The organism is Enterobacter sp. fkY84-1 (genome assembly GCF_052974705.1).
On record NZ_CP169393.1, the window covers coordinates 3080463 to 3195805 of the forward strand.

97 protein-coding genes, 3 pseudogenes and 1 riboswitch (2 of these 101 cut by a window edge) are annotated in these 115343 nt (G+C 55.4%); of the genes and pseudogenes, 47 read left to right on the plus strand and 53 right to left on the minus strand.

Features of this window, described 5'->3' with window-relative positions:
- The 3 genes from asmA to udk form a co-directional block, all read right to left on the minus strand.
- Positions 1 to 1480 carry the 5' portion of an outer membrane assembly protein AsmA gene (gene asmA / locus ACEPLT_RS14805; protein ID WP_032675168.1) on the minus strand. The gene continues 371 nt to the left of window position 1, outside the view, so 1480 of the gene's 1851 nt are visible here — the first part of the coding sequence; its start codon is at positions 1478 to 1480; the stop codon falls past the left edge of the window.
- A gap of 22 nt (positions 1481 to 1502) precedes the next feature.
- Positions 1503 to 2084, minus strand: coding sequence for a dCTP deaminase (dcd, locus tag ACEPLT_RS14810; RefSeq protein ID WP_008500854.1), 582 nt, complete (start codon positions 2082 to 2084; stop codon positions 1503 to 1505).
- A 91-nt stretch (positions 2085 to 2175) separates the two neighbouring features.
- Positions 2176 to 2817: a uridine kinase gene (gene udk / locus ACEPLT_RS14815; protein WP_008500855.1), complete on the minus strand. Its 642-nt coding sequence runs from the start codon at positions 2815 to 2817 to the stop codon at positions 2176 to 2178.
- A gap of 346 nt (positions 2818 to 3163) precedes the next feature.
- Between udk and ACEPLT_RS14820 the strand changes: the two genes are divergently transcribed.
- Entirely contained in the window at positions 3164 to 6493 is a 3330-nt protein-coding gene (locus tag ACEPLT_RS14820; RefSeq protein ID WP_070533883.1) for a diguanylate cyclase, read from the plus strand.
- Here the strand turns inward: ACEPLT_RS14820 and alkA are convergent.
- Positions 6461 to 7330, minus strand: coding sequence for a DNA-3-methyladenine glycosylase 2 (gene alkA, locus ACEPLT_RS14825; protein WP_232928720.1), 870 nt, complete (start codon positions 7328 to 7330; stop codon positions 6461 to 6463). The two genes, ACEPLT_RS14820 and alkA, sit on opposite strands and share 33 nt — an antisense overlap.
- A 130-nt stretch (positions 7331 to 7460) precedes the next feature.
- Between alkA and yegD the strand changes: the two genes are divergently transcribed.
- The 8 genes from yegD (at position 7461) to trhP (ending at position 21549) form a co-directional block, all read left to right on the plus strand.
- The gene (yegD, locus tag ACEPLT_RS14830; protein ID WP_063436348.1) at positions 7461 to 8813 is read left to right on the plus strand and encodes a molecular chaperone; all 1353 of its coding nucleotides are present in this window, start codon (positions 7461 to 7463) and stop codon (positions 8811 to 8813) included.
- Between the two features lie 268 nt (positions 8814 to 9081).
- Positions 9082 to 10284 carry an MdtA/MuxA family multidrug efflux RND transporter periplasmic adaptor subunit gene (locus tag ACEPLT_RS14835; RefSeq protein ID WP_046092874.1) on the plus strand — a complete coding sequence of 401 codons (1203 nt, stop codon included), beginning with the start codon at positions 9082 to 9084 and terminating at the stop codon, positions 10282 to 10284.
- The gene (locus tag ACEPLT_RS14840; protein WP_447088273.1) at positions 10284 to 13406 is read left to right on the plus strand and encodes an MdtB/MuxB family multidrug efflux RND transporter permease subunit; all 3123 of its coding nucleotides are present in this window, start codon (positions 10284 to 10286) and stop codon (positions 13404 to 13406) included. Before ACEPLT_RS14835 ends, ACEPLT_RS14840 begins: the two co-directional genes overlap by 1 nt.
- Positions 13407 to 16484, plus strand: coding sequence for a multidrug efflux RND transporter permease subunit MdtC (gene mdtC, locus ACEPLT_RS14845; RefSeq protein WP_232928722.1), 3078 nt, complete (start codon positions 13407 to 13409; stop codon positions 16482 to 16484).
- Positions 16485 to 17900: an MFS transporter gene (gene mdtD, locus ACEPLT_RS14850; RefSeq protein WP_032675177.1), complete on the plus strand. Its 1416-nt coding sequence runs from the start codon at positions 16485 to 16487 to the stop codon at positions 17898 to 17900.
- The gene (gene baeS / locus ACEPLT_RS14855) at positions 17897 to 19300 is read left to right on the plus strand and encodes an envelope stress sensor histidine kinase BaeS (protein ID WP_204624847.1); all 1404 of its coding nucleotides are present in this window, start codon (positions 17897 to 17899) and stop codon (positions 19298 to 19300) included. The genes mdtD and baeS overlap by 4 nt, the downstream gene beginning before the upstream one ends.
- Positions 19297 to 20019, plus strand: a complete 723-nt coding sequence (baeR, locus tag ACEPLT_RS14860; protein WP_044597928.1) for an envelope stress response regulator BaeR — start codon at positions 19297 to 19299, stop codon at positions 20017 to 20019. Before baeS ends, baeR begins: the two co-directional genes overlap by 4 nt.
- A gap of 168 nt (positions 20020 to 20187) precedes the next feature.
- Positions 20188 to 21549, plus strand: a complete 1362-nt coding sequence (trhP, locus tag ACEPLT_RS14865; RefSeq protein ID WP_008500866.1) for a prephenate-dependent tRNA uridine(34) hydroxylase TrhP — start codon at positions 20188 to 20190, stop codon at positions 21547 to 21549.
- Positions 21550 to 21711: 162 nt separating this feature from the next.
- Here the strand turns inward: trhP and ACEPLT_RS14870 are convergent, their stop codons facing one another.
- Positions 21712 to 22212 carry a DUF523 domain-containing protein gene (locus ACEPLT_RS14870; protein WP_232928724.1) on the minus strand — a complete coding sequence of 167 codons (501 nt, stop codon included), beginning with the start codon at positions 22210 to 22212 and terminating at the stop codon, positions 21712 to 21714.
- 141 nt (positions 22213 to 22353) lie between these two features.
- Between ACEPLT_RS14870 and yegS the strand changes: the two genes are divergently transcribed.
- Complete coding sequence (gene yegS, locus ACEPLT_RS14875) at positions 22354 to 23253, plus strand: lipid kinase YegS (protein WP_021241471.1); 900 nt, start codon at positions 22354 to 22356, stop codon at positions 23251 to 23253.
- A gap of 53 nt (positions 23254 to 23306) precedes the next feature.
- Here the strand turns inward: yegS and fbaB are convergent, their stop codons facing one another.
- Positions 23307 to 24359, minus strand: coding sequence for a class I fructose-bisphosphate aldolase (gene fbaB / locus ACEPLT_RS14880; RefSeq protein WP_008500869.1), 1053 nt, complete (start codon positions 24357 to 24359; stop codon positions 23307 to 23309).
- Between the two features lie 250 nt (positions 24360 to 24609).
- Between fbaB and ACEPLT_RS14885 the strand changes: the two genes are divergently transcribed.
- The 3 genes from ACEPLT_RS14885 to ACEPLT_RS14895 are packed head-to-tail and all read left to right on the plus strand — an operon-like array spanning position 24610 to position 27838.
- Positions 24610 to 25887: a nucleoside permease gene (locus ACEPLT_RS14885; protein WP_232928726.1), complete on the plus strand. Its 1278-nt coding sequence runs from the start codon at positions 24610 to 24612 to the stop codon at positions 25885 to 25887.
- Positions 25884 to 26888 carry an ADP-ribosylglycohydrolase family protein gene (locus tag ACEPLT_RS14890; RefSeq protein ID WP_032675183.1) on the plus strand — a complete coding sequence of 335 codons (1005 nt, stop codon included), beginning with the start codon at positions 25884 to 25886 and terminating at the stop codon, positions 26886 to 26888. Before ACEPLT_RS14885 ends, ACEPLT_RS14890 begins: the two co-directional genes overlap by 4 nt.
- Positions 26885 to 27838, plus strand: a complete 954-nt coding sequence (locus ACEPLT_RS14895; RefSeq protein WP_032675184.1) for a PfkB family carbohydrate kinase — start codon at positions 26885 to 26887, stop codon at positions 27836 to 27838. The genes ACEPLT_RS14890 and ACEPLT_RS14895 overlap by 4 nt, the downstream gene beginning before the upstream one ends.
- On the opposite strand, the gene ACEPLT_RS14900 is transcribed toward ACEPLT_RS14895, so the two are convergent.
- Genes ACEPLT_RS14900 through thiM form a run of 3 tightly spaced genes read right to left on the minus strand, consistent with a single transcriptional unit; the run spans position 27812 to position 30168 of the window.
- Positions 27812 to 28558, minus strand: a complete 747-nt coding sequence (locus tag ACEPLT_RS14900) for a GntR family transcriptional regulator (RefSeq protein ID WP_023344521.1) — start codon at positions 28556 to 28558, stop codon at positions 27812 to 27814. The genes ACEPLT_RS14895 and ACEPLT_RS14900 overlap by 27 nt on opposite strands.
- 42 nt (positions 28559 to 28600) lie before the next feature.
- Entirely contained in the window at positions 28601 to 29401 is an 801-nt protein-coding gene (thiD, locus tag ACEPLT_RS14905; protein WP_032675185.1) for a bifunctional hydroxymethylpyrimidine kinase/phosphomethylpyrimidine kinase, read from the minus strand.
- Positions 29398 to 30168, minus strand: coding sequence for a hydroxyethylthiazole kinase (gene thiM / locus ACEPLT_RS14910; RefSeq protein WP_232928728.1), 771 nt, complete (start codon positions 30166 to 30168; stop codon positions 29398 to 29400). Before thiM ends, thiD begins: the two co-directional genes overlap by 4 nt.
- 35 nt (positions 30169 to 30203) lie before the next feature.
- Positions 30204 to 30300: riboswitch (TPP riboswitch) on the minus strand.
- 418 nt (positions 30301 to 30718) lie between these two features.
- Between thiM and ACEPLT_RS14915 the strand changes: the two genes are divergently transcribed.
- The 5 genes from ACEPLT_RS14915 (at position 30719) to ACEPLT_RS14935 (ending at position 34273) form a co-directional block, all read left to right on the plus strand.
- Positions 30719 to 31168 (plus strand): STM2901 family protein, encoded by a 450-nt coding sequence (locus ACEPLT_RS14915; RefSeq protein ID WP_071998375.1) that lies wholly within the window; start codon positions 30719 to 30721, stop codon positions 31166 to 31168.
- Positions 31162 to 31488, plus strand: coding sequence for a DUF1493 family protein (locus ACEPLT_RS14920; protein WP_025913229.1), 327 nt, complete (start codon positions 31162 to 31164; stop codon positions 31486 to 31488). Before ACEPLT_RS14915 ends, ACEPLT_RS14920 begins: the two co-directional genes overlap by 7 nt.
- An 18-nt stretch (positions 31489 to 31506) precedes the next feature.
- Positions 31507 to 31992, plus strand: a complete 486-nt coding sequence (locus ACEPLT_RS14925; protein WP_065102677.1) for an Hcp family type VI secretion system effector — start codon at positions 31507 to 31509, stop codon at positions 31990 to 31992.
- Positions 31993 to 32580: 588 nt separating this feature from the next.
- Positions 32581 to 33588 (plus strand): YadA C-terminal domain-containing protein, encoded by a 1008-nt coding sequence (locus ACEPLT_RS14930; protein WP_159125495.1) that lies wholly within the window; start codon positions 32581 to 32583, stop codon positions 33586 to 33588.
- 223 nt (positions 33589 to 33811) lie between these two features.
- A complete protein-coding gene (locus tag ACEPLT_RS14935) occupies positions 33812 to 34273 on the plus strand; it encodes a hypothetical protein (protein WP_232928730.1) in 462 nt (153 codons plus the stop codon).
- A 78-nt stretch (positions 34274 to 34351) separates the two neighbouring features.
- On the opposite strand, the gene ACEPLT_RS14940 is transcribed toward ACEPLT_RS14935, so the two are convergent.
- Together ACEPLT_RS14940 and ACEPLT_RS14945 are read right to left on the minus strand one after the other, a co-directional pair.
- Positions 34352 to 35785, minus strand: a complete 1434-nt coding sequence (locus tag ACEPLT_RS14940) for a glycoside hydrolase family 32 protein (RefSeq protein WP_232928732.1) — start codon at positions 35783 to 35785, stop codon at positions 34352 to 34354.
- Positions 35786 to 35801: 16 nt separating this feature from the next.
- Positions 35802 to 37043 (minus strand): MFS transporter, encoded by a 1242-nt coding sequence (locus ACEPLT_RS14945; protein WP_021241479.1) that lies wholly within the window; start codon positions 37041 to 37043, stop codon positions 35802 to 35804.
- Positions 37044 to 37281: 238 nt separating this feature from the next.
- Here ACEPLT_RS14945 and ACEPLT_RS14950 point away from each other — a divergent pair, with 238 nt between their 5' ends.
- The 3 genes from ACEPLT_RS14950 (at position 37282) to ACEPLT_RS14960 (ending at position 41483) form a co-directional block, all read left to right on the plus strand.
- Complete coding sequence (locus ACEPLT_RS14950; RefSeq protein ID WP_021241480.1) at positions 37282 to 38289, plus strand: LacI family DNA-binding transcriptional regulator; 1008 nt, start codon at positions 37282 to 37284, stop codon at positions 38287 to 38289.
- Positions 38290 to 38621: 332 nt separating this feature from the next.
- Positions 38622 to 39998, plus strand: a complete 1377-nt coding sequence (locus ACEPLT_RS14955) for a diaminobutyrate--2-oxoglutarate transaminase (protein WP_014884533.1) — start codon at positions 38622 to 38624, stop codon at positions 39996 to 39998.
- Between the two features lie 18 nt (positions 39999 to 40016).
- Complete coding sequence (locus ACEPLT_RS14960; protein WP_032675192.1) at positions 40017 to 41483, plus strand: pyridoxal phosphate-dependent decarboxylase family protein; 1467 nt, start codon at positions 40017 to 40019, stop codon at positions 41481 to 41483.
- Between the two features lie 36 nt (positions 41484 to 41519).
- On the opposite strand, the gene ACEPLT_RS14965 is transcribed toward ACEPLT_RS14960, so the two are convergent.
- The 4 genes and pseudogenes from ACEPLT_RS14965 to ACEPLT_RS14980 all read right to left on the minus strand — a co-directional run bounded on the left by ACEPLT_RS14965 (position 41520) and on the right by ACEPLT_RS14980 (position 45879).
- Positions 41520 to 42035, minus strand: coding sequence for a protein disulfide oxidoreductase (locus ACEPLT_RS14965; RefSeq protein ID WP_023325651.1), 516 nt, complete (start codon positions 42033 to 42035; stop codon positions 41520 to 41522).
- Between the two features lie 76 nt (positions 42036 to 42111).
- Positions 42112 to 44291, minus strand: a pseudogene (locus ACEPLT_RS14970) (polysaccharide biosynthesis tyrosine autokinase).
- A 17-nt stretch (positions 44292 to 44308) separates the two neighbouring features.
- The gene (locus ACEPLT_RS14975; protein ID WP_021241484.1) at positions 44309 to 44740 is read right to left on the minus strand and encodes an arsenate reductase/protein-tyrosine-phosphatase family protein; all 432 of its coding nucleotides are present in this window, start codon (positions 44738 to 44740) and stop codon (positions 44309 to 44311) included.
- A gap of 2 nt (positions 44741 to 44742) precedes the next feature.
- Complete coding sequence (locus ACEPLT_RS14980; RefSeq protein WP_008500886.1) at positions 44743 to 45879, minus strand: polysaccharide export protein; 1137 nt, start codon at positions 45877 to 45879, stop codon at positions 44743 to 44745.
- Positions 45880 to 46367: 488 nt separating this feature from the next.
- On the opposite strand from ACEPLT_RS14980, the gene ACEPLT_RS14985 reads away from it, so the two are divergent.
- On the plus strand, positions 46368 to 46700 hold the full coding sequence (locus ACEPLT_RS14985; protein WP_008500887.1) for an RcnB family protein: 333 nt from the start codon (positions 46368 to 46370) through the stop codon (positions 46698 to 46700).
- Positions 46645 to 47130, plus strand: coding sequence for a GNAT family N-acetyltransferase (locus tag ACEPLT_RS14990; protein ID WP_008500888.1), 486 nt, complete (start codon positions 46645 to 46647; stop codon positions 47128 to 47130). Before ACEPLT_RS14985 ends, ACEPLT_RS14990 begins: the two co-directional genes overlap by 56 nt.
- Positions 47131 to 47222: 92 nt before the next feature.
- Here the strand turns inward: ACEPLT_RS14990 and apbC are convergent, their stop codons facing one another.
- Positions 47223 to 48332 (minus strand): iron-sulfur cluster carrier protein ApbC, encoded by a 1110-nt coding sequence (gene apbC / locus ACEPLT_RS14995; protein WP_008500889.1) that lies wholly within the window; start codon positions 48330 to 48332, stop codon positions 47223 to 47225.
- Between the two features lie 137 nt (positions 48333 to 48469).
- Here apbC and metG point away from each other — a divergent pair, with 137 nt between their 5' ends.
- Positions 48470 to 50503 (plus strand): methionine--tRNA ligase, encoded by a 2034-nt coding sequence (gene metG, locus ACEPLT_RS15000; protein WP_049121278.1) that lies wholly within the window; start codon positions 48470 to 48472, stop codon positions 50501 to 50503.
- A 110-nt stretch (positions 50504 to 50613) separates the two neighbouring features.
- On the opposite strand, the gene ACEPLT_RS15005 is transcribed toward metG, so the two are convergent.
- The 3 genes from ACEPLT_RS15005 to ACEPLT_RS15015 are packed head-to-tail and all read right to left on the minus strand — an operon-like array spanning position 50614 to position 53529.
- Positions 50614 to 51084 (minus strand): YehS family protein, encoded by a 471-nt coding sequence (locus ACEPLT_RS15005; RefSeq protein WP_008500891.1) that lies wholly within the window; start codon positions 51082 to 51084, stop codon positions 50614 to 50616.
- Positions 51085 to 51130: 46 nt separating this feature from the next.
- Positions 51131 to 51850, minus strand: coding sequence for a two-component system response regulator BtsR (gene btsR / locus ACEPLT_RS15010; RefSeq protein WP_023617626.1), 720 nt, complete (start codon positions 51848 to 51850; stop codon positions 51131 to 51133).
- Complete coding sequence (locus tag ACEPLT_RS15015; protein WP_025913217.1) at positions 51844 to 53529, minus strand: sensor histidine kinase; 1686 nt, start codon at positions 53527 to 53529, stop codon at positions 51844 to 51846. The genes btsR and ACEPLT_RS15015 overlap by 7 nt, the downstream gene beginning before the upstream one ends.
- 218 nt (positions 53530 to 53747) lie before the next feature.
- Here ACEPLT_RS15015 and mlrA point away from each other — a divergent pair, with 218 nt between their 5' ends.
- Complete coding sequence (mlrA, locus tag ACEPLT_RS15020; RefSeq protein ID WP_008500894.1) at positions 53748 to 54488, plus strand: HTH-type transcriptional regulator MlrA; 741 nt, start codon at positions 53748 to 53750, stop codon at positions 54486 to 54488.
- A gap of 69 nt (positions 54489 to 54557) precedes the next feature.
- The gene (locus tag ACEPLT_RS15025; RefSeq protein ID WP_008500895.1) at positions 54558 to 54671 is read left to right on the plus strand and encodes a protein YohO; all 114 of its coding nucleotides are present in this window, start codon (positions 54558 to 54560) and stop codon (positions 54669 to 54671) included.
- Here the strand turns inward: ACEPLT_RS15025 and ACEPLT_RS15030 are convergent.
- The 5 genes from ACEPLT_RS15030 to bglX all read right to left on the minus strand — a co-directional run bounded on the left by ACEPLT_RS15030 (position 54646) and on the right by bglX (position 60842).
- Positions 54646 to 55383 (minus strand): ABC transporter permease, encoded by a 738-nt coding sequence (locus ACEPLT_RS15030; protein WP_008500896.1) that lies wholly within the window; start codon positions 55381 to 55383, stop codon positions 54646 to 54648. The two genes, ACEPLT_RS15025 and ACEPLT_RS15030, sit on opposite strands and share 26 nt — an antisense overlap.
- On the minus strand, positions 55367 to 56317 hold the full coding sequence (locus ACEPLT_RS15035; RefSeq protein ID WP_232928734.1) for an ABC transporter ATP-binding protein: 951 nt from the start codon (positions 56315 to 56317) through the stop codon (positions 55367 to 55369). The genes ACEPLT_RS15030 and ACEPLT_RS15035 overlap by 17 nt, the downstream gene beginning before the upstream one ends.
- Complete coding sequence (locus ACEPLT_RS15040; RefSeq protein ID WP_021241489.1) at positions 56310 to 57467, minus strand: ABC transporter permease; 1158 nt, start codon at positions 57465 to 57467, stop codon at positions 56310 to 56312. The genes ACEPLT_RS15035 and ACEPLT_RS15040 overlap by 8 nt, the downstream gene beginning before the upstream one ends.
- A gap of 12 nt (positions 57468 to 57479) precedes the next feature.
- Complete coding sequence (osmF, locus tag ACEPLT_RS15045; RefSeq protein ID WP_021241490.1) at positions 57480 to 58397, minus strand: glycine betaine ABC transporter substrate-binding protein OsmF; 918 nt, start codon at positions 58395 to 58397, stop codon at positions 57480 to 57482.
- 147 nt (positions 58398 to 58544) lie between these two features.
- A complete protein-coding gene (gene bglX / locus ACEPLT_RS15050) occupies positions 58545 to 60842 on the minus strand; it encodes a beta-glucosidase BglX (RefSeq protein WP_248214071.1) in 2298 nt (765 codons plus the stop codon).
- A 189-nt stretch (positions 60843 to 61031) separates the two neighbouring features.
- Between bglX and dld the strand changes: the two genes are divergently transcribed.
- Positions 61032 to 62780, plus strand: a complete 1749-nt coding sequence (gene dld, locus ACEPLT_RS15055) for a D-lactate dehydrogenase (RefSeq protein ID WP_069598547.1) — start codon at positions 61032 to 61034, stop codon at positions 62778 to 62780.
- A gap of 111 nt (positions 62781 to 62891) precedes the next feature.
- On the plus strand, positions 62892 to 63446 hold the full coding sequence (locus tag ACEPLT_RS15060) for a GNAT family N-acetyltransferase (RefSeq protein WP_008500902.1): 555 nt from the start codon (positions 62892 to 62894) through the stop codon (positions 63444 to 63446).
- 83 nt (positions 63447 to 63529) lie between these two features.
- On the opposite strand, the gene pbpG is transcribed toward ACEPLT_RS15060, so the two are convergent.
- Together pbpG and ACEPLT_RS15070 are read right to left on the minus strand one after the other, a co-directional pair.
- Positions 63530 to 64453, minus strand: a complete 924-nt coding sequence (gene pbpG, locus ACEPLT_RS15065; protein ID WP_023293820.1) for a D-alanyl-D-alanine endopeptidase — start codon at positions 64451 to 64453, stop codon at positions 63530 to 63532.
- A 167-nt stretch (positions 64454 to 64620) separates the two neighbouring features.
- Positions 64621 to 65208, minus strand: a complete 588-nt coding sequence (locus tag ACEPLT_RS15070; protein ID WP_008500904.1) for a Yip1 family protein — start codon at positions 65206 to 65208, stop codon at positions 64621 to 64623.
- A gap of 157 nt (positions 65209 to 65365) precedes the next feature.
- On the opposite strand from ACEPLT_RS15070, the gene ACEPLT_RS15075 reads away from it, so the two are divergent.
- Positions 65366 to 65938, plus strand: a complete 573-nt coding sequence (locus tag ACEPLT_RS15075; protein ID WP_008500905.1) for a DedA family protein — start codon at positions 65366 to 65368, stop codon at positions 65936 to 65938.
- An 82-nt stretch (positions 65939 to 66020) separates the two neighbouring features.
- Here ACEPLT_RS15075 and ACEPLT_RS15080 read toward each other — a convergent pair whose 3' ends face one another.
- From ACEPLT_RS15080 to ACEPLT_RS15115, 8 genes and pseudogenes are all read right to left on the minus strand, one after another.
- Positions 66021 to 66785, minus strand: coding sequence for an SDR family oxidoreductase (locus ACEPLT_RS15080; RefSeq protein ID WP_008500906.1), 765 nt, complete (start codon positions 66783 to 66785; stop codon positions 66021 to 66023).
- A 50-nt stretch (positions 66786 to 66835) separates the two neighbouring features.
- Positions 66836 to 68254 (minus strand): multidrug resistance outer membrane protein MdtQ, encoded by a 1419-nt coding sequence (gene mdtQ / locus ACEPLT_RS15085; protein ID WP_021241494.1) that lies wholly within the window; start codon positions 68252 to 68254, stop codon positions 66836 to 66838.
- A 201-nt stretch (positions 68255 to 68455) separates the two neighbouring features.
- Positions 68456 to 69850, minus strand: coding sequence for a glycoside hydrolase family 1 protein (locus ACEPLT_RS15090; protein WP_059363949.1), 1395 nt, complete (start codon positions 69848 to 69850; stop codon positions 68456 to 68458).
- A gap of 12 nt (positions 69851 to 69862) precedes the next feature.
- Positions 69863 to 71828 (minus strand): annotated as a pseudogene (gene bglF, locus ACEPLT_RS15095) (PTS beta-glucoside transporter subunit IIABC).
- A gap of 24 nt (positions 71829 to 71852) precedes the next feature.
- A complete protein-coding gene (bglG, locus tag ACEPLT_RS15100; RefSeq protein WP_232928738.1) occupies positions 71853 to 72686 on the minus strand; it encodes a transcriptional antiterminator BglG in 834 nt (277 codons plus the stop codon).
- 166 nt (positions 72687 to 72852) lie between these two features.
- Positions 72853 to 74142, minus strand: a complete 1290-nt coding sequence (locus ACEPLT_RS15105; protein WP_373877995.1) for a carbohydrate porin — start codon at positions 74140 to 74142, stop codon at positions 72853 to 72855.
- Positions 74143 to 74501: 359 nt separating this feature from the next.
- Positions 74502 to 75434, minus strand: coding sequence for a tRNA dihydrouridine(16) synthase DusC (gene dusC / locus ACEPLT_RS15110; RefSeq protein ID WP_059359334.1), 933 nt, complete (start codon positions 75432 to 75434; stop codon positions 74502 to 74504).
- A 41-nt stretch (positions 75435 to 75475) separates the two neighbouring features.
- Positions 75476 to 76273: an AraC family transcriptional regulator gene (locus tag ACEPLT_RS15115; protein ID WP_045418504.1), complete on the minus strand. Its 798-nt coding sequence runs from the start codon at positions 76271 to 76273 to the stop codon at positions 75476 to 75478.
- Positions 76274 to 76332: 59 nt separating this feature from the next.
- Here ACEPLT_RS15115 and ACEPLT_RS15120 point away from each other — a divergent pair, with 59 nt between their 5' ends.
- From ACEPLT_RS15120 to ACEPLT_RS15145, 6 genes are all read left to right on the plus strand, one after another.
- The gene (locus ACEPLT_RS15120) at positions 76333 to 77037 is read left to right on the plus strand and encodes a type 1 glutamine amidotransferase (RefSeq protein ID WP_248214076.1); all 705 of its coding nucleotides are present in this window, start codon (positions 76333 to 76335) and stop codon (positions 77035 to 77037) included.
- 190 nt (positions 77038 to 77227) lie between these two features.
- Complete coding sequence (locus tag ACEPLT_RS15125) at positions 77228 to 77623, plus strand: CidA/LrgA family protein (protein ID WP_014884558.1); 396 nt, start codon at positions 77228 to 77230, stop codon at positions 77621 to 77623.
- On the plus strand, positions 77620 to 78315 hold the full coding sequence (locus ACEPLT_RS15130; RefSeq protein WP_032675200.1) for a CidB/LrgB family autolysis modulator: 696 nt from the start codon (positions 77620 to 77622) through the stop codon (positions 78313 to 78315). The genes ACEPLT_RS15125 and ACEPLT_RS15130 overlap by 4 nt, the downstream gene beginning before the upstream one ends.
- 129 nt (positions 78316 to 78444) lie before the next feature.
- On the plus strand, positions 78445 to 79329 hold the full coding sequence (gene cdd / locus ACEPLT_RS15135; RefSeq protein WP_023616716.1) for a cytidine deaminase: 885 nt from the start codon (positions 78445 to 78447) through the stop codon (positions 79327 to 79329).
- A 127-nt stretch (positions 79330 to 79456) separates the two neighbouring features.
- Positions 79457 to 80173 carry an outer membrane permeability protein SanA gene (gene sanA, locus ACEPLT_RS15140; protein ID WP_008500918.1) on the plus strand — a complete coding sequence of 239 codons (717 nt, stop codon included), beginning with the start codon at positions 79457 to 79459 and terminating at the stop codon, positions 80171 to 80173.
- A gap of 124 nt (positions 80174 to 80297) precedes the next feature.
- Entirely contained in the window at positions 80298 to 81686 is a 1389-nt protein-coding gene (locus ACEPLT_RS15145) for a glutamine synthetase family protein (RefSeq protein WP_232928769.1), read from the plus strand.
- Positions 81687 to 81736: 50 nt separating this feature from the next.
- Here ACEPLT_RS15145 and mglC read toward each other — a convergent pair whose 3' ends face one another.
- The 7 genes from mglC to ACEPLT_RS15180 form a co-directional block, all read right to left on the minus strand.
- Positions 81737 to 82747: a galactose/methyl galactoside ABC transporter permease MglC gene (mglC, locus tag ACEPLT_RS15150; RefSeq protein ID WP_008500921.1), complete on the minus strand. Its 1011-nt coding sequence runs from the start codon at positions 82745 to 82747 to the stop codon at positions 81737 to 81739.
- Positions 82748 to 82762: 15 nt separating this feature from the next.
- Positions 82763 to 84283: a galactose/methyl galactoside ABC transporter ATP-binding protein MglA gene (gene mglA / locus ACEPLT_RS15155; protein WP_008500922.1), complete on the minus strand. Its 1521-nt coding sequence runs from the start codon at positions 84281 to 84283 to the stop codon at positions 82763 to 82765.
- A gap of 79 nt (positions 84284 to 84362) precedes the next feature.
- Entirely contained in the window at positions 84363 to 85361 is a 999-nt protein-coding gene (mglB, locus tag ACEPLT_RS15160) for a galactose/glucose ABC transporter substrate-binding protein MglB (RefSeq protein WP_008500923.1), read from the minus strand.
- A gap of 295 nt (positions 85362 to 85656) precedes the next feature.
- Positions 85657 to 86679, minus strand: coding sequence for an HTH-type transcriptional regulator GalS (gene galS / locus ACEPLT_RS15165; RefSeq protein WP_032675202.1), 1023 nt, complete (start codon positions 86677 to 86679; stop codon positions 85657 to 85659).
- A 155-nt stretch (positions 86680 to 86834) separates the two neighbouring features.
- Positions 86835 to 87992, minus strand: coding sequence for a DUF418 domain-containing protein YeiB (yeiB, locus tag ACEPLT_RS15170; protein ID WP_032675203.1), 1158 nt, complete (start codon positions 87990 to 87992; stop codon positions 86835 to 86837).
- A 19-nt stretch (positions 87993 to 88011) separates the two neighbouring features.
- Positions 88012 to 88680: a GTP cyclohydrolase I FolE gene (gene folE / locus ACEPLT_RS15175; protein WP_008500927.1), complete on the minus strand. Its 669-nt coding sequence runs from the start codon at positions 88678 to 88680 to the stop codon at positions 88012 to 88014.
- Between the two features lie 102 nt (positions 88681 to 88782).
- A complete protein-coding gene (locus tag ACEPLT_RS15180; RefSeq protein WP_032675204.1) occupies positions 88783 to 89931 on the minus strand; it encodes a YbfB/YjiJ family MFS transporter in 1149 nt (382 codons plus the stop codon).
- A 138-nt stretch (positions 89932 to 90069) separates the two neighbouring features.
- Between ACEPLT_RS15180 and fghA the strand changes: the two genes are divergently transcribed.
- Complete coding sequence (gene fghA / locus ACEPLT_RS15185) at positions 90070 to 90897, plus strand: S-formylglutathione hydrolase (protein WP_021241508.1); 828 nt, start codon at positions 90070 to 90072, stop codon at positions 90895 to 90897.
- Between the two features lie 103 nt (positions 90898 to 91000).
- Here fghA and cirA read toward each other — a convergent pair whose 3' ends face one another.
- The 3 genes from cirA to yieE all read right to left on the minus strand — a co-directional run bounded on the left by cirA (position 91001) and on the right by yieE (position 95691).
- The gene (cirA, locus tag ACEPLT_RS15190; protein ID WP_032652755.1) at positions 91001 to 92971 is read right to left on the minus strand and encodes a catecholate siderophore receptor CirA; all 1971 of its coding nucleotides are present in this window, start codon (positions 92969 to 92971) and stop codon (positions 91001 to 91003) included.
- Positions 92972 to 93196: 225 nt separating this feature from the next.
- Positions 93197 to 94666 carry an amino acid permease gene (locus tag ACEPLT_RS15195; RefSeq protein WP_008500931.1) on the minus strand — a complete coding sequence of 490 codons (1470 nt, stop codon included), beginning with the start codon at positions 94664 to 94666 and terminating at the stop codon, positions 93197 to 93199.
- 158 nt (positions 94667 to 94824) lie between these two features.
- Positions 94825 to 95691, minus strand: coding sequence for a DNA-binding transcriptional regulator YeiE (gene yieE, locus ACEPLT_RS15200; protein ID WP_008500932.1), 867 nt, complete (start codon positions 95689 to 95691; stop codon positions 94825 to 94827).
- Positions 95692 to 95788: 97 nt separating this feature from the next.
- On the opposite strand from yieE, the gene ACEPLT_RS15205 reads away from it, so the two are divergent.
- Together ACEPLT_RS15205 and nfo are read left to right on the plus strand one after the other, a co-directional pair.
- Positions 95789 to 96835 (plus strand): YeiH family protein, encoded by a 1047-nt coding sequence (locus ACEPLT_RS15205; protein ID WP_023294037.1) that lies wholly within the window; start codon positions 95789 to 95791, stop codon positions 96833 to 96835.
- Between the two features lie 64 nt (positions 96836 to 96899).
- Complete coding sequence (nfo, locus tag ACEPLT_RS15210) at positions 96900 to 97757, plus strand: deoxyribonuclease IV (RefSeq protein WP_032675205.1); 858 nt, start codon at positions 96900 to 96902, stop codon at positions 97755 to 97757.
- 46 nt (positions 97758 to 97803) lie between these two features.
- On the opposite strand, the gene fruA is transcribed toward nfo, so the two are convergent.
- Genes fruA through fruB form a run of 3 tightly spaced genes read right to left on the minus strand, consistent with a single transcriptional unit; the run spans position 97804 to position 101574 of the window.
- Positions 97804 to 99489: a PTS fructose transporter subunit IIBC gene (gene fruA / locus ACEPLT_RS15215; protein ID WP_032675206.1), complete on the minus strand. Its 1686-nt coding sequence runs from the start codon at positions 99487 to 99489 to the stop codon at positions 97804 to 97806.
- Between the two features lie 16 nt (positions 99490 to 99505).
- Positions 99506 to 100444: a 1-phosphofructokinase gene (fruK, locus tag ACEPLT_RS15220; RefSeq protein ID WP_008500936.1), complete on the minus strand. Its 939-nt coding sequence runs from the start codon at positions 100442 to 100444 to the stop codon at positions 99506 to 99508.
- A complete protein-coding gene (gene fruB, locus ACEPLT_RS15225; RefSeq protein WP_032675207.1) occupies positions 100444 to 101574 on the minus strand; it encodes a fused PTS fructose transporter subunit IIA/HPr protein in 1131 nt (376 codons plus the stop codon). The genes fruK and fruB overlap by 1 nt, the downstream gene beginning before the upstream one ends.
- Before the next feature lie 361 nt (positions 101575 to 101935).
- Between fruB and setB the strand changes: the two genes are divergently transcribed.
- The gene (gene setB / locus ACEPLT_RS15230; RefSeq protein WP_063615912.1) at positions 101936 to 103117 is read left to right on the plus strand and encodes a sugar efflux transporter SetB; all 1182 of its coding nucleotides are present in this window, start codon (positions 101936 to 101938) and stop codon (positions 103115 to 103117) included.
- Here the strand turns inward: setB and ACEPLT_RS15235 are convergent.
- A complete protein-coding gene (locus ACEPLT_RS15235) occupies positions 103114 to 103299 on the minus strand; it encodes a hypothetical protein (protein WP_039025027.1) in 186 nt (61 codons plus the stop codon). The genes setB and ACEPLT_RS15235 overlap by 4 nt on opposite strands.
- 80 nt (positions 103300 to 103379) lie before the next feature.
- Between ACEPLT_RS15235 and ACEPLT_RS15240 the strand changes: the two genes are divergently transcribed.
- From ACEPLT_RS15240 to ACEPLT_RS15255, 4 genes are all read left to right on the plus strand, one after another.
- On the plus strand, positions 103380 to 105296 hold the full coding sequence (locus ACEPLT_RS15240) for a recombinase family protein (protein WP_447088274.1): 1917 nt from the start codon (positions 103380 to 103382) through the stop codon (positions 105294 to 105296).
- Positions 105297 to 105802: 506 nt separating this feature from the next.
- Positions 105803 to 106564 carry a lysozyme inhibitor LprI family protein gene (locus tag ACEPLT_RS15245; protein ID WP_447088275.1) on the plus strand — a complete coding sequence of 254 codons (762 nt, stop codon included), beginning with the start codon at positions 105803 to 105805 and terminating at the stop codon, positions 106562 to 106564.
- Positions 106554 to 106922, plus strand: coding sequence for a hypothetical protein (locus ACEPLT_RS15250; RefSeq protein WP_086813120.1), 369 nt, complete (start codon positions 106554 to 106556; stop codon positions 106920 to 106922). Before ACEPLT_RS15245 ends, ACEPLT_RS15250 begins: the two co-directional genes overlap by 11 nt.
- Positions 106906 to 107487 (plus strand): hypothetical protein, encoded by a 582-nt coding sequence (locus ACEPLT_RS15255; protein WP_447088276.1) that lies wholly within the window; start codon positions 106906 to 106908, stop codon positions 107485 to 107487. The genes ACEPLT_RS15250 and ACEPLT_RS15255 overlap by 17 nt, the downstream gene beginning before the upstream one ends.
- 197 nt (positions 107488 to 107684) lie before the next feature.
- On the opposite strand, the gene ACEPLT_RS15260 is transcribed toward ACEPLT_RS15255, so the two are convergent.
- The gene (locus ACEPLT_RS15260) at positions 107685 to 109052 is read right to left on the minus strand and encodes an ApeA N-terminal domain 1-containing protein (RefSeq protein WP_447088277.1); all 1368 of its coding nucleotides are present in this window, start codon (positions 109050 to 109052) and stop codon (positions 107685 to 107687) included.
- A gap of 356 nt (positions 109053 to 109408) precedes the next feature.
- Here ACEPLT_RS15260 and ACEPLT_RS15265 point away from each other — a divergent pair, with 356 nt between their 5' ends.
- From ACEPLT_RS15265 to ACEPLT_RS15280, 4 genes and pseudogenes are all read left to right on the plus strand, one after another.
- Entirely contained in the window at positions 109409 to 110068 is a 660-nt protein-coding gene (locus tag ACEPLT_RS15265) for a recombinase family protein (RefSeq protein WP_447088380.1), read from the plus strand.
- Between the two features lie 382 nt (positions 110069 to 110450).
- Positions 110451 to 110723: a hypothetical protein gene (locus tag ACEPLT_RS15270; protein ID WP_095451861.1), complete on the plus strand. Its 273-nt coding sequence runs from the start codon at positions 110451 to 110453 to the stop codon at positions 110721 to 110723.
- Positions 110720 to 111385, plus strand: coding sequence for a hypothetical protein (locus ACEPLT_RS15275; protein WP_086812946.1), 666 nt, complete (start codon positions 110720 to 110722; stop codon positions 111383 to 111385). Before ACEPLT_RS15270 ends, ACEPLT_RS15275 begins: the two co-directional genes overlap by 4 nt.
- A 133-nt stretch (positions 111386 to 111518) precedes the next feature.
- Positions 111519 to 111831: pseudogene (locus ACEPLT_RS15280) on the plus strand (IS3 family transposase); the annotation flags it as partial.
- A gap of 63 nt (positions 111832 to 111894) precedes the next feature.
- Here ACEPLT_RS15280 and ACEPLT_RS15285 read toward each other — a convergent pair.
- The 4 genes in view from ACEPLT_RS15285 to ACEPLT_RS15300 are tightly spaced (at most 14 nt apart) and all read right to left on the minus strand, a layout consistent with a single transcriptional unit that may run on beyond the window.
- A complete protein-coding gene (locus ACEPLT_RS15285; protein WP_447088278.1) occupies positions 111895 to 112359 on the minus strand; it encodes a Mov34/MPN/PAD-1 family protein in 465 nt (154 codons plus the stop codon).
- On the minus strand, positions 112334 to 114088 hold the full coding sequence (locus tag ACEPLT_RS15290; protein ID WP_447088279.1) for a ThiF family adenylyltransferase: 1755 nt from the start codon (positions 114086 to 114088) through the stop codon (positions 112334 to 112336). The genes ACEPLT_RS15285 and ACEPLT_RS15290 overlap by 26 nt, the downstream gene beginning before the upstream one ends.
- 11 nt (positions 114089 to 114099) lie before the next feature.
- Positions 114100 to 115155, minus strand: coding sequence for a cyclic GMP-AMP synthase DncV-like nucleotidyltransferase (locus tag ACEPLT_RS15295; RefSeq protein ID WP_063944269.1), 1056 nt, complete (start codon positions 115153 to 115155; stop codon positions 114100 to 114102).
- A 14-nt stretch (positions 115156 to 115169) separates the two neighbouring features.
- Positions 115170 to 115343: the end of a patatin-like phospholipase family protein gene (locus ACEPLT_RS15300; protein ID WP_447088280.1), read on the minus strand. It continues 912 nt past the right edge of the window; the window shows 174 of its 1086 coding nt (coding positions 913-1086); the start codon falls outside the window, past its right edge — the gene reads right to left on this strand; the stop codon is at positions 115170 to 115172.

Genomic DNA, 115343 nt, shown 5'->3' on the forward strand with positions numbered 1-115343 from the left:
TGTCGAGGCGCGTGGCACTGTCGTAGTTCTCCTGGGCCTTCACATCGCTGCTGCGCTCTACCGCCTGCTGCACCAGCTGCTGGAAGTTAAGCCCTTCCATACGGGAGTTTTTCAGATCAAGATGCGCCTGCCCTTGCCACTCGCGGCGGAAAGCATCGGCATCAATTTTCGTGCCGGAGAAATCCCCCGCCAGCGTCAACTGCCCCGTCAGAGAGATCGGGTAGTTAAACGCGGTCAGGATGGTGCCTATCTCAACGTTATCGAGACGCGGCTGGAATTCGGCGCTGGCAACGTCTTTACGGACATCCAGCGTGCCGGGCAGTGAGAGGTGTCCTGCGCCCATCTTGCCGCTCAGTTCGGAGATCACCAGCAAACCGTTATGGTTAAACATCTGGCTGCTCACGTCGGTAAAGTCCATGCCGCGCCAGCGCAGGCTGGTGGCTTTCAGCAGAATATCCGCCGTGAATCCGCGCAGAGCGTTATAGTCAGGTTGATCGAGATTCGACGAAATAACCGGACGTGATACCGGTGCCTGGCTTTGCCCCGTCTGCGTCGCCTCGCTGTCCGTGGCGCTGGCTGGCAGAGGTGGCAACAGGTTTTCCAGGTTGAGCTTGTCAAATTGCAGATTCAGCACCCACTTCGGCTTCTCTTCAAAGGTGACGCTCGCCTGCCCCTTCAGGCTACTGTCGTTTGCCTGCAGGTTGAGATTATCCAGCTCCAGCTGTTTTTGTTCCTCACGCCACACGGCCTGCAGCGTTCCCTGACCGGCGATCCCCTGGGTGGGTAGATTGGCCCCCGTCAGCTGCCAGTTAAGCTGCTGGATGTTCGCCGTGAGCTGATGCGGATAGTCTGACGCATTCACATTAGCATTCAACGACAGCGTCAGATCCCGCTGATCGCGGTTCACGCGCCCGCTGAATTCCACCGATGCAAGATGGTGCTCATCCTGTTCCATCTGCAGACTAATGTTGCGAACGGTGACCAGCTCTTCGTGCTCATGCTGGAAAACCAGCACGCTATCGGCCACTTTCAGTTTGCCAATATCAAAGGACCAGCCAGTATCAGACGGTTCATCAGGCAGGGTATTTTCACGCGGTGCCACCGGCGCGTTGGCATCACGGACAGCTTCAGTTTGCGGGGTGAGCTGAATCACCGCGCCTTTCAGCATCACCTGATTCACCTGCAGCTGATGGGAAATGAGCGGGATCAGCGCCACATCAAGGCGCATGTTGTCTGCGGACACCAGCGGCTGGGACGCCCCCGGCGCCGTGAGCGACATGCGGCCAGAGAGAATGCTGAGCTGCGGCCAGACGTGCCAGCGCAGCGGCCCGTCCAGCTTCAGTTGATAACCACTGCGTGCCTCAACCTGCCGCACCATGTACGCGCGGAAGTCGTTAGGGTTAACCAGCAGAACCAACGCCGAAAGGCCAGCCACCAGCACCACCAGCAAAATCATCAGCGTTGTCAGAACTCTTCTCATGGCATCCTCAATGGACTAACGATCAGTCTTTATCAATACGGCTGGCAACCGCACCCTGCTGGTCGCGATATTTTGCGTCCTGACGGCGGTTATACGGCCTGTCTGCCGGGCCTGACAGCGGTTCAAAACTTAACGCGCCGATCATCATCCCCGGACGAAGCGCCAGCGGCAATTTACCGGCATTGAAGAATTCCAGCACAATACGGCCCGACCAACCTGGATCGATACGGTGCGCGGTCACGTGTACCATCAGTCCCAGTCGCGCCAGCGAAGAACGGCCGTCAAGCCAGCCGACGAGGTCCGCAGGCAGGGTGACGGATTCAAACGTTACCGCCAGCGCCAGTTCACCCGGATGCAGATAAAAGGCTTCGCCATCTTCGATTACGATTTCGTCACTCATCACGCGATCGAGCGCGGCGCTGACTTCGTCCTTCGGTCCGCTGAGGTCAATGAACGGTGCGGTATGGCCGCTAAAGGTGCGGAATTTATTCCCCAACCGGACATCGACGGTCACCCCATTGATACGCTCAACAGGTGGACGTGGGGTAATAGACAAACGGCCTTCATCCAGCCAGGCTTCAATATCGCGATCACAAAGACGCATGCCTTTTTCTCCTTTCATGCATCGTACCCTGAGCCGGTAAGCGCTCAGGGTAAAACCAGGTTATCTCTGAACGGTACACAATTCACGCGGCTTATTCAAAAAACTGGCTGATTTTCGCTTTTAAGATATCGATCGCGATGCGGTTTTTACCCCCGCGCGGCACGATGATATCGGCGTATTGTTTGGAGGGCTCAATAAACTGCAGGAACATCGGGCGGACCGTTTTCTGGTATTGCGCCATCACGGAGTCCATTGAGCGGCCGCGTTCATTAACGTCACGCTTGATGCGGCGCATCAGGCAAATATCCAGCGGGGTATCGACGAAAATCGAGAAGTTCATGGATTCACGCAGGCGGGCGTCGGTCAGCAGCAGGATGCCTTCAAGGATAATGACCTTTTTCGGCTCGATGCGGATCGTTTCCTGGGTGCGGGTATGTTCTACGTAACTGTAAACGGGCAGTTCGATCGCCTGGCCGCTCTTAAGCGCTTCTAAATGCTGGAACAGCAGGCTGTGATCCATCGCATTAGGGTGGTCATAGTTCGTTTTAACGCGCTCTTCCATCGACAGATGGGATTGATCTTTGTAATAGCTGTCTTCGGGAATGACGCCGATATGCTCATCACCTACTTGTTCACGCAGTTCGCGATAAAGCGTACTGGCAATTAGACTTTTACCTGAAGCCGATGCGCCGGCGATGCCTATAATGACGCACTGATGAGACTTATCAGTCATAAATTTAGCGACCTGATTAACCTGGATGTAAAGGAAGGACGACGCCGGAGCGTCAAACGCGGCAATTATAGGGATTTCGCGGGCGTGATACCAGTCGAATACTCAGGTTCTGCGAGACTGACCGAAAAGTGACGAGTTATTCCCTGAATGAAATTTAAATGCGCATTTTTTCGCCGCTTACCCGTTTTTTTTCACCGAGTAAGTATTTAATAAGTCTGTGTTGTCAAATTCTGAGCGGTCACCATATGAATTGTAAATTGTTTGTACTAGCATAAACCAAATTATCAAATTCACGCGTTCGGACATCTTCTTCCCTGACGGCATGGCGTCTCTGGATAAAGCGGTAATGAATAAACAATACCAGCGGGTTTTGGTGACCACCCCACATCCTTTATTACGACTTGTCTGTCTGGGCCTGGTCACCTTTATCTTTACCTTATTTTCGCTGGAGCTCACCCGCTTCGGCACCCTGCTGGCCCCGCTCTGGTTTCCCACCGCCATTATGATGGTGGCGTTTTACCGCCATGCCGGAAAAATGTGGCCGGGCATTGCCCTGGCCTGTTCGTTCGGCAATATTCTGGCCTCATGGATGCTGTTCTCCTGGGGTTCGGTCAGCCTCATCTACCCTACGGTCAACGTCATTGAGGCCGTTATCGGCGCGCTGTTCCTGCGTAAATGGCTCCCGTGGTACAACCCGCTGCAGAATCTGAATGACTGGATCCGCGTGGCCATCGGCAGCGCGCTGGTGCCGCCACTGATGGGCGGCATTCTGGTGTCTCTGCTGGCACCCGGCTCTGAGCCCCTGCGTAATTTCTTCGTCTGGGTGTTGTCAGAAGCCATTGGCGCACTGGCGCTGGTGCCACTGGGGCTGTTATTTAAGCCGCATTATCTGCTGCGCCACCGTGACCCGCGATTGCTGCTGGAAACGCTGACCACGCTGGCCGTGACGTTAGCCCTCAGTTGGGCAGCCATCACCTGGCTGCCGTGGCCCTTCACCTGCGTGATCGTTCTGCTGATGTGGAGCGCCGTGCGCCTGCCGCGGATGGAAGCGTTCATGGTGTTTCTGGTCACCGTGATGGTGGTGTCGCTGATGATTGCCCGCAATCCTCTGGCGCTGACCACCCAGCACGCCGGGCCGATGCTGAACGCCCCCTGGCTGCCGTTCCTGATGCTGCTCCTGCCCGCTAACGTAATGACCATGGTGATGTACGCCTTCCGCGCCGAACGCAAACACATCACCGAAAGCGAAGAGCGCTTTCGTAACGCGATGGAATATTCCGCCATCGGCATGGCGCTGGTCAGCATTGAAGGCAAATGGCTTCAGGCTAACAAGGCGCTGTGCAATTTCCTCGGCTACAGCCAGACGGAGCTTCAGTCGCTGACCTTCCAGCAGCTCACCTGGCCAGAAGATCTGAATACCGACCTCGAGCAGCTCGAACAGCTGGTCAACGGCGAGATCAATACCTACTCCCTCGAAAAGCGCTATTACACCCGCGACGGGGAAGTGGTCTGGGCGCTGCTTGCCGTCTCCGTGGTGCGCCATGCCGACGGCTCCCCGCTCTATTTTATTGCCCAGATTGAAGACATTAACGATCTGAAGCAGACCGAGTGGGTCAATAAGCGCCTGATGGAGCGCATTACGCTGGCTAACGAAGCCGGGGGCATCGGCATCTGGGAATGGGATCTGGAACCCGACATTATCAGCTGGGATAAGCGGATGTTTGAGCTCTATGAAATACCGCCGCACATCAAGCCCACCTGGCAGCTCTGGCACGACACGATGCTGCCGGAGGATCGCGTCCACGCCGAGCAGGTGCTGCGGGACTCCCTGATTTCCCGTCTGCCGTTTAAGCTGGAATTCCGCATCCGCGTGAAGGAAGGCGTGCGTCATATTCGCTCCCTAGCGAACCGGGTGCTCAATAAGCAGGGGGAAGTTGAACGGCTGCTCGGCATCAACATGGACATGACCGAGGTTAAGCAGCTTAACGAGGCCCTCTTCCAGGAAAAAGAGCGTCTGCACATTACCCTCGACTCCATCGGTGAAGCGGTGCTGTGCACCGATATCAACATGAACGTCACCTTTATGAACCCGGTCGCGGAGAAAATGAGCGGCTGGCTCCAGACCGAGGCTATCGGCCAGCCGATCCTGAAGGTGTTACACATTACCTTCGGTGAAAAAGGGCCGCTGATGGAGAATATTCACAGCGGCGATATGTCCCGTTCCGATATCGATCAGGATGTGGTGCTGAACTGCCGTACCGGCGGCAATTATGATATCCACTACAGCATTACGCCGCTCAGCACGCTCGATGGACAGAATATTGGCTCGGTGATCGTCATTCAGGACGTCACCGAGTCGCGTAAAATGCTGCGCCAGCTGAGCTACAGCGCCTCCCACGATGCCCTGACCCATCTGGCAAACCGGGTCAGCTTCGAAAACCATCTCAAACGGCTCTTGCAGACCGTTCGCGAAACGCGCCAGCGCCATGCCCTGGTGTTTATCGACCTCGATCGCTTCAAAGCCGTCAACGACACGGCTGGCCACGCCGCGGGTGATGCCCTGCTGCGGGAACTGGCTTCCCTGATGTTGACCATGCTCCGCTCCAGCGACGTGCTGGCGCGTCTGGGCGGGGACGAGTTCGGGTTACTGTTACCGGACTGCAACCTGGAAAGCGCGCGCTATATCGCCGGTCGCCTGATTCATGCCATCAACGACTATCACTTTATGTGGGAAGGCCGCCTGCACCGGATCGGCGCCAGCGCCGGCATCACGCTGATTGATGAAAATAACCATCAGGCGTCGGAAATTATGTCACAGGCGGACATTGCCTGTTACGCCTCAAAAAACAGCGGGCGTGGCATGGTGACGGTGTATGAACCCCAGCAGGAGCGGGATCATCACACGCGCAGCATGATGTCGCTTGATGAACAGTGGCACATGATTAAAGACAATCATCTGATGATGATTGCCCGCAGCGTCGCCTCCCCGCGCATCCCGGAGAGCAGTAATTTCTGGCTGCTGTCGTTACGCCTGTGGACCAGCCAGGGCGAAGTTCAGGAAGAGCATGCCTTCCGCTCGGGTCTGGCCGAGCCTGAGCTTCTGCACGCCCTCGACAGACGGATCTTTAGCGAATTTTTCCGCACCTATGCCACCCAGATCGCCAGTAAAGGCATGGGCGTGGCGCTGCCGCTCTCGGAGGCCGGTTTAGCCAGCGTGACGCTGGTCGATGAACTGCTCGATCTGCTGGATAAAAGCCCGATGCCGGGCCGTCTGCTGCATCTGGTTATCTCTGCCGATGTGGTGTGCAACCCGGATAAGAACCTGCACAGGGGTCTGCAAAAGCTTCGCCAGGCGGGCTGCCGCGTGATCTTCAGCCAGGTGGGACGCGACATGAACGTCTTTACGCACCTGACCGCGAATATGGCCGACTATCTGATGCTGGATGCAGAGGTGGTAACCAACGTGTATGGCAATCTGATGGATGAGATGATGGTGACCATTGTTCAGGGCCACGCCCAGCGTGTGGGAATGAAAACTATCGCGGGCCCCTGTAACCAGCCCATCATGATGGATACGCTCTCCGGCATCGGCATCGATTTTATCTTTGGTGACACTATCGCCGAGCCGCAGCCATTAGATCTTCTACTCAACACCAGCTATTTCGCCATCAACTGACGGTGCCCAGCCGTCGGTATACCAGATGTGCAGCAGCGCGTAGGAGCGCCACGGCTTCCAGCGTTCGGCATAACGACGAATTTGCGCGGGCGTCATTCCGGCGAAGCGCTGTTTAATCAGGTAATCATCCGGCAGAAACACATCTTTCGCCTGCCAGCCGCGCAGGGCCAGATAATTTGCCGTCCAGCGCCCTATCCCCGGCCGCTGCTGTAACGCCTTCATCCCCTCTTCTGTATTCGCGGGCGGGGAAAGCGGAAACGTTCCGTCGATAACCGACTGCGCCAGATGAATCAGCGACTCCGCGCGCTTTAGCGGCATACCCAACGCCTTCAGCGCCAGCGGGTCCGCTGCCGCCAGCGCCTGCGGCGTGGGGAAGCAGAGATAGCCCGGACAGTCCGCCACCGGTTCGCCACAGAGCGCCACCACGCGTGACGCCAGCTTCGCCGCCATCGCCACGCTCACCAGCTGCCCGAGGATCGCCCGGACGCCCTGCTCGTACGCATCCACCGCCCCCGGTAAACGCAAGCCTGGCCTTGCAGCACCGAGTTCGCCCAGCGTTTCTGCTATTTGCTGCGGGTTACAGCGGAGATCGAACAGGCGTTCGATGCGTTCAAGACACGCCTGCGCAACCGGAATTAACCCCGGGCTGAGCGTCACGCTCAGCGTATGTGTTGCGAGATCCGGCGTCACGCGGAAAATCCCCTGATGCCCCTCGCAGGCAAAACTGCGCTCATAGTAATCGTTGGTGACGGTTTCAATGCCCGTTACCGCGCGCGCGCCAAGAAAACCAAACATCCACTGCCAGTCATAAGGGGGAAGCCAGGTGAGGGTATACATCGTTGCTCCTTTTTTAGTGTTATCAGCATAAACGTAAAGACCCTGTTTTGCCTTGCTTTCATATTCCTGTTGTCGCCATGCAGACATTTCGTTAAAGTCTCGCCCCTTCTCACCGGCATGGGGATTCATCGTGTTTATTGGATTTGACTACGGTACGGCAAACTGCTCGGTTGCGATTATGCAAGACGGGCAGCCACGGCTCCTGAAGATGGAAAAAGAGAGCACGCTGCTGCCGTCTATGCTCTGCGCACCGACGCGTGAAGCGGTGAGCGAATGGCTGTTCCGCCACCACCAGGTTCCGGCCACGGCGGCGGAGACCCAGGCGCTGCTGCGCCGGGCGGTCAGCTTTAACCGCGAGGAGGACATCGACGTTACGCCGTCCAGCGTGCAGTTCGGCCTCGCCTCGCTCGGGCACTACATTGAAGACCCCGAAGAGGTCTATTTCGTTAAGTCGCCAAAATCCTTCCTCGGCGCCAGCGGCCTGAAGCCGCAGCAGGTCGCGCTGTTCGAAGACCTGGTGTGCGCGATGATGCTGCATATTCGCCAGCAGGCGCAGACGCAGGTCTCCGATGCGATTACCCAGGCGGTGATTGGCCGCCCGATCAACTTCCAGGGGCTGGGCGGCGACGAGGCCAACCAGCAGGCGCAGGGGATCCTGGAGCGCGCGGCGCACCGCGCCGGCTTCCGCGACGTGGTATTCCAGTATGAGCCGGTTGCCGCAGGGCTGGACTTCGAAGCCACGCTGACGGAAGAGAAGCGCGTGCTGGTCGTGGACATCGGCGGGGGCACGACGGACTGCTCGCTGCTGCTGATGGGGCCGCAGTGGCATCGCCGTCGCGATCGTGAAAACAGCCTGCTCGGGCACAGCGGCTGCCGCGTGGGCGGTAACGATCTGGATATCGCCCTGGCCTTCAAGAGCCTGATGCCGCTGCTCGGCATGGGGGGGCAAACCGAAAAAGGCATCGCGCTGCCGATCCTGCCGTGGTGGAACGCGATAGCCATCAACGACGTGCCGGCGCAGAGCGATTTTTACAGCACCGCCAACGGCCGCTTCCTTAACGATCTGGTGCGCGATGCCCAGGACGGCGAAAAGGTCGCCCTGCTCTATAAAGTGTGGCGTCAGCGTCTGAGCTACCGCGTGGTGCGTACGGCGGAAGAGAGCAAAATCGCCCTGTCCGACCGCGCTGAACATGCGGTCTCCCTGCCGTTTATCAGTGACGAACTGGCCACTGCCATTTCGCAGGACGGGCTGGAGACGGCGCTCGCGCAGCCGCTACAGCGCATTCTGGAACAGGTGCAGCTCGCGCTGGAGAACGGCAAAGAGAAGCCGGACGTGATTTACCTGACCGGCGGTAGCGCTCGTTCACCGCTGATCAAGAAAGCGCTGGCCGAACAGCTGCCGGGAATACCTATCGCGGGTGGCGATGACTTTGGCTCCGTTACCGCAGGGCTGGCGCGCTGGGCGCAGGTGATGTTTAGCTAGTGCGGTTGTGCCGGGTGGCGGCTTCGCCTTACCCGGCCGACAAAACGTGTGTTGTTGTAGTGCGGTCTGGTGCCCTCTCCCACAAAACACCAAAAACGGCAACATCCGTTGCCGTTCGCATTTACCTTGTAGGCCGGGTAAGCGAAGCGTCACCCGGCAACACTCAGACAATTCCCGACAGTCTTCCATATTTCCTCCATTTTTCCGCTGTGTTGCCTGACTAAACTAGTATCATTCCCCGAAGTATTCAGGATGAGAACGTATAACGATGAAAGGCAGTAACAAATCCCGCTGGGCAATAGCCGCTGGCATCATTGTGGTGGCCCTTGCCGCCGCCTGGTACTGGCACAGTCAATCCGCGAACACCGCCGCACCGGCCGGCGCCACCAGCCAGGCCCAGCGCCCAACGGGCGGAGGGCGTCACGGCATGCGCGGTGGCGCGCTGGCGCCGGTTCAGGCGGCGACGGCGGTGAATAGAGCCGTTCCTCGCTATCTCACCGGTCTCGGGACCATTACCGCTGCCAACACCGCCACGGTGCGCAGCCGCGTCGACGGCCAGCTCATCGCGATCCACTTCCAGGAAGGTCAGCAGGTCAAAGCGGGCGATCTGCTGGCGGAAATCGACCCGAGCCAGTTTAAGGTCGCCCTTGCCCAGGCGCAGGGACAGCTCGCGAAAGACAACGCGACCCTCGCCAACGCCCGGCGCGATTTAGCCCGCTACCAGCAGCTGGTGAAAACAAACCTGGTGTCCCGTCAGGAGCTGGATACCCAGCAGTCGCTGGTCAGTGAAACGCAGGGCACGATCAAAGCGGACGAAGCCGCGGTGGCCAGCGCCCAGCTGCAGCTGGACTGGAGCCGCATCACCGCGCCGATTGACGGACGCGTCGGCCTGAAGCAGGTCGATATCGGCAACCAAATCTCCAGCGGCGACACCACGGGCATCGTGGTGATCACCCAGACCCACCCGATTGATTTAGTCTTTACCCTGCCGGAAAGCGATATCGCGACCGTCATGCAGGCGCAAAAAGCCGGTAAAGGCCTGGTGGTGGAAGCCTGGGACCGCACCAACACGCAGAAGCTGAGTGAAGGGTCTCTGCTCAGTCTGGATAACCAGATCGACACCACCACCGGCACCATCAAGCTGAAGGCGCGCTTTAACAACCAGGACGATGCCCTCTTCCCGAACCAGTTCGTCAATGCGCGCATGCTGGTGGCGACCGAAGAGAACGCGGTGGTGATCCCCACCGCTGCGCTGCAGATGGGTAACGAAGGTAACTTTGTCTGGGTACTTAACAGCGACAATAAGGTCAGCAAGCACCTGGTGAAAACCGGTATCCAGGACAGCCAGACGGTGGTCATCAGCGCCGGGCTTTCCGCAGGCGACCGCGTGGTCACCGACGGCATTGACCGTCTGACCGAAGGGGCCAAAGTGGAAGTGGTGGAACCGGCGAAACAGGGAGCGACCTCCTGATGCAGGTGCTGCCGCCGGGCTCCACAGGTGGGCCGTCACGCCTGTTTATCCTCCGTCCTGTCGCCACCACGCTGCTGATGGTGGCGATCCTGCTCGCCGGGATTATCGGCTATCGCTTTCTGCCCGTCTCGGCGCTGCCCGAGGTGGACTATCCCACCATTCAGGTGGTGACGCTCTATCCCGGCGCCAGCCCGGATGTCCTGACGTCCGCCATCACCGCCCCGCTGGAGCGCCAGTTCGGCCAGATGTCGGGGCTAAAACAGATGTCCTCCCAGAGTTCCGGCGGGGCGTCCGTCGTGACGCTGCAGTTCCAGCTGACGCTGTCGCTGGACGTCGCCGAGCAGGAGGTGCAGGCCGCCATCAACGCCGCCACCAACCTGCTGCCGTCAGACCTGCCTAACCCGCCAGTCTACAGCAAGGTGAACCCGGCGGATCCGCCGATCATGACGCTGGCCGTCACCTCCTCCGCCATGCCGATGACCCAGGTCGAAGACATGGTCGAAACGCGCGTGGCGCAGAAAATTTCTCAGGTCTCCGGCGTCGGTCTCGTCACCCTGGCGGGCGGACAGCGCCCGGCGGTGCGCGTCAAGCTTAACGCGCAGGCCATCGCCGCGCTGGGCCTCACCAGCGAAACCATCCGCAGCGCCATCAGCAATGCCAACGTCAACTCGGCGAAGGGCTCGCTGGACGGCCCCACCCGCGCCGTGACGCTCTCTGCCAACGACCAGATGCAGTCCGCCGACGAATATCGTCAGCTGATTATCGCCTACCAGAACGGCGCGCCGGTGCGTCTGGGCGACGTGGCGACCGTAGAACAAGGCGCGGAAAACAGCTGGCTGGGGGCCTGGGCCAACAGGCAGCAGGCGATCGTGATGAACGTGCAGCGCCAGCCGGGCGCAAACATCATCGAAACCGCCGACAGCATCCGCACCATGCTGCCGCAGCTGATCGAAAGCCTGCCGAAGTCGGTCAGCGTGAAGGTGCTTTCCGACCGTACCACCAACATTCGCGCGTCGGTCACCGACACCCAGTTCGAGCTGATGCTGGCGATTGCGCTGGTGGTGATGATCATTTACCTGTTCCTGCGTAACGTCCCGGCGACCATTATTCCCGCCGTCGCCGTACCGCTCTCGCTGGTCGGCACCTTTGCGGTGATGGTGTTCCTCGATTTTTCGATTAACAACCTGACGCTGATGGCGCTCACCATCGCCACCGGGTTCGTGGTGGATGATGCCATCGTCGTCATCGAGAACATCTCGCGCTATATCGAGAAAGGTGAGAAACCGCTGGCCGCCGCGCTGAAAGGCGCAGGAGAAATCGGCTTTACCATTATCTCGCTGACCTTCTCGCTGATTGCGGTGCTGATCCCGCTGCTGTTTATGGGCGATATCGTTGGGCGTCTGTTCCGCGAGTTTGCCGTGACGCTGGCGGTCGCCATTCTGATCTCCGCCGTGGTGTCGCTGACCCTGACGCCGATGATGTGCGCCCGCATGCTGAGCCATGAGTCCCTGCGCAAGCAAAACCGCTTCTCGCGCGCCTCCGAGCGCATGTTCGAGCGCATTATTGCCGCCTACGGTCGCGTGCTGGCGAAAGTCCTTAACCACCCGTGGGCCACGCTCGGCGTGGCGCTGGGAACCCTGGCGCTCAGCGTGATGCTGTGGATTTTCATTCCGAAAGGCTTCTTCCCGATCCAGGACAACGGCATTATTCAGGGCACGCTTCAGGCCCCACAGTCGGTCTCTTTTGCCAATATGGCGCAGCGCCAGCAGCAGGTATCTGACATCATCATGAAGGATCCGGCGGTAGAGAGCCTGACCGCTTACGTCGGCGTGGACGGCACCAACCCGTCGCTCAACAGCGCGCGTCTGCAGATCAACCTTAAGCCGCTGGATGAGCGCGACGATCGCGTCAACGCCGTCATTGAGCGGCTGCAAAGCGCCGTCGCCCGCGTGCCGGGCGTTGAGCTGTACCTGCAGCCGATTCAGGATTTGACCATCGATACCCAGGTCAGCCGCACGCAGTACCAGTTCACGCTGCAGGCCACCTCGCTGGACGCGCTCAGCACCTGGGTGCCGCAGCTGGTGGATAAACTCAAAACCCTGCCGCAGCTCGCCGACGTCAGCAGCGACTGGCAGGACAAAGGGCTGGCGGCGTATGTGAACGTCAACCGCGACGCCGCCAGCCGTCTGGGCATCACCATGGCGGACGTGGATAACGCCCTGTACAACGCCTTCGGTCAGCGTCTGATCTCCACCATCTACACCCAGGCGAACCAGTATCGCGTGGTGCTGGAGCACAACACCGACAACACGCCCGGCCTGGCGGGGCTGGACTCGGTGCGCCTGACCAGCAAAGACGGCGGCATTGTGCCGCTGAGCGCTATCGCCACGGTGGAAGAACGCTATACCCCGCTGTCGATTAACCATCTGGATCAGTTCCCGTCCACCACCATCTCCTTTAACGTGCCGGACAATTACTCTCTGGGTGAAGCGGTGGAGGCCATTCAGGCGGCGGAAAAAGCGGTAAGCTTCCCGGCTGATATTCAGACCCAGTTCCAGGGCAGCACCCTGGCGTTCCAGGCCGCGCTGGGCAACACCATCTGGCTGATCGTGGCGGCGGTCGTGGCGATGTACATCGTGCTCGGCGTGCTGTACGAAAGCTTTATCCACCCGATCACCATCCTCTCTACCCTGCCGACGGCGGGCGTGGGGGCACTGCTGGCATTAATGCTGGCGGGCAGCGAGCTGGACGTGATTGCCATCATAGGTATCATCCTGCTCATCGGGATCGTGAAGAAAAACGCCATCATGATGATCGACTTCGCCCTGGCCGCCGAGCGCGAGCAGGGCATGTCGCCGCGCGATGCGATTTTCCAGGCCTGCCTGCTGCGTTTTCGCCCCATCCTGATGACCACGCTGGCCGCCCTGCTGGGCGCGCTGCCGCTGATGCTCAGCACGGGCGTCGGCGCGGAGCTGCGCCGTCCGCTGGGTATCGGCATGGTCGGCGGTCTGCTGGTGAGCCAGGTGCTGACGCTGTTCACCACGCCGGTGATCTACCTGCTGTTTGACCGCCTGGCGCTGTGGACCAAAAGCCGCTTCCCGAAACGTGAAGAGGAGGCATAAGTGAAGTTTTTCGCCCTCTTCATTTATCGCCCGGTGGCGACGATTTTAATCTCGCTCGCCATTACCCTCTGCGGCGTGCTGGGCTTCCGGCTGCTGCCGGTGGCGCCCCTGCCGCAGGTGGATTTCCCGGTGATCATGGTCAGCGCCTCGCTGCCGGGCGCCTCGCCGGAAACCATGGCCTCGTCCGTTGCCACGCCGCTGGAGCGTTCGCTCGGGCGGATTGCGGGGGTCAACGAGATGACCTCCAGCAGCTCGCTGGGCAGCACGCGCATTATTCTGGAATTCAGCTTCGACCGGGATATCAACGGCGCGGCGCGCGACGTGCAGGCGGCCATTAACGCCGCACAGAGCCTGCTGCCGAGCGGGATGCCGAGCCGTCCGACCTACCGCAAGGCCAATCCGTCCGACGCGCCGATCATGATCCTGACGCTGACCTCGGATACGTACTCGCAGGGGCAGCTGTACGATTTTGCGTCTACCCAGCTGGCGCAGACCATCTCTCAAATTAACGGCGTCGGGGACGTGAGCGTCGGCGGGAGTTCCCTGCCCGCGGTGCGCGTGGGGTTAAACCCGCAGGCGCTGTTCAACCAGGGCGTGTCGCTGGACGACGTGCGCTCCGCCATCAGCAACGCCAACGTGCGCAAACCGCAGGGGGCGATAGAGGACAACAGCCACCGCTGGCAGATCCACACCAACGACGAGCTGAAAACCGCGGCGGAATATCAGCCGCTCATTATTCACTACAACAACGGCGCGGCGGTGCGCTTAAGCGACGTGGCCAGCGTCACCGACTCGGTGCAGGACGTACGCAACGCCGGGATGACCAACGCCAAGCCGGCGATTCTGCTGATGATCCGCAAGCTGCCGGAAGCGAACATTATCGAGACAGTGAACAGCATTCGCGCCCGTCTCCCGGAGCTGCAGGAGACCATCCCGGCAGCAATCGATCTGCAAATTGCTCAGGATCGCTCCCCGACGATTCGCGCCTCGCTGGAAGAGGTGGAGCAAACGCTGGTGATCTCCGTCGCGCTGGTGATCCTGGTGGTCTTCCTGTTCCTGCGATCCGGCCGCGCGACGCTGATCCCGGCGGTGGCCGTGCCGGTCTCGCTGATCGGCACCTTTGCCGCCATGTACCTGTGCGGGTTTAGCCTCAACAACCTGTCGCTGATGGCCCTGACGATTGCCACCGGCTTCGTGGTGGATGACGCCATCGTGGTGCTGGAAAACATTTCCCGCCATCTGGAAGCGGGCGTGAAACCGCTGCAGGCCGCGCTGCAGGGCACGCGCGAGGTGGGCTTTACGGTGCTCTCCATGAGCCTGTCGCTGGTCGCGGTCTTTCTGCCGCTGCTGCTGATGGGCGGGCTGCCGGGCAGGCTGCTGCGCGAATTTGCCGTCACCCTTTCGGTGGCTATCGGCATCTCGCTGATTATCTCGCTGACGCTCACGCCAATGATGTGCGGCTGGATGCTCAAGCGCAGCAAGCCGCACTCGCAGCCGCGCCGCAAAGGCTTTGGCCGCGTGCTGATGGCAATGCAGGAGGGCTACGGCAAATCGCTGAAGTGGGTGCTGAACCACACAAGGCTGGTCGGCCTGGTGCTGATCGGCACCATCGTGCTCAACGTGTGGCTGTATATTTCCATCCCGAAAACCTTTTTCCCGGAGCAGGATACCGGCGTGCTGATGGGCGGCATTCAGGCGGACCAGAGCATTTCCTTCCAGGCGATGCGCGGCAAGCTGCAGGACTTTATGAAGATCATTCGTGAAGACAAAGCCGTGGATAACGTCACTGGCTTTACCGGCGGGTCGCGCGTCAACAGCGGGATGATGTTTATTACCCTGAAACCGCGTGGCGAGCGCAACGAAACCGCCCAGCAGGTGATTGACCGCCTGCGGGTGAAGCTCGCCAAAGAGCCCGGAGCCAACCTGTTTTTGATGGCCGTTCAGGATATCCGCGTCGGCGGGCGACAGGCGAACGCCAGCTATCAGTACACGTTGCTCTCGGATGATTTAGCCGCCCTGCGCGAGTGGGAGCCGAAGATCCGCAAGGCGCTGGCCGCCCTGCCGGAGCTGGCGGACGTGAACTCCGATCAGCAGGACAACGGCGCCGAGATGGCCCTGACCTATGACCGCGAAACCATGTCGCGGCTGGGCATCAACGTTGAAGCCGCCAACAGCCTGCTGAATAACGCCTTCGGCCAGCGCGAGATCTCCACCATCTACCAGCCGATGAACCAGTATAAGGTGGTGATGGAGGTCGATCCGCGCTACACCCAGGACATCAGCGCCCTGGACAAAATGTTTGTGATTAACAACGACGGCAAGGCGATTCCGCTCTCGTACTTTGCCAGCTGGCAGCCCGCCAACGCGCCGCTGTCGGTGAACCACCAGGGGCTGTCGGCGGCGTCGACCATCTCCTTTAACCTGCCCGCCGGTTCGTCACTTTCCGAGGCCAGCGACGCGATCAACCGCGCGATGACCCAGCTTGGCGTGCCGTCCACCGTGCGCGGCAGCTTCGCCGGGACCGCGCAGGTATTCCAGGAGACGATGAACTCGCAGGTGATTTTAATTCTGGCCGCCATCGCCACGGTCTATATTGTGCTGGGCGTGCTGTATGAGAGCTACGTGCACCCGCTGACCATCCTCTCGACGCTGCCGTCGGCGGGCGTGGGGGCGCTGCTGGCGCTGGAGCTGTTCGGCGCGCCGTTCAGCCTTATCGCGCTTATCGGGATCATGCTATTAATCGGCATCGTGAAGAAAAACGCCATCATGATGGTGGACTTCGCGCTGGACGCCCAGCGCAACGGCAACCTCTCGCCGGAAGAGGCCATCTTCCAGGCCTGCCTGCTGCGCTTCCGTCCGATCATGATGACCACCCTGGCGGCGCTGTTTGGCGCGCTGCCGCTGGTGATCTCGGGCGGCGACGGCTCAGAGCTGCGCCAGCCGCTGGGGATCACCATTGTCGGCGGCCTGGTGATGAGCCAGCTGCTGACGCTGTACACCACGCCGGTGGTCTATCTGTTCTTCGACCGCCTGCGGCTGCGCTTTTCGCGTAAAAACAGAACTACGGTGACCGGATAAATGACAGAGCTTCCCAGCAACGTTCGCTGGCAATTATGGATAGTCGCCTTCGGCTTCTTTATGCAGTCGCTGGATACGACCATCGTCAACACCGCCCTCCCCTCCATGGCGAAAAGCCTCGGGGAGAGCCCGCTGCATATGCACATGGTGATAGTCTCCTACGTGCTGACGGTTGCCGTGATGCTGCCCGCCAGCGGCTGGCTGGCCGATAAGGTCGGCGTGCGGAATATCTTCTTTACCGCCATCGTACTGTTTACCACCGGCTCGCTATTTTGCGCGCAGGCCAACACCCTCGACCAGCTGGTCATGGCGCGCGTGCTGCAGGGCATCGGCGGGGCGATGATGGTGCCCGTCGGGCGACTAACGGTGATGAAGATTGTGCCGCGCGAGCAGTACATGGCGGCGATGACCTTTGTCACCCTGCCCGGTCAGGTGGGGCCGCTGCTTGGGCCTGCGCTGGGCGGTATGCTGGTGGAGTACGCCTCCTGGCACTGGATCTTCTTAATCAATCTCCCGGTAGGCATCATCGGCGCGATGGCCACCCTGACGCTGATGCCGAACTACAAAATGCAGACCCGGCGCTTTGATTTCTTCGGCTTTATTCTGCTGGCGGCGGGCATGGCCACGCTTACCCTGGCACTCGACGGGCAAAAGGGGCTGGGGATTTCGACCCTGATGCTCGGGTTGCTGGTGGTTATCGGCATTTCCACCATTGCAGGGTATTTGTGGCATGCTCGCGGCAATGACCAGGCGCTGTTCAGCCTGAACTTGTTTAAAAACCCTACCTACCGTCTCGGGCTGTTCGGCAGCTTTGCCGGACGCGTCGGCAGCGGCATGCTGCCGTTTATGACGCCCGTTTTTCTGCAAATTGGCATGGGCTTTTCGCCATTCCACGCGGGCCTGATGATGATCCCAATGGTGCTGGGCAGCATGGGGATGAAGCGCATGGTGGTGCAGGTGGTGAACCGCTTTGGCTACCGTCACGTGCTGGTGGCCGCCACGCTGGGGCTGGCGCTGGTCAGCCTGCTGTTTATGGCCGTGGCGCTGATGGGCTGGTACTACGTCCTGCCGCTGGTGCTGTTCTGCCAGGGGGTCATCAACTCCATGCGCTTCTCGTCGATGAATACCCTGACGCTGAAGGACCTGCCGGACGATCTGGCGAGCAGCGGCAACAGCCTGCTGTCGATGATTATGCAGCTCTCCATGAGCGTAGGCGTGACGATCGCGGGGTTGCTGCTCGGCATGTACGGTCAGCACCATCTCAGCGTCGACACGCCGGTGGCGCATCAGGTCTTTATGTATACCTACCTCAGCATGGCGGTCATCATCGCCCTGCCCGCGTTCATCTTCGCCCGCGTGCCGGATGATACCAGCAAGAACGTCGTGATTAGGCGCGGCAAAAGGAGTGGCTCATGAAATTCTGGCGTCCGGGTATTACCGGCAAGCTCTTTCTGGCGATTTTTGCCACCTGTATCGTTTTGCTGATCACCATGCACTGGGCGGTGCGCATCAGCTTTGAGCGCGGCTTTATTGATTACATCAAGCATGGCAATGAGCAGCGTTTGCAGGGCTTAAGCGATGCGCTGAGTGAACAGTACGCCCAGCACGGCAACTGGCGTTTTCTGCGCAATAACGACCGCTTTATTTTCCAGATCCTGCGCTCGCTGGAGCACGATACCGGTGACGACCGTCCGGGCCCGGGCATGCCGCCGCACGGCTGGCGCACCCAGTTCTGGGTGATCGACCAGGACATGCGCCCCCTGGTTGGCCCGCGCGCGCCGATACCGCCGGACGGCACCCGTCGGGCGATTAAAGTGAATAACGCGACCGTAGGTTGGGTGATCGCCTCGCCGGTGGAGCGCCTGACGCGCAACACCGACATCAACTTTGACCGCCAGCAGCGCCGGACCAGCTGGCTGATTGTCGCCCTCTCCACGCTGCTCGCCGCGCTCGCCACCTTCCCGCTGGCGCGCGGCCTGCTCGCCCCGGTGAAACGGCTGGTGGAAGGCACGCACAAGCTGGCCGCCGGGGATTTCACCACCCGCGTCGATACCCGCAGCCAGGACGAACTGGGCAAGCTGGCGCAGGACTTTAACCAGCTCGCCAGCACCCTGGAGAAGAACCAGCAGATGCGCCGCGACTTTATGGCCGACATTTCACACGAGCTGCGTACGCCGCTGGCGGTGCTGCGCGGCGAGCTCGAAGCCATTCAGGACGGCGTGCGCCAGTTTACGCCGGAATCGGTGGCCTCTCTGCAGGCGGAGGTGGGCACGCTCACCAAGCTGGTGGACGATCTCCACCAGCTCTCCATGTCCGACGAAGGCGCGCTGGCCTACCAGAAGGCGCCCGTAGACGTCATTAACGTGCTGGAAGTAGCGAGCGGCGCCTTCCGCGAGCGCTTTGCCAGCCGCAACCTGAAAATCGACCTCTCCCTGCCGGACAGCGCGGTGGTGTTTGGCGACAAAGACCGGCTGATGCAACTGTTCAACAACCTGCTGGAAAACAGCCTGCGCTACACCGATAGCGGCGGCGGGCTGCTGATTTCCGGCAGGCAGGAAAACGGGCGCTTTGCCCTTACCTTCGCGGATTCCGCACCGGGCGTGCAGGACGCGCAGCTGGAAAAACTGTTTGAACGTTTTTATCGTACCGAAGGCTCCCGCAACCGCGCCAGCGGCGGATCCGGCCTGGGGCTGGCGATTTGCGTTAACATCGTCGAGGCGCATAATGGCACGATCCGCGCCGCCCATTCGCCTTTTGGCGGGGTTAGCATTACAGTAGAGTTACCTCTGGAACGGGATTTATCGAGAGAAGTATGACCGAGTTACCGATTGACGAAAACACGCCGCGCATTTTGATCGTCGAAGACGAACCCAAGCTGGGACAGCTGCTGATCGACTATTTACGCGCGGCCAGCTATGCCCCGTCACTGATCGGCCACGGCGACCAGGTGCTGCCGTACGTGCGCCAAACCCCGCCGGACCTGATCCTGCTTGATTTAATGCTGCCTGGGGTTGATGGATTGACCCTGTGCCGGGAAATTCGCCGCTTCTCCGACGTCCCGATCGTCATGGTCACCGCCAAAATTGAAGAGATTGACCGCCTGCTGGGGCTCGAAATCGGCGCGGACGACTATATCTGCAAGCCCTACAGTCCGCGCGAGGTGGTTGCCCGCGTGAAAACCATTCTGCGCCGCTGCAGGCCGCAGCGCGAGCTTCAGGTGCTGGACGCCGAAAGCCCGCTGATTGTCGACGAAAGCCGCTTCCAGGCGAGCTGGCGCAGCAAGCTGCTGGACCTGACGCCAGCGGAGTTCCGCCTGCTGAAAACCCTCTCCCACGAGCCGGGAAAAGTCTTCTCCCGCGAACAGCTGCTGAACCACCTGTACGACGATTACCGCGTGGTGACCGACCGCACCATCGACAGCCACATTAAAAACCTGCGCCGCAAGCTGGAGGCGCTGGACGCCGAACAGTCGTTTATCCGCGCGGTGTATGGCGTGGGGTATCGCTGGGAAGCGGATGCATGCAGGATAGCCTAGCCAGCAGAGGGTCAATGCAGGCCGGGTAAGGCGAAGCCGCCACCCGGCACAATAACTTTACCTCCCTGCCCCGCAGCGCTACAATGCCCGCCCTTAATGTGGGGGATCTCCCCTTACCGCTGCACCAGGTGCACGCGGATCTGACCTGTCATCAGAACGAGAACAAACATGTTTAAACCGGAACTCCTTTCCCCGGCGGGAACGCTGCAAAATATGCGTTACGCTTTCGCCTATGGCGCCGACGCCGTGTATGCGGGCCAGCCGCGCTACTCGCTGCGCGTGCGTAACAACGAATTCAACCACGAGAACCTGCAGCTCGGCATCAACGAGGCGCACGCTCTGGGTAAAAAATTCTACGTGGTGGTCAACATCGCGCCGCACAACGCCAAGCTGAAAACGTTCATCCGTGACCTGAAGCCGGTGGTGGATATGGGGCCGGACGCGCTGATCATGTCGGACCCGGGTTTAATCATGCTGGTTCGGGAGAACTTCCCGGAGATGGATATCCACCTCTCCGTACAGGCTAACGCCGTCAACTGGGCGACGGTGAAGTTCTGGAAGCAGATGGGGCTGACCCGCGTCATCCTGTCCCGCGAGCTTTCGCTGGAAGAGATCGAAGAGATCCGCACCCAGGTGCCGGATATGGAAATCGAAATCTTCGTTCACGGCGCGCTGTGCATGGCCTACTCCGGCCGCTGCCTGCTCTCCGGCTATATCAACAAGCGCGACCCGAACCAGGGCACCTGCACCAACGCCTGCCGCTGGGAATATAACGTCCAGGAAGGCAAAGAGGACGACATCGGCAACATCGTCCACAAGCATGAGCCGATCCCGGTGACCAACGTCGAGCCTACGCTGGGCATCGGCGCGCCAACCGACAGCGTGTTTATGATTGAAGAAGCCAAGCGTCCGGGCGAGTACATGACCGCCTTTGAAGACGAGCACGGCACCTACATCATGAACTCGAAAGATCTGCGCGCCATCGCCCACGTTGAGCGCCTGACCCAGATGGGCGTGCACTCCCTGAAGATTGAAGGGCGCACCAAATCCTATTACTACTGCGCGCGTACCGCACAGGTGTACCGTAAAGCCATCGACGATGCGGCCGCCGGTAAACCGTTCGATACCAGCCTGCTGGAAACGCTGGAAGGCCTGGCGCACCGCGGCTATACCGAAGGTTTCCTGCGCCGTCATACCCACGACGACTACCAGAACTACGAGCACGGCTACTCCGTTTCCGAGCGCCAGCAGTTTGTCGGTGACTTCACCGGCGAGCGCAAAGGCGCGCTGGCGGCCGTGGCGGTGAAAAACAAGTTTACCAAAGGCGACAGCCTGGAGCTGATGACCCCGCAGGGCAACATGAACTTCACGCTGGAGCATCTGGAAAACGGCAAAGGCGAAGCGATTGAGGTCGCGCCGGGCGACGGGCACACCGTCTGGCTGCCGGTTCCGGAAGAAGTGGAGCTGAAGTTCGCGCTGCTGATGCGTAACTTCAACGGTGAAAGCACACGTAATCCACACGGCAAATAGTCAATCAGGGAAATTTTTTCGCGCTGGGATAATTCTTAGAATCGGATCACATACCGCTTCGTTCAATACGGGTATTATCCAACGCGCTGAAAAACATAACCCATAAATGCTAGCTGTACCAGGAACCACCTCCTTAGCCTGCGTAATCTCCCTTACGCGGGCTTATTTTTTACCTTCTCTCTCCTCAACCCAGGCAATGAGTTCGTCGATTTGCTTCTCTGAGAACACGGCGATCCCATTCTCAGCGAGCAACGACGCCGCAACCCCCATCCCCGCTTTCTGTATACCGCGAAAAGATCCGTCATAAATAAACTCACTGCCGCACGTTGGGCTGCCATCGGTTAACAATGCAGCGCTACACCCCGACGCCTGAGCAGCGCGTAGCGCGAGCCAGGCTGCAAGCTGATAATGTGCGGTCACGTCCTGCCCGGTATTTTCCATAATTCTGGCTTGCCCGCGCATTACGTCTTTGCCATCAGCGAATTTAATCTCTGCCGGAGGACGCGGTACAGGCAGCCCGGCAGCCAATTCAGGGCAGTGGATAACCAGACGTTGTTCCTGTTGCCAGCGCTTGAGCTGCTCGTTCATTCGCGCTTTTTCACTTCCGTTATAACGGACCCTAAAGCCCATCAGGCAAGCGCTTACCAAAATTTTATTCATCATCACTTTCCTGTGATTACATTAAGCTCATCGCTGAAGTGTAACGCGCTTTTGTGCCTGTTTTGTTCCTTTCATCCTGTTCTTACCCGCTTTTTCCCTCTCTGCTATACACTCTTACTAACGCTAAAAAAGGGAGCAGCGCGGATGGCAACCTATCCAGACAGTTTATTGATTCTCAACGGCAAAAGTGCAGGCAACGATCTGCTGCGTCAGGCCATTCAGGGTTTGCGTGACGACGGGGCGCGCATCCACGTAAGGGTAACCTGGGAAAAAGGCGACGCGGCACGCTATATCAATGAAGCCCTCGGGCTTGGCGTTGAGACCATCATTTCCGGCGGCGGCGATGGCACCATCAATGAGATCGCGTCAGCGCTGATCGACCTGCCCCCGGCAGACCGCCCGGTGATGGGTATTTTACCGCTCGGCACCGCCAATGATTTTGCCACCAGCGCCGGGATCCCCGAGGCGTTAGAGAAAGCGCTTCAGCTGGCGATCCTCGGTAAAGCGACCGCGGTAGATATTGCGCAGGTGAATGACAAAACCTGCTTTATCAATATGGCCACCGGCGGGTTCGGCACGCGCATCACCAGCGAAACGCCGGAAAAACTCAAGGCTGCGCTGGGCGGCGTGTCGTATCTGATCCACGGTCTGATGCGCATGGATACCCTCAAGCCTGACCGCTGCGAAATTCGCGGCGAAGATTTCCAGTGGCAGGGCGACGCGCTGGTGATTGGCATCGGTAATGGTCGTCAGGCCGGCGGCGGGCAGCAGCTGTGCCCGGAGGCGCTGATCAATGACGGTCAGCTACAGCTGCGGATTTTCACGGGTGACGGCCTGCTGCCCGCGCTGTTTACCACGCTGACGCAGCCGGAAGAGAGTCCGAATATCATTGACGGGAAATCGGCGTGGTTTGAGGTAAATGCCCCTCATGGGATGACCTTTAACCTCGACGGGGAACCGCTCAGCGGGACGCAGTTCCGCATTGAGGTGTTGCCCGGCGCGCTGCAGTGTCGGTTGCCGCCAGACTGTGTGCTTTTGCGCTGATGGTATTGCCGGGTGGCGGCTACGCCTTACCCGGCCTACGCTTAGCCCTCAGGTCAGGCAATCGTGACTTTGCTGTCCAGATAAACGTCCTGTACTGCATTGATCAGCTTCACGCCGTCAGCCATCGATTTCTTAAACGCCTTACGGCCCAGGATCAGCCCCATGCCGCCCGCGCGCTTGTTGATAACCGCAGTACGCACCGCGTCTGACAGGTCAGTATCGCCGCCCGCCGCGCCGCCGGAGTTAATCAACCCTGCGCGGCCCATGTAGCAGTTCGCCAGCTGGTAGCGCACCAGGTCGATCGGGTTATCGCTGGTCAGCTTGCTGTAAACGCGGTCATCGGTGTAACCAAAGTTCACTGCTTTATATCCGCCATTATTCTCGGCCATTTTCTGCTTCACGATATCCGCGCCGATGGTCGCCGCCAGGTGGTTCGCCTGCCCGGTCAGGTCAGCCGACACGTGATAATCCACGCCGTCTTTTTTGAACGCCGAGTTGCGCAGGTACGCCCACAGCACGGTCACCATACCCAGCTCGTGCGCGCGCTCAAACGCCGCAGAGATCTCTTCAATCTGACGACGAGACTGTTCTGAGCCGAAATAGATGGTCGCCCCAACGGCAACCGCCCCCATATTGAACGCCTGCTCGACGCTGGCATAGAGCGTCTGGTCATATTCGGTGGGGTAGCTCAGGGTTTCATTGTGGTTCAGCTTCACGAGGAACGGAATGCGGTGGGCATAGCGACGCGAGACGGAGGCCAGCACGCCGTAGGTGGACGCCACGCAGTTACAGCCCGCTTCAATCGCCAGCTCAACAATGTTCTTCGGATCGAAATAGAGCGGATTCGCCGCGAAGGAGGCGCCCGCCGAGTGCTCAACGCCCTGGTCTACCGGCAGAATAGAGAGATATCCGGTGCCGCCGAGCCGCCCGGTGTTATAGAGCGTCTGCATATTTCTTAGCACGGCAGGCGGACGGTTGTTATCGACCATCACGCGGTCAACGTAGTCATGACCAGGCAGGTAAAGCTGGTCGGCTGGAATGGTCATACAACGATGCTGTAAAAGGCTGTCGGCGTCTTTGCCAAGCAACTGCGCAATATCAGTCATGTGATACTCCCGTAAGTTCGACGTCATGTCGGTGTGCGTTTATCCAGTCCCATCTTTTATGGGCAGACTAAGCCTGGTACCGACTTAACAGATTTTCCACCCTTTGCAATTTTTTTCAGCACAATCTGCTGGCTCGATTCGTGTACAACAAAACTGTTACATTGATCAAACAATCGCCACAAAGGTATTTAAAAGGTATTATTGAATGGTATGTTAAAGGCGTACCCTCTCTGACATGCAGGATTAAAAAATGAAAACGAAAGTCCAACTGTCATTCATGATGTTTGTTGAATGGTTTATCTGGGGCGCGTGGTTTGTGCCGCTGTGGCTGTGGCTGAGCAAAAGCGGTTTTACCGCCGGGGAAATCGGCTGGTCTTATGCCTGTACCGCCATTGCCGCTATCCTCTCCCCAATTCTGGTCGGCTCGCTGACGGACCGCTTCTTCGCCGCGCAGAAAGTGCTGGCGGTGCTGATGTTTGCCGGCGCGATTCTGATGTACTTCGCGGCGCAGCAAACCCAGTTCAGCACCTTCTTCCCGCTGCTGCTGGTTTACTCCCTGACCTATATGCCCACCATCGCGCTGACCAACAGCATTGCCTTCGCGAACGTGGACGACGTCGAGGCCGATTTTCCGCGCATCCGCGTGATGGGTACGATCGGCTGGATCGCCTCCGGGCTGGCGTGCGGCTTCCTGCCGCAGATGCTGGGCTATAGCGATATCTCCGATACCAATATTCCCCTGCTGATGACCGCCGCCAGCTCCGCGCTGCTCGGCGTCTTTGCCCTCTTCCTGCCGAACACGCCGCCGAAGAGCACTGGCAAGCTGGACTTCAAAGTGATGCTGGGGCTGGACGCGCTGATCCTGCTGCGCGACAGAAACTTCCTCGTGTTCTTCTTCTGCTCGTTCCTGTTCGCCATGCCGCTGGCCTTCTACTACATTTTCGCCAACGGCTATCTCACTGAAGTGGGAATGAAAAACGCCACCGGCTGGATGACGCTCGGCCAGTTCTCTGAAATCTTCTTTATGCTGGCGCTGCCGTTCTTTACCAAACGCTTTGGTATTAAGAAGGTCTTGCTGCTGGGTCTGATTACCGCCGCCATCCGCTACGGGTTCTTCGTTTACGGCGGTGCGGAACAGAACTTCACCTACGCCCTGCTGTTCCTCGGCATTCTGCTGCACGGCGTGAGCTACGACTTCTACTACGTCACCGCGTATATCTACGTGGATAAAAAAGCGCCGGTGCATATGCGCACCGCCGCGCAGGGCCTGATTACGCTCTGCTGTCAGGGCTTTGGTAGCCTGCTGGGTTACCGCCTGGGCGGCGTGATGATGGAAAAAATGTTCGCCTACAAAGAGCCGGTGAATGGGCTGACCTTCAACTGGGCCGGAATGTGGACATTTGGCGCGATCATGATTGCCGTGATTGCCGTGCTGTTTATGCTGTTTTTCCGCGAATCGGACAAAGAGATCGCTGCAATTGCGGTGGTTGATGGCGATGCCGCGCTGACACAAGGGGAAGTTAAATGAAACAAGAACGTATTCTCGGTGCCCTTTACGGGCAGGCGTTAGGGGATGCGATGGGCATGCCGTCGGAGCTGTGGCCGAGAAAGCGCGTCAAGGCGCACTTCGGCTGGATCGACCGCTTTTTACCCGGCCCGGCAGAAAATAACGCGGCCTGCTATTTCAGGCAGGCAGAGTTTACAGACGATACCTCAATGGCGCTGTGCCTGGCCGATGCGATCATCGAGTGCGACGGGGAGATTAACGCAGACGTTATCGGCAAGCATATCCTTAACTGGGCGCTCGATTTCGACGCGTTCAACAAGAACGTGCTTGGCCCCACTTCCAAAATCGCGCTGAATGCGATTCGTGACGGGAAGCCGGTCAGCGCGCTGGAAAACAACGGCGTGACCAACGGGGCGGCGATGCGCGCCTCCCCGCTGGGCTGTCTCCTTCCGGCGACGCGGCTGGAACACTTTGTTGAACAGGTGGCGCAGGCCTCCAGCCCGACCCATAAATCGGACCTCGCGATTGCCGGCGCGGTGGTGATGGCCTGGGCGGTTTCCCGCGCCATCGACGGCGAAAGCTGGCAGAACATCGTTGATGCCCTGCCGGGGATCGCCCGCTATGCGCAGGAGATGAAAACCACCACCTTCAGCGCGTCGCTGGCGGCGCGTATTGAGCTGGCGCTTAAGACCGTACGGGAAGCCAACGGTATTGAGTCCGCCAGCGAGCAGGTTTATCAGCTGATTGGCGCGGGAACCAGCACCATTGAGTCCGTTCCGGCGGCCATTGCGATGGTGGAACTGGCAGGAACCGACCCGAACCGCTGCGCCATCTTATGCGCCAATTTGGGCGGTGATACGGACACTATTGGCGCCATGGCGACGGCCATCTGCGGCGCGCTCCACGGCGTGCAGGCGATTGATCCGGCGCTCAAAGCCGAACTCGACGCCGTCAACCAGCTCAACTTCGGCCATTATTGCGAGAAACTGCTGCACTTCAGGGAGCAAAGGGAGGGCGTATGAAGGCATTTGCCCAACGTCTCGAAAATCTGCACGCCACGCGCCCGGTGACGGTGCTGGGCGCCGCGGTGATTGACGTCATCGCCGACGCCTACGCCCTGCCCTGGCGCGGGTGCGATATCGAACTTAAGCAGCAGGGCGTGAATATTGGCGGCTGCGCGCTGAACATTGCCATCGCCCTGAAACGCCTCGGGATCGCCGCGCAAAATGCCCTTCCCGTCGGCCATGGCGTGTGGGCGGATATTATCCGCAACGCCATGGCGAAGCAGGATCTGCACAGCGCCGTAGAGGCTGAAACCGGCGACAACGGCTGGTGTCTGGCGCTGGTGGAGCCTGACGGCGAGCGCACCTTTATGTCCTTTAGCGGCGTGGAAAACCAGTGGCAGCAGCGCTGGCTGGATGCGCTTCACGTTCCGCAAAACAGCCTGGTTTATCTCTCCGGCTACCAGCTGGCCTCGCCGTGCGGCGAACTGCTGACAGGCTGGCTGGAGGGATTACAGGACGTGACGGCCTTTATCGATTTCGGCCCACGCATCGCGGATGTTCCTGATGCGCTGATGGAGAGAATCATGGCCTGCAGGCCAATCGTGTCACTCAATCGTCAGGAAGCGGGGCTCGCGGCTGAAAGACTGGGTGTGGAGGCTGAAAACCTGGGTGAAGTGTGGCAGCAGCGCTTCGGCGCCGCGCTGATTGTGCGCCATGATAAAGACGGTGCTACGTGGTATGACGGCGACGCCTCGGGCGTTGTTCCGGCGTTTCCGGCGACGGTTGTGGATACCATTGGTGCAGGCGACAGCCACGCGGGCGGCACGCTGGCCGGGCTGGCTGCGGGATGGTCACTGGCAGATGCCGTTCTGCTGGGGAATGCCGTGGCGTCATGGGTGGTCAGCCACCGCGGTGGGGATTGCGCCCCGACGCGTGAGGCACTACTCCTCGCACACAAAGACGTATAGATCGCTGCGACAGTAGCTGATGCTGTACTCAATCGGCCGGTGCTGCTGGTCAAGCGCGACCTGCTTGATCACCAGCACCGGTATTTTTTCGTCCATCTTAATGTGCGCCTGAAACTCGCTGTCGGGCATGCGGGCGCTCACCCTTGAGCGGGTGCGCTGCGGGTAGATATTCTGACTGCGAAAGTAGTCATAGAGCGAAATGCCAATCGCATCCGGGTCGGGAATTAACCCGACGGGGACCCAGGACTCTTCAATCGACACCGCATCGTCATCGACATAGCGAATGCGCTTGAGCAAAAAGACCTCGCTGTCCGGGGAGATCGACAGGTGGTTGGCCACCTCTTCCGGACACTTCACCACCCGCTTGTTGACCCAGAGCGTATTCGGCTTCTTGCCGCGCAGCACCACCTGCTGGGAAAAACCGCGCGCCTCTTTCAGCGAATATTCGAAGATATTGTTGATTTGCGTGCCATAGCCACGGGCGCGCGTCACCACGCCCTCTTCCTCCAGCGCCTGCATCGCTTTACGCACGGTGATGCGCGACACCCCGGTCAACTGGCTCAGATCGCGCTCGCCGGGCAAAATATTCCCGTGCTCCAGCACCCCGCTGCGCACCGCGTTTTTTACCGTTTCGGCAAACTTCAGGTACAGCGGCGTGTTATCGGGCGCGGCGATCCGTTCATTCAGTTGAGCGATTAACCGGGTATGCGCTTGTTCCATCTCTGTTTTTCTCAGACGTGGTGTATCCTGCCAGTATACGGCTTACCACCATGCATGAAAATGGTGTACCGGCCCAATACCGTGACCGACTTCCAGAGTATCGGCTTTTGCCAGCGCCGCCGAGAGCCAGGCTTTTGCTTCGCTAACCGTATCGGCCCAGCTTTCATGACGTGGGCGCAGCGCCGCCAGTGCGGCCGAGAGCGTACAGCCCGTGCCGTGGGTATTTTTGGTCTGCACGCGCGGCGCGGTAAAGCGTACTTCGCCGTCGCGGGTAAAGAGCCAGTCCGGACTTTCCGGGTCATCAAGATGCCCGCCCTTCATCAGCACCGCCCCGCAGCCCATCGCCAGCAGCGCATTGCCCTGCGCTTTCATTTCCCGTTCAGTTTGCGCGTGCGGCGCGCCCAGCAGCGCGGCGGCTTCCGGAAGATTGGGAGTGATGAGCGCTACCTGCGGCAGCAGCTTATTGCGCAGCGTCTCGACGGCGGAGGCGGAGAGCAGCGGATCGCCGCTTTTTGCCAGCATGACGGTATCCAGCACCACGTTTTGCACCTGATAGCGCTTAAGCCGTTCGGCCACCGCTTCCACAATGTCCGTTTCGGCCAGCATGCCGATCTTGGTGGTATCAATACGCACGTCGCTGAACACCGAATCCAGCTGCGCGGCAACAAAATCTGGCTCGATGCGGTAGACCGACTGCACGCCGCGCGTGTTTTGCGCCACCAGCGCGGTGATGACCGAGCAGCCGTACGCGCCCAGCGCCGAGAAGGTTTTCAGGTCTGCCTGGATACCTGCGCCGCCGCTGGGATCGGTGCCGGCAATGGTCAGGGCGTTAATCCGCTTCATGCCTGCTCCTCCAGCGTGTAGAGCGCGTCGAGGAACGCGCTGGCAAAACTGCCCGGGCCGCGCGAGTGCGCAACGGCCACCGTTCCGGCCCGCTTCATCCATCCGCAGGCGGCGGCGATGTTATCCAGCCGGTCACCCGGCAGCGAGCAACTCGCCGCCACAACGGCAGAGAGCGCGCACCCGGTTCCCACCAGGCGCGTCATCAGCGGGTCACCGCCGGTTACCGTTCGGGTACGTTGCCCGTCCGTGATGTAGTCCACCTCGCCGGTGACCACCACAATCGTATTGATCTGCCGGGCCAGCGCCTGGGCAGCAGGCACCGCGCTGGCGGCGGTATCGGTCGTATCGACGCCGCGCCCGCCCGCGCTCATCCCGGCGAGGGCAAGGATTTCGGAAGCATTGCCGCGAATGGAGGCCGGTTTCAGGGCAAGGATTTGATGGCAAAACCGGGTGCGGAACGCCAGGGCGCCCACGGCAACCGGGTCCAGCGTCCAGGGTTTGCCTGCCGCTACCGCACTTTCAATCGCACGACGCATCGACTGGGCGCGCGGCGCGGTCAGCGTGCCAACGTTAACCAGCAGCGCATCGGCTATCGCGGCAAACTGCTCGGCCTCTTCGGCCTCGATCACCATCGCCGGAGATGCGCCCAGCGCCAGCAAAACGTTGGCCGTAAAGGTCTGTACGACGTCATTGGTCATGCAGTGGGTCAGCGGAGAACGGGTTCGGAAGTGGTGTAAAACGTGTAAATCGAGCAGGTCAGGCTGCATGCGTTCGCTCCTGCCTTGCGTGAAGAAGCGATGACCGGGAAGGCATCTGACTTCCCTACGCTGGCATTATCCAGATCAGGTAATACGGGTATTTCTCAGCCTTCACAAAGAAGGGCACCCCGAGTCATTTGGTAAGCATTAGCTTACTTTTTGCCAGATTAGGGGAAGTTGCTTGCTCAAGCAAGCCCACTCTTTCGGATAATAATTCTTCACGCAAGGCAGGAGCGAAAGACTTCGAATACTCAGAAAGAACAACGACACCCAATTACTCTCTGTCTTTTTAATTAAACGACTAAAAGATCCTTCACAGAAAAGAAAATAATTAACATTTTAATAGATGGTATTGAGCAGTAGCTAATGAATTCCCTTCTCTTTCCCTTATATAATTCGCTGGTATGCGACTGTCTCAATGTATAGCCTGCACACATAACCTTTATCATTTAGCCAACAGCACTTTGATTTTAAGTGCTTTTTCATAAAAACAGCTTCCCCTTTGTACTTGCACGCAGTACGATTAATCAACATGTTACCTGAAACTAAAGGGTTACTGATGGATACAGTTGAAGAATTAAATGGAACATATTTCTATCGTGGCGTATGCAATATCACTGCAGGAGAGTTATTTTTTTGGATTTTACTGGATAGAGTTAATGATCAATTTGGCGGAATTAAAGATGTTATTTCAATGAGCTGTATTATTCTGGGTCTGCCATTATTAAAAACAAGAGGTAAACCTTACGGAACCACAGCGGGTACGTCAATAGCATCAAAATACCTTCGCCAACTTCTTAACACTGAATTACCTGTAAGACTTCCAACTCTTACAGAAGCGAGCATAACAACACTTAGGCCTAAATATGTTACTAACCTGGGCGCTTTTGTAGGGCGTGGATTACCTGTTGTTGGTTGGGCTATAGTAGCGAGCGATATTAGTCAAATCGTTTATAAAACCGTTCGTGACTACAACACCATCGCACACGAGAAAGATCGCATATGGTAACAGATCAGGAAGTTTTAGAGCTATTCCGTAAAGAGTTACCTGTGTCAGGTACATTCACAGGAAAGCTGATACCGTTAGAGCTTGATGATATTCTTCAAGATTATGCAGACGATGATGATTTAATTTATTGCATTAATAAATACGACAGTTTTTTTAATATTGACATGTCAGCAATGAATTATCAGAAATATTATCCGTGGTTTAGAACGTGGTTCTTTAGAAGATGGTTTACTGATAAACCAGTAAAGCAAATCTCAAAACCTCTTACTGTAAGGATGTTTGCAGAATCGGCTAAAGCAGGAAGATGGTTATACGACTAACAGCAAGGAGCGTTAAAAATGGCTGTACCAGTGCATTTGATTTTAAAAGATGATGGTGGATCTCAGATCATGGGATCTTGTGACGTTCATGGACGTGATGGAAGCATAGAACTGCGTAGCTTACAGCATAGCGTGATCATTCCTACAGACAATTTAACAGGTAAAGTGACAGGAAGCCGGCAACATTGCTCATTCAATTTCACTAAAGAGATTGACAGTTCATCACCCTATCTGTTTAAAGCTGTTGCAACGGGGCAGACTCTTAAAAGCGCTGAGTTTAATTTCTATCGTATCAACTACAGTGGGCAAGAAGAAATTTACTACACCATTACACTAGAAAGTGTGAAAGTAGTTAGCTTTAGTCCTGTAATGCACGATACCCGAACGGCTACGGGTACAGGCCATATGGAAGATATTTCTTTAGCCTACGAGAAAATCACTCACCTTTATAAAGATGGCAATATCTTGCATTCCGATGCCTGGAACGAAAAGAAACAAGCATAGCAAAAAAACCTTTACACATGGGGCTACCCTGCCCCTCCTTCAGACTCTCCATTTTGTATAACAATTCTGTTACTAAGTCATATAAATTTATATCTAGATACATTTCGCTTGAGTTTTCAACAACAATATTTTTAGCAAAAAACTGCAGGATTACTGTTAGGCTCAGCATTGCTTTCATTCAAAACTCAAGATGGATTCAATAATAAAACAGAGAGAGAGATCCATTAACTGACATTAACTATTTCGCCTATTTTTCATCTTTCCTCGCCAGAAAACTTAAAAAATATTAATGAGTTTTTATTTCATACATATCATAAAATCAAACCAACTAAAAACTTATACCATTGATATTTAACAGATAATATCTTTTCTATTACAGCGAACTGAATTAGCTATTAATGCGATTTATGATTTAGATCAATAATTATAATTACACATTCATAGATAGTTGCTGCACGTTACGAAATAAGTTATCAAACCAAAATTTTCAACGTTAATCGTGAATTAATACAGATATAACAAGACGTTGTATCTTCCCGCCAGGATAGCGCCCTAATTTTTTCTTGTATTGATGATGAGAGCTTTAATATGAAATGTTTAAATACATCAGCTACCGCTATTTTTGTATTTGGTATTGTGTTTTCTGGTGCAACATTCGCGGCTACGATCAGCGCTGATGATGTTGTAGATTCTTTGGGCTGGACTCAAACCCAAATCAATCAACAAAATGCAGATCGTGAAGAAGCAAATCGTGTTGATATTGGTAAAAATCGCACTGATATTATCAACATGCGAGATGAAAATTTATTGCGTGATGATGCAATTAAAAGCGCAACTGATAAAGCTGACGCAGCTTTACAAGGCGTTATGACTAACGGACAAGCAATCATTGATACAAACACGAGAGTAGATAAAGCTGAATCTGATGCTGTGCTTGCTGGTGCAAAAGCTGATACAGCGCTTACTGATGCTACTGGCGCTAAAGCCGCTGCTGATCATGCCGAAATCACCGCCACTAATGCGAACAGCAAAGCAGATGCTAATACACAAACGCTTGCAAGTAAGGTAGATAAAAGCATTTTCAACGCAGATCAGGGTAGACAAGATCACGCCCTTCAGGATGCCTCTGACAAAGCGACTCAGGCATTTAATACGGGCGCTTATGCACAATCTTTAGCTGTAGATGCACAAACGATAGCCGCAGCGAATAAAGCTGCTGTTGCTAACGTTCAGTCACGCCAGCAAACGCAGGAAACGACGATTCAGAATCACAGCGCACAATTAGCGAATCATGAATCACGTATTACTGCGTTAGAGAGTCAAAATAACGCTAAGTTCTCTTCTCTGGAGAATCAGCAGAATGAGGATCGCAAGGAATATCGTGCTGGTATCGCTGGCGCTGCTTCTCTTGCTGGTTTGCATTACGTTGATACCGATAACGCGGTTGCCGTCGGTGCTGCCAACTTCAAAGATGCGCAAGGTTACGCAGTCGGTTACCGTCATAAGTTCGCTGAGAATATAGCCGCTACCCTCTCTACATCAGGTACATCCAACGGTGATGAAATTGTTGCGGCGTCCGCATCTTACGGATGGTGATTTAACAATATTAAATTAAAATGCCAGCAAATCGCCAATCAGCTAAAAAAACTTACCATTGAGTTTAATTAGCTGGCTATAACTCAATACATTGCTGCTAACACAAAAATGACAAAGTACATTTTTATCTCCGCTGTTTTGTATCTAACTTTTATTTTATTAGGGATATGGATCGGCTTGATGTTAGGCACCTATATTTATAATTGTAATTACTGAGGCAATAATGAAAAAGTTAATGATGGTAGCGTCTATATTATCTCTTGCTGCGTGTTCCTCACCAGCTCAACGGATGGCTGATTGTCAAAGCAAAGGAGTGAGTAAAGATGCTTGTTATATTGCAGAGCAAAACCGCACCACAGCCATTAACGCTGCGGCTGAAAAACAGGCTTTAGAGAATGCTGCTCAACTTGCACAGTCAGCGCACAGGCGCCTTCCTGAAGGCTGCACTCAGGTTATGGATGCTGCCGGTCGTTGTGATAGCAAGCCAGCCAAAGTAAGCGGTGATTTAAAAAAGTTATCAGGTGATGCGGATCACGTTATGAATAAGCCTGTCTCTGATGCTGCTGAATATCTGCTTTCGAAAGGCTGGAAGCCAAATAAGGGTTCATGGCACAAGGGTAGCTATATTATGCAGCTGGTTGTCGGAAAAGAGAGAGTTGTAAACGCACAATTATCAAAAATGTGATCTTTGCAGGACGCTACCACCTGATAAGATTTACGTAGCCCCATGTGTATGGGGCTTTGTTTTAGCTCGTTAATAGATTTACTCCAGCTGCCACGCCCCGCCATGAATAAGCGACGCGCCCCCCGCCCAGGCAAATAACGCCAGCTCGCGGCAGTCGGCATCAGGATATATACGGCTGCTGAGGCACGCCTCACCCTCGTTAACAAACACCTCCACGGAGGAGCTATCAAAGAACAAACGCAGATTAAGCGCGTTGCTCAGGTTAAGCGCGACGCTTCGGGTACCACACAGGCCATACTGTGGATAATGTCGCTCCAGCACCAGGCGCTGCATCTGCGCATCAACGTAGAGACGGAATCCGTTGCCAAGACGAATGCCGTACTGCTCCGCGCTGCTGTTGGCGCAATCCCACTGCAGAATGACCTCCATCGCATCGCAGTGTTCCACCAGCGTCATCTGCTGGTTATTAAGCGTACTTATCGGCCAGGGGAACCACGCCCCGCGCAGGCTTTTCACTTCTCTGGCTGGCCGCATCTGCAGGCGGTTATCCGCGCTTAGCGTCAGTTCGCGCGGTAAAGAGAGCATGCCAGCCCACCCGTCCTCCTGTTCCGGAAGGGGAGATTCCCACATGTCCAGCCAGCCGATAACGATGCGGCGGCCGTCAGGCGTCAGGAAGCTTTGCGGCGCGTAGAAATCATGCCCGTAGTCCATCTCCACAAATTCACCTTCACGCATAAAGGGCTGACCAGGCTGCCATTCGCCTACCAGATAGCCGCTCTGGAAGAGATTGCGATGTTTAAATCCGTCTGCCGCCAGTCCCTGAGGCGAAAACATTAGCACGCGTTTACCATTGAGAGTGAAAAAGTCCGGGCATTCCCACATATAACCCAGCTCTTTTTCAGCCACCGCGAGCACGCCCCTGTCCTGCCACTCGCGCAGATCGGCAGACCGGTACACACGCACCTGGCCCGTATCCCCCTCGCGCGCGCCAACGACCATGTACCACCACGCCCCTTCACGCCATACCTTCGGATCGCGGAAGTGATGCAGCCCGGGCGGTGTATCAATGACGGTCCCGTGCCGCACAAAATGGATGCCGTCACGGCTGGTTGCCAGGCACTGCACCTGGTAGAGATTAGCCTCATCGTCTGGATCGCCGTGGAATTTGTGGCCGGTGTAGATCAGCGCCAGCGTGTCGCCATCCACCACCGCTGAGCCGGAAAAACAGCCGTCCTTGTCGTCTGGCCCTTCCGGAGCCAGCGCAACCGGGAGGTGCTCCCAGCGAACTAAATCTTTGCTGCGCGCATGGCCCCAGTGCATCGGCCCCCACTGGGTCGAATACGGATGGTGTTGATAAAAGGCGTGATACCAGCCGTCAAACCAAACCAGGCCATTCGGGTCGTTCATCCAGCCAGCACGCGCGGCGAGGTGGTAACGGGGATACCAGCGCAGATTAAGCCCTTCGCGTCTGGACTGCAGTTCCTGTTCTGCTTTCGTAATGGAATACATCATTTCTCTACTCTTTCGATCAGATGGTGGAAGGTTGCGGCATGAGCGGGTCAGATGAGGACTTACCCGAGCGCAACAGGAAGATGGAGATAAACGTGGTGCTGAATACCAGTAGCCCCATGATGAGATAGGACTGGGCAAAGCCGTATTTCTCGTAGCTGTAACCTGCCAGCGGTGACAGGACCGAGGCAATCACCGAGCTTGTACAGGCAAAGCCCACCAGATAGAGGGTGGAAGAGAGCCGCTTATCAAAATGCAGGCTGTTGTATTTAAAGATGGAGACCAGCAAAACGGGTAGTTCAACCGCGTGCAACAGCTTGGTAATGGAGATCAATACCGGTCCCTCAACCAGACCCGATGCCACCATACGCATCGCCATCACCATTCCGGCGAAAATCAGGCCGTTTTTCGCACCGAGGCGATTCACCAGCCACGGGGCGCAGAACATGCCCGCCGCTTCCAGGAAAACCTGGAAGGAGTTGAGATAGCCGTACATGGCGTTTCCTTCCTGCAGCGTCGGGAACTGTGAGGAGAAATAGACCGGGAACTGCTGGTCGTAAACGCCGTAAATACAGGTGCCAATAACGAAAAACACCAGCGCCCAGAAGCGCGGCAGCGTCAACAGACGTAAGGCATCCTCCAGCGTGACCTTACCGCCGGATACCGCCTCCTGCATGGCGTGCGGCGCGGAAGAGACTCTTAGGCGCGCCAGCAACACAAAAAACACCAGCCCGGCGCAGCTCGCCACCGCGAAGTTCAGCTTCGGATTGATGTTGAACAGCAGACCGGCAAAAAAGGTTGCCACCGCCCAGCCAAGGGATCCCCACATCCTCGCCTTGCCAAACTCAAACTGACTCTGGCGGGCCACGCGCTCGGTATAGGATTCCAGTACACCAATCCCGCCGTTAAACGTCAGCCCGATATAAATCCCGCCGAAAATACTGCCGAGTAACACGTTAATCTGCAGCAGATAACCAAACAGCAGGAAGGCCGGACCGGAAAGAATGAGCAGGCTGGTCAGAAACCAGAGCAGGTTTTTTCGCAGGCCGAGCTTGTCCTGAATGAAGCCGTAGCAGATTTGCGCGCACAGCGCGGAGACGGACAGCACGGCATAGATGACCCCCGTATCCCCTGCCTTTAACCCCACCTCCTGGTGGAGCCAGATAGAGAGCAACGAGCCGGAAGATGACCACGTGACAAAAAAGAAAAACAGTAATGCGCTTAATAAAGGGTAGCTGTGAGAGTGATGCGTTTTCATCATGACATTCTCATGTTGGAGTAATGACACAATGGTAACGTTAACATTTACGCTTTCTCATGCTGTTTGGCTGAAATTTAAGATGTTAATCACGAAAGTTAACGTTAACATTAAGAGAATGAGATCGCGATCAAATATTCATCACTGAGGTAAACATGACCCGGCCTGGGCATCAGCCTTTCTTTTACATCAGCGACTTAGTTGTATACCCTTTCACGCAGAACATTCACGGAGTAAGACAATGGCTTCCCTGAAGGACGTCGCAAAGCTGGCTAACGTATCGCTGATGACGGTCTCCCGCGCGCTGAACAGCCCGGAGCGCCTTAAGCCGGAAACGCTGGCGCGCGTTCAGCTGGCTATTGAGCAGACCAGCTACGTGCCCGATCTGTCCGCCAAGAAAATACGCGGCGCGCATGCCTCGCCTAAAACCATAGGGGTACTGGCGCTCGATACGGTGACGACGCCGTTCTCGGTGGAGATCACGCTGTCTATTGAAGAGACGGCCAGAATGCACGGCTGGAACAGCTTCGTGATGAATATGTTTACCGATGACAATCCGGACGCCATTGTCGACCTTCTCCTCTCTCATCGGCCCGACGGAATTATCTACACCACCATGGGGTTACGTCAGGTTCCTCTCCCGGCCAAACTCCTCACCCTTCCCTGCGTGCTGGCCAACTGCGAAAGCGACGGCGAAAAGGTTGCCAGCTATATTCCCGATGATGAGCAGGGGCAATATACCGCCGTGCGGGCGTTACTCGCGGAGGGTTATCGACGCCCTCTCTGCCTGCATTTACCTGAGGGGCATCTGGCCACAACCCGCCGTCGTCAGGGGCTGGAGCGTGCATGCCGTGAAGCGGGGCTCGATCCGGACAGCCTGGAGCACTGCTATATGGCACTCGGCGATGAGCACTATCGCGACATTCCGGCCGTGTTGCTGGCGCACATGCAGAATGGCATTCCCAGGTTCGACGCCGTTATCTGCGGTAACGATCGTATCGCGTTTATGGTGTACCAGACGCTACTGGGACAAGGGCTTCGTATACCGGACGACGTCGCGGTGATCGGCTATGACAATATGGTGGGCATTGGGGAGTTGTTCCTTCCTCCTCTCACGACGGTACAACTGCCGCACTATGAAATTGGTCGCCTGAGCGCCCTGCATATTATTAACGGTGAAGAACATCAGGAAACCACGCGCGTAGAAAGTCCATTTTTACTGCGTGATTCCGTTGCACAGGCAACGTGAGCACCGTTTTCTGCACCTGCCGGATAAACAGGGAAAGCTTCCCTCCTTTTATGCCGTTCAATGGCACGATTTGTCACACTCTTTTCTGCGACTTTACACACCGGGCAAATAGCCTGTAACTAGCTGTTTTTATTTGGCATAAAATACAATTTTCATTTTAAAAAAGGGGATATTTCCTCGCTATACACACGTGTCACAAAACAGTAAACAAATTAACCATTGAGCCCCGTGGCAAAAGGCTCTATATTGGCGGCGTTTTTTTCAGGCCCCTTCTGTTTTTTAACTTTTTATTCAATCGTGGCTCATAACGAAGCGGCGGTTGTAGGAGTGATATGATGACGGATAAAGTCCGTATTGACACCGTAGATGCCCACAAAAGCAACGAAACCTATCTGGCCCGTCAGGCCGAGTTTGAATCTAACGTCAGGAGTTATCCGCGCAAACTGCCTTTAGCCATCACTAAAGCAGAAGGCGTGTGGATCACCGATGCAGATAATAAAGAATACCTTGACTGTTTAGCAGGTGCAGGGACCCTTGCGCTTGGCCATAACCATCCTGATGTGCTGAAAAGCATCCAAAATGTCATTACCAGCGGCTTGCCGTTACATACTCTGGATCTGACTACGCCTCTGAAAGACGCGTTTTCCGAATACCTGCTCTCTCTGCTGCCTGGTCAGGGCAAAGAGTACTGCCTGCAGTTCACCGGTCCATCCGGTGCTGACGCCGTTGAAGCAGCGCTGAAGCTGGCGAAAAAAGTGACCGGCCGTAGCGGTATCATCAGCTTCTCTGGTGGTTACCACGGCATGACCCACGGCGCACTGTCCGTGACCGGCAACCTGTCACCGAAAGAAGCGGTAGACGGTATGATGCCAGAAGTGCAGTTCATGCCTTACCCGCACGAATACCGCTGCCCGCTGGGTATCGGTGGTGAAGCGGGCGTGAAAGCGCTGACTTACTACTTCGATAACCTGATCAACGACGTTGAAAGCGGCGTGCGTAAACCTGCTGCGGTGATCCTGGAAGCGGTTCAGGGCGAAGGCGGCGTGAACCCGGCTCCGGCTGAGTGGCTGCAGCGCATCCGTAAAGTGACTCAGGAACACGGCATTCTGCTGATCCTCGACGAAGTTCAGGCTGGCTTTGCCCGTACCGGTAAATTCTTCGCCTTCGAACACGCGGGCATCGAGCCAGACATCATCGTGATGTCTAAAGCAGTCGGTGGCGGTCTGCCGCTGGCCGTACTCGGTATCAAAAAGCAGTTCGACGCATGGGCGCCAGGTCACCACACCGGTACCTTCCGCGGCAACCAGCTGGCGATGGCAACCGGTCTGACGACGCTGAAAATCCTGAAAGACCAGAACATCGCAGGCAAAGTGGCGGCACAGGGCGAATGGCTGAAAGGCCAGCTGAAAGAGATGGCGAAACGTTATCCGGTTATCGGTCACGTTCGCGGTCTGGGCATGATGATCGGTATTGAGATCGTTAAGCCGCACGAAGCCGCTGACCACATGGGTTGCTTCCCGGGCGACGGCGAGCTGTCTGCACTGATTCAGAAGAAGTGCTTCGAAGCCGGTCTGATTCTGGAGCGCGGTGGTCGTAACGGTATCGTTCTGCGTCTGCTGCCTTCTCTGCTGATCAGCGATGAAGAGCTGAAGATCTTCCTGGATAAATTTGAGCAGGCACTGCTTGCTGCGGGCGTTCGCCCGGCGTAACCGGAGTTATTGATTACGATGTCTGATTCAAACCCAATTTTGTTCTCCTCTGCGCAGAGCATTGAAGCTTACCAGCAGGCGATTGAACAAAGCACTCAGGCTGTGATGCAGTGGCTGAAACAGCCTGAGATGTACCAGGGCAAAACGGTCGAGGAACTGCGCGACCGTATTAAGCTAGATTTCAACCCGAAAGGGCTGGGCAACGAAGCGGCGATTGAACGCGCCGTGGAGTTCTTCCTGAAAGACAGCCTGTCCGTTCATCACCCGCAGTGTGTGGCGCACCTGCACTGCCCAAGCCTGGTCGTAAGCCAGGCGGCGGAAGTGCTGATCAACGCCACTAACCAGAGTATGGACTCCTGGGATCAAAGCCCGTCCGCAACCATCATCGAGATCAAACTGATCGAGTGGCTGCGTACCCGCGTGGGTTATCAGGCTGGCGACGCCGGTGTCTTCACCAGCGGCGGAACCCAGAGCAACCTGATGGGCCTGATGCTGGCGCGCGATGCGTTCTTTGCGCGTCAGGGTCACTCCGTTCAGCAGGACGGTCTGGTGGGCGATCTGCGTAAGATCCGCGTACTGTGCTCTGAAAACGCGCACTTCTCCGTGCAGAAAAACATGGCGCTGATGGGTCTGGGCTACCAGTCCGTGGTGCAGGTGAAAACGGACGAATTCTCCCGCATGGATCTGACCGATCTGGCGGCGAAAATCGAACAGTGCAATGCGAACGGCGAGCAGATTCTGGCGATCGTCGCAACGGCAGGTACCACCGATGCCGGCGCTATCGATCCGCTGCGCGCCATTGCCGAGCTGGCGGCGAAGCAGAACATCTGGGTACACGTTGATGCGGCCTGGGGCGGCGCGCTGCTGATGTCTGAGCAGTATCGTCACTACCTGGACGGCATTGAGCTGGTGGATTCCGTCACCCTGGACTTCCACAAGCAGTTCTTCCAGACCATCAGCTGCGGCGCGTTCCTGCTGAAAGAAGCGCGCCACTATGAGCTGATGCGCTATCAGGCGGCTTACCTGAACTCTGAGTTCGACGAAGAAGCCGGCGTGCCGAACCTGGTCTCCAAATCTCTGCAGACCACCCGTCGTTTCGACGCGCTGAAGCTGTGGATGAGCCTGGAAGCGCTGGGTCAGGAGCAATACGCGGCGATCATCGATCACGGCGTGACCCTGGCACAGCAGGTTGCGGCGTACGTGAAATCGCAGCCTGCGCTGGAACTGGTTATGCAGCCGCAGCTGGCAAGCGTGCTGTTCCGCTTCCGTGGCGAGGTGCAGACGGATGACGCGGGCATCGCCCTGCTGAACCAGAAAATTGGTGATGCGCTGCTGGAATCCGGCCGTGCAAACGTCGGCGTGACCGAGCATAACGGCGTGACCTGCCTGAAGCTGACGCTGCTGAACCCAACCGTGACGCTGGAAGATATCAAAATCCTGCTGTCTCTGGTTGAGCGTACCGCGCAGGAAGTTCTGGCTAAGTAATATAAAACCCCTCTCCCGCCGGGAGAGGGGTTATTCTTATAAGCCCGCCCACCACATCCTGATTTTTAATCCCCAGTAGCTCGTCCAGCCCGTTGTGGTACTGACCACGTTCCCCTTCGATACAATGACTAACGTCGGCGTCACGCTCACCTGCCACGCCTGCGACAGCGCACCGTTTTCATCGTTTATCACCGGCATTTTAAGCTGTTTCTTGTCAACCCAGCGTGCAAGCTTTGCGTTATCACCAGAGCGCATGGCGATACTCACCACGTTCCCGCCCTCTTCTGCCAGCTGATTAACCGCAGGCGTGGTGTAACGGCAAATGCTGCACCAGGTCGCCCAGACGTAGATCAGCAGCGGACGCTCCTGGCTGAGCGCCGCAATATCATGCATTTTTCCGTCGATGCTCGTCATCGGCGTTGCACTAAAACTGGCGGGAAGTGTCGGTTTTCGGTATTGATCAACTCCCCACGCCACGGCCAGCGTCAGCAGAACGAGTATTACCCCTTCCCGCGCCCAGCGGCGCAGTCGATTGATTTTGCGGTTATCCATTGTGACCTCGCGTTTTAACGAAGGTCATCTTAACGGGCAATACACCATCACGCTGTAAAGAAATGTCGCGCCAGGGTTACTCCCGGGTATAGCCATAGTCGTAAGCGCTATACCCCGAGTTGTAATAGAGCGCCGCCGATTTCACAATGTCATTAAGGATCACGCCATTCACCTTTACGTTCATCCGTTCCATACGCTTAAGGCTGGTCTCGATCTCTTTCACGCTGGTTTTACCAAAGCGGGCGACCAGCAGCGTAGTGGCTGCTGCTCTGGCGATCAGCAAAGCATCCGTCACGGCAAGCACAGGTGGAGTGTCGATAATCACGATGTCATACCGCTTTTCAATCTGCGCCATCACATCCTGGAAGCGTTCACTCATGAGCAGGTCAACGGGATGCGTAGGTTGGGGTCCGCAGGTCAGTACATCAAAACCGCCTTTCTCAAAGCGTTGAACCGCCTCCTGCCACTCAACGGTTCCGTCGAGCACGCAGGACAACCCCCGATGATTGTTCAGCCTGAACACATTGTGGACATACCCTTTACGCATATCCGCATCAATAAACAGCACCCGCTGTCCGGCCTGTGCCACAATCGACGCCAGTGAAGTACTGACCAGCGTCTTTCCGCAGTCCTGCGTGGGGCCAGACACCACGACAACCCGGTTTGCGGTATCCATCATGGTAAAATGCAAACTGGTGCGCAGCCCACGCATCGCCTCGACAAACGTATCAGCCGGACGGTCAATGGGCAGGAAAGGCACGTTGGATATCCTGTGCTTCCAGTGGGAAGTAAACAGGTTTCTCCTGCGCAGGTGCGTTTTTTTCCATAACCATACCGAGCGCGGAAGCGTTACCAGCAGCGGCATCCCGAATTCTTCAAGTTGTTCTGACGAGGTAATGCCCCGCTTGAAGGCGGAACGCACTAAAACCGTTCCGGCAGAGAGGAGCAGCCCTATCATCATACCAAACAGAGTGATGAGGGCTTTGCGCGGTTTGACAGGGGCCGGCTGCGTCACCGCCGGGTCTATGATCCGCACATTCCCGATAGCGCTGGAGCGCGAGATGCTCAGCTCTTGCTGACGCGTCAGCAACTGCATGTATACGGCGCGCCCGGATTCAACATCACGACTCAGCGTAATATTTCCTGCTGCGTGGATGGCATGGAGGAGACGCGGCTATACAGGCGCGCGCGTTCCCGCTCAAGCGTTTGTTTTTTCTCCAGTAAAGCACGGTAGGTGGGATGGTCCTTTTTGAACAGCTGAGAGACCTCTGCCTCGCGAAACGTCAGCTCGTTAAGCTGATTTTCCACGTTAACCACCTGATCTAGAACCGACTTTGCCTCAAGAGATAAATCGACCGAATCGCTTTGCTCTCGATAAGCATTCAGTCGCGCCTCGGCTTCATCCAGTTCGCGACTGATTTTAGGTAACTGATCCTGTAAGAACGTGAGGCTACGGGAATCTTTAGCTTCCTGGCGCGCAATGTTCTGGCTGAGAAAATTTTCGGCAATCGTATTAAGTACCGTAGCGGTCTTGCCGGGATCGTCACCCGTTAACGTTAAGGCGATCATTCCACTCTGTTTCGACGACTCCACAACCGTCAGTCTGCTCTGAATGGCGTTGATCGCCTCAAGCCTGGTAACGATGCTGAGGGTAAACTGGGTTCCCGGTGCCGCATTGAGGGAGGTCACCAGAAGAGAGACGCCCTCTTTAAGTAGCGCTTTTCCAACAACGCCCTCTGCCTCAAGCGTTTGTCCCTCAAGACGATATCGCCCTTGCTCGAGAACAGTGAGTAAAAGCGTTTGTGGATCCCCCTCCACAGACGGAATATTCAGCGAGCCAATCGTGATTTCAGCGGGGTTGCGCCCCTGCACATGCTCCCAGAAAGCTCCAATGACGGGGAACAAGCGCCTATTAACCTCGTAGGTCAGCCCTAACCGATCAACGGTCTGTCCGAGGACCATCCGTGATTTAAGGAGTAAAAGTTCTGGAGCGACATCGGGTGAGAGATCGGATCTGAGCGAGGTCAGGTTCTTGAGCAGCGCGTTGCCCTGCTTCGCTTCGACCTGCACCAGGGCATCAGCCTGATAAACCGGCGTGACGCTGAAGGCGTAGATCCCCGCACATACCGTGAACAGAAGCGTAACACACGCGATCATTACCCGGTGATCGAACATCTCAGCAAGCAACTGAATGAGATCCATTTCGTTATTCTGCGGTGTCGCAGCACTATATTTGTCTGATTTAGAAGACGACATTACGGCTTCATTCCTTGTTAACTCAAACGACGAGCCCATTCCTGACTGGCTTTCCCCAATTGCCCGAAAACATATTCAAAGGCTTCACGGCTTTTGCGATACGGGTCGGGAATGTCCTGGGTTTCCAGCCATTGTCCAAATAGCAGCGATTTTCCCCGGTTCTCCGGGGCCATTGTGGCAATAAAACGAAGGTGTTCCGGCTCCATCACCAGAATCAAGTCGGACTGTTGCAACAGACTGCACGTCACCCTGCGGGCAACGTGCCCCTCCAGCGAAAGGCCGTGACGCAAGGCCACAGCCTGCGCACTCGCATCCGCCGGGCGTCCTTCTAGTCCGAAAATACCTGCAGAGGTGACCTGCCTGCCGGGTAATTGCTGACGCAATAGCCGCTCACCAATGGGTGAGCGGCAAATATTGCCGGTGCAGACCACTAAGATTGAATGGAACATGACTACGGCCACGATCGGATGTTACGAACGGTTTCGGTCAGGTCATGTACGCCGCTGATGGTGGGCACCAGTTGGGAGATCACGCGATTCCAGCGCGATAGCGGTGCCGTGGTGACGTAGACAATGTCATACGGCTCAAGCTGGAATTCCGTACCCAGCACCATGGCTGAAGCATCTTCCGCATTCAGCTGATAGATATTGGCGATTTTGTCGGTGTCACCTTTTTTCGATACCTGGCGAATAACAAAAATGCCGGTTGCATCGGCCATATTTTGGTTAAGCCCCCCGGCATTGCCCAGGGCCTCGGCCAACGTCATGCCGCTACGATCCATCTTAAGGGTGCTCTGTTTCACCACCTCGCCCATTACGAACACTTTCAGCGCGTCGTTCCGGGGAACAAACAGGATATCGCCAGGATAAAGCAGCTTATTTTGGGTCAAATCGCCATGCTGCATCAGGGCATAGAGTGAGAGGTGGGCGTCCTGTCCATTGTGTGTGAGCACGACGTTACGCCAGTCGGCATCCGCCGAGAGCCCACCCGCGGCGTTAATCGCATCCATCACCGTCAGCGGAATATTGGTTATCGGCTGTTGACCCGATTTTTCCACCTCTCCGGTGACGTAGGCTTTTTGTGAACGGAAGGAGGCTACGCTGACGTCCACCTGCGGACTCTCAATGACGCTATCCAGTCGAGCCGTAATCTCTTCACGTACCTGTGAAACCGTTTTTCCTGCCACCCGCAGTTTACCGACATAGGGATAAAAGAGCGTACCGTCAGCGTTGACCCAGTTGCCTGTATCGCTCGCGCTACGATATTGTCCTGCGGGCGTTGTTAATTCAGGGTGATCCCAGACGGTGACCGTCAGGATGTCGCCTGCACCAATACGGTATTCCCAGTTTTTGATCTGCTTGTCCAGATTAGGATTTGCCTGAGATTTCGACACGGGCGGGCGCAGTTTTTCAATCCACTCCGGGGTCAGCGGAAAAATTTCCACGCGCTTATCAAGCTGATAATTTGCCTCTTCCGCCGAAATAACTTTCTTACCTGACACACTTAAGTTCTGACCAGGTGAAAAAACACACCCTGTTAACTGACTAATACTGAGAAATAACAGCGAAAATGCAGTTGTACTTTTCATTAATATAAATATTTCTTTTTAACGTTGCGTTTATCGTTAAGCCTGTAAAAAGACCCAATCCAACCCCATGAAATGTAATCAATTATGCTTATGAGAGATGAACTTCCTGCCCTTATAAAGCACACCTCACCCGCGTTTTAAAAAACAGATCCTATACTCGACCTGGTTAAAAAAACGGATGTCAGCACGCTTCATCCGGAGGCAATATTAAATGCTCTTCAGAGAGAAAGCATTCGCCTCGCTTTCTAACTTTGATATGGAAAGTTATTTTCAGAATTAATTAATGAAATGATAAATATTAAAAATATAATGCATCGACAATATTCCCGATACTGATAAGCATCACGCAATTGGGCTACACAAAACCGTCCACTTTTGTTACATTTTTTTTCAAACATACCCTGCGTTGATACTTAAAATGGACTGTCTGCTTCGCTTTCGACGTCCCGCAGACGAAAAGTATCTGTAACGATATCACTGGAGAAAAAATGGCTAAGCGTAAACTGCTGCTTCTGGGTGTATTACTGTCTCTGGCGGGATCCGCATTCTCTGCCCCGCAAACGGCCGCTGCACCCTCCGGCATCAAGGCCTATGAAGAACAAGAGTTCATCGCTGACTTCACGAAATTCAAGATTGGCGACACGGCGCCGGCGCAGTATCAAACGCCGGAGTACACCATCAAACAGTACCAGCTGCGTAACCTGCCGGCTCCGGATGCCGGAACCCACTGGACCTACATGGGCGAGAACTACGTGCTGATCGGCGATGCGGACGGCAAAATCTACAAAGCCTATAACGGAGATATTTTCTATCACCGCTAAGACCATTCTGATCCGCCCCTGGCAGGAAAGCGATCGTCCTTTCCTGCGCACGCTCTTTCTCCACGCCCGGCGTGAGGCCTGGCCATGGCTGGACAGTTCAGACTGGCAGCTTGAAGACTTTGACGCGGCCACCCGTGACGAAGTGATTTGGGTTGCCACGCAGAACGGCCATCGCCTGGGCTTTGCCTCCGTCTGGGCGAACGATAATTTTCTGCACAACCTCTTTGTTGACCCGCAGTATCAAAGCCACGGCGTCGGGAAAATGCTTCTGGAACAGGTGCAGAAGACGTTTACCAGTACAGGTTCGCTTAAGTGTCTGGTGAAGAATGCGCGGGCTGTCGCGTTTTACCAGCGGCACGGCTGGCACATTGAGGCGACGGGGGATTCTCCGGAGGGAGAGTATTATTTGATGCATTATCGGCTTGGGTAAAGTCAGGTGGCGCTTCGCTTACCTGACCTACAAAACCGTATTTCGTAGGCCGGATAGGGCGAAGCCGCCACCCGGCACTAAGCGAAGAGGTATTACACCGCGCGGAACGCGATTTCGCCCGGGATGACTTCGCCCTGCCAGTAAAGCTGCGCCGCAACGCGTCCCGCCAGCTGACGATACATCTCTGCAAATTCGCTGTCCGGACGGCTGACCACCGTCGGCTTGCCGCTGTCCAGATCTTCACGCAGGGTAATGTGCAGCGGCATCTGTCCCAGCAGTTGGGTGTGATACTTCGCAGCCAGTTTTTCTGCCCCGCCCGTACCGAAGATAGGTTCGTGGTGACCGCAGTTGCTGCAGATGTGCATGCTCATGTTCTCAACGATACCGAGCACCGGCACTTCCACCTTCTCGAACATCACAATGCCTTTTTTGGCGTCGATCAGCGCGATATCCTGCGGCGTGGTCACCACAACGGCACCCGTCACCGGAATGTTCTGCGCCAGCGTGAGCTGGATGTCACCGGTCCCCGGCGGCATGTCCAGCACCAGATAATCCAGATCCGGCCACATCGTCTCCTGCAGCATCTGCAGCAGCGCTTTGCTGGCCATCGGGCCGCGCCAGACCATGGCGTTATCGTCAGTCACCAGGTAACCGATGGAGTTGGTCGCCAGACCGTGCGCCATGATCGGCGCCATGTGGGTCCCATCGGGCGAGGTTGGACGCTGGTTTTCCGCGCCCAGCATGTTTGGAATAGACGGGCCGTAGATGTCGGCATCAAGAATACCGACCTTTGCGCCTTCCGCTGCCAGCGCCAGCGCCAGGTTTACGGCAGTAGAGGATTTCCCCACCCCGCCCTTGCCCGAGCTGACGGCAATGATGTTTTTCACGCCGTTGACGCCAGGCTGGTTTTTCACGCGCTTCAGCGTGGCGATGCTGTGGCTCAGCTTCCAGTCGATCGCCTTCGCGCCGGTAATGCGCAGCAGCTCGGCGCTGGTCTGCTCTTTCAGCGCGTCAAAGGCGCTGGTCCAGACGAACGGCATCTGCAGCTCAACGTGCAGCGTGTCGTCCAGCCAGGCAACGTGGTGTAACGCTTTCAGCGTAGTGAGATTGTGCTTCAGGGTTGGATGCTGAAAGTTAGCCAGCGTCCCGGCGACCATTGCTCGTAAGGCTTCCGGTGATTTGGCCTGGGATTGAGAACTCATCCCGACTCCTTTGTTCTTGTGAATAAGACCTTAGATGAACAAGTTTACCTGAAAGGCCGTGGTTTGTGCTTACTTAATAATGCCCCTTTTGGTAATATCAAAAACCCTTTTCACAGTTAAAAGAAGTAATGCCTACTATGACTCAAGTCGCGAAGAAAATTCTGGTAACGTGCGCACTGCCGTACGCCAACGGCTCAATCCACCTCGGCCACATGCTGGAGCATATCCAGGCTGATGTCTGGGTCCGTTACCAGCGAATGCGCGGCCACGAGGTTAACTTCATCTGTGCGGACGATGCCCACGGCACGCCGATCATGCTGAAAGCGCAGCAGCTGGGGATCTCCCCAGAGCAGATGATTGCCGAAATGAGTCAGGAGCATCAGACCGATTTTGCTGGCTTTGACATCAGCTATGACAACTATCACTCCACGCACAGCGACGAAAACCGCGAGCTGTCGGAGCTGATCTACACCCGTCTGAAAGAGAACGGTTTTATCAAAAACCGCACCATCTCTCAGCTGTACGATCCGGAAAAAGGCATGTTCCTGCCGGACCGCTTCGTCAAAGGCACCTGTCCGAAATGTAAATCCCCGGACCAGTACGGCGATAACTGCGAAGTGTGCGGCGCGACCTACAGCCCGACCGAGCTTATCGAGCCGAAATCCGTGGTTTCCGGCGCCACGCCTGTGATGCGTGACTCCGAGCACTTCTTCTTTGACCTGCCGTCCTTCAGCGAAATGCTGCAGGCGTGGACCCGCAGCGGCGCGCTGCAGGAGCAGGTAGCGAACAAGATGCAGGAGTGGTTCGAATCCGGCCTGCAGCAGTGGGATATCTCCCGCGATGCGCCGTATTTCGGCTTCGAAATCCCGAATGCACCGGGCAAATACTTCTACGTCTGGCTAGACGCGCCAATCGGCTACATGGGCTCCTTCAAGAACCTGTGCGACAAGCGTGGCGACACCGTCAGCTTCGACGAATACTGGAAGAAAGACTCTACCGCCGAGCTGTACCACTTCATCGGCAAAGACATCGTTTACTTCCACAGCCTGTTCTGGCCGGCCATGCTGGAAGGCAGTAACTTCCGCAAGCCAACCAACCTGTTTGTTCACGGCTACGTGACGGTGAACGGCGCCAAGATGTCCAAGTCCCGCGGGACGTTCATCAAGGCCAGCACCTGGCTGAACCACTTCGACGCGGACAGCCTGCGCTACTACTACACCGCGAAGCTCTCTTCCCGCATCGACGATATCGACCTGAACCTGGAAGATTTCGTGCAGCGCGTGAACGCGGACATCGTGAACAAGGTGGTGAACCTGGCGTCCCGTAACGCGGGCTTTATTGCCAAGCGCTTTGACGGCGTGCTTTCTGCCGAACTGGCCGATCCGGCGCTGTATAAAACCTTCACCGATGCCGCCGCTGCGGTTGGCGAAGCCTGGGAAAGCCGTGAATTCGGTAAAGCGATTCGTGAAATCATGGCGCTGGCCGACGTTGCCAACCGCTATGTGGACGAACAGGCTCCGTGGGTGGTCGCGAAACAGGAAGGCCGTGACGCCGACCTGCAGGCGATTTGCACCATGGGTCTGAACATGTTCCGCGTGCTGATGACCTGGCTTAAGCCGGTTCTGCCGCAGCTGGCAGCCCGCGCTGAAGCGTTCCTGAACACCGAACTGACCTGGGATGCTATCCAGCAGCCGCTGCTCGGCCACAAGGTCAACACCTTCAAGGCGCTGTACAACCGCATCGAGATGAAGCAGGTTGACGCCCTGGTGGAAGCCTCGAAAGAAGAGGTGAAGGCGGCTGCGGCACCGGTCACCGGCCCGCTGGCGGACGATCCGATTCAGGAAACCATTACCTTTGACGATTTCGCCAAAGTCGACCTGCGCGTGGCGCTGATCGAGAACGCGGAGTTTGTGGACGGCTCTGACAAGCTGCTGCGCCTGACGCTGGATCTGGGCGGCGAGAAGCGCAACGTCTTCTCCGGGATCCGTTCTGCCTATCCGGACCCGCAGGTGCTGATCGGCCGTCAGACCGTGATGGTCGCCAACCTGGCGCCGCGCAAAATGCGCTTCGGCATCTCTGAGGGGATGGTGATGGCCGCAGGCCCTGGCGGGAAAGATATCTTCCTGTTAAGCCCTGACGAAGGTGCGAAGCCTGGTCAGCAGGTGAAATAACAAAAAAGCCGGAGATTATCTCCGGCTTTTTTTTGCCCGGCGGCGCTACGCCTGCACGGGCCTACGGGGTTTGTAGGCCGGGTAAGGCGAAGCCGCCACCCGGCTAAACATCACGCCTTCGGGTGATGCACCCGGTGGGTCAGCCCGCGCAGAAAATTACGCAGGAACTGGTCGCCGCACTCGCGGTAGTTTTTATGATCCGGTGCGCGCATCATGGCGGTCACTTCCGGCACGGATACGCGGAATTTTTGCTCGGTCATGATCGCCACGATATCGTCCGTTTTCAGCGAGAACGCGATACGCAGCTTTTTCAGCACCGTGTTGTTGTTCACCCGACGCTCCAGCGCCAGCTCTGGCGCGGCCGGATCTTTGCCGCGCTTATCGTAAATCAGGCCGTTCAGGAAGCCCGACAGAATGATATCAGGACAGCGGACAAACCCCTCTTCGTCTTCTTTGGTCATCCACGTGTCAAAACTCGCAGACGTGGATTCCATGTCGGACAGCGCAAGAATGCGCACCATGTCGTTATTGTTCGCTTTCAGGGTGTAGCGCAGGCTACGAAGAATATCGTTACTTAGCATAGAGCCTTCGAATGTCGATGATGCAATGGCGCGCAGTGTACCAGCTTTACAGCCCAATCGCCTCTTTCAAACTCTTCAGGTAGCGGCGGCTGACCGGGACGGTTTGCCCGGCGCGCAGCACCAGCTCGGCCTGGCCGTTATCTTCCAGGCGGATCTCCTTCAGATGCGCCATATTCACCAGGTACTGGCGGTGACAGCGAATCAGCGGCGTGCGGCTCTCCAGCGTGCGCAGGGTCAGCTCGGTAAACCCTTCGTTCCCTTCCGCGCTGGTAACAAATACCCCGCTCAGGCGGCTGCTGACAAAGGCCACATCATCCATCTGCAGAAGATAGATCCGGCTGTGCCCGGTGCAGGGGATAAACTTCAGCGGCTGCTGGTTCTCCGCCAGCAGCGTGACGTCCTGCACGGTGCGCTCCTGTCGTAAACGGGTGAGCGTTTTATCCAGACGCTTCTCTTCAATCGGCTTGAGTAAATAATCAAACGCATGCTCCTCAAAGGCCTTAACGGCATATTCGTCGAACGCCGTCAGAAACACGATGTAGGGGCGATGTTCCGGGTCAAGCATGCCGACCATCTCCAGCCCGCTGATGCGGGGCATCTGAATATCGAGGAACAGCACGTCCGGGCGCAGCTTGTGCACCGCGCCGATAGCCTCAATGGCGTTGGCGCACTCCCCCACAATCTCAATATCCGGCTGCTCCTGCAGCAGAACGCGCAGGTTTTCCCGTGCCAGCGGCTCGTCATCCACAATCAGCACTCTTAACATGCGTTTTCCTCCAGCGGCAGTCGTACGGTAATACGGGTAAATCGGTCGGGCTCGCAGGCGACGGTAATGCCACAGTCATCGCCAAAATGGGCGCGCAGGCGTTTATCCACCAGGCTCATCCCTAAACCGCCGGAGGCGGAAGGCTGATAAAGCCCGGCATTATCTTCAATATCCAGCACCAGGTGATGGTTGAATCGGCTGGCGGCAATGGTTATCTCCCCCCTTCCCAGCAGCTGTGATGTACCATGCTTAATGGCGTTTTCCACAATCGGCTGCAGGGTAAAGGCCGGAAGATGCTGATACGCCAGCTCGTCCGGCACGGAGAGCGACACCTGCAGACGCGACTGGAAACGCGCCTGCTCAATCTGCAGATAGGCATTCACGTGCTCAATCTCATCGGCGAGGGTCACGATCTCCGACGGCCGCTTCAGGTTCTTGCGGAAAAAGGTCGACAGAAACTGCACCAGCTGCGCGGCCTGATCGCTGTCGCGGCGGATCACCGCTTTGAGCGTATTGAGGGCATTAAACAGGAAATGCGGATTGACCTGCGCATGCAGCAGCTTAATCTCCGACTGCGTCAGCAGGGCTTTCTGCCGCTCATACTGCCCGGCGAGGATTTGCGCGGACAGCAGCTGGGCGATCCCCTCCCCCAGCGTGCGGTTGATGGAGCTGAACAGACGGTTTTTCGCCTCATACAGCTTGATGGTGCCCATCACCCGCTGATTCTCGCCGCGAAGCGGAATCACCAGCGTGGAGCCCAGCTTGCACTGGGGATGCAGCGAACAGCGGTAAGGCACTTCGTTACCGTCGGCATACACCACCTCGCCGGTTTCGATGGCGCGCAGCGTATAGGCTGAGGAGATCGGTTTGCCCGGCAGATGGTGATCGTCGCCGGTGCCGGTAAAGGCCAGCAGCTTTTCCCGATCGGTTATCGCCACCGCGCCGATATCCAGCTCCTTGTAGAGCACCTGGGCCACCTTCATGCTGTTCTCTTCGTTGAACCCCTGGCGCAGGATCCCTTCCGTCGAGGCGGCAACCTTCAGCGCCGTGGCGGAAAAGGCCGAGGTGTACTTCTCAAACATGGCGCGCTTGTCGAGCAGAATGCGCATAAACAGCGCCGCGCCCACGGTATTGGTCACCATCATCGGAGCGGCAATGCTGCTGACCAGGTGCAGCGCATCCTCAAACGGACGGGCAATCAGCAGAATGATCGCCATCTGCGCCATTTCGGCCACAAAGGTAATGGCTCCGGCGGTGAGCGGGCTGAAGACTTTATCCGGGCGACCGCGCTTGATCATATAGCTGTGCACCAGGCCGCCGAGGAGCCCTTCAACGATCGTAGAGATCATACAGCTCAGCGCCGTCATCCCGCCCATGGAATAGCGATGCAGCCCCCCGGTTAAGCCAACAAGCCCCCCGACGACGGGACCGCCGAGCAGCCCGCCCATCACCGCGCCGATAGCGCGCGTATTGGCAATAGAGTCTTCGATATGAAGACCAAACCAGGTCCCCATAATGCAGAATATGGAAAATACGACGTAGCAGAGGAATTTGTGCGGCAGACGGACGGTGACCTGCATCAGCGGGATAAACAGGCGCGTTTTGCTCATCAGCCAGGCAATGACCAGAAACACGCACATCTGCTGAAGCAACAGCAGCACCAGGTTAAACTCGTACATACTCAAAACCGCACACGCTAAAAAACGCGTAACATACACGGATGCGGCTCAACTTTCTTTGAAGCACCCCAAAAAAGCGCAAAATCGTGCCCGTTATCACACCTTTTTCAGAATATCGCATACGCTTCGCATTCTTTGCGCAAAAAACAATCAATTCTTCCTGGTTCGGCAAAGTGGGTCTACAGTTAAGCTGGGGACGCGTAAGCCAGGGGGCGAATATGGCGCTTTACACGATCGGTGAAGTGGCACTCCTTTGTGATATCAATCCCGTTACCCTACGGGCGTGGCAGCGACGGTATGGATTACTCAAACCGCAGAGGACCGACGGTGGGCATCGCCTTTTTAATGATGACGATATCGACCGCATTCGCGAAATCAAAAGCTGGATCGACAACGGCGTGCAGGTTGGGAAAGTGAAGTCCCTGCTGAGCCACGACGACCCGGATACGCAACATCTCTGGCGCGAACAACAGGAAACCCTGCTGCGGCTCCTGCAGGCGGGCAACCTGCAGCGCCTGCGTGGATGGATAAAAGAGCAGGGTCGCGATTACCCGGCGCAGACGCTGATCTCCCATCTTTTCATTCCGCTCCGGCGACGCCTGCAGTGCCAGCAGTCCACCCTGCAGGCGCTGCTCAGCATGCTCGACGGCGTGCTGATCAACTACATTGCCGTCTGCCTTGCCTCAGCGAAGAACAAAGCCGGAAAAGATGCGCTGGTTGTCGGCTGGAACGTACACGATACCACCCGCCTGTGGCTGGAAGCGTGGATTGCCACCCAGAAGGGCTGGCGCGTGGATGTTCTGGCGCACTCGCTGGCGCAGCTCAGACCTGAGTTTTTCGACGGCCAGACCCTGCTGGTCTGGTGTGGCGAAGTGCCGTCCGCCTCGCAGCAACAGCTGCTGACGGAATGGCGTGAGAATGGTTACCCGGTCTATTCCCTTGGTCCGGATGAGCCATAACGGCATTTAATGGTTCATTAACAGCTGCGCTTCACCGTATAATTGTTCCGTTAACAACAGGAGCACATGATGAAGGCAACCAAACTGGCCATTATTACCCTTTTTGTCCTGATGGCCGTAAGCGGTATCGGCGGCGTGATGCTGGCAGGGTACTCGTTTATTGTTCGCGGCGGTGTCGGCTGAGGTACAGCGCCAGCCGCTCAAAAGCGCGATCGACGACGATTGCCGCCAGCGCAACCAGCAGCGCTCCCTGCACAATATACGCCGTATTAAACCCGCTTAAGCCGATAATGATCGGCGTGCCCAGCGTATTAGCGCCGACCGTCGACGCAATGGTCGCCGTCCCGATGTTAATGATGACCGACGTGCGGATCCCGGCAATGATAACCGGTGCCGCTAGCGGCAGTTCAACCTTGCGTAGCCGCTGACCGCGACTCATCCCCATCCCTTCCGCCACGCTCAGCACGGACGCAGGTACCGCCGCGAGGCCCGCCAGCGTGCCCTGCAGCACCGGTAATACGCCGTACAGAATCAGCGCAATGATGGCAGGCTGTTGGCCAAAGCCCATCACCGGCACCGCTATCGCCAGCACCGCCACCGGGGGAAACGTCTGTCCGATGGCCGCAATCGTCTCCACCAGCGGGCGAAACTCCCGGCCCGCGGGCCGCGTGACCGCGATGCCCGCCCCCACGCCCAGCACAACCGCGATGGCGCTTGAGAGCGCCACCAGCCAGAGATGCGCCAGGGCGAGATTAATGAAGCTCTCCTGCTGATATACCGGCCGCGGCAGCCCGGGAAAGAGACTGTTAAACAGCGCCGCGCTGTGGGGCATCAGAAACAGTAAGCCGACAAAGAGCGCTACCAGCCAGAGGAGCGGATCACGCAGTGCCTTCACGCGTCACCTCCCCGGCCAGCAGATCGCGAAAGTGTAAGGTGCCGCACGGCGCGCCCCGGGCATCCGCAACGGGCAATACTTCGCACCGGCGCGCGACAAACGCGGAGAGCGCATCCCGCAGGCTCATCTGCGCCTGCAGCGGTTCGCCGCTCACCGGCGCCGCCTCCCGACGCATATAGTCGCTCACCGTTCGCAGGGAGAGCAGCCTGACGCCCAACTCGCTGCGGCCAAAAAACTCGCGCACAAAGTCGTTCTTCGGCCAGGTTAACAGCTCAAGCGGCGAGCCCTGCTGCACCACTTCGCCATGATCCATCAGCACCAGATGGTCAGCCAGGCGCAGGGCTTCATCAATATCGTGCGTCACGAGTACGATCGTGCGTCCGAGAATGCGGTGAATACGGGTCATCTCCGCCTGCAGCGCCCCGCGCGTCACCGGATCCAGCGCGCCGAAGGGTTCGTCCATCAGCAACACCTGCGGGTTGGCCGCCAGCGCGCGCGCCACGCCCACGCGCTGCTGCTGCCCGCCGGAAAGCTGGTGCGGATAGCGGTCGCGCAGCGCGGGCTCTAGCCCCAGCAGAGACATCAGTTCATCAACACGTTCGGCGATTTTCGTCCGCGACCATTTTTCCAGCTGCAGCACGGTGGCGATGTTCTGCGCCACCGTCCAGTGCGGAAACAGGCCGATGGACTGTATGGCATAACCCATCCGACGGCGCAGCTCCAGCACCGGCAGGCTGCGGATCTCTTCCCCGGCAAAGCGGATCAGCCCGCTGTCATGCTCCACCAGCCGGTTGATCATCTTCAGGGTGGTGGATTTGCCCGACCCGGAGGTGCCAATCAGCACGGAAAACGCCCCCTCGGCAAAGTTCAGGTTCAGGTGGCTCGCCGCCGGGCGACCAGCAAAGGTTTTACTGACATCATGAAATTCAATCATTGGCTCTTCTCCCGAGCAGCGCGAGCCATAAGGCAAACAGTGCGTCGACGACCACCGCCAGCGCAATCGTGGGCACCACGCCCAATAACACCAGATCCAGGGCACTGCTCAGCAGCCCCTGGAAGACCAGCGCGCCAAAGCCGCCCGCGCCAATCAGCGCCGCAATCACCGCCATGCCGACGGTCTGGACTGCCACCACCCGCAGGCTGCGCAACAGCAGGGGCAGCGCCAGCGGCAGCTGAATTTTCCAGAAACACTGCCGCGCGCTCATTCCCATCGCATGGGCGCTTTCCAGCACGTCAGGTGCGACCTGACCTAAGCCCGCGACCACGCCGCGTACCAGCGGCAGCAGGGCATACAGCACCAGCGCGATAAGCGCGGGCGTTAATCCCGTTCCGGCTATTCCCAGCATTCCCAGCGCCGGAAATGACTTCACCAGCCCGGCCAGCGGCGCAATCAGCAGGCCAAACAGCGCGACGGAAGGAATGGTCTGGATAACGTTGAGCACGGCAAAAACCCCGCCCTGGCGTGAAGGATGGCGATAGCACCACATACCAAGGGGGATCCCAACCAGAAGCGCCGGAAAGAGCGTACCGAAGAGGATCGTCAGGTGCTGCGCGAGGGCATCATCAAACACCTCCTGACGGTTGGCGTATTCTTTTAACAGCGAGAGGTTGTTCAGCTCACCGCTGAACAGCAGGAGTAAAGGAATACACCATATCTGCGCATTGAGCACCCATCGCCAGACGGCGCTGGGGATGAGTCGACGAATCGCATCGCTGCAGGCCAGCAGGCAGAGCGCCAGCCACAGCCACAGGCCGCTGCCGATAGTGGTTCTCGCCAGCGGACTTTCCGCCGAGGCCATATGCGTCGCCGCCAGCCCGGCGCTCCAGAACAGGAGAATAAACAGCCCTTCAGAGAGAAGCAGCGTCAGCCACTGGGCCAGGCGTCCCTGCCAGAGCGACAGGATCACCCACGCGCCCAGCGCCGCCGCCAGCCACCCCGGCGTAAACGACCAGACCTGCCAGAGCGCTTTGCCCTCCCCCGACATCAGGCGGTTTGGGGCAACGTTAACAAACGGTAACGCGACCGCCGCGATGGCTACGCAGGCCAGCAGCAGCAGGACGCGGTTATGACATTTTATTGGCACAGCCTTTTCCCGTTACTTCACAAGCCCTTGTTGTTTCAGGAAGTCGGCGGCCACTTTTTTGGCATCCAGCCCCTCGACGGCAATGCTGGCATTCAGCTGCTGCAGCGTTTTTTCATCCAGCTTTTCGAAGACCGGTTTGAGCCATTCTGCAATGTCCGGGTACGCTTTCAGCACCGCCTCACGCACCACCGGGGTCGGCGCGTAAATTGGCTGTACACCTTTTGGATCGGTCAGGGTCTGCAGGCCAAGCGCCGCCACCGGGCCGTCGGTGCCGTAGGCCATGGCCGCGTTAACGCCGGAAGTTTGCTGTGCCGCCGCTTTGATGGTCACCGCGGTATCCCCGCCCGCCAGCGAGAGCAGCTGCGCCTGGTCGAGCTTGAAGTCGTAGGCTTTTTCAAACGCGGGCAGCGCGTCAGGACGCTCGATGAACTCCGCCGACGCCGCAAGCTTAAAGTCGCCCTTCTCTTTCAGGTAGCGGCTGAGATCCGCCAGGGTAGTCAGCTTCCCTTTCTCCGCCACGTCCTTGCGCACGGCGATAGTCCAGGTATTGTTGGCCGGTGCCGGGGTCAGCCAGACCAGTTTGTTCTGTTCCGCGTCGAGTTTTTTGACTTTCTCATACCCGGCTTTGGCGTTTTTCCATGCCGGATCGTTTTCATCTTTGAAGAAGAATGCGCCGTTGCCGGTGTATTCCGGGTAGATATCCAGCTCGCCGGAGGTTATCGCGCCGCGCACGACGGGCGTGGTGCCAAGCTGAACTTTATTGACCGTTTTCACGCCGTGGCTTTCCAGCACCTGCAAGATAATATTGCCGAGCAGCGCGCCTTCGGTATCGATCTTCGAGCCCACTTTTACCGGCTCCGCCGCCTGTAACGGCAGGCTCAGCGCCGCCAGTAACACCGCAGATCCCAACATCCCCTTTGCAATCGTCATTCCGCTATCCTCATTTTTTTGCTGCCTTTTTCAGAGGCTTGAGAGAAAAGCGTAGCTTAAAACGGCGGAATTAACCGTCAAAATGCCTTTTTAGCATAAGGTAAGACGCCTCCCCCGCAGGACGGGGGGAGGCAAAGGAGGGAAAGGTTACAGCAGCTCGAACTCGCCTTTATTCACGCGGGCGGAGTCCACGCCGATAAAGACGTTAAACTTGCCCGGTTCCGCATCGTATTTCATCTGCTGGTTCCAGAACTTCAGCGCATCCACGTCGATCGGGAAGCTGATGGTTTTGGTTTCCCCCGGCTTCAGGTTGACCTTCTCAAAGCCGCGCAGCTGTTTCACCGGACGGCTCATCGACGCGGTGACATCCTGCACGTACATCTGGATCACCGTAGCCCCTTCGCGCTTGCCGGTGTTGGTCACCTCAACGCTGGCTGTGACGTTGCCGTCACGCTTCAGGGTCGGCGCCGACATTTTCACGTCGGAGACCTTGAAGGTGGTGTAGCTCAGGCCGTAACCAAACGGATAGAGCGGGCCGTTAGCTTCGTCGAAGTAGCGAGAGGTGTACTTGTTCGGCTTGTCGGCGTTATACGGGCGACCGGTGTTCAGGTGGCTGTAGTACACCGGGATCTGCCCGACGGAGCGCGGGAAGGACATCGGCAGCTTGCCCGACGGGTTGTAATCGCCAAACAGCACGTCGGCGATGGCGTTACCGCCTTCGGTACCGGCGAACCAGGTTTCCAGAATGGCGTCAGCCTGCTGGTCCTCTTTCACCAGCGCCAGCGGACGACCGTTCATCAGCACCAGCACCAGCGGCTTGCCGGTGGCTTTCAGGGCGGCAATCAGATCGCGCTGGCTCTGTGGAATGGTGATATCGGTACGGCTGGAGGCTTCGTGCGCCATACCCTGCGCTTCACCCACAACCGCAACAACGACGTCAGACTGCTTCGCGGCGTTCACCGCTTCGTCAATCATCTCCTTCGGCGTACGCGGATCGACCTTCACCGCTTCCTCGTACTGGTTGAGGAAGGTCACGATATCTTTATCGTTGGTGACGTTCGCCCCTTTGGCGTAAACCACTTTGACGTTTTCACCGACGGCACTCTTGATACCGGTCAGCACGGTCACGGACTGGTCAGCCACGCCCGCCGCAGACCAGCTCCCCATGACGTCGCGCTTGCTGTCGGCCAGCGGTCCCACCACGGCAATGGTGCCGGATTTTTTCAGCGGCAGCGTATCGAGGCGGTTCTTCAGCAGCACCAGGCTTTCGCGCGCGACGTCACGCGCCTCTTTGCGGTGCAGGCGGCTTTCGGCATTGGTATCTGCCGGGTCGGAGTCTTTCGGACCCAGGTGGCTGTACGGATCGTTAAACAGCCCCATGTCGTATTTCACGTTCAGCACGTGACGGGTGGCATCGTCCAGCTCCGCCATTGTCACCTTGCCGCTCTTCACCAGCCCCGGCAGGTATTTGCTGTAATACTCGTCGCTCATGCTCATGTTGATGCCGGACTTGAGCGCGACGCGCACCGCGTCTTCCGGATCGGAGGCGGTACCGTGTTTGATCAGCTCTTTAATCGCGCCGTGGTCGGAAACGGTGATGCCCTTAAAGCCCCACTGGTCGCGCAGCACGTCTTTCAGCAGCCAGGAATCAGAGGTTGCAGGCGTGCCGTTCAGCGAGTTCAGCGCCACCATCACCGCGCCGCTGCCCGCATCCAGCCCTGCCTTGTACGGCGGCATGTAGTCGTTGAACAGGCGCTGCGGGCTCATGTCGACGGTGTTGTACTCTTTACCGCCCTCCACCGCGCCGTAGGCCGCAAAGTGTTTGACGCTGGTCATCACCGAGTAGCGGTCCGCCGGGCTTTTGCCCTGCATCGCTTCCACCATGGTTTTACCCATCGTGGAGGTTAAATACGTATCTTCACCAAAGCCTTCCGAGCCGCGGCCCCAGCGCGGATCGCGCGAGACGTCCACCATGGGCGCCCAGGTCATGTTCAGCCCGTCGTCCGCCGCTTCATAAGCCGACACGCGCCCGACGGTTTTCACCGCGTCGAGGTTAAAGGAAGACGCTAAGCCGAGGCTGATGGGGAAGACGGTACGCTGGCCGTGCACCACGTCATAGGCAAAGAACAGGGGAATTTTCAGGCGGCTGAGATCCATCACCTGGTCCTGCATCTTGCGGATGTCCTGGCGGGTGACGGTATTAAAGATGGCGCCTACCTGCCCGTCTTTGATCATCTCGCGGATGGCCTCTTTCGGGTTATCCGGGCCGACGCTGATCAGACGCAGCTGGCCGATTTTCTCATCGACCGTCATTTTCTTGAGCAATTCCGTGACAAACGCGTCCCGCGCTTCAGGCGTGAGCGGGTGATTGCCAAACAAATCCTCTGCCAGCGCAGGTTGCAGCGCCAGGCTGACGGCGACACCTACAGAACATAGCCATTTCATGTCGTTTTACTCTCTCATCAATAACCGCCGGACGATCTCGGCCATACCGTGCGAAAAGCGCAGTGTGCCACAAACCCTCCGATCGTTGCAGGGTTATTCTCTGATTTTTCTCGTGAATACTCGACCGCTTAACAGTTAATCGCGCTATGCTTTACAGCGAGAAATTTGCCCCACCACAAGGAGTGGAAGATGTCTTCTGTTCGAACTGACGATAACAAAACCTTTATTAACGAACTGTCGCGCCTGGTTGGCTCCTCTCACCTGCTTACCGACCCGGCTAAAACCGCCCGCTACCGCAAGGGCTTCCGCTCCGGTCAGGGCGACGCGCTGGCGGTGGTTTTCCCCGGCACGCTGCTGGAGCTGTGGCGCGTCCTGAGCGCCTGCGTCGCCGCCGACAAGATTATTTTAATGCAGGCGGCCAACACCGGCCTGACCGAAGGCTCCACGCCGAACGGCAACGATTACGATCGTGACATCGTGATTATCAGCACCCTGCGCCTCGACAAGCTGCACCTGCTGGATAAAGGCGAGCAGGTGCTCGCGTTCCCGGGCACCACGCTTTACTCCCTCGAAAAAGCGCTTAAGCCGCTGGGCCGCGAACCGCACTCGGTGATCGGCTCCTCCTGCATTGGCGCCTCGGTGGTCGGTGGGATCTGCAATAACTCTGGCGGCTCGCTGGTGCAGCGCGGCCCCGCCTATACCGAGATGTCCCTGTTTGCCCGTATTGACGAAAACGGCAAGCTGACGCTGGTGAACCACCTGGGAATCGATCTCGGCGTCACGCCAGAACAGATCCTCAGCAAGCTCGACGACGATCGCGTGAAGGATGAAGACGTTCAGCACGACGGTCGCCATGCGCACGATCATGACTACGTGACCCGCGTGCGGGATATTAATGCCGATACGCCGGCGCGCTACAACGCCGACCCGGATCGCCTGTTTGAATCCTCCGGCTGCGCGGGCAAGCTGGCGGTGTTTGCTGTGCGTCTGGACACCTTCCCGGCAGAGAAAAAGCAGCAGGTATTCTACATCGGCACCAACCAGCCTGAGGTTCTGACGGAGATCCGCCGTCATATTCTGGGCGAATTCACCCATCTGCCGGTGGCGGGCGAGTACATGCACCGGGACATTTACGACATCGCCGAGCGCTACGGCAAAGACACGTTCCTGATGATCGACAAGCTCGGCACCGACAAAATGCCGTTCTTCTTCACCATGAAGGGCCGTACAGACGCGATGCTGGAGAAAGTGTCGCTGTTCAAACCCCACTTCACCGACCGCTTTATGCAGAAGCTGGGCAACGTTTTCCCGGCGCATCTGCCGGAGAGGATGAAAACCTGGCGCGACAGGTACGAACATCACCTGCTGCTGAAAATGGCCGGAGACGGGATCGCCGAAGCGCAGGCCTGGCTGACCGAATTCTTTAAAACCGCCGAAGGGGATTTCTTTGCCTGTACGCCTGAAGAGGGCAGCAAAGCCTTCCTGCACCGCTTTGCCGCCGCAGGGGCCGCCATCCGATATCAGGCGGTACATTCTGAAGAGGTGGAAGATATTCTGGCGCTCGATATCGCCCTGCGGCGTAACGACACCGAGTGGTTTGAACACCTGCCGCCGGAAATCGACAGCAAGCTGGTGCACAAGCTCTATTACGGTCACTTCATGTGCTATGTCTTCCATCAGGATTACATCGTCAAGAAAGGGGTCGATGCACACGAACTGAAGGAGCAGATGCTCGCCCTTCTGCGTGAACGCGGCGCACAATATCCTGCGGAACACAACGTCGGACATCTTTATAAAGCCCCTGACGCACTTAAGCAGTTTTATCGCGCGAATGACCCTACAAACAGCATGAATCCCGGCATCGGTAAAACAACGCGGAAGAAATACTGGAAAGAGAGCGCAGACGCGGAGCGGCACATAACGCAAACGTCTGATTAATTCCTACAGCCAAATTTGAGAGATTGTTAAGCGCTCCTTAATCGTAATAGAGTAACCGCTTATCGCCGGAGAAACGTTTCTCCGGCCTTCGATAAGAGGAGCAGGCACATCATGTCGGCTATTGATGTTTTATCCGAGACCGAGCTGGAAGTGCGCGACGCCCGTCCCGATGATGTGCATGCCATTGCCGCGATCTATGCCTGGCATGTGCTTCACGGGCGCGCGTCATTTGAAGAAGTCCCCCCGACTATTGACGAAATGCGTCATCGCATGAAAAGCGTAGCGGAGAACGGTTTACCGTGGCTTATCGCGCTGTACCGCGGCATTGTGGTGGGCTACTGCTATGCCACCCCTTACCGACCGCGACACGCCTACCGCTATACCCTGGAAGAGTCGATTTACGTGGATGCCAGCATCACCGGGCGCGGTTTTGGCACGGCACTGATGGATGCGCTGATCGCACGCTGCGAGCAAGGGCCGTGGCGGCAGATGATTGCCGTGGTAGGAGATGGCAATAACAATGCCGGCTCGTTACGTCTGCATAAAAAACATGGCTTCGTGATTGTCGGTCAGCTGCGCAGCGTAGGCTACAAGAAAGGCGACTGGCGGGATACGGTGATTATGCAGCGCCCGCTCAACGATGGTGACTGGACGCTGCCGGAATAAACGCAAAACGGTAACCTGGGTTACCGTTTTTAGTGTTTGTAGGCCGGGTAAGACAAAGCCGCCACCCGGCGCTGACAGACGGCTCAGTCGTTCTGCGCCGTCGCCATCTGCTCCGCTTTCTGCTTTTTATACGTCAATGCCGCGGCCGGGACAGGCTGCACTTTTCCTGTTTCAATCCAGGTCCGCAGGCGGCTCGCGTCGGCGAAGTGCGTATATTTGCCGAAGGCATCCATCACTACCAGCGCCACCGGTTTACCGTTAAATACGGTGCGCATCACCAGACAGTGTCCCGCCGCGTTGGTAAAGCCGGTTTTGGTTAGCTGAATATTCCAGTTATCCCGGTATACCAGATGGTTAGTATTGCGGAACGGCAGCGTATAGGCCGGGTTCGCAAAGGTCGCCATCTCTTCACGGGTGGTACTGAGCTGACCAATCAGCGGGTACTGTTTGCTGGCAATCAGCAGTTTCGTCAGATCGCGCGCCGTGGAGACGTTGTTGATCGACAGACCCGTCGGTTCAACATAGTGCGTATTGTTCATCCCCAGCGCTTTGGCTTTCGCGTTCATCGCGCGGATAAACGCGTCGTAGCCGCCCGGATAGTGGTGCGCCAGGCTCGCCGCCGCGCGGTTTTCAGACGACATCAGCGCCAGCAACAGCATATTTTTACGGCTGATCTCACTGTTCAGCCGCACGCGGGAGTAGATCCCTTTCATCTCCGGCGTGTGGCTAATATCCACTTTCAGTTTTTCGTCCAGCGGCAGATGGGCATCAAGCACCACCATCGCGGTCATTAATTTGGTAATTGAGGCGATCGGTCGCACCAGGTCCGGATGGCTGGCGTAAATCACCTTATTGGTGTTGAGATCGACAATCATCGCGCTGCCGGACGCAATTTGCGGCTGAGCAGCAGCGGTGGTCACCGCGGGCGTTTTGGCGACGGCCGGTACGACTGCGGACGCACCCAGCAACAGCGCCAGGCTAAGTAAAGAGACTCGGAATTTCAGCATGGTGAGACTTCTGATAATTATTCACGCACGTTATGACGTACACCGCCTGGGTTGTTGGATAAACACAGGCTGGCCTCGGCATCATAGCCGTCAGCGGGCGTTGTCGCCAGAGGATAATCGTGAACGGATGCTGCATTGCTGGCATTTACGCCAGCAATGCAGTGAACTCAGAAGAGACGGTATCCATAACCCCAAAGAATCACCGTCAGCGCCAGGAGCGCCTCCAGCACCAGCACCCCGATGGCGAGCGTTGAGCTCGAAAAGCTCAGCCCCTCTTCTTTATTGATATTCAGGAAGGTAGGAACTCCCAGATACAGCAGATAACCGGTGTAAAAGAGGGCAATGGTACCGATCAGCGCGCACAGCCAGACCAGTGGATAGAGCGCAACAATACCGCTTAAGAACAGCGGGGTCGCGACATACCCGGCAAAGACCATACAGTGCGCCAGCGATGGACGCTGCGGATAGTTACGCGCCATCCAGTGAATGACGCGCCCCATGACCGCCACCCCCGCCAGCATCAGGCCATAAAAGATGATGGCAAGATAGAGTCCGGTAAACCAGGAAAGCTGAACCACGGTGCCGTCACCGAAGTTCCAGCCGATTTGTGTGGTTCCGATAAAAGCGCATATTACCGGCACCGCAGCCATCAGCAGCACGTGGTGCGTGTAATGATGCGAGACCGTTTCGTTCTCACTTTTAATGACATGCATTTCACGATCGGGATGGGAGAAAAGTCCCCAGACATGGTTCATAGCGCCCCCTTGTTGTCGGCCCGTCAGCGATACCTTAAGTATAATGCAGGCTTTAGATTATTTTATGTACAGTGGGAAATTTCCGTTGATTTCCCCGCCGTTGATTCAAGGGGTATATGATTAAACGAGGCACGCAGAGGGAGAAAACCGTTACGTAATGGATATTAACGCACTCATTGAGCAATATGGCTATGCCGCGCTGGTCATCGGCAGCGTGGCAGAAGGTGAAACCATCACGCTGTTAGGGGGCGTCGCCGCGCATCAGGGGTTACTGAAGTTCCCGCTGGTTGTTGCCGCGGTCGCGCTGGGCGGGATGATAGGCGATCAGCTGCTCTACTTTCTGGGGCTGCGCTTTGGGCCCACGCTGCTCAAGCGTTTCGCAAAGCATCAGAAGAAAATCCGCCGCGCTCAGCGGCTCATTCAACGTCATCCCTACCTGTTCGTTATTGGCACGCGCTTTATGTATGGCTTTCGCATTATCGGGCCGATACTGATTGGCGCCAGCCATCTGCCGCCCAAAATTTTTCTGCCGCTCAATATTGTGGGCGCGATTGCCTGGGCGCTGATCTTTACGACGCTCGGTTATGTAGGGGGCGAAGTGATTGCGCCCTGGCTGCATAATCTCGACCAGCACCTGAAGCACTGGGCGTGGTTGATTCTGGTGGTTGTGGCGGTGATTGCGGTACGACTGTGGCTGAAGCACCGTGAAAAGACGCGGGATGAGGAGTGAGTTCGGCCTGATGCCCTCACCCTAACCCTCTCCCACAGGGAGAGGGAACTAAAAATACCCTCTCTCACAGGGAGAGGGGAATCTATCCCTCCGGCTTAAACTGCGGGTTCGCCAGCATAAAGCCCCCGTCGACGATAAACGATTGCCCTGTTGTATAGCTGGCGTCGCTGTCACACAGCCACGCCACCAGGCTGGCAATCTCTTTCGTGTGGCCCGGCCTTGCCAGCGGGATTTCCGGCATGGAGCCTTCCTTCACTTCGCTGTCGTCCATGTCGTTCATCGGCGTGGCAATCGCACCCGGCGCGACGGCGTTCACCAGAATGTTGTGCTTCACCAGCTCCATCGCCATGGATTTGGTTAAGCCGCCGAGCGCGTGTTTTGCCGCCGTGTAGGCGCTCGCTTGCGGCAGAGGCGTGTGTTCATGCACCGAGGTGATGTTCACAATCCGTCCCCCTTCCCCCTGCTTCACCATCTGCCTTGCGGCTATCTGTGAACAGAGAAACGCACCGTCCACGTCGACGGTGAAAATATTCCGCCAGTCGTCAAACGGCATCTCGAGGAACGGCGCTTTGGTCATCGCCCCTGCATTATTGACCAGCACGTCCAGCCGGCCAAAGCGCGCAATCAGCGTCTCTATGGCCTCAGCGCCTTCCGGCAGCGTGCTTAGATCAAGATGGACAGCCTCCGCGCGCTGCCCCTGCGCTTCGACTTCACGGCAGGTTTCCAGCGCCCCTTTCTCATCCGAGTGCCAGGTGACGCCAATATCAAACCCGCGCTCTGCCAGCATCAGGGCCGTGGTTTTACCGATCCCGGAATCCGATGCGGTCACAATCGCTACTCTGGTCATACTCACCTCCTGAAAAACTGCAAAGAGGTAAGTATAGTTAATGACCTTTTTTAGCCATGATGATAGCCACCGCCCAGCGCGGAGGTCAGCTGCAGCGTGGCGTCCACATACTGCCCCTTCAGCAGCAATCCTTCGAGGTGCTCTTTAAGGGCCGGTATTCTGGCTTCACTGACCCGGGAGCCCGCAACGATCCCCGCGCTGAAACGCGCCTGCGCCAGCGCTACAACCCGTGCCGCATCTTTTTCAACCTGCTGCTGGTGGCTGTTTTTCGCCATGAGCGTTTCGACTTCACTGGCCGTGTGTGCCACCTGATTGACGGCCTCTACCACCGCTTTGTTGTAGTTGGCTACTGAAAGGTTGTTCTGCGCCTGAGCGATATCCAGCCCGGCGTTAAGCCTGCCGCTGTCGAAAATCGGCAGCGTCAGCCCGGCGGTCACGCCCATCTGCTGCGCGGACGAACGGAACAGATCGCTCAGATGGAGGGCATCCTGCTGTAAGAACGCCATCAGGTTCACGTCAGGATAAAACGCCGCTCGGGCGGCCTCCACTTCGCTCATGGAGGCTTCGATATACCAGTGCGCCTCCTGCAGATCCGGACGGCGTGCCAGCAGCTCATAGCCGAGCGTCGACGGTAGCGAGGCTTCCACCGTCGGCAGGGCGTGCCGCGTAAGCTTCACGGAGGAGGCGTTCGTCAGCGCAACCAGGCGCGCCTCAATGGCTTTCATTTTCCCGTTGACTTCGGCCAGCTGCTCTTCGGTTTTGCTGGCGTTGATATCCGTTTCAACGCCCTCCACGGAGGAGGTGATCCCGTGTTGATACAGCTCGCGATCGGCACCGATAATATTGTCCTGCTCATGTTTAATCTGCGCGAGGACCTCCCCCACGGCGGCCTGCGTTTGCCACTCCCAGTAGAGCCGCGCCACGCTGCTGGCCAGCAGCTGACGGGTCTGCTCCAGCTCCGCTTTTTGCGCATTCACTTTGCCAATCCGGGCTTCGACCTGCGCGCGATTTTTTCCCCACAGATCGAGATCCCAGCCTGCCGTCAGGCCAAAGGTGCCGTTGGTGTACCACGGCCCGGTTGTCCCTGCCGCCGGGTCGGTAATGGCAAAGGGCCCCATCAGCCCCTCGGCGGACATTTTCTGACGTTCGGCATCCGCTGAAAAATCAATCTGCGGACCGTCGGATGCCATAGCCGCTTTGGCCTGGGCTTCCGCAAGCGTAATGCGCTGACGGGCAATCTGCATATCCGGCGCATCGCTTAATGCTTTCGCAATAAGCCCGTTAAGTTCCGGATCGTTATATGCTTTCCACCACTCATTTTTCGGCCAGTCCTGATGATTCAGAACCGTATTCACCGACGCCGCCGTGGTTTGCGTTTTAATGGGAGATACCGTGGCATGTTCAGGCGCACAGGCAGCCAGAATAAAAACGAAGGGAGCACTCAGAGATAAAATAAGAGAACGTTTCATGACGCCATAAACTCAAAAAATAAAGGCGCAAATTACGCTTGATTCTCTTTATTTTTTTAGTAATGAGTGGCAATGCGTAAATTGTCATAGATTTAAATATACGGAAAAGTATTCACCAGAATTATTATTTAAATTGAATTATGCAAATAAAAAATAATCAACCCGACAGGGTGAACATCCCCTGTCAGGTTGATCGCTATATTAAACTTTCAGCGAAGCGCCTTTTGTCGCAATAACCTCTTTATACCAGTAGAAACTTTTCTTACGGCTGCGCGCCAGCGTGCCTTTCCCGCTGTCATCGCGATCGACGTAAATAAAGCCGTAGCGCTTAGAGAGTTCAGCTTTTGATGCGCTCACCAGGTCGATGGGCCCCCAACTGGTGTAGCCCATCACCTCAACGCCGTCTTCAATGGCTTCCCGCACCTGCACCAGGTGATCGTTGAGATAGCTGATGCGATAGTCGTCCTGCACCGTGCCGTCTGCGTCCGGTTTATCCTTCGCCCCGAGGCCATTTTCCACGATAAACAGCGGCTTCTGATAGCGATCCCAGAGCACGTTTAGCAGAGTACGCAGGCCGATGGGGTCAATCTGCCAGCCCCATTCGGAACTGGCCAGATGCGGGTTTGGCACCATGCTCAGGATATTGCCGCGCGCCTGCTGGTTGAGGGCGTCATCCGCGGTGACGCAGCCCGTCATGTAGTAGCTGAAGGAGATAAAATCGACGGTCGATTTCAGCGCCTCGCGGTCGGCGTCAGTGACCTCTAGCTGAATGCCGTTGTCGCGGAAGAAGCGCTGCATATACCCTGGGTAGGCGCCACGGCACTGCACGTCGCCAAAGAATTGCCACGCGCGGTTTTCCTGCAGCGTCTCCAGAACATCTTCCGGCTTGCAGGTCAGCGGATACATCAGGCCGCCCAGCAGCATGTTGCCGATTCTGGCATCCGGGATAATCTCATGGCAGGCCTTCACCGCCAGCGCGCTGGCCACCAGCTGGTGGTGGATCGCCTGGTACACCTCCCCTTTGCTGCTGGTTTCCGGCAGACCGACGCCGGTCATCGGCGCGTGCAGAGACATATTGATCTCGTTGAAGGTCAGCCACAGCTTGACCTTCTCTTTGTAGCGCGCAAACACGGTACGGGCATAGCGCTCAAAGAAGCCGATAGTCTGACGGCTGCCCCACCCGCCGTACTGCTTCACCAGCCCCCACGGCATTTCATAGTGCGACAGCGTCACCAGCGGCGTGATGTTGTGCGCGGCCAGCTCGTCAAACAGCCGGTCGTAAAACGCCAGCCCCGCCTCGTTCGGCTGCTGCTCGTCACCGTTCGGAAAAATGCGGGTCCAGGCAATGGAGACGCGCAGGCAGCTAAAGCCCATCTCGGCGAACAGCTTGATGTCTTCCGGGTAGCGATGATAGAAGTCGATGGCGACATCCTTGATGCCGCTGTCCCCAGGGACGCGCTCAACTACCGGGCCGAAGACACCCTGCGGCTGAACGTCAGAGGTGGACAGCCCTTTCCCCTCCTCCAGATACGCACCCTCTACCTGATTCGCGGCAACCGCGCCGCCCCATAAAAAATCGTCCGGGAAAGTTTTCATCACGTTCTCCTGTTATTGATGACTGACGCTGAGTAACGGCGCACCGGCATTGACGGACGTTGCCGCCACGGTCGCCACCTCGCGATACTCGTCGCTGTTACTGATAATAATCGGGGTCGCCAGGTCGTATCCGGCATCGATAATCGCCTGTCGGTCAAACTCCAGCAGCAGATCGCCGGGCTGCACCTTGTCACCGACCTTCACATGGGCGGTAAACGGCCTGCCGTCGAGCTTCACAGTGTCGATACCCACGTGGATCAACACTTCAATCCCGCTGTTACTGAGCAGGCCGATGGCGTGTTTGGTCTGGAACAGCGAAGCCACCACACCGGCAAACGGGGCAACCACTTTGTTATCGGAGGGAATAATCGCGGCGCCGCTGCCCAGCAGGCCGCTGGCAAACGTGGTATCCGGCACCTGGTCGAGAGCAAGAACGGTACCGGTCATCGGCGATAGCACATCGTTTTCGCCCGCGGAGACCACATTCTCTGGCGCGGTGTTTCCTGGCATACCGGCGAGCAGCGTCAGGCCGCAGCTCAGCACCAGCGCCACCACCGTGCCGATAATGCCTCCCCACAGCGTGGCGTCCACGCCGCCCGGCGGAATCATCTGGGCGATGGTAAAGATATTGGCGAAGCCGAAGGAGTAAACGTGGGTGTCGCTGAAGCCGACAATCGCCCCGCCGATAGCGCCAGCCACGCAGCCAAAGATAAACGGACGGCGCAGCGGCAGGTTTACGCCATACACTGCGGGTTCGGTGATACCAAAAATACCTGCCGTCACGGATGAACCGGCCAGCATTTTCTGACGCGCATCACGGGTACGCAGGAAAATGCCCAGCGCCGCCCCCACCTGGCCAAACACCGCAGGCAAAAGCATCGGCAGCATGGAGTCATGCCCCAGCACCGCCAGGTTGTTGATCATCAGCGGCACCAGCCCCCAGTGCAGGCCAAAAATAACGCAGACCTGCCACAGCGCGCCCATCGCCGCGCCCGCCAGCCACGGTGCCAGAACGTAAATAGTCTGATAGCCGTTCGCCAGCATCTGGCTCAGCCAGGTCGCCAGCGGCCCGATAACGAGGAAAGTCAGCGGCACGGTCACGGCCAGACAGATCAGCGGCGCGAAGAAGTTTTTCATCGAGGAAGGCAGCAGCCTGGTGCTCTGTTTTTCCAGCCAGCAGCTGACCCACGCGGCGAGAATAATCGGGATCACCGACGCGCTGTAGTTGAACCACGTGACGGGGATGCCCAAAAAGGCTTCCGATACCGCCCCCGGCTGCTGGCTGGCGTTAAATGCCGCAATCATCACCGGATGGGTGAGCGCCCCGCCGATCACCATGGTAATAAACGGGTTGCCGCCGAACTTTTTCCCGGCGGTATAGCCCAGCACCAGCGGGAAGAAGAAAAACAGCGCATCGCTGGCGGCAAACCAGATTTTATACGTGCCGCTCTCGGTCGTGAGCCAGCCGCAGACCACGGCCAGCGCCAGCAGCCCCTTCAAAATACCGGACGCGGCCAGAATGCCGATAAACGGGGTAAAGATCCCGGAGACGATATCAATCAGGCGGCCCAGCAGGTTCCCCTTTTCGCCCTTCTCTTCCACGACAGGGGCATCGTCGGTCAGGCCTGCTTCATTGCGCACTGCCTGCCAGACGTCGTGAACGTGGTTGCCAATCACCACCTGAAACTGGCCGCCGCTTTCGACCACCATGATCACGCCCGGGTTTTTCTTGAGCCCTTCCGCATCCGCCCGTTGATTCTCTTTCAGTTTGAAGCGAAGCCGGGTCGCACAGTGCACAAGACTGACGATGTTCTCTTTTCCGCCAACGTGGCCGAGAATATCCTTCGCTAACGCCTGGTATTCCATCTCGATTTCCTTACATCCGATGCCCGCAGGCACCTGTTGACTGAGTACAAAAATAAAAAAACCCGAGAACGACCTTCTGACGAAGGCCGCGCTCAGGTTTTGCCTGCGTGATGCAGTAACAATCCTGTTTTGAGGCTTAACGCCCCTCTTTTCTCACCCGCTCGATATGAATGGCGAGGAACATAATTTCTTCGGTTGTCAGCTCACGCTGGTAGCTTTTATTCAGGCGCTGTGCGATTTTCTCGGCGCATTTCCACGCCTTCGCGTAGTTGTCTTTGACTGCCGTATGCAGCGAGACATCGTCATCTTCCACCACGGTGCGGGTGAGCATCCGCTGGGCAAAAAACTTCAGGTGGGTGACGAAACGCTGGTAGCTGAGCGACTCTTCGTCATACTCAAGCTGCAGCTGATACTTCACCAGCTGCAGGATCTCCTGCATCACCCGCGTCACGTGCATCACCTCCGGCATTTCGCTGTTCAGCTGCGCGGTAACCAGATGCAGCGCGATAAAACCGGCCTCATCCTCCCCCAGTTCGACGTTAAGGCGTCTGGCGATAATGGCACGCGCCTCCTGCCCTAACTGAAACTCCTTCGGATACAGCCGTTTAATATCCCACAGCAGCACGTTTTTGATGGCCAACCCGTTCTTCTGCCGCTCAATCGCAAAGTAGCAGTGATCGGTGAGGGTGATATACAAGCTCTCCTGCAGCTTGCCCAGCCGCTGCGCCGCCAGCCCGATGATGCGGTCGCAGGTGGTCATCACCTCCAGCGGAATTTGACTCAGCAGTTCTCCAAGCCGACGCACCAGTTCATCGCTTTGTAACGCAAACACCTTTTCAACCCGCGCGGTATCCAGCGCTTCACCGACGCGCTTCTGAAAGGCCAGCCCACGGCCCATCACCACCTGTTCGCGCCCGCGCTCATCCTGAACAACCACCACGTTATTATTGAGTATCTTGGCGATTTTCATCTGAACCCCAGAAACAAAAAAACCTGACCTCCGGCAGATGCCAGAAAATCAGGTTTTGCCTGCCTAAGCAGTAACAATCCAGTTCTGGCACTCTAACAGTTTCATTCGTAGCCTCAATGCGTCACGCGTCAGAAACGTGACGCGGATCGAACTTGCTACGGTGATATCAGAAGGTCACCACCGTTTTCAGCTCGGTGACCCAGGCATCCTGGGTGCGGCTGACCCCGCCGGGATGGTGCCAGTACTGAATGCCCGGCTGCAGTTCAAGCCATGACACCGGACGAAAGCGGTAGTAAAACTCGCCGTTCAGGGAATGGCCCGGCACCGGGTGATATGCAGGATTGTTGTAATCGCTCACGCCGCTCAGGCTGTTCAGGTAACGCTGGTTGCGGGCGTACTGGCTGCTCATATCAATCCAGGTTAAGCCAAAGCCAATCCAGTCTTCCGGTCGCGCATCAAACAGCCCGCGGTAGCGCAGCGAGGCGGCATAAACCTGATGCATGTAGTTAGTGCGCTGATCCGCAAGGCTCATGCTGAACGAGGTGCTCAACCCGCGATTCGGGTCGTCCTGATGCTGCGTAAGCTGCTGGTTCAGCCCGGCGTACATGAACCAGGTCCGGCTGTGGGTATCGAATCCGTCCGGGTCCGTCGCGCCCGCCCCGCCGGATTTGCCGCGATAGAGATCGGTTTGCGGCGCGTTGGTAAACACCACGCCCAGGTTGTACGCGCCCGGCAGGCCGTTAATCAGCGGACGCGCTTCGATTTCAACCGGCAGTAAGACCCCTTTGCTGCCCTTCGTCGACCAGCTCCAGGCATGGCTGCGGCTGGCGGCCTGCGGATTCTGCTCCATCACGCCGCCTTTTAAGGTCAGCGTCGGCGTGAGTTTATAGGCAAGCGTGGTGCCCCAGGTGTGCACGTTCCAGTTGTTCCAGGTCAGCGAGTTGGCTGACTTTCCGCCGCACTGGGACAGCAGCTGAAAATCACAGGGGATAATTTGATCGAAGGTTTGCACCTTGTTCATCATCCCGATGCGCCAGGTCAGACGCCGGTCGTCAAAGCTGCGGGCAAAGGTCAGCCAGCCCAGACGGGTAATCGACTGCCCGCCCCAGCTCTCCTGGGTCAGATCGTTGAAGTTGACGCGCGGGTCCTGCACGCGTTTGGTGGTGAGATCGTCATTGTGGTTGCGGTTGACGATGTTCCCCTCGATACGCGCGTCCGGGATACCGGTCCAGCGCTCCAGATCCTGGTTGAAGGTCAGCGCGAACTGATCAATATAGGCCACGTGGGAGTCGTGGTTATATCCGCCACCGCCGTTCCAGCCAATTTCATTCAGGTATCCGAGGTTATAGGTAAAACCGTTATCGTTAAGGATTTTACGTATGCCGAGCATTTCGCCCAGCACAGGCTCCGGCGGAGCTTCAAACCCTAATACCGTACCATTCCAGTCTTGCGCCATCGACAGCGGGGATATCGCCAATAAGGCGAACGCATAGAGTTTATTTTTATATGCCATGATAACAACCTGTGATTGAGTATTGAGTGCGTAACCGGCCGCAGGAAATTTTTCTATTTCCTGTCGCTATTTCTTTTTTTAAAAATCATTAAAAAGCGCTAAGCCAAATATCTCTCCTGCGTAAATGACAGGCAAAAAAAAACCTAAGCGCCCCACAGCGAAAATGCTGTGGAACGCTTAGGTTTTGCCTGTTAACCAGTCACAATCCTGCGTTGAAAACAGTGGCACCTTAACACCGTCGCGCCACGTTGAAAACCTGAACTGTTTTCTGTTTTAAAAAAGTGTGAGCAATTTAACGCTTATTATTTGGACTGAATCACCCGCGCAATATCAGTCGACGTCTGTAAAGTACGAATCTCCTGAAATAACTCCAGCGCTTCCTCGTACTCTTTGCGTAAATAACTCAGCCACTGCTTAATACGCGCGACGTGATACAAACCGGTGTCGCCCTGCTTTTCCAGACGGCTGTATTTTTGCAGCAGCGTGACGACATCTGCCCACGGCATACGCGGTTCGTTATATTTCACCACCCGGCTGAGGTTAGGCACATTCAGCGCGCCGCGGCCGATCATTACCGCATCGCAGCCGGTGGCCTGCAGACAGGCCTGCGCGCTCTCGTAGTCCCAGATTTCGCCGTTTGCGATCACCGGAATGGAGAGGCGTTTGCGGATCTCACCGATCGCCTGCCAGTTTATGCGATCGGCTTTGTAGCCATCTTCTTTAGTGCGGCCATGCACCACCAGCTCGGTGGCCCCGGCCAGCTGCACCGCATCGGCGATCTCGAACTGTCGGGCATCGCTGTCCCATCCCAGCCGCACCTTTACCGTCACCGGCAAATGCGCGGGCACGGCCTCGCGCATGGCTTTCGCGCCGCGGTAAATCAGCTCAGGATCTTTCAGCAACGTCGCCCCGCCGCCGCTGCCGTTCACCAGCTTCGACGGACAGCCGCAGTTGAGATCTACCCCGTAAGAGCCCAGCTCAACCGCGCGGGCGGCGTTTTCCGCCAGCCATTCAGGGTACTGCCCGAGGAGCTGAATCCGCACCAGCGTGCCGGAAGAGGTTCGGCTCTGGTTGTGCAGCTCGGGGCAAAGCCGGAAGAAGGATTTTACCGGCAACAGCATATCGACCACGCGCAAAAACTCCGTCACGCAGAGATCGTAGTCGTTCACCTCGGTCAGAAGCTCGCGCACGAGGGAGTCGAGCACGCCTTCCATTGGGGCCAGTAAAACACGCATAGCAGTACCTGTGAAAAAAGACGCGCTATAGTAGCCGCTCTCTATATCGCTGGGAAGCGCTTCTGTTCAGGCAGAAAGTCACCCGGCGTTGCCCCAACAATGGCGCGAAACGCCGCCGCAAATGCCGCCGGGCCGGAAAACCCCAGCATCCAGGCCACCTGCTTAACCGGGTATCCGTTGGCGAGGAGATCCAGCGAGGCACAAATCCTTGCGCGCTGTCGCCAGGCCCGGAAGCTAAAGCCGGTATCGTTGATAAACGCACGTGAAAATGTGCGTTCTGACATCGCGGCCCGTTCCGCCAGCCTTTCCAGAGAGAGATCCCAGAGATTGTTGGCAATGAGGTCACAGGCCACGCGATGTAAGCGCTCATCCACGGGCATCGGCAGTTCGACTGAAATCTGCTGCGTCTCGCTGAGGATGTCGAGCAGCAAAACGGCCATGCTGCGCTGGCTTGCCGGCCGGTATTCCGCGCTGAACAGCCCGGCAATCAGCTCTTTGAACAACGCTGTGGCCATAATCACGTGAACCTCGTCTTTCCGCTTAAAAGGTTCGCATTGCGAAATCAGTGCCGGGCTAAACCAGACCGCGCGAAGCTCCGTTGCGGATAACACGCTGTAGGTATGCTCCTGAAAGGGAGGGATCCACAGCGCGCGCTGCGGCGGTATGACCCAGCGTTTGCTGCCGGTTTCGACCAGCATGACTCCTTTGATGGCAAACAAAAGTTGTCCCTGCGAATGCTGGTGAGGCGGATCGATTTCGCCGCGCGTATAGCGAATTGCCCCTCTTGACCATCCGATAGCATCGTCGTGAATTGGCGTTTTATCGATAACGGTTGGCATTTCACATTCCTCCCTTCCTCTTATGATGCTGCTTGTACACGTAACCAGAGAGAGACGCAATGCACATCCATTTTATCATTCATGAACATTTCGAGGCGCCAGGCGCCTATGAAATCTGGGGGAAAAGTCGCGGCTGCAGTCTGAGCTACACCAGAGTGTATCAGGGCGATCCGTTACCTGAGGAGCTGGGGGGCACAGACATGCTTATCATCATGGGAGGCCCGCAGTCCCCCGCCACCACGCGTGAGGAATGCCCCTGGTTTGATGCACAGGCGGAAAAGGCACTCATCAGCCGCGCGATAGAGGCAGGTAAAACGGTGATAGGCGTTTGTCTGGGCTCACAGCTTATCGGCGAAGCGCTGGGCGCCGCGTTTTGCCACAGCCCGGAAAAAGAGATCGGCAAATTTCCCGTCAGGCTCACAGATGCAGGCAAGGCGAACCCGCTGTTTGAGGGCTTTGGCAGCGTGCTGAACGTCGGTCACTGGCATAACGACATGCCTGGGTTGACGCCGCAGGCTAAGGTTCTGGCTTACAGCGAGGGCTGTCCCCGCCAGATCGTGCAGTACAGCGAACGGGTTTACGGTTTCCAGTGCCATATGGAGCTAACGCCGGAGGTGGTAGAGTTGCTGATTGAGCATTCGCAGAATGACCTCCGCCGTGCGGGTGAATTCCGTTTTGTCGAAACGGCGGAAAAACTCCGCTCGCATGATTATCGCGAAATGAACCAGGTGCTGTTTTCTTTTCTCGATAAACTGACCGCCTGACGCTGATGCCTTCTCTGGCGCGTTACTTCGCCAGCGCAATCCCTTTCCTCTAAACTGTAGCCTGCACCAGTAAGGTGATACCGGACGTTCCATTCCGGAATGTCTGGTATGCTCAAAATTCATGATGTGATCCGTGGCACATTTTTAGGTTTAATTGTATGATGAATGCGTTTCAGCAAGGACTATCACCATGAGCAAATCATTGAACATTATCTGGCAATATCTGCGCGCATTCGTCCTGATTTACGCCTGCCTGTATGCCGGGATTTTCATCGCGTCGCTGCTGCCCATCACCATTCCCGGCAGCATTATCGGCATGCTGATCCTCTTCGTGTTGCTGGCGCTGCAAATCCTGCCTGCAAAGTGGGTCAATCCCGGCTGCTTCGTCCTCATTCGCTATATGGCGCTGCTTTTCGTGCCTATCGGCGTCGGGGTCATGCAGTATTTTGATTTGCTCAAAGCCCAGTTCGGCCCGATTGTTGTTTCCTGCGCGGTGAGTACGCTGGTGGTTTTCCTGGTGGTGAGCTGGAGTTCACATCTGGTGCATGGCGAACGTAACGTGATTGGGGAGAAAACAAAAAAATGATGGACAATATCTGGTGGTCCCTGCCGCTCACCCTTGCAGTCTTTTTCGCCGCACGTAAGCTTGCCGCGCGTTTCAAAATGCCCTTGCTGAACCCCCTGCTGGTGGCGATGGTGGTGATTATTCCGTTCCTGCTGCTCACCGGCATCCCTTACGAACGCTACTTTGCCGGCAGCAAAATCTTAAACGACCTGCTGCAGCCCGCCGTCGTGGCGCTGGCGTTTCCTTTATATGAGCAGCTGCACCAGATCCGCGCCCGCTGGAAATCCATCATTACCATCTGTTTTGTGGGCAGCCTGGTGGCAATGATCACCGGCACGTCGGTGGCGCTGCTGATGGGTGCTTCCCCACAGATTGCGGCGTCAATCCTGCCTAAATCGGTGACCACGCCTATCGCGATGGCGGTTGGGGGCAGCCTCGGCGGCATTCCGGCCATCAGCGCGATGTGCGTCATTTTCGTCGGTATTCTCGGCGCGGTGTTTGGCCACACCCTGCTGAACGCGATGCGTATTCATACTAAGGCGGCACGGGGGCTCTCGATGGGCACCGCCTCGCACGCGCTGGGCACTGCCCGCTGCGCGGAGCTGGATTATCAGGAAGGGGCGTTTAGCTCCCTGGCGCTGGTGATCTGCGGGATTATTACCTCCCTGCTGGCCCCGTTCATTTTCCCGCTGATTCTGGTAGTGATGGGCTAAAATTTGCGATGCGTCGCGCAAATTTCATTTTGATTTCATAAGTTGCATACATAATGAGAAGTGGATCACATATAAAGCCCTGACGGCTCCGTAAACTACCGATCCATTAACCTTTATGAGGCAAACGCCATGCACCCACGTTTTCAAGCTGCTTTCGCCCAGCTTGCAGAGAATTTGCAGTCAGCCCTTGCTCCCGTTCTGGCAGATGCGCACTTCCCCGCCCTGCTGACCGCGGAGCAGGTCACGATGCTGAAACAGGCAACGGGACTGGACGAAGACGCGCTGGCTTTCGCACTGCTTCCTCTGGCTGCCGCCTGCGCGCGGGCCGATCTCTCCCACTTCAACGTCGGGGCCATTGCGCGCGGCGTCAGCGGCACCTGGTACTTCGGCGGCAACATGGAGTTCCTGGGCGCAACCATGCAGCAAACCGTTCACGCCGAGCAGAGCGCAATCAGCCACGCCTGGCTGCGCGGTGAAAAAGCGCTGAGCGCCATTACCGTGAACTACACCCCCTGCGGCCACTGCCGTCAGTTTATGAACGAGCTGAACAGCGGGCTGCAGCTGCGCATCAACCTGCCGGGTCGCGCGCCGCACACGCTGGCGGATTACCTGCCTGATGCGTTTGGCCCGAAAGATCTGGAGATCAAAACCCTGCTGATGGACGAGCAGAACCACGGTTTCGCCCTGTCCGGCGATGACCTGAGCCAGGCGGCGATTACCGCCGCCAACAAGAGCCACACGCCGTACAGCAAATCCCCAAGCGGCGTGGCGCTGCAGTGCCGCGATGGCCGAATCTTCACCGGCAGCTATGCGGAAAACGCCGCGTTTAACCCAACGCTGCCGCCGCTGCAGGGCGCACTTAACCTGCTGAGCCTGAACGGCTATGACTATCCGGACATTCAGCGCGCCATTCTGGCCGAGATTGCCGATGCGCCGCTGATCCAGTGGGATGCCACCGCCGCAACGCTCAAAGCGTTAGGCTGTACGACAATTGACCGCGTACTGCTGGCGTAATCCTTCCGGCGGGCAGAAATGCCCGCCAGTTTGTTGAAAAACCCCTCAGTTGAGTCGCTGTTTCTTGCGCTAACCAGGCGGGTAAAGTAGCCTGAGTTAAATTTCACCTTCGGTACGAGCCATCTGCATGTTAAAGCGCGTTTTTTACAGCCTGTCTGTCCTGGTCGGCATACTGCTGTTGATCGTGCTCGGCCTCGACCGGTGGATGAGCTGGAAAACCGCCCCCTACATCTTTGACGACCTGCAGGACCTGCCCTATCGTCAGGTTGGCGTGGTGCTCGGCACCGCCAAGTATTACCGCACCGGCGTCATCAACCAGTATTACCGTTACCGCATTCAGGGCGCGCTGAACGCCTACAACAGCGGCAAGGTGAACTACCTGCTGCTGAGCGGCGATAACGCCCTGCAAAGCTATAACGAACCGGTGACGATGCGTAAGGACCTGATTGCCGCGGGCGTGGATCCTGCCGATATCGTGCTCGACTATGCGGGCTTCCGCACCCTGGACTCCATCGTCCGCACGCGCAAGGTCTTCGACACCAACGACTTCATCATCATCACCCAGCGCTTCCACTGCGAGCGCGCGCTGTTTATCGCCCTGCACATGGGCATTCAGGCGCAGTGCTACGCGGTGCCGTCACCAAAAGATATGCTGAGCGTGCGCGTCCGCGAGTTCGGCGCCCGCTTTGGTGCCCTGGCCGATCTGTATATCTTTAAGCGCGAACCGCGCTTTTTAGGCCCGCTGGTGCCGATTCCGGCGATGCACGAAGTGCCGGAAGACGCGCAGGGTTATCCTGCCGTCACGCCCGAGCAGCTGCTGGATATGCAGAAAAAAGAGAAATAACGGGACCGCCTTTATACTTTATTTACGCCGGGCCTGACGCTTTTTATCTCCCCTTTACGTCGGCTCTTTTAAGCTGAGTTCACTGCCGCTACGGCTTCATTGAAGAATGACTATGAACTCGATAATGAATGCGTTTTTCCTCAAAAGTCTCCGTCCGTACTTTAACTTTCCCGGCCTATCACTCCCTGGCGCACTTAATTCTGGTCTCTGGCTGGATGAAAAAATTGACGCCCTGCAGCACAACGTTGCCGTGGAAGTGGCCGATTATCTGGAACGTTACCCGCAAACGAAACATGTTGACGTTTACCTGAACGATATCAACGGCACGATGCGCGGCAAGCGCCTCTCGGTGGAGAGCATGCTGAGTCTGGAAAAAGGCTGTTATTTTCCGCTTTCCGTCTACTCAATGGATCAGAAGGGAAAAATCGCCGCCCCGCTTTGTGATGAACCCGATCGGCTGTGCGTCCCGGTCGCCGGCTCTTTGCGTCCCTGTCCGCAGGATCCGGAGCACACCGCGCAGATCCTGCTGACGATGAAAGACAGCGACGGTAACCCCTGCCCGCTTGAGCCGCGCGCGATACTGCAGAACGTCGTGGCCCGCTTCCACCAGCACGGCCTTTTCCCGGTCATTGCCCCGGAAATCGAGTTCTTTCTGACGGGACAGGGCGAACGCGATCCGCAAAATCAGGGCTGTTTTCATATGGATACCTCGTCGGCGCATGCGGCGCTGTTTGACGAGCTGGAACAGCTGGCGCACCTGCAGCGCATCCCGCTGTCAGGGGTCGTAGCGGAAGCCGAGTCCGGACAGTACGAATTAAACCTGAAGCACAGCCAGCGCGTCGTTGAGGTCTGTGATAACGTGCTGGCCCTGCGCCGCCTGACCCGCTATGTCGCTGAAAAGCACGGTCTTCAGGCCAACTTTATGGCTAAGCCTTTCAGCCAGCTGTCCGGCAGCGGTTTGCACATCCATTTCAGCCTGAACAACAGCCGTGGCGAAAATGTTTTTGCCTCGCCGGTGAACGCGCTGAGCAGCATGATGCGTTTGTGCATCGCGGGCCAGCTGGCGCTGATGCCCGCCTCCGTCGCCATTCTTGCGCCGGGGGTCAACGCGTTTCGTCGCCTGCGTAAAAACCTGACGGAACCCGTCTTTAACTCCTGGGGCTATAACACCCGCTCCGCCGCCTTGCGTATTCCCTGCTCGGATGACGGCAATCGTCGCATTGAGTACCGGCTGGCCGGGGCCGATGCGAATCCGTATCTGGCGGCGGCCACTATCCTGACTGGCATGCTGTACGGGCTGGAACATATCGACGAGGGGGATCTCCCTGAGCCGCAGCACGACCAACCCGAACTGCCGCTGTTCCAGCAGGAGGCGATTGAGGCCTTTGCCCGCTGTGAGTATCTCACCGACAGCCTGGGCGACGCCTTTTCCGAACAGTGGGTCGCCTGCAAGCTTTCTGAACTCGACTGGTTTGAGCGCATTGTGACGCAGGAGGAGTCCCATCTGGCATAGGGCATAAAAAAAGCCCGCTCGGTGAGCGGGCCGGGTATGGCGAGAAACGATTACTTCTTACGGGCGTACTTCAGTGAATCCAGCGCAACCGCGAAGATAATGATGGCGCCCTTGATGATGTACTGCCAGTACGGGTTCACGCCGATGTAGGTCAACCCGTAGTTGATGACGGTGAAGATGATCACACCGGTTACCACGCCGAGCACCGTCCCCACGCCGCCGCTGAAGGAGACGCCGCCCACCACGCAGGCTGCGATCGCATCCAGTTCGTACATGAAGCCAAGGTTGTTGGTTGCAGAGCCGATACGGCCCGCTTCCAGCATCCCGCCGAAGGCGTAGAACACCCCGGACAGGGCATAGATGATGAGCAGGTTCAGGGCAACGTTTACGCCGGAGACTTTCGCCGCTTCCGGGTTACCGCCGATAGCGAAGATGTTTTTGCCAAAGCGCGTTTTGTTCCACAGGATCCAGACGAAAGCGACCGCAATCAGCGCATAGAAGGTGATATACGACAAGCGGAAGCTACCGAGCGCGATAAACCCTTGCGTAAAGGTCGAGAAGCCGCTGTCAAAGCCCGAGATGGGCGAAGCACCGACGAAGTCGTAGTACAGGGAGTTGATACCGTAAACGATGATCATCGTACCCAGGGTGGTGATGAATGGCGTCACGTTCAGGTAGGCGATGATAATACCGTTGATCAGACCAATCACCGCACCGATGGCGCAGACAATCAGGATCACCACGAAAATCGGCATGGTGGCCATTTCCGGGAAGACCTTGTTGGCGTTTTCCATCGACTGCAGCAGGGTTGCCGCGATAACCGCCGCCAGACCTACCTGACGCCCCGCGGAGAGGTCCGTCCCCTGGGTCACGATCAGGCCCGCCACGCCCAGCGCAATGATAATACGCACGGAGGACTGGGTCAGAATGTTACTCAGGTTCAGCAGGCTTAAGAACGTAGGGTCCTGGAAAATGATGATTGCCAGCAAGACTAAAAGAACAACGTAAATACCGCCTTCTTTCAGGTAAGTGAGAAAACTTTTTTTATTTAACGCACTCATGAGGAGCCCCTGATCTTAAAGGTGCAAAGACGCAAGACGCAAAATTTCATTTTGCGTTGTCGTTTTGGTGTCAACAATACCGGCGACGAGACCATTGCTCATAACCAGAATACGGTCCGTGATCCCTAACAATTCCGGCATTTCGGAAGAAATAATAATGATCCCTTTATTCTTTTTCGCCAGCTCGGCAATCAGCTGATAAATTTCAAACTTCGCACCGACGTCAATACCGCGGGTCGGCTCATCCAGCATCAGAATTTCTGGCTGCGTTAATAACCAACGGCCAATAATCACTTTCTGCTGGTTACCGCCTGACAGCGAACCAATCTGGGTGCGGTGGCCTGGCGTTTTCACGCGCATGGAGTCAATCACCCATTGGGTATCGCTCTTCATGCGGGAATTATCCAGCAGCCCAACTTTGTTTTTGTAATTGCGAATGTTAGAGATTAACGAGTTAAAGTTAATATCCAGATAAGCATAAATACCGGTCGAACGACGCTCTTCCGTCACCAGCGCAAAACCATTATTAATGGCTTCGTTAGCGTTGTGGTTATTGATTTTCTTACCGTGCAGCGTAATGGTGCCTTCGGCTTTCTCACGAATGCCAAACAGGGTTTCCACGATATCGGTACGCTTTGCCCCCACCAGTCCGGCAATCCCCAGGATTTCACCCTTGTGCAGGTCGAAGGAGACATCGCGGATAGACGGCTGACGCAATGAGGTCAGATTACGCACTTCCAGAATCACTTCACCCGGCTTGTTTTCTTTGTCCGGGAAGCGCTGGTTCAGGGAACGGCCGACCATCATGGCGATGATCTTGTCCATGTCCAGCCCTTCCAGCGGCTGCGTGGCAATCCACTGTCCGTCGCGCAGGATGGTGATCTCATCGCACAGCTGGAAGATCTCTTCCATTTTGTGGGAGATGTACACAATGCCGCAGCCGCGATCTTTCAGCTTACGAATAATGGTAAAAAGGTGGTTAACCTCTTTTTCCGTTAATGACGATGTCGGTTCGTCCATGATGACGATTTTCGCATCATAGGAGAACGCTTTGGCAATTTCGATCATCTGCATCTGGGAGACGGATAATGTTCCCACGCGGGCGCGCGGATCGATATCAATATCCAGCTCGTCGAAAATCGCCTTGGTGTCGCGATACATTTTATCCTGATCGACAAAGACACCTTTGGTGGGATAACGCCCCAACCACATGTTATCCATGACTGAACGCTGCAGCACCAGGTTTAATTCCTGGTGAACCATCGAGATACCGTTTTCCAGTGCTTCTTTCGCTGAATGGAAATCGATCTCTTTCCCCTGAAAAAGAATGCTGCCAGAATCTTTTTGATAGATCCCAAAAAGACATTTTAATAATGTTGATTTACCCGCACCGTTCTCCCCCATTAAGGCATGAATAGAGTGAGGACGCACTTTTAAATTAACATTATCGAGTGCCTTAACGCCGGGAAATGACTTGTTGATACCGCTCATTTCCAACAGGTATTCACCGGATGACTGAGTTGTTGTGCTGACCATAATTATACCTTGTTGGCCTCGCATATCGCGTTATAAAAGGGCGCAACGAATTGCGCCCAGTGGAGACAAGTTAACTCTTTTATTTACCGATAAACTCAGCCAGGTTGGACTGGTCTACGCCCACGTAAGGTACGCGAACGATTTTGTTGTCAATTTTCCAGTTGGTGCCGTCTGCCGCACCTTTGCCATCGGCCAGGTTTTTCGCCAGGTCGAAGGTGGCTTTCGCCTGGTTGTTGGCATCGTTCAGCACGGTACCGGCCATCGCACCGGATTTAACCAGCGCCAGCGCTTCTGGCAGCGCATCCACGCCGAATACCGGGATAGAGGATTTGTTGTGTGCTTTCAGCGCTTCTACCGCCCCCATTGCCATCGCATCGTTGTTGGCGATAACCACTTCGATTTTGTTGGCGTTAGGGCCGGACAGCCACGCGTCCATCTTATCTTTCGCCTGAGCGGTATCCCACATCGCGGTATCTAACGCCAGCTGCTGGGTTTTCAGGCCCTTGTCGTTCAGCTCTTTGATAACGTATGTGGTACGCGCTTCAGCATCCGGGTGGCCAGGTTCGCCTTTCAGCAACACGAACTGAATCTGACCGTCTTTGTTCAGGTCCCAGTTCGGGTTCGCCGCCCAGTGTTTCGCGATCAGATCGCCCTGAATAATACCGGACTCTTTGGAGTCGGTGCCGACGTAATACGCTTTATCGTAGCTATCCAGCGCCTTACGGGAAGGTTCTTTGTTGAAGAAGACGATCGGCACGTTCTGGCCGCGCGCTTTTTCAATAACCGTGCCTGCTGCAGCCGGGTCAACCAGGTTGATGGCCAGGGCTTTCACGCCTTTCGCCAGCAGAACGTCGATCTGGTCGTTCTGTTTGGACTGGTCATTCTGGGAGTCGTTCATCAGCAGCTGAACGTCTGGCGCTGCTTTCGCATCTTTCTCAATCGCTTTACGCACAACAGACATGAAGTTGTCGTCGTATTTATAGATGGTCACACCAATACGGGTATCCGCAGCGTGCGCTGCTGCACCAAAAAGCATGCTTGCCATTACAGCAGACAGGGTCAACACCTTCTTATTCATGGTATCTCCGGTTTTTTTTATGCAGGGTAGTTCTTGTGAATAACGAGCGGCGGGCAGATGTTAATAAAACGTTACTGACAGCCGAGGTTCACTTATAAAATTTCTCTCTTCCGTGTTCGGTAACGCTCCAGAAATGCGTTTTATTCGTTGTTTGCGGCACATTGGCTATAGTGAAAGTGAATAATCACTGTTACATAGCGTTTCAGCCCCTAAAACGCTGACATCATAGTCAGCGCCTTGTTAAGATACTGTGAATTTACTCACAGATTGAAAACGGTTACATCACCACATGTAATCAGTTAGTGATCGGAACCACAGTTTGCCGGGCCGCGACGGAGTGGCGACGCACTAAAGTCGGCATGAAACAGTGTGTTGCCCCCGGATCCAGCATGCCAGCAGCCCCCTGTAACGCCAGCTCAGTCGCCAGTTTCGCCATAGAGGCAATCGGGTAACGCACGGTTGTCAGCTGCGGGTCGGTGTAACGGGCAATCGGGATATCATCAAAACCAATGAGTGATAAATGCTGTGGCACCGCAATGCCGTTATCCTTCAGCGCCGTCAGGGCGCCGGCCGCCATGCTGTCGTTATAGGCAAACACCGCAGACAGCTGCAGATTGCGGCCCAGCAGCTCTACCATCGCCGCTTCACCGCCCTGCATGTCCGGCGTGCCGGTCCCCACCCAGCTTTCGGATGGCGTAATGCCGTGCTCTTTCAGGGCGTTTTGCCACCCTTCGCGCCGCAGTTCGTCATCTTCAATCTGATGGCTGGAGGCCAGATAACCGATCCGCTGATGTCCATTGTTGATGAGCATTTTCGTGGCCATCATGGCGCCGCTAACGTTATCCAGCCCGACGCAGCGGTGGGCATAGCCGGGGACGATGCGGTTGATCAGCACCATACCCGGGATCTGCTCCATCAATCCGGTTAGCTCTTCATCGCTCAAGGCTTTTGAATGGACAATCAAGGCGTTACAGCGCTGGCGGATCAGCACTTCAATGGCATGACGTTCTTTTTCCGCCTCATGATAGCTATTGCCGATCAGGACATATTTCTGATGCTGCTGGGCGACCATATCGACCGCTTTCACCAGGGCGCCGAAAAAGGCATCTGAGACATCCATTACCACCACGCCGATGGTGTCGCTGACCTGCGTCGCAAGCGCCTGGGCATTGGCATTTGGCCGGTACCCGAGCTGAGTCACGGCCTTCATTACGGTTTCACGGGTTTCAGGGCTGACCAGCGCGCTATTGTTGAGCACGCGTGAGACGGTAGCCACAGAAACGCCCGCCTGACGGGCGACGTCACGAATGGTGATCATATTCACCATCCTTCAAAGGATTGCAGCAACTCACAGACACCCCCTGTGTTTAGCAAGGTGGCTATTTTGGCAGCGAGAGAAAGGGGACTACGTGAAGAAGCTCACAGTCATGAAAACGCTTACATCCGTTTTGTTAATGATTGTGATCCAGATCGTTATCTGGATGTATTTTTCAATGATATCCCTGAAGCACGTGCGGTTAACTGACGCCATACCCACTCCAGCGGTCCCTGGCGGAAATAGCGTAGCCAGAGCACAGAAAACGCCAGGTTTACTGCCCAGACCGGAATAACAAACGCCAGCAGCGTAAGGCGGTCGAATTTCATAAACAGGCCAAAGCGATAGAAAAGCGTGGTGCAGATCAGCGTTTGCAGGAGGTAATTGCTTAACGCCATGCGGCCCACGCAGGCGATAGCGCTAACCATCCACAGACGAGAAAGCGAGGGCCAGAAGCCGTAGATCAGCGCCGCGTAGCCGATGGTCTGAAACGGCGCGCTCAGTTCACGCGGCACCTGGAGCAGGAACGCGCACCAGCGGTAATCCCAGTGGATGTGCCACTGCACCATCACCGCCGGGAGATTAATCAGCACGCCGAGCAGCACCAGACCGGCGCCGGTGCGACGATAGTGACGCAGGCTGAATTCCCCTTTCAGCCAGCCGGTGCGCATCAGTGACGCGCCCATCAGCATCATGCCCGCCAGCTGCCAGCCGTATTGCGCGCCCAGCGCAAGGAGGTTGTCCCCCAGCATATCCGCGCGGTTGCTTATCGCTTCCGTACCGCCTTTCAGCTTCCAGAACTGCTCGTACTGCAGGTTAGCGGCATCCGGGATCCAGGCACGATTTGTCGTCTCCCCGGAGATCATCCCCAGCAGCAGCAGTACCCCAAGCCCCATGACATAGAGCATCACGCCGGTGTTGAACAGGCTTTTAACGCTGTGCGCATCGCGAATGAGGCGCCAGCAGATGAGCCCGACTAACCCATACGCGAGAAGAATATCGCCGTCCCAGAAGAACAGGCCATGGATAAAGCCGAGGATAACCAGCAGCGTCAGGCGCGACTGGATCCAGCGCGTGCCGCGTTTGAGGAGAAGCTGCAGGCCTGCGCCAAACAGCAGGGCGAAGAGCGTGAGGAATTTGACCTGCGCAAAGAGATCGAGGATTGCCCAGGTCCAGGCATCACTGCGGGTGATGTCGCCATACCACGCGGGATTGAGATACGCCGCCTTCGGCAAACCGAAGGCGGTAATATTAAGCAGCAGGATACCGAGAATGGCGACGCCGCGAACAAAATCGAGCGTGACGTTTCGCTCCATGGTCCCTGCCCTGTCAGACTTAGTTGTGGTGACGTACGGCGCGCAGGAACTCCTGGCGGGTATTCTGGCTCGATTTAAACAGACCGCCCAGCGAGGTTGTGGTGGTCGCACTGGTGGCATCGCGCACGCCGCGCGCTTTCACGCAGTAGTGAACCGCGTCGATAGAGACGGCCACGTTATTGGTGCCCAGCAGCGTTTGCAGCGCGGTCAGGATCTGCTGGGTCAGGCGCTCCTGCACCTGCGGACGCTGAGCGAAGAACTGCACGATGCGGTTGATCTTCGACAGGCCAATCACCGTATCTTTGGGGATATACGCCACGGTTGCTTTACCGTCGATGGTCACGAAATGGTGTTCGCAGGTGCTGGTCAACGTGATATCGCGGACCGTCACCATCTCATCCACTTTCATCTTGTTTTCAATGACGGTGATTTTCGGGAAGTTGGCGTAATCCAGGCCGGAGAAAATTTCGTCGACGTACATTTTCGCGATGCGGTGCGGCGTCTCCATCAGACTGTCGTCACTCAGATCGAGATTCAGCAGCTCCATGATGTCGGTCATATGGCCGGCAATCAGACGCTTGCGGGTTTCATTGTCCAAATCCTGTACGGGCGGACGCAGTGGCGTTTCAAGACCGCGCGCAACCAGGGCTTCGTGGACCAGGGCAGCTTCTTTACTGAGTGATGACATTTTGTTCTCCTGCAGGTGTGGCGTCTTTTGCCCTCGTTGTGGCAAAAGTATGCGTTCATTGTGCGTGAGGCGGCGCACATAATCCAGTATTCACGACGATAATTATTGCGATTGCTGTTGCCTTTCAGCGTGACGATTCCAGACAAGCGCTCCTCCAACGAACAGCGCAATGCCCGCCAGCCCCAGCGCGGGCTCCAGCCGGTGGGTAAGCCAGGTTGATAACGCCGAGGTGACCGGACCAATCAACTGCCCAATCGCATACCCGGTGGTGAGCAGGCCTGCCATATAACGCGTGTGGTTTGGCGCCAGCTCGCGGCCGTATAAAAGAGAGAGCTGCACGGCACACAAAAAGCCGCCGCCCACCAGCAGCCCGCCCGTCAGCAACCCGCCAATCCCCGGCAGCAGCCAGGCCGCCAGCACGCCTGCGCCCTGTAACCACAGTACGATCGCCAGCCTGCGGTTAGCCGTTGAGGTATGGCGTAACAGAATACTGAGCCCAATGCCCACCACGGCAGCGAGACCAAAAATCGGCCAGACAAACTGGGCAAACAGGCTGCCGGGAAAACGCACGGCCGCCATTTGCGACAGGAAGGTCGCCGGGAGGATATAGCCAAACCCGGCCAGGCTGTAGCTCCAGACCAGACGCGTTAAATCCGCCGTCAGCACCAGCGGCTCCGGCGCGGAGCCGGGTCGATGGAGCTGCCCGGATCGCGGCAGGTAGCGCGCCACCAGCGCAATCAGCACCAGCGCGAGCACGCCGTAGATTTGCCATGCCGCCCCGGCCGACAGGGACTTCGCCTGAATATAGACGGCGAGCAGCCCGCTCAGGGCAATGCCCGCCCCCGGTCCGGCAAACACCGCAGCGCTCAGGCCCGGTTTACCCTGCTGTCCCAGCCGTTCGTTGGTCCAGGCGGCAATGAGTACCATCGACCAGCCGCTCATGCAGCCAATCACGAAGCGCAGCAGGCCGTGCACGACGGCGTTATCCGCTGCCGCGGAGAGCAGCGTCAGCGCCACCGCGCCGGTGATGCCCAGCCAGAGGCGCGTTTCAACGAAGCGGTGCGCACGCATCGCATCCCACGCACCCACCAGATAGCCCAGATAATTCATCGCCGCCACCAGACCCGCGCTGGTCAGCGTAAGCTGTCCGGCAGCAATCATCAGCGGTACCTGAGGCGTAAAGGCAAAGCGCCCTATCCCCATCGCCACCACCAGAACGACAAACCCACTGAGCGCAATACGCAGCGCCATGACCGCTCCAATTGTTAAAGAAAAGTAAATTTATGATGCAGCATCTCGCCGCCTGGCGAAAGTGAAAGTTACTCACAGGTCAATGAAAAGGCTGTATTATGGGTTTTATGAATACGTATTCTCATTAAGGAGCCCTGCATGGAACTGCTCGAAGAGCACCGTTGTTTTGAAGGTCGACAGCAGCGCTGGCGGCACGACTCCACCTCTCTGAACTGTGCAATGACGTTCAGCATTTTCCTGCCGCCGACGGAAAACCCGCCGGTTTTGTTCTGGCTTTCCGGCCTGACCTGTAACGACGAAAACTTCACCACCAAAGCGGGCGCGCAGCGTATTGCCGCCGAGCTGGGCATTGCGCTGGTGATGCCAGACACCAGCCCGCGTGGCGACGATGTGGCCGACGATGCCGGATACGACCTGGGCAAAGGCGCCGGGTTTTATCTCAATGCGACCGAGCAGCCCTGGGCGCGCCACTACCGCATGTATGATTACCTTCGCGATGAACTTCCTGCGCTGGTGCAGTCGCAGTTTGCGGTTGGCGAGCGCTGCGCGATCAGCGGCCACTCAATGGGCGGACACGGGGCGCTCATCATGGCGCTGAAAAATCCGGGGAAATACGTCAGCGTGTCGGCATTTGCGCCAATTGTGAACCCAACACAGGTGCCGTGGGGGCAGAAAGCCTTCACACACTATCTGGGTGAGGATGCGGAAAAATGGCAGGCATGGGACAGCTGCGCGCTGATGCTGGCCAGCAAAGCTGAAGAAGCCATTCCTACCCTTATCGATCAGGGTGATGCGGACCAGTTCCTCGCCGGACAGCTGCAGCCTGCGGTGCTGGCAGAAGCGGCACGCCAGAAAGACTGGCCGCTGACGCTGCGCATTCAGCCGGGATACGATCACAGCTATTACTTCATTGCGTCCTTTATTGAGGATCATCTCCGCTTCCATGCGGAGCATTTATTTGCATAAGCGCTGCCTGTTTTGCCCGGTGGCGCTTCGCTTACCGGGCCTACGGGCCTGTGCCCTTATGTAGGCCGGGTAAGGCGCAGCCGCCACCCGGCACATTACCCCATCAGAACTTATAATCCACACCGACAAAGTAGCGACGGCCATCTTCCGTGTAGCTGTAATCGTCGCGGCTCAGATCTTTGTCCAGCAGGTTCTGCACGCCCGCGCGCAGCTTCACGCTTTTGGTTGCCTGCCATGCGGCGCCGGTATTCCAGATAACATAGCCACCCGGCGTTGGGTCGCTGCTGGTCAGCGCGCGTTTCTCACCGGTGTAGTTGCCCTGAACATAGAACGACCAGTCCTGCGTCGCCTTCCAGTCAACGGTCCCGTTGGCGGTGTGGAACGGCAGATCGGACAGCGGTTTGTTGCCGCCGTTGCTGATATCACGACCGTCGTTGTAGGTGTAGTTCAGCGTCACTTTCCAGTCGTCCGCCAATGGGAATTTCAGCTCGGTCTCCACCCCGCGGATGCGCGCCTTGTTGACGTTGTAGTAGCGGAATATCGGTTCACCGTCCGCATTCAGGCCAACGTAGTTAGGGTAGCTCTGCGCCTGCTTCGCATTGGCCGTACGGCTGAGGCTGATGCGGTCATCGACGTTATTCTGGAAGGTGGTCACGCTGGCCTGCACGCCCTCTAACCAGCCCTCTTCCCCGCTGTAGTACAGACCAAATTCGAAGCTCTCGCTGGTTTCCGGCTTCAGATCCGGGTTACCGACAATCTCACAGGCACCGCGGCACGAGCCGGTGACCCAGTCCGGGCTCAGCTGCAGCAGTGACGGCGCTTTAAACGCGGTCGCCCAGCCCCCTTTCACCGTGACGGTATCGGTCGCGTTGTAGACCAGATAGGCGCGCGGGCTCCAGTGGTCGCCGTAGGTATCATGGTCGTCCATACGGATGCCGGTGGTCAGCGCCAGAGGTTCAAAAATCCGCCACTCATCCTCCAGGAACAGGGCATACTGGCTTGTCGACGTACTGCTGCTGGAGCCGCCCGTCAGGTTGACCGGATCCTTCAGCTTATCGTGACGCCATTCGCCGCCGAAGGTCATCAGCTGGTTGACGTCGCCCAGCGGCAGCACGTATTTCCCGTCTACCGCGTTGCTCTCGGAGGTGATCGGATTGCTGTTGCCCGGGTTTTTGTTATCCACCTTCTCGCCGTAAACCTTCAGCTCGCTGTTGCCGACGCCCCAGCGGCCGTTGTGGCTGAGAGAGTAGTTCTGACGCTCAAGGCGGTTTTTGTCGAGGGAATCCGAGTCACGATCCTGACGGTCGAAACCGTAGCCCGCCGTAAAGTCGTGATTTTCAGACGGCGTCCAGGCGAACTCCACATTCGCATCGCGGCTGGTGAAGCCTTCAATGCGCGGTGTTTCACCGCTCGCCGTGGTAGAAGATTTCTGCTGACCGTCTTTCTCACGCTTTGCGAGGCTACCGTAGGCTTTCAGCCCCAGCAGGCCGTCCACCAGCGGACCGCTGGTATAGAACTGGCCGTCGTACGTATCACCACGATCGCGATGTTCCTGAATTGTGGAATCAGCGCTCAGGGTGCCCGTCCATTTCTGGCCGATTTTTTTGGTGATAATGTTCACCACGCCGCCCAGCGCATCGGAGCCATAAAGCGAGGACATCGGCCCACGCACCACTTCTATTCGTTCGATGGCGTCAACCGGCACCCAGTTGAGGTCGAAATCATTATGGCGGAACACTGCGTTACGGGAATTGACGCGCTTGCCGTCGATCAGGATCAGCGTGTAGCTGCTGTCCAGCCCGCGAATACTTACCCCTTTACGGTTGTCCCCTTCGCTCGTGAGCTGCACGCCCGGCACATCCCGTAACACATCTTTCAGATTTTGAACGGGTTTGCGCTGCAAATCTTCCTGGGTAATCACGCTGATGCTTGCCGGTGCGTCTTTCAGGTTTTGCTCGGTCGCGGAAGCCGTAACAACCATTGTGTCGCCGGATTCCGCTGCGATAACAGGCAGGGCCAGGGACATTGCGGACGCACAAAGTCCTCCCCTGACGAAGGGATTCAACCTAAACATTCCATATCTCCATGAGGTAAATACAACTCAATCAAATCATCATTGCTCACAGCGTCTTCCTTGCCGCCCACATCTCCGGTGGGTCGGTGACACGCTTATTTTTGATAACGATAAAGCAAACGATAATTATTATCAATTAAATTGTTAAGAACTATATCTTTGTTACAGGGGGCGGAAATAAAAAAGCCCGCTCAAACGAGCGGGCTAAAGAGAGAGGAAGTGCGATTATTGTTTAAATCGTTCCGGGAATTCCATTTCACTGTAGCGAACGAAGTGTGTTCCTTTCGTCAGCTTGTAACCAAACCAGATGACGAGGAACAGCGGAATACCAATGTAGGTTGCCGTGACGGCGCCCCAGTCAATGGTGTCCGCCAGGAACGCTTCATAGTTCTGTCCCAGCGTAATAATCAGGCACAGAATGAAGGCGAAAATGGGACCCAGCGGGAAGAACCCTGAGCGATACGGCAGCTGGTTAACGTCATAACCCTGTTTGACGTAGCCACGGCGGAAACGATAGTGGCTAATGGCAATCCCCAGCCAGGCAATAAAGCCCGTCATCCCGGAGGTGTTAAGCAGCCACAGGTACACCGTCTGGTTGCCAAACATAGAGGTCAGGAAGCACAGGCCGGCAATCACCGTTGTGGCGTACAGCGCGTTGCGCGGTACGCCGCCACGGGACAGCTTCGCGAAAATACGCGGCGCTTTACCGTCGCATGCCAGCGTGTAGAGCATACGGGTGGACGCGTACATTCCGGAGTTACCGGCAGAAAGTACGGCGGTCAGGATAACGGCGTTCATCACTGCTGCGGCTGAAAGCAGGCCGGCATGCTGGAAGACCAGCGTGAACGGGCTGACGCTAATGTCTTTGACGTCATTACGCAGCAGGCTTGGATCGGTGTACGGAATGATCAGGCTGATAATCAGGATCGCGAACACATAGAACAGCAGGATACGCCAGAAGACCTGACGAACCGCGCGCGGAATATTCTTCTCCGGGTTTTCTGACTCACCGGCAGCAATGCCAATCAGCTCGGTTCCCTGGAAGGAGAAGCCGACAATCATTGCCACGCCAATCATTGCCGACAGTCCACCGGCAAACGGCGCATCGCCTATTGTCCAGTTACTCCAGCCCGCAGGTTCAGCGCCTTTGAAAATACCAACGATCATCGCCACACCGACGACGATAAAGATGATGACGGTTGCCACTTTGATCAAAGAGAACCAGTATTCCGCTTCGCCGAAACCGCGCACGGAGATGTAGTTCAGCAGGAAGATGACGGCCAGGAACAGGGCGCTCCAGATCCAGCCCGGCGTATCCGGGAACCACCAGTTCATCACCAGCTGTGCGGCGACAAGGTCAACGGCGATGGTGACCGCCCAGTTGTACCAGTAGTTCCAGCCCAGCGCGAAGCCGAAGCCTTCTTCAACGTATTTTTGACCATAGGTCGAGAACGAACCGGATACCGGCATGTACGCGGCCAGTTCGCCGAGACTGGTCATCAGGAAGTACACCATCAGGCCAATCAGGATATAAGAGAAAAGTGCCCCACCCGGGCCGGCTGCCGAAATCGTTGCGCCAGAGGCAACGAAAAGACCTGTACCGATGGAGCCGCCAATGGCGATCATCGTCAGGTGACGCGCCTTGAGTTCACGACGTAGCGTGGGCGCTTCTGTGGTTTTAATTTCTGAAACCATATGAAAATGCTGTCCATTTAATAAATGAGGCGCGATTGTAGCAGACGATCCTCGTTCCTTCCGGCAGAAATACTCAGTTATAAGAGAGCTTCATGACGCGGCCAGGATTATAAGTAAAGCATAATTTTTCCCTCTTCCCTTTGGGGTGAGGGACGATGTCAGATTTCGCAATAGCGCAGAAAACGCTGCAGGGAGCTGGAAAGGTGTTTCTGGCGATGATGAATGCACCACAGCGTGCGCACCAGTTTCGGGAGCGGAACGGGAATTTCCACCAGCGATCCGGTTTCCAGCTGTTCGGCAATAACGCGCCGGGAAAGACAGCTGATACCCAACCCGTGGCGCACCGCGTGCTTAATCGCCTCTGAGTTCCCCAATTCCATCCCCAGCTGGAAATGCGGCAGATGGGACAGCAGCAGGTAATCGACAATTTCACGCGTGCCGGAGCCCTGCTCGCGCAGGATCCACTGCGCCTGCGCCAGCCGCTCCAGCGTCACCTCGCCCTGCAATAACGACGAGGCCGGGGATGCAAACACCACCAGCTCGTCTTCCAGCCAGGGCTCGGCAATGATATCGACGTTGTGGCAGGGCCCCTCGATGAGGCCGATATCCACGCGGAAGTCGATCACCGCGTTGATGACGTCCTGGCTATTGCCCACGCTCATCTCCAGCGGCAGGGTGGGAAAATCCCGGCGATAGCGGGCAATCACTTCCGGCAGAATGTAGTTCCCGATGGTGCTGCTGGCGTAGACGCGGATCGCACCGTTATCTTCGCGGAACAGCTGTTCGATTTCGATAGCCTGCTCCAGCAACGCCAACGCACGTGGATAAAGAAGACGACCGTGTTCGTTGACCACCAGACGCTTCCCTACCCTGTCAAAAAGCTGAACGCCCAGCTGTCCTTCAAGATCGGTTAACGCCGCGCTGACCGCAGACTGTGAGAGCGCCAGCATTTGTGACGCCTGGGTCGTCGAGCCGCTTTTCAGCACCTCGGCAAAGACTTCCAGCTGACGCAGAGTAATGTGCATGGTTGCTTACCACTTATATAGATTAATTATAAGTATATAATCAATTTTATTTTTAAGCCAGACCGCCGTAACCTTTAGCCAGACAAAGGAGAAGGTTATGTCAGAAATCACCTTACAACATCATCGTACAGTGTGGCACTTCGTGCCGGGTCTTGCGCTCAGCGCCGCAGTGACCGCCGTCGCGCTATGGGGCGGCAGCATCCCGGCCATCGCAGGCGCAGGTTTCAGCGCGCTGACGCTCGCCATTTTGCTCGGCATGGTCGTGGGTAACACCGTTTATCCACATATCTGGAAATCCTGCGACGGCGGCGTAATCTTTGCCAAGCAGCATCTGCTGCGTCTTGGGATCATTCTTTATGGCTTTCGTCTCACCTTTTCGCAGATTGCGGATGTGGGTGCGAGCGGGATCGCCATCGACGTTCTGACCCTGACCAGCACTTTTTTACTGGCCTGCTTTATCGGTCAGAAAGTGTTTGGCCTGGACAGGCAAACCAGCTGGCTGATCGGTGCCGGGAGCAGTATCTGTGGCGCAGCGGCGGTGCTGGCAACGGAGCCGGTCGTGAAAGCCGAAGCCAGCAAGGTAACGGTTGCCGTCGCGACGGTGGTGATCTTCGGTACGCTGGCGATTTTCCTCTACCCGGCCATGTATCCGCTGGTCGCCCACTGGTTTAGCCCGGAAACCTACGGCATCTATATCGGCTCGACCATGCACGAAGTGGCCCAGGTGGTCGCAGCAGGACACGCCATTAACCCGGACGCTGAAAACGCGGCGGTGATTGCCAAAATGCTGCGCGTGATGATGCTGGCGCCGTTCCTGATTTTCCTGGCCGCACGGGTTAAACAGCTGGCTCCGGCGGGCGGCAGCGAGAAGAGCAAAATCACCATTCCGTGGTTTGCGATCCTGTTCATCGTGGTCGCTATCTTTAACTCCTTCCACCTGCTGCCGAAAGCGGTGGTGGATATGCTGGTGACGCTGGATACCGTACTGCTGGCGATGGCCATGGCGGCGCTGGGGGTGACCACACACGTCAGCGCGCTGAAAAAAGCCGGTGCGAAACCGCTGCTGATGGCGCTGGTGCTCTTCATCTGGCTGATTGTCGGCGGTGGCGCAATTAACCTCGCGGTCCATAGCCTGATGGCATAAACCACTACATCCTTCTCCTGTTAACCCGCTATCATAGGCATTTCGGGTTAACAGGAGTCCCTTTATGAAATATGTTGGAGCGCACGTTAGCGCTGCAGGTGGCCTTGCGAATGCCGCCATTCGCGCCGCCGAAATTGAGGCGACCGCTTTCGCCCTGTTCACCAAAAATCAGCGCCAGTGGCGCGCCGCACCGCTCACCGCTGAGGTGATTGATGATTTCAAAGCCGCCTGTGAGAAATACCGCTACGGGCCCGGCCAGATCCTCCCCCACGACAGCTACCTGATCAACCTCGGTCACCCGGTTCAGGAAGCGCTGGAAAAATCCCGCGAGGCCTTTCTGGATGAAGTGCAGCGCTGCGAACAGCTGGGGCTGACGCTGCTGAACTTCCATCCGGGTAGCCATCTGATGCAGATCGACGAAGATGCCTGCCTGGCGCGCATTGCCGAATCTATCAACATCACGCTGGACAAGACCAAAGGCGTCACCGCGGTGATTGAGAATACCGCTGGCCAGGGCAGCAACCTCGGCTTTAAGTTCGAACATCTGGCGGCGATTATCGACGGCGTGGAGGATAAATCCCGCGTGGGCGTGTGCATTGATACCTGCCACGCGTTTGCCGCCGGTTATGACCTGCGCACCACCGAGGCAACGAAAAACACGTTTGAAGAGTTCGAGCGCATTGTGGGCTTTAAGTACCTGCGCGGAATGCACTTAAACGATGCGAAAAGCGCCTTTGGTAGCCGCGTTGACCGCCACCACAGCCTGGGCGAAGGCAACATTGGCCACGATGCGTTCCGCTTTATCATGCAGGACGCCCGCTTCGACGGTATTCCGATGGTGCTTGAAACCATCAATCCGGACATCTGGGCAGAAGAGATTGCCTGGCTGAAGGCACAGCAAACCGCTGAACAGGCGGCATAAAAAAAGCCGGGTTGCATCAGCACCCGGCTTTTTTATTGCTTACCGCTTACGCTGCTTTCGCCACAACTTCCGCTTCCGGACGTTTCAGCACCGCGTAAGAGAGGCCCGCCACCAGCGTACCGGCAACAATCGCCAGCAGGTAGCCCAGTACCGGGGTGATGGCGCCAGGGATCAGCAGCACGAACAGACCGCCGTGTGGTGCCATCAGTTTTGCGCCAATCGCCATGGAGATTGCACCCGTTACCGCACCACCCGCGATACAGCACGGCAGCACACGCATTGGGTCACGCGCTGCGAACGGAATCGCGCCTTCGGTGATGAAGCACAGACCCAGCACCAGCGCGGCTTTACCGCCTTCCTGCTGCGCTTTATCGAACTTACGACGGGCAATAATCGTCGCCAGGCCGAGCGCCAGAGGAGGCACCATGCCTGCCGCCATGATCGCCGCCATTGGCGCGTAGGTCTGGGTACTCAGCAGGCCCACACCAAAGGCGTACGCCGCTTTGTTCACCGGACCACCCATGTCGGTACACATCATGCCGCCGAGGATCGCGCCCAGCAGAACCGCGTTCGCGGTGCCCATGGTCTGCAGCAAGTGGGTCAGACCCGCCAGGATGCCCGCTACCGGCTTACCAATCAGGTAAATCATCGCCAGCCCGACCACCAGGCTGGAAATCAGCGGGATGATCAGGATCGGCTTCAGCGCTTCCATACTCTGCGGCAGCTTCAGCTTCGAGCTAATCAGCTTCGCGACGTAACCGGCGAGGAAGCCCGCGATGATACCGCCGATAAAGCCAGAACCGGTGCTCACGGCCAGCATACCGCCGATAAGACCCGGGGTCAGACCCGGGCGGTCAGCAATGGAGAAGGCAATAAAGCCCGCCAGTACCGGCACCATCAGGGCGAAGGCTGAGCCCCCGCCGATCTGCATCAGCGCTGCCGCCAGCGTTCCTTCTTCTTTAAACGCGGTGATACCAAACGCGAACGAGAGCGCGATACACAGACCGCCCGCGACCACCATCGGCAGCATGTAAGACACGCCGGTCAGCAGGTGACGATAGGCGCCTGCTGACTCTTTCTTCCCTTCCGTCGCGGTCTGGCGCGCGCCGGTTGCCTGATACGGCTTCGCTTCCACCAGCGCTTTATCAAACTCCTGCGCGGTCTTTTTCAGCGCCAGGCCGGTGGAGGTGCGGTACATTGGCTTACCGGCAAATTTCGCCAGGTCCACTTCGATATCCGCCGCCACAATAACCAGATCGGCCTCCGCCACTTCTTCTGGGGTGATGGCATTGCCGGCACCGACGGAGCCGCGCGTTTCAACTTTTACCCACCAGCCGCGTTTTTTTGCTTCGGTTTCAATGGCTTCAGCCGCCATAAAGGTGTGAGCCACCCCCGTCGGGCAGGCCGTCACCGCCACAATGCGTTTCGGGCCCGTGGCCGCAGCCGGTGCCGTCGCGACAGGCGCGCTGTAGACAGACGCGTGGCCTTTCGCTTCGCTCAGGAACAGTTCCGGATGTGCCACCGCGCGATTAATATCGCCCAGCCACACTTTTTTGCCGTTCAGCGCACTGTCAGCCGGGATGTTGTCGCCCAGGACAATGGCCAGTTCGGCATCGCCCGGGTTATCAGTCATCTCGAGATGTGCTTTGTTCGCCGCCGCTCCCAGCAAGGTCTTCGCCATATAGGCGCGTGCCTGTCCGAGACCGGAGTCAATGATCAGCAGCGTTTTCATTATTCCTCTCCTGCTGTTAGTTAAAAGGTTTTAAGTCAACGCGCGCCATCATCGCGGCTAACTGGGTACGATCGGTAATACCGACATTGCTCTGGCTGACGGCCAGGGCAGCAACGGCAGTGGCAAGACGTAAAGTATGTTCACTGGATTCCCGCATCAGCAGACCATAAATCAGTCCGCCAACCATGGAATCCCCTGCGCCAACGGTACTCACAACCTCCATTGACGGCGGTTTGGCGATCCATTCGCCAGACGCGTTAACCCACAACGCGCCTTCTGCACCAAGAGAGATCACCACGTGAGCGATACCCTGCTCGCGCAGCGCATGGGCAGCGTCAATCACATCTTTTAATTCTGGCAGCTTACGGCCCGCCCAGATCTCCAGTTCGCGGCGATTTGGCTTCACCAGCCACGGAGAGGCTTTCAGGCCCGCGACCAGCGCGTCACGGCTGCTGTCAAAAATAATGCATGGGCACTGGCTGCGCAGGCGCGTCATCCAGTCGGTAAACGCTTCCGGGCTGACGCCGGACGGCAGGCTGCCGCTGACGCACACCATGTCGAACTGGCCCAGCCAGGTCAGCGAGTCGTTGACAAAGCGTTCCCAGTCTGACGGCGTCACTTCGAAGCCAGAGAAGTTCAGATCGGTCACTTCACCGTCTTTCTCCGTCAGCTTAACGTTGATACGGGTACGGCCCTGAACAACCTGGAAACGATTGGCAATGCCCAGCTCGCTGAACAGCTGCTGGAAACCATCCTGGTTGTCTTTACCGAGGAATCCGCCCACGGTGACATCGATACCGAGATCCTTGAGCACTTTCGCGACGTTAATCCCTTTGCCCGCAGCATGCAGGCCGGTGGTACGCACGAGGTTAACTTCGCCGCGCTCAATTTCCGGGCAAAACCCCACCAGGTCATAAGCCGGGTTCAGCGTAATAGTCGCAACACGTCTGCTCATTATGCGCCCTCCCCCAGACCCGCCGCGATGGCATCGCCAATCGCTTTCAGCGCCTGTTCAGCATCGGCACCCTGCGCGGTGAAACGCAGACGGTGGCCTTTCTTCACGCCCAGCGCGACCACTTTCATCAGACTACGGCCGTTGGCCGGTTTGCCCGTGCCGTCAAGATTCGCCACGGTAATCTCACTCTCGAATTGTTTAATGGTATTCACCAGCATGGTACCCGGACGGGCATGCAGGCCGTGTTCGTTACGCACCACGAACTCCGCGGTTTGCACGTCATCCGTCAGCGCATCATCACTGGTCAGCAGTGCCAGCACGGTGGACGCATCAGCGTTCAGCAGTTTTTCAGCTTTGTTGTTCAGCAGCAGATCGCTAAGACGCTTCAGCACGGAAACCGGCTGTTCATCAGCCATCGCGACGGTCACCAGCATGGCCGCGCGTTCGCCTTCTACCTCAAACGCCGTGGCAGCACGGCTCACGGCAATCGCACTGCGCAGGTTGCCTTCAGCACTGTCGTTCAGCCAGATGCCCTGACCCAGATTCAACGGCTTATCGTTAATCACGCGCGTCACAAAGGTGGCATCCGCCGCGCCGGCTTCTTTCAGACGACCCGCGTTCAGCGCCTGCAGCGTCACCAGATCGGAAGCAACCACATCCAGCGTCAGCGTTTCATTATCCAGTTTCAGCGCTTCACTCTGTTTTTCGCCCATCAGCAAGGCGCGCAGCTCTTCCGCGGTGGTGGCGGATTTAAGCTGTTCAGCCACCGCGTCATCGCTCAGGACATGCGTCAGCTGACGCAACAGACCTAAATGTTCATCGCTGCTGGCCGCGATACCGATGGCCACATAGGCCACCTGACCGTCGCCCCAGAGCACGCCCTGCGGGAACTGATACACCTTAACGCCGGTTTTCAGCACCTGATCGCGGGTATCGGTGGTACCGTGCGGAATGGCAATGCCATTGCCGAGGAAGGTTGAAGTCTGCTGCTCGCGGGCCAGCATGCCGTTGACATAGCCGTCCGCGACGTTACCCGCCTGCACAAGCGCAGCGGCAACCTGGCGAATAGCCTCTTCTTTATCCCCGGCCTGAGCGCCCGGGTGGATATCCTGAACAGATAACTGGAACATGGTTCTCCACTCCTGCTGAACTTGAATCGTTTCAGCTTTAATGAGAAAAAATGCGCTAGCCTGCTCCGTTTGTTAAAACAAGATAGCGCTGAAACGTTTCAAAAAGTCTTGCGCTTTCTGCTGTACCTTGCAAGTAAACTCGTCTTTCTGATGTCAGAATTTAGAGATACAGCACATTTCTTCTTCATTGAGCTGAATTTTGCTGAAGTTCAGCAAGTCAGTTTCAGCTAAGGTCAGCCGATGTGGATGCAAGATGAAATGCCATTTTGATTTTTCGTGGCATCATTGACCGCACCCACTGTTTATTTTTTAGCTGACGGCGTACACTCCGCCCCTCTCTGCTACTCGCTAATTATAAAACATGCATAACATCCCTGCGGCTGCCTCGCCGAAGCCCTTTGATTTGACCTCAGCGGCCTTCCTGATTGTTGCCTTCTTCACGGGCATTGCCGGTGCGTTACAGACGCCGACGCTGAGCTTATTTCTGACCAATGAGGTTCATGTTCGTCCGGCGCTGGTTGGCTTCTTTTTTACCGGAAGCGCCATCATCGGCATCCTGGTCAGTCAGTTCCTGGCGGGGCGATCCGACAGAAAAGGCGATCGTAAAAGCCTGATCGTTTTCTGCTGCCTGCTGGGGGTCATGGCCTGCGTTCTTTTTGCCTGGAACCGCAACTACTTCATTCTGCTTTTCGTCGGGGTATTCCTGAGCAGCTTTGGCTCGACGGCTAACCCACAGCTGTTTGCGCTTGCCCGCGAACACGCCGACCATACCGGACGTGAAGCGGTGATGTTCAGCTCTGTCCTGCGTGCGCAGGTGTCGCTGGCATGGGTGATTGGCCCGCCGCTGGCCTACGCGCTGGCGATGGGTTTTGGCTTTACGGTGATGTACCTGAGCGCGGCAGTCGCGTTTGTGGCGTGCGGCGCGCTGGTGTGGTTCTTCCTGCCGTCCATGCGCAAAGAGCCCAAGGTGGCAACGGGCGTGCTGGAAGCGCCGCGCCGTAACCGCCGCGATGCTCTGCTCCTGTTCGCGATCTGCACGCTGATGTGGGGCACCAATAGCCTCTATATCATCAATATGCCGCTGTTTATCATTAATGAACTGCACCTGCCGGAGAAGCTGGCGGGCATCATGATGGGCACCGCAGCCGGGCTTGAGATCCCGACCATGCTGATCGCAGGCTATTACGCAAAGCGCTTCGGGAAACGTTTTTTAATGCGCATCGCCGCCGTCGCCGGTCTGCTGTTTTATATCGGTATGCTGACGGTACATACGCCGGGGCTGTTGCTGGCGTTACAGCTGCTGAACGCTATCTATATTGGTATTCTCGCCGGGATAGGCATGCTTTATTTCCAGGATCTGATGCCGGGCCAGGCAGGCTCCGCCACCACCCTTTATACTAATACCACCCGCGTGGGCTGGATTATTGCCGGTTCAATGGCCGGTGTCGTGGCCGAAATCTGGAACTATCACACGGTGTTCTGGATTGCGCTGGTGATGTGTACGCTGACGATTGGCTGCCTGGCGAGGATTAAAGACGTTTAAGGCGCGGTTAGCGCTTCCAGCTCAAGAAGGTACGTTATCGCCTGCTCTCGCGTGCTGCCGCACATTTCAGCCGTGGGCTGAAGCCCGGAGCAGACCTTCGGACGCAGCGGTGAGCCAAAGATCATGCACAGGTTGGTTTCCGAGAGCTGAACGCAGCGGGTATTGGCAGGTTTGCCTAACATATAATTATTCACTATTTAAAATTCACATTCCTGCTGTTAGCATCTGATCAATCAAGACCATCCGAAGGGAATCACACTTAATGAAACCAAAGCTGTATTCGTACGTGCGTTTTTCATCTGTGAAACAACGGGAAGGTAACTCCCTGGAGCGTCAGCAAGATACCGCTCTAAAAATTGCGGCCCGTTATAATCTCGAACTTGATACAACGGCTTTCCATGATCTCGGCATGTCCGCGTTCAAAGGAAGAAATGCTCATGAAGGGAAGCTTTCGGAGTTCATCAAGCAGATTGGGGTTAAAGTTCCTGTTGGTTCGTGGCTCGTAGTCGAAAACCTTGACCGCATTAGCCGTGATGATGCTTGGACCGCTTTGGATATATTCAAGAGCATACTTAGCAAGGGGATAGTTGTTGTTACTGGTATGGATGAAAAGGTCTATAAGTACGCGGACGTAAAGAATAATCCAACCGATTTAATCATTTCATTGTTGATGTTCACACGCGCCCACGACGAATCGTTGACAAAAAAGAATCGGGTTGAAGCCCAAGCCCGTTCGCTGATACGGTACAACCTGACAAGAAAAGCGGGAACGCCAGCAAAAGCAATAGAATCAGTGGGTCAGAATGTGTGGTGGGTAGATACAAAATCAGGATACGTTACCCCACACCCAATGTATTTTTCAGCAGCGCAGAAGATTATAGAACTGAAACAAAACGGTGAAACTCTTCTTGGAATCCAACGATATCTTAACGAACACTACACTGCCCCTAAAAAGAGGGTTTATAAAGACAAGACAGGTCAAGCGCTGACACCCAAAACGGAGCAATGGGGCAAACATTTGATCAGAACCTTTTTGAATCCCACTGTTCACGGACAAAAAATCTTCACGCTGGATAAACGCGATGAATCAGGTGCCATCATATACGATTCCGAATCAGATGAACCGTTGAAAGAAACATTCATTATTCCGGATTACTATCCAGCACTTATGTCGGAAGTAGACTACTTGACACTTTCGAAGTTAGATCGACATCGTGCTGTCACTCGTAGTTCATCAACATATCCAGGAGGTAATCCTGAACCTGAAATACCGCTACTCTCAGGTATCGGTATTCTTTTTTGCGGTAAATGTGGATCTTTCATGTTCAAATCTGGTTCAAGTGAAAACAAGTACCGATATATATGTGGTTCAAAAATCGTTCAGGGTAAACCTTGCGGTAAAAAAGGGTTTACGTCATACCAACTTGAGCACACTGTTTTACAACTAATCGCTGATCACGTCTGGAACAACCACCAAGAGGATAAAACAGCATGGTACGAATCTGAGATTGAAAAGGCATCTGAAGCTGTTAAGAAGCTGCTAAAACTAGCAACTTTGACAGACAACATCGAAGAATTGGCAGATCAGATTAATGCCAATAAACAAAAAAAAATTACGCTTGAGAAAGAATTTCAACAGTACAAAATCAGCCGTTCAGAAATTCAAACTACTGGCTGGGATCAATTCCGACATTTCGATGTTCACGACACAAAGAATCCTGAGCGTAAGCGGATTAGACTGAAGGTAAAGCAAGCTATCAAACGTATTGATTGTTATGACATTGATGGTCGGCACAGTCATTTTGAAGTGACCTTCGCCGACGAAACAAAGCAGAGAATAGTGATTAAGTTTAATCGCAACAGATCACCTGGTATTTCGTATGTAGAGGCACAAACAGTAAACGATCATGACTTACTAAAAATGCAGGGACTTGTGTTGCACTCCTTCATTGATGAACTGATTTCACCTGAAAAATTTGCGCAGCATATTAAAGACAAACACGAAGTCAGCATTCTAAACCCGACATTTATAACCGAGCTCGAGGATGGCGTAACCCGAGACGAAGACAGTGGAATAGCTATCAGGGTAGATGGCATTACGAGCAAATCATATGCTACTGTCAACGGCATTAAGTACGAGATTAACTCACTGGAAGACTTAGAGAAACTTTCACAGTAAATAACACGCTAAATCACTCTCCCCCTTGCCTACCTGACAAGGGGAAAGCAACCAAACCGTCCCCCAGATACCATTCCATACCAAAGCCCCGTAAAACTTGATACCGAGCGTTTTAGAGCAAGGGTTCAAATTACATCGTATTCATTATGTATACGAACTGTGCGAGTTGCACCGCTTCTTATCGAAACACCTCTATGGTTGCCGGAAACCCCGCACAAAGTAGATGGTTATGTCTTTCAATCGCAGTATTCAATACTAAGCGCAGCCCCACATTAGCATCAAGCATATGAACCATACAAAAACCCTGTAAATACAATCGACTTAGTAACAATCCTCTCTCTTCCTCTCATGTCAATTGATCGTTTTTATAGATCAATTTTGCAAGATTGATAGATTCCATAGATCAATGTAAGATCATGAGTCTTCAGTTGGTGTTTCTCGTAAACAAGACTCATGGAATGAATACTCTGTCCACGATGGAGTGAGAACGATAGAAGGCATCCAGAATGACTATCCTTATAAAAACCATAAAAATCATGGCGTCAGGTGTTGTTTTCGTTTCAGGTATAACCACCGCCTCCAGTACCGTCTATTTCTTGCCAGAGGCAAAATCAGCAGGTGTCGCAAGCAGCGACAAAAACGCCCTGATGTTTCTCGGGATGGACAGGGATGTAAATCTGAAGGGGATATGCTTCGCGATGACAAAGCAATCCTCATCAATCGTTCCGCTGGTAGATATCACTGCTACAACTGATAACGGCAGATTCACGATGCACGGGTTACGCCCTAATGTCAGTGATACTAAAGAAGTCGCTTGTTCCTTCGGGTCCGAAGCTAGTGATTTCTTGACTGGCATTTCGAAGTCAACAGCCGTTAACGTGAAGTTGGATTTCAATGGCGAGATCCGCAATTACAGTTTCGACACCACAGAGTTCGGAAAAATGTTGACTGCCAATGGGAAAGGCCTGTGGGAAAAAGCAGCGAAAGACTACGCTCAGGGAGTACGTGCACCCGTTTTCTATAGCAGCGGTAGCGAAGCTCCCAAAAACAATGCAGTAACCTCAAACGTCGATACACACAGTTATAAAGCAAGCGATGAGAAACTTAATTCGGTCTGGAAAAGCCTTAGCCCTGAAACCCGAAAACGATTGCTTCCTTCTCAAAGAGAATGGATAAAGCACAAATCCGGCTGCAATAATGAACAGAAATGTCTTACCGACATGACGAACAATCGCATTCGTGAACTGGAGTCTGAAAATGGAAAATAATGCACTGACTTTGGTTTTAAAAAACGATTGGGTAGCTTCATCTTCTGGTAATAACTATACCGGAAAATACACGGTTGGACGGTTTCACCTGACAGATGCTTTCATCGTTGTGTATATGAAGCTGATACATGGAATTGAAATACCCGATTTATGGGTCAGTAGCAGCTTCACTAACATACCAGATACCGATACCCGAAGGGTTATGTATATGGAAGGCTGCGATATGTTATCGAAAGATACAATGAACGAAATCCGTAATGCAGTGAAGTCCCCGCCTGACAAGCTGAAAATATATCGTAATGGAGAGCGTATTGTTAAGATAGAAGTTATGGAGAAACAAAATGATCTCAAAATTTAAAAAGTCAACGAAAATTGTTGCCTTCTTCGGACTTTATATATTGAACGGAATAGCAATAACACCCAGCCAAGCCAGAACATCTGAATCAATACATTTCTCGAACGGAGGTTCAGCATCTTTACAACAAAACGAACAATCAACAAAGCCATCTATAATCGATATACTTCCAAGACTCTATACAACCGAAGAAGTTTATGCACGATTTCAGGAACATGAGTTCAGAGCAACAAATGACTTCAAAAAGTGCCGATTGATGGTTACAGGAAAAATAAAAAAGATTAGCGCAGCCACCTTCAGTAAAAATCCGTTAGTAACGTTACACATCACTGATTCAAGTGAAGGCTTGAAGTTCTTTTTCGAAAATACGGAATACAATAACAATACTGTAGCAGCATTAAACGTGGGCGATACAGTGATTATTTCTGGCTGGAATGCACGACCAGGAACATTTGGGGGCATTTTCTTCGATGATTCGCAAATCATGACAAAAATGGTTTCAAAGAAGAAGAGGCAAATGCTGGCTTTAAATGGCGGAATTTATGATCGGGAAATTTGTCATAAGTAGCATTTTTGTCGTTTAATATTATAAATAGTAGAAATCCACCTTCATAGAAGGTGGCATATACTCCTCTCTAGATAAGTTTTGCAAACAGCTAAAAAGAAGTCTCTGCCAACCCTGTAAATTTTTAGTATAAAATAGAAAATCCCAGAATCAAAACTCTTAATTTTAGTGAGTATGTGTTCATTGGCTATATTCACCACTTATCGATGATAACAAATTATTTCTTCTATCTTTTGCATAGGAACGCCAAGCCTAATCAATAGTGCCAGTTTTGTAAGTATCTCCGTAGCCTGCATATGTTTATAGATTTTGCTTGGTGTTTCTGAAAATAATGGCTGGTGTATAATTTGATTTCGCGACTTACATACTTCATTGATACTTATTTTTTTAAGATCTAACTTAATAACAACCGATTCAGGAAGGCTTTTTATAAAATGATGGATGCAACTTTCAGTATTGTGCTTACTCTTATTTGTTCTCTTTATCGCACGAATGAAATCACCAAGTGGTGCGCCTGGAAATTTCTTGACTAATAAACACCTTGATCTATTCAACAATTTTGATAATAACGCTTCATCGACATAACATGATTTTCTTATCGTCATGGATTCAATCATCCTATAAAAACCAAGAAACTTTTCTTCATTGCTGTGAACCATGGAGTAAGTCACATATTTTTTAACGAGTTCTTTGACCTCGTGGTTTTCAGGATTAAAATATCCCTCCCAAACAGAATCAGGAAAATTTTTCTCTGAGTCATCGTGATATATAGTCGAATAGGTTAAAAACATTCCAGTATTGATAGTTTTATGATCTTCTTTTTTTTCTTTTATGTAAATCTGAATGTTTTCTCGCCCATAGTTAGAAACACTATTAGTTTTAATATTTGATATCATTAGCGAACCACCAATGAAGAACCTTAATATCATATATAAATCAATATAGTTTTCGATTAACCTATCAAGTCCAACAGGCTTTTCAAAGGAAACCGTAACATGAGGTTCAACGTCCATTCCTACTGTATGCAAACCACTTAAGCCACCGTATCGATATGAATAATACAATCCAATCTTTCCGAGTCCGTCTATATTTTTCTCAAACTCAACACAATCATCATCATTAGGTAATTTATTTGAAAACCCAAGACCACATTCTATTATTTTATCTAACTTACGAGTACTGCCAGACCATTTTTTTATGTTTTCTCCATGAATGCTTACACTGGTAAATAAAGAGTTAGTATTCACCCTTGATTTTGAATATAAGAAACCCTGAGCGGAGAATGTATAAGTACTGAATCTTCCATCAACCCCCATTCTCATAAAAGAGCTTTCATGTAATTCCAAACCAAACAAAAGATAATAGCGAGTGCCTTTCTGAAACAAAATTGAATTCAATGCCATAACTTCTGAGTATGCACGATTCATTTTACTATTAAAATCAAGCAATCGAATTTCTATTCCATCATCATCTATTGACAATTCTGAAACATAATTACCTCCATCTATTGTTACATACCCTGTAAGACACTCCTTGACATTATCTGTATAATAATCAATCTCATCCATAATCATTCATCCTGTTCATGCATCAAACTTTAAACTCGTTAGATTATGTTTATAACAATAGCACGTAAAGATCATCACTTTGATGGTTTTAGTGAGAATAAATCCGCTACTACACACAGAAGACAGCATCCCAATATTGATTAGACTTTATGAATCATCTTGCTCATGTTGTATCCCATTGGCTATTTTAGCCAAGATTCAAACAGAAGTTGCTCATGATCACAAGATATCAATAGGGTATACCTGATTAAGACCATGATACAAAGTATCAATAGGGTTAAATTAGACTCTATTGACAATAATAATACACACCGTATCATATGGGTATTGATTTGATATTTAAAAGAGAATTCATGATGAATGTCCGTATCTATTGCCGTGCATCTACCGAAGGCCAACATGCTGATCGTGCATTAGTAAGCCTGCGCGAATTCGCGCAAAGCAAAAACTGGCAAGTTGCCGGAGAGTACATTGAGAATGCCAGCGGTGCGAAGCTGGAGCGTGTGGAACTAATGCATCTTCTTGAACAAGCACAACCCGGCGATCTACTTCTTATTGAAGCGATTGACCGTCTAAGCCGTCTTAAACATGAAGAATGGGCTGAACTCAAAGCTACGTTGAACGGGAAAGGGCTGGTGATCGTATCAATGGACTTACCAACAAGTTGGCAAATGGTTGAAATGTCCGATAACGACCTTACCAGTGGCATTCTTAGGGCAGTCAATGCCATGCTAATCGATATCCTGGCAACAATGGCACGACAAGATTATGAAACTCGTCGTAAACGCCAGGCGCAGGGTATCGCAAGAGCAAAACAGGCAGGTTTGTATACGGGGAAAGAAAAAGATATGGAGGCCCGTGAGACCGTTCGCGAGATGCTTGCACAAAACGTTAAACCAGCCCACATAATGAAGGCGGCAGATATAAGCCGTGCAACCTTTTACCGCATCAAGAAAGAGTTATTAGATCGGACTGGAACTGATAAGTTTCAGCAAACAGAATGCAATAGAATCTGATCATACGCTTTGAGCGCGATGCGAAAGTTCGGAATTCTTCTCACAATTGGTGGAGCATTACGTATATTGTATTGCCTTGATCAGTGGGGATTAGTTTCAAAGACCTTAATGTGAATAAACCCCTTCCATGCAAAAATTGTTTGATGGTAGGATCTTACACACATGCAAATGCTTAACTGGCGAGGGTAGACTTATAAACAAATTATGGCTTCATCAACTTCTAACTAGACTAGTAGCACAAAGGTCTACCGATTTTGTAGGAATTGGGGTTATTGCTTATCGAACTATCGAGAACTTGCCTGTAGTTCCTTTAGGGTCGCGCCTTAATGCAGATAAAGGCTTACCCATTTCGGGTACAGACGACGTCTTTAAGGTTCTTGCAATGTTGGCAACTCGCGGAAGCAGTATGCATGATGGTTTTCACCTCATTGAGGCAAAAAGTGGAGATCTCACTCATATTGCGCAATTTGTATCTCCTCCTCTCGATGTTGCTCTTGCCAACCCATTAGCTGTTTGGCCGCAAGGTGCTCGTCAGATGACAGCTAAACTAATATCAACCTTACCGCAAGTGGAAGCTGCTGCTGTAATATCCGCAGAAGGATATATACACATTTATAAAAATGGTTTTGAAGATACAATTGGTGAGATCCAATGAATAACCTTAGTCTAACTACCGCCGAGTTTGAACGCCTACTAAAAGTATTTGGCTGGCTAATGGGGATACTGGGCTTGCTAATTTTTCTTATACAATGGTATTACTTCCAGCAACCAATACCCTCTGCTGCATGGAAGGCATTCAGCACATCGCTTGGTCTTTGTGTTTTATTCTTCGGGGTATTCTCAAAATTAGCCTGGCGGTGGCGGCATCTAGCCAAATGGATGAATCGACCTCTCGTCCATGGCGTTTGGGTTGGAGAGCTAAGGTCAGACTACGGTGCTGTTGACGGAAACCGATTGGTCATTCCTATTTTTTTCGTGATACGGCAAACCTATCTAACTCTATCTATTCAATCTTTTACCGAAAGACAGGAAGGAGAATCCCGACTTGAAGCTCTTTTAAGAAGCTCGAAAACAGACGTGACTAGGCTTTGCTATATGTTTGAACTAAGGAAAATTTTTTCAGGCGCGCATTCAATAACAAGCGGTGCAGGGGAATTAAAGTTAGCAGGAGATCAATTATCTTTGAACGGAACATATTGGACTAATACACCAACACACGGAGAGATAACTTTAAGACTCGTCACTCGTGACTGTAAAGGGATAGCATCGTATCAGGAAGCAGAAAATGTGCAACGTAAGGTTTCCGTTAAAAAATAACTCTCTCTCTTTTAATTCTGCTCAGATTTGGTTTTTACTACCCCACAAATTTAAAAAAGGAGGCTAACTACCTCCTTCTATCTTCAACCTAAAACATTTGAATACTTCAGGCAATGTACTTTCATTTAGTGCTAATCCTCAAAAACAGGTCCAGGTTTGTTCTGATCAAGGTTGTCAGTGAACGAGACACGAGTGATAGTCATTCCTGAAATCACAAGGACTGAGGGGCTTTATGAGTCGCCGTGGGTAATGTCACGACTACGTAGATGGAGAAAGTTTTTTTCCAGTTGCTTAAGCCAGAACGGATAAAGAAAAAGATTCGTGGGACACGGGAAGTAGCCTGTAGTGGTATTTTTTATTACATCGAAATGTTTTATGACAGAAAGCTTTGCTATCGTTATAATAATATGCCACCACCGAAAAAAATGGAAAAATATAAACAATAGCTAAGAAGAATCAATATTATCCGTTGTAATTAGACAAGTTAACATTTCTTACCCCTACCTAAATCACGTCTCAATCTTAAAAGTTGATGGAATCTTCGAACCATCAGGAAGGTATGTATGGACTGTTGAAATCAACTCTCCGCCAGGTCCAAGCTTGGTAATCAACAAAGCTACAAAATTCGCTCCGACAGTTTCATCCTTTACGATCTGTAACATAGACAGATCGTCTTTTCTGCTTGGATATGGCTCAAATGAAGGGTGTGAGTGCCATTCACCGATATAATTGAAGCGTACATAATCGTAGCCAGTTTCTTTAAAAAAGGCACGGAGCCCACCAATAGCATCCTCAATACGTCTGATAAAGGATGCAAACGTACCATGACGATGTATGGTTATTTCACGAACGATGAAAACATTATTCCCGATATTTTCACCCATAAGAATACCGCCGACTTCACGTTGACCAGCTTTTCGGAGCGCTGCCTTCATTAAATTATGTTGCTTAGTCGGTAGAATCAGAGTTAGCACTTTGTTTTCCTTCATACATATTTATCAATGCCTTTGCAACTTCGACCCTATCTTCATCTCTCACAGCATTTTCGTCACGTTCCCAGCCCTCTCCACTTATTTCAACTGGCCGTGTGTCAAACGGCTCCTCGAAAATCCATTCACGACGCATACCAAGCAAGTACAAAGAATACGGGAATTCGCTTGGCTCTCTGCATAAAGCAGTATCCACAGCCAGCCGTGTCAGTGCAGTGGTAATAAACCCCACGTCGCTGTCGTATGCAATAAGTGGTTGTTCATCACTCCCATCGTAGCTAGCCATATTTTTAAAAGGTGCTTCGGGGAGGGTTGAGAGATAAGAATGGTAAGCGTCACGCACAGCTAATGGATTTGGGTCGTGTTTGGGGCGTGCTCGCGCGATCATGCCTCCGTAACCACCTGCGAATATCTCCCCCCAGCACATAGGTATTCTATTTCGCCGGGCAGTCGCTGCTAACAATAAAAAGACTTCTGGATTAGCTGTGGCGTCGATCAACAAGTCGCAATTAGACAGATCTTTTAGCGCAGCTGCTGCTGTCACCGCCGACTCTTGCCCCGCAAGACGAATAATCTTTACATCCACTTTCACTCCAGCCGCTATAAGCGCTAAAGTATTGCTTACGGCCAATGCCTTATGCGCTCCCACTTGGGCCCACCCCAACTCATGACGCACCAAGTTGCCCGGCGTGAGATAATCGTCATCGACTAATAAGAACTGTCTAACACCTGAACGAGCAAGTGAAATCGCAAGTTTGCTGCCTACGGATCCCAGCCCAACAATTCCTATGCGGACCTTACTCAACTTCTGTGATTCTTCCGAAAGCCTTAAGGCTGAGTTCGGAGAGCTGACAACTCGATGTTCCCGCAGCACTGGTTGCTCCCCAGAATCTATCAGGAATACTCGCAGTGATGTCCACTCTTTGCCTAGTAATATGATCGTCCTAGCCTTGTACTTATCCCCTTCCTTAACCAGAACATCATCGGTGTTAAAACCGGCCATCATCAACATCTGGATTAATGCTTCTACGGAATCTAAGGATTGCCTCTGGCTAAAGTAGTCGCTTCTAAAGACCCAACCCTCATAAGATAATGACAAAATACTAACAAAATCGATGAGCCCTTGAGGGATATCGGAAACATTTCGCAGTTCATCCTGTGCGTCAGCGACTCTTGCTATGAACATTACCGCCGACCCTTCGTTATACACCGTTGAAGATGATATTCGGGTTCTGGACGGAAGTGGGAGCACAGTTAATATATTTTCAACTTCGGAGGTAGGGACATAACGTCGAAATATAAAATTAAGGTTCTGCCCCTCTGTCAAGCGATGCGCAGAGGGAACAGAATGAGGTAACTCAGGATGCTGTTCTGTACTTAGCAACTCGTATGCACTGCGTACCATATCTGCACCAGTCACATTTCTATGCCAGTTATCTGCCCGCCACTGCAAGCACAGTGAGCCACCCACGCCATATTGATGACTAGTCCACCGCTCAGATTTATCTCGCGGACGTATGTAGGGCGGAGAATCCGGGAACGCATCCGGATATGTCATCTCCCCTGCAAACAATCGTCCATGGATATACATGTCGATATCAACGGTGATCGAGCCCTCTTCAGATATACGCCAAGCTGTGCTTAGCCAACCTGTCTCGGTTTCAAGATGCGTGAGCTCATCCTTCTCCCTCAGGAAACGCACGGGATCGTCCATAGCCCACTTCATCAGGCAAATCCCGATGATTTGTTAGGTTGTACGGGATGACTAGGAAAAGATAAAGTAGTCGAGGCAGCAACCGCAGGCCGTAACAGCGATTTAGATGTAGTGGTAAACTGAGCACTGAAATAGGTTGTATTAAACACCTCATCCCAGGCTTCGCCAGCCTTTTTACTTGTACAATCGTGCTCGTCTAAAACCTTCAATACCTCCAGCGCATCTCCCAGACACCCCCGGAAAAAAATAACGCATTCGTCGTCTTCTTCTGCAAGATTTTTATCAGTAAATACCGGGTGGGCTATACGTTGACTTACGTCTAACTGCAATTTGATTGCCTTCCATGTATCACGTAAAGCATCATCATCCCGATTTGGGCATGCAATAAAATTGTCTACAACTAACTTAGAAATACAAATGCCACTGGTTGTCTTTTTTTTCCAGGCATTACGGCTTCTAGCCATTTTCTTAGTAAGTTTGGTGATACGGCGCATCTGACTGGTATCTGATTCCCCTGTTTTCAGTTCATTACCAACGGCATCGTTGTACCAGCTCGTGACCTTACGTGCATCTGATTTAGTCCATTCGTCGCCACTTGCTAATTCATACTCTATGACGTCATTCCCCCAAATATCTTTAGAGCAGGTCGTACGATAAATTGGAATATCGATGTGATAGCCATCGGGATACTCTTGACGCACACAATTGGTTTTGACAACCGCATCGTACGCCAACCGGTCATCCTTCAATGCCTTCTTAACCCGCTTACGAACATCAAGCGCACTAAGATAATCGCCTTCAGCGTTCTTAAGATCTTCCTTATCGAAATACGCACCGTCATCAATATCGTAGTCACATGCATCATCCTGAACCATTGTCCGCATCGCATATGAGCCCTGAGAGCTGAATTTCTTTGGCAAAGGATGCCCAGCCTTTGTCAATCCATTTTGGAGCCTTGTTCGGCCATTGTCACGGCGGCTACGCATTTCTGCCTGCTCTGCGTTAGAAAGGTTCACTTCTTCTGAGTGATACCCTTTCATCTCTTTATTACAATCAATAATGGTCATGATGATCCTCGGATTTAATGACAACTATAATTGGACGAGCTAGCCAATGCAGTCCGAAACGCGCCCATTTTACTTACTGATTCTGCCGTAGCCCAAGCGTAATCAACATCTGAGATAGCTTGCCGGGCAAGCGCATTTAGCACCCTAGGACGTGCATCGTCCATATTTTCTAAATACTTCTGGAGTTC

Excerpts from the sequence above, each read along its gene's own strand:
- ACEPLT_RS15015 (WP_025913217.1), bottom strand. The coding sequence starts at position 53,529 with ATGTACGAGTTTAACCTGGTGCTGCTGTTGCTTCAGCAGATGTGCGTG.
- ACEPLT_RS14985 (WP_008500887.1), top strand. The coding sequence starts at position 46,368 with ATGGCTAAGCGTAAACTGCTGCTTCTGGGTGTATTACTGTCTCTGGCG.
- ACEPLT_RS15245 (WP_447088275.1), top strand. The coding sequence starts at position 105,803 with ATGACTATCCTTATAAAAACCATAAAAATCATGGCGTCAGGTGTTGTT.
- mglC (WP_008500921.1), bottom strand. The coding sequence starts at position 82,747 with ATGAGTGCGTTAAATAAAAAAAGTTTTCTCACTTACCTGAAAGAAGGC.
- ACEPLT_RS14940 (WP_232928732.1), bottom strand. The coding sequence starts at position 35,785 with ATGATGTATTCCATTACGAAAGCAGAACAGGAACTGCAGTCCAGACGC.
- pbpG (WP_023293820.1), bottom strand. The coding sequence starts at position 64,453 with ATGCTGAAATTCCGAGTCTCTTTACTTAGCCTGGCGCTGTTGCTGGGT.
- ACEPLT_RS14935 (WP_232928730.1), top strand. The coding sequence starts at position 33,812 with ATGAAAAAGTTAATGATGGTAGCGTCTATATTATCTCTTGCTGCGTGT.
- galS (WP_032675202.1), bottom strand. The coding sequence starts at position 86,679 with ATGATCACCATTCGTGACGTCGCCCGTCAGGCGGGCGTTTCTGTGGCT.
- ACEPLT_RS15075 (WP_008500905.1), top strand. The coding sequence starts at position 65,366 with ATGGATATTAACGCACTCATTGAGCAATATGGCTATGCCGCGCTGGTC.
- thiD (WP_032675185.1), bottom strand. The coding sequence starts at position 29,401 with ATGAAGCGGATTAACGCCCTGACCATTGCCGGCACCGATCCCAGCGGC.
- ACEPLT_RS14835 (WP_046092874.1), top strand. The coding sequence starts at position 9,082 with ATGAAAGGCAGTAACAAATCCCGCTGGGCAATAGCCGCTGGCATCATT.
- dld (WP_069598547.1), top strand. The coding sequence starts at position 61,032 with ATGTCTTCTGTTCGAACTGACGATAACAAAACCTTTATTAACGAACTG.
- bglG (WP_232928738.1), bottom strand. The coding sequence starts at position 72,686 with ATGAAAATCGCCAAGATACTCAATAATAACGTGGTGGTTGTTCAGGAT.
- fghA (WP_021241508.1), top strand. The coding sequence starts at position 90,070 with ATGGAACTGCTCGAAGAGCACCGTTGTTTTGAAGGTCGACAGCAGCGC.
- ACEPLT_RS15025 (WP_008500895.1), top strand. The coding sequence starts at position 54,558 with ATGAAGGCAACCAAACTGGCCATTATTACCCTTTTTGTCCTGATGGCC.
- cirA (WP_032652755.1), bottom strand. The coding sequence starts at position 92,971 with ATGTTTAGGTTGAATCCCTTCGTCAGGGGAGGACTTTGTGCGTCCGCA.
- ACEPLT_RS15260 (WP_447088277.1), bottom strand. The coding sequence starts at position 109,052 with ATGGATGAGATTGATTATTATACAGATAATGTCAAGGAGTGTCTTACA.
- yegS (WP_021241471.1), top strand. The coding sequence starts at position 22,354 with ATGGCAACCTATCCAGACAGTTTATTGATTCTCAACGGCAAAAGTGCA.
- ACEPLT_RS15120 (WP_248214076.1), top strand. The coding sequence starts at position 76,333 with ATGCACATCCATTTTATCATTCATGAACATTTCGAGGCGCCAGGCGCC.
- ACEPLT_RS15125 (WP_014884558.1), top strand. The coding sequence starts at position 77,228 with ATGAGCAAATCATTGAACATTATCTGGCAATATCTGCGCGCATTCGTC.
- ACEPLT_RS14870 (WP_232928724.1), bottom strand. The coding sequence starts at position 22,212 with ATGATGAATAAAATTTTGGTAAGCGCTTGCCTGATGGGCTTTAGGGTC.
- ACEPLT_RS14925 (WP_065102677.1), top strand. The coding sequence starts at position 31,507 with ATGGCTGTACCAGTGCATTTGATTTTAAAAGATGATGGTGGATCTCAG.
- metG (WP_049121278.1), top strand. The coding sequence starts at position 48,470 with ATGACTCAAGTCGCGAAGAAAATTCTGGTAACGTGCGCACTGCCGTAC.
- ACEPLT_RS14915 (WP_071998375.1), top strand. The coding sequence starts at position 30,719 with ATGGATACAGTTGAAGAATTAAATGGAACATATTTCTATCGTGGCGTA.
- ACEPLT_RS14960 (WP_032675192.1), top strand. The coding sequence starts at position 40,017 with ATGTCTGATTCAAACCCAATTTTGTTCTCCTCTGCGCAGAGCATTGAA.
- ACEPLT_RS15035 (WP_232928734.1), bottom strand. The coding sequence starts at position 56,317 with ATGATTGAATTTCATGATGTCAGTAAAACCTTTGCTGGTCGCCCGGCG.
- baeS (WP_204624847.1), top strand. The coding sequence starts at position 17,897 with ATGAAATTCTGGCGTCCGGGTATTACCGGCAAGCTCTTTCTGGCGATT.
- ACEPLT_RS14990 (WP_008500888.1), top strand. The coding sequence starts at position 46,645 with ATGCGGACGGCAAAATCTACAAAGCCTATAACGGAGATATTTTCTATC.
- ACEPLT_RS14840 (WP_447088273.1), top strand. The coding sequence starts at position 10,284 with ATGCAGGTGCTGCCGCCGGGCTCCACAGGTGGGCCGTCACGCCTGTTT.
- folE (WP_008500927.1), bottom strand. The coding sequence starts at position 88,680 with ATGTCATCACTCAGTAAAGAAGCTGCCCTGGTCCACGAAGCCCTGGTT.
- ACEPLT_RS15275 (WP_086812946.1), top strand. The coding sequence starts at position 110,720 with ATGAATAACCTTAGTCTAACTACCGCCGAGTTTGAACGCCTACTAAAA.
- ACEPLT_RS15090 (WP_059363949.1), bottom strand. The coding sequence starts at position 69,850 with ATGAAAACTTTCCCGGACGATTTTTTATGGGGCGGCGCGGTTGCCGCG.
- mdtQ (WP_021241494.1), bottom strand. The coding sequence starts at position 68,254 with ATGAAACGTTCTCTTATTTTATCTCTGAGTGCTCCCTTCGTTTTTATT.
- mglB (WP_008500923.1), bottom strand. The coding sequence starts at position 85,361 with ATGAATAAGAAGGTGTTGACCCTGTCTGCTGTAATGGCAAGCATGCTT.
- nfo (WP_032675205.1), top strand. The coding sequence starts at position 96,900 with ATGAAATATGTTGGAGCGCACGTTAGCGCTGCAGGTGGCCTTGCGAAT.
- mdtD (WP_032675177.1), top strand. The coding sequence starts at position 16,485 with ATGACAGAGCTTCCCAGCAACGTTCGCTGGCAATTATGGATAGTCGCC.
- ACEPLT_RS15060 (WP_008500902.1), top strand. The coding sequence starts at position 62,892 with ATGTCGGCTATTGATGTTTTATCCGAGACCGAGCTGGAAGTGCGCGAC.
- ACEPLT_RS15180 (WP_032675204.1), bottom strand. The coding sequence starts at position 89,931 with ATGGCGCTGCGTATTGCGCTCAGTGGGTTTGTCGTTCTGGTGGTGGCG.
- ACEPLT_RS14820 (WP_070533883.1), top strand. The coding sequence starts at position 3,164 with ATGAATAAACAATACCAGCGGGTTTTGGTGACCACCCCACATCCTTTA.
- fbaB (WP_008500869.1), bottom strand. The coding sequence starts at position 24,359 with ATGACTGATATTGCGCAGTTGCTTGGCAAAGACGCCGACAGCCTTTTA.
- ACEPLT_RS14980 (WP_008500886.1), bottom strand. The coding sequence starts at position 45,879 with ATGAAAAGTACAACTGCATTTTCGCTGTTATTTCTCAGTATTAGTCAG.
- ACEPLT_RS15265 (WP_447088380.1), top strand. The coding sequence starts at position 109,409 with ATGAATGTCCGTATCTATTGCCGTGCATCTACCGAAGGCCAACATGCT.
- alkA (WP_232928720.1), bottom strand. The coding sequence starts at position 7,330 with ATGTATACCCTCACCTGGCTTCCCCCTTATGACTGGCAGTGGATGTTT.
- fruB (WP_032675207.1), bottom strand. The coding sequence starts at position 101,574 with ATGTTCCAGTTATCTGTTCAGGATATCCACCCGGGCGCTCAGGCCGGG.
- ACEPLT_RS15070 (WP_008500904.1), bottom strand. The coding sequence starts at position 65,208 with ATGAACCATGTCTGGGGACTTTTCTCCCATCCCGATCGTGAAATGCAT.
- dusC (WP_059359334.1), bottom strand. The coding sequence starts at position 75,434 with ATGCGTGTTTTACTGGCCCCAATGGAAGGCGTGCTCGACTCCCTCGTG.
- ACEPLT_RS15270 (WP_095451861.1), top strand. The coding sequence starts at position 110,451 with ATGTTGGCAACTCGCGGAAGCAGTATGCATGATGGTTTTCACCTCATT.
- ACEPLT_RS14900 (WP_023344521.1), bottom strand. The coding sequence starts at position 28,558 with ATGGAACAAGCGCATACCCGGTTAATCGCTCAACTGAATGAACGGATC.
- bglX (WP_248214071.1), bottom strand. The coding sequence starts at position 60,842 with ATGAAATGGCTATGTTCTGTAGGTGTCGCCGTCAGCCTGGCGCTGCAA.
- yieE (WP_008500932.1), bottom strand. The coding sequence starts at position 95,691 with ATGCACATTACTCTGCGTCAGCTGGAAGTCTTTGCCGAGGTGCTGAAA.
- mlrA (WP_008500894.1), top strand. The coding sequence starts at position 53,748 with ATGGCGCTTTACACGATCGGTGAAGTGGCACTCCTTTGTGATATCAAT.
- ACEPLT_RS14890 (WP_032675183.1), top strand. The coding sequence starts at position 25,884 with ATGAAACAAGAACGTATTCTCGGTGCCCTTTACGGGCAGGCGTTAGGG.
- ACEPLT_RS15235 (WP_039025027.1), bottom strand. The coding sequence starts at position 103,299 with ATGTTAGGCAAACCTGCCAATACCCGCTGCGTTCAGCTCTCGGAAACC.
- ACEPLT_RS14955 (WP_014884533.1), top strand. The coding sequence starts at position 38,622 with ATGATGACGGATAAAGTCCGTATTGACACCGTAGATGCCCACAAAAGC.
- trhP (WP_008500866.1), top strand. The coding sequence starts at position 20,188 with ATGTTTAAACCGGAACTCCTTTCCCCGGCGGGAACGCTGCAAAATATG.
- ACEPLT_RS14975 (WP_021241484.1), bottom strand. The coding sequence starts at position 44,740 with ATGTTCCATTCAATCTTAGTGGTCTGCACCGGCAATATTTGCCGCTCA.
- dcd (WP_008500854.1), bottom strand. The coding sequence starts at position 2,084 with ATGCGTCTTTGTGATCGCGATATTGAAGCCTGGCTGGATGAAGGCCGT.
- ACEPLT_RS14930 (WP_159125495.1), top strand. The coding sequence starts at position 32,581 with ATGAAATGTTTAAATACATCAGCTACCGCTATTTTTGTATTTGGTATT.
- ACEPLT_RS15195 (WP_008500931.1), bottom strand. The coding sequence starts at position 94,666 with ATGGTTTCAGAAATTAAAACCACAGAAGCGCCCACGCTACGTCGTGAA.
- ACEPLT_RS15240 (WP_447088274.1), top strand. The coding sequence starts at position 103,380 with ATGAAACCAAAGCTGTATTCGTACGTGCGTTTTTCATCTGTGAAACAA.
- osmF (WP_021241490.1), bottom strand. The coding sequence starts at position 58,397 with ATGACGATTGCAAAGGGGATGTTGGGATCTGCGGTGTTACTGGCGGCG.
- ACEPLT_RS15205 (WP_023294037.1), top strand. The coding sequence starts at position 95,789 with ATGTCAGAAATCACCTTACAACATCATCGTACAGTGTGGCACTTCGTG.
- ACEPLT_RS15250 (WP_086813120.1), top strand. The coding sequence starts at position 106,554 with ATGGAAAATAATGCACTGACTTTGGTTTTAAAAAACGATTGGGTAGCT.
- yeiB (WP_032675203.1), bottom strand. The coding sequence starts at position 87,992 with ATGGAGCGAAACGTCACGCTCGATTTTGTTCGCGGCGTCGCCATTCTC.
- fruK (WP_008500936.1), bottom strand. The coding sequence starts at position 100,444 with ATGAGCAGACGTGTTGCGACTATTACGCTGAACCCGGCTTATGACCTG.
- thiM (WP_232928728.1), bottom strand. The coding sequence starts at position 30,168 with ATGCAGCCTGACCTGCTCGATTTACACGTTTTACACCACTTCCGAACC.
- ACEPLT_RS14950 (WP_021241480.1), top strand. The coding sequence starts at position 37,282 with ATGGCTTCCCTGAAGGACGTCGCAAAGCTGGCTAACGTATCGCTGATG.
- ACEPLT_RS14895 (WP_032675184.1), top strand. The coding sequence starts at position 26,885 with ATGAAGGCATTTGCCCAACGTCTCGAAAATCTGCACGCCACGCGCCCG.
- ACEPLT_RS15115 (WP_045418504.1), bottom strand. The coding sequence starts at position 76,273 with ATGCCAACCGTTATCGATAAAACGCCAATTCACGACGATGCTATCGGA.
- sanA (WP_008500918.1), top strand. The coding sequence starts at position 79,457 with ATGTTAAAGCGCGTTTTTTACAGCCTGTCTGTCCTGGTCGGCATACTG.
- ACEPLT_RS15295 (WP_063944269.1), bottom strand. The coding sequence starts at position 115,155 with ATGACCATTATTGATTGTAATAAAGAGATGAAAGGGTATCACTCAGAA.
- btsR (WP_023617626.1), bottom strand. The coding sequence starts at position 51,850 with ATGTTAAGAGTGCTGATTGTGGATGACGAGCCGCTGGCACGGGAAAAC.
- setB (WP_063615912.1), top strand. The coding sequence starts at position 101,936 with ATGCATAACATCCCTGCGGCTGCCTCGCCGAAGCCCTTTGATTTGACC.
- ACEPLT_RS15080 (WP_008500906.1), bottom strand. The coding sequence starts at position 66,785 with ATGACCAGAGTAGCGATTGTGACCGCATCGGATTCCGGGATCGGTAAA.
- apbC (WP_008500889.1), bottom strand. The coding sequence starts at position 48,332 with ATGAGTTCTCAATCCCAGGCCAAATCACCGGAAGCCTTACGAGCAATG.
- ACEPLT_RS15290 (WP_447088279.1), bottom strand. The coding sequence starts at position 114,088 with ATGGACGATCCCGTGCGTTTCCTGAGGGAGAAGGATGAGCTCACGCAT.
- ACEPLT_RS15255 (WP_447088276.1), top strand. The coding sequence starts at position 106,906 with ATGATCTCAAAATTTAAAAAGTCAACGAAAATTGTTGCCTTCTTCGGA.
- ACEPLT_RS14920 (WP_025913229.1), top strand. The coding sequence starts at position 31,162 with ATGGTAACAGATCAGGAAGTTTTAGAGCTATTCCGTAAAGAGTTACCT.
- ACEPLT_RS14945 (WP_021241479.1), bottom strand. The coding sequence starts at position 37,043 with ATGATGAAAACGCATCACTCTCACAGCTACCCTTTATTAAGCGCATTA.
- cdd (WP_023616716.1), top strand. The coding sequence starts at position 78,445 with ATGCACCCACGTTTTCAAGCTGCTTTCGCCCAGCTTGCAGAGAATTTG.
- ACEPLT_RS14965 (WP_023325651.1), bottom strand. The coding sequence starts at position 42,035 with ATGGATAACCGCAAAATCAATCGACTGCGCCGCTGGGCGCGGGAAGGG.
- udk (WP_008500855.1), bottom strand. The coding sequence starts at position 2,817 with ATGACTGATAAGTCTCATCAGTGCGTCATTATAGGCATCGCCGGCGCA.
- ACEPLT_RS15145 (WP_232928769.1), top strand. The coding sequence starts at position 80,298 with ATGAATGCGTTTTTCCTCAAAAGTCTCCGTCCGTACTTTAACTTTCCC.
- ACEPLT_RS14885 (WP_232928726.1), top strand. The coding sequence starts at position 24,610 with ATGAAAACGAAAGTCCAACTGTCATTCATGATGTTTGTTGAATGGTTT.
- ACEPLT_RS15105 (WP_373877995.1), bottom strand. The coding sequence starts at position 74,142 with ATGGCGCAAGACTGGAATGGTACGGTATTAGGGTTTGAAGCTCCGCCG.
- fruA (WP_032675206.1), bottom strand. The coding sequence starts at position 99,489 with ATGAAAACGCTGCTGATCATTGACTCCGGTCTCGGACAGGCACGCGCC.
- ACEPLT_RS15005 (WP_008500891.1), bottom strand. The coding sequence starts at position 51,084 with ATGCTAAGTAACGATATTCTTCGTAGCCTGCGCTACACCCTGAAAGCG.
- baeR (WP_044597928.1), top strand. The coding sequence starts at position 19,297 with ATGACCGAGTTACCGATTGACGAAAACACGCCGCGCATTTTGATCGTC.
- mglA (WP_008500922.1), bottom strand. The coding sequence starts at position 84,283 with ATGGTCAGCACAACAACTCAGTCATCCGGTGAATACCTGTTGGAAATG.
- ACEPLT_RS15130 (WP_032675200.1), top strand. The coding sequence starts at position 77,620 with ATGATGGACAATATCTGGTGGTCCCTGCCGCTCACCCTTGCAGTCTTT.